At 37.7% G+C, this 109,847-nt stretch carries 134 protein-coding genes, 6 tRNA genes and 3 pseudogenes (1 of these 143 running past the window's edge); 87 read left to right on the top strand and 56 right to left on the bottom strand.

The genetic code is table 11. From position 1 onward, the window contains the following. The 3 genes from G6W45_RS04915 to G6W45_RS04905 form a co-directional block, all read left to right on the top strand. Window positions 1-121 carry the 3' portion of a DUF2798 domain-containing protein gene (locus tag G6W45_RS04915; protein WP_194167717.1) on the top strand. It extends 104 nt beyond the left edge of the window, so only the last 121 of its 225 coding nucleotides appear in the window; the start codon falls outside the window, past its left edge; it ends in the stop codon at window positions 119-121. A gap of 93 nt (window positions 122-214) precedes the next feature. Continuing rightward, entirely contained in the window at window positions 215-859 is a 645-nt protein-coding gene (locus tag G6W45_RS04910; RefSeq protein WP_021091887.1) for a ferritin family protein, read from the top strand. A 113-nt stretch (window positions 860-972) separates the two neighbouring features. Beyond that, entirely contained in the window at window positions 973-1,263 is a 291-nt protein-coding gene (locus tag G6W45_RS04905; protein WP_194167716.1) for a DUF5339 domain-containing protein, read from the top strand. A gap of 29 nt (window positions 1,264-1,292) precedes the next feature. Here the strand turns inward: G6W45_RS04905 and G6W45_RS04900 are convergent, their stop codons facing one another. Further along, window positions 1,293-2,861 carry a DNA recombination protein RmuC gene (locus tag G6W45_RS04900; RefSeq protein ID WP_194167715.1) on the bottom strand — a complete coding sequence of 523 codons (1,569 nt, stop codon included), beginning with the start codon at window positions 2,859-2,861 and terminating at the stop codon, window positions 1,293-1,295. Window positions 2,862-2,939: 78 nt separating this feature from the next. Further along, complete coding sequence (gene ilvD / locus G6W45_RS04895) at window positions 2,940-4,613, bottom strand: dihydroxy-acid dehydratase (protein ID WP_194167714.1); 1,674 nt, start codon at window positions 4,611-4,613, stop codon at window positions 2,940-2,942. 521 nt (window positions 4,614-5,134) lie between these two features. On the opposite strand from ilvD, the gene G6W45_RS04890 reads away from it, so the two are divergent. Further along, window positions 5,135-5,485 carry a hypothetical protein gene (locus G6W45_RS04890; RefSeq protein WP_103640679.1) on the top strand — a complete coding sequence of 117 codons (351 nt, stop codon included), beginning with the start codon at window positions 5,135-5,137 and terminating at the stop codon, window positions 5,483-5,485. A 35-nt stretch (window positions 5,486-5,520) separates the two neighbouring features. On the opposite strand, the gene G6W45_RS04885 is transcribed toward G6W45_RS04890, so the two are convergent. From G6W45_RS04885 to G6W45_RS04870, 4 genes are all read right to left on the bottom strand, one after another. Next, complete coding sequence (locus G6W45_RS04885) at window positions 5,521-7,290, bottom strand: aryl-sulfate sulfotransferase (RefSeq protein WP_194167713.1); 1,770 nt, start codon at window positions 7,288-7,290, stop codon at window positions 5,521-5,523. A gap of 265 nt (window positions 7,291-7,555) precedes the next feature. Next, complete coding sequence (locus G6W45_RS04880) at window positions 7,556-8,680, bottom strand: cytochrome d ubiquinol oxidase subunit II (RefSeq protein ID WP_149718026.1); 1,125 nt, start codon at window positions 8,678-8,680, stop codon at window positions 7,556-7,558. Then, complete coding sequence (locus tag G6W45_RS04875) at window positions 8,673-10,208, bottom strand: cytochrome ubiquinol oxidase subunit I (protein WP_194167712.1); 1,536 nt, start codon at window positions 10,206-10,208, stop codon at window positions 8,673-8,675. Before G6W45_RS04875 ends, G6W45_RS04880 begins: the two co-directional genes overlap by 8 nt. Before the next feature lies 1 nt (window position 10,209). Next, the gene (locus G6W45_RS04870; RefSeq protein ID WP_194167711.1) at window positions 10,210-10,425 is read right to left on the bottom strand and encodes a DUF4492 domain-containing protein; all 216 of its coding nucleotides are present in this window, start codon (window positions 10,423-10,425) and stop codon (window positions 10,210-10,212) included. A gap of 125 nt (window positions 10,426-10,550) precedes the next feature. On the opposite strand from G6W45_RS04870, the gene pyrG reads away from it, so the two are divergent. The 5 genes from pyrG to G6W45_RS04845 all read left to right on the top strand — a co-directional run bounded on the left by pyrG (window position 10,551) and on the right by G6W45_RS04845 (window position 17,799). Continuing rightward, complete coding sequence (gene pyrG, locus G6W45_RS04865; RefSeq protein WP_087578046.1) at window positions 10,551-12,185, top strand: CTP synthase; 1,635 nt, start codon at window positions 10,551-10,553, stop codon at window positions 12,183-12,185. Window positions 12,186-12,289: 104 nt separating this feature from the next. Then, on the top strand, window positions 12,290-12,841 hold the full coding sequence (locus G6W45_RS04860; protein WP_194167710.1) for an NAD(P)H-dependent oxidoreductase: 552 nt from the start codon (window positions 12,290-12,292) through the stop codon (window positions 12,839-12,841). 352 nt (window positions 12,842-13,193) lie between these two features. Next, window positions 13,194-14,768: a single-stranded-DNA-specific exonuclease RecJ gene (gene recJ / locus G6W45_RS04855; protein WP_194167798.1), complete on the top strand. Its 1,575-nt coding sequence runs from the start codon at window positions 13,194-13,196 to the stop codon at window positions 14,766-14,768. Between the two features lie 226 nt (window positions 14,769-14,994). Then, entirely contained in the window at window positions 14,995-16,992 is a 1,998-nt protein-coding gene (locus G6W45_RS04850) for a TonB-dependent receptor domain-containing protein (RefSeq protein ID WP_194167709.1), read from the top strand. A 222-nt stretch (window positions 16,993-17,214) separates the two neighbouring features. After that, on the top strand, window positions 17,215-17,799 hold the full coding sequence (locus tag G6W45_RS04845; RefSeq protein ID WP_194167708.1) for a hypothetical protein: 585 nt from the start codon (window positions 17,215-17,217) through the stop codon (window positions 17,797-17,799). A gap of 36 nt (window positions 17,800-17,835) precedes the next feature. Here the strand turns inward: G6W45_RS04845 and G6W45_RS04840 are convergent, their stop codons facing one another. The 13 genes from G6W45_RS04840 to G6W45_RS04780 all read right to left on the bottom strand — a co-directional run bounded on the left by G6W45_RS04840 (window position 17,836) and on the right by G6W45_RS04780 (window position 26,397). Next, a complete protein-coding gene (locus G6W45_RS04840; protein ID WP_194167707.1) occupies window positions 17,836-18,468 on the bottom strand; it encodes a protein-L-isoaspartate(D-aspartate) O-methyltransferase in 633 nt (210 codons plus the stop codon). A 60-nt stretch (window positions 18,469-18,528) separates the two neighbouring features. Further along, window positions 18,529-19,296 carry a carbon-nitrogen hydrolase family protein gene (locus G6W45_RS04835; RefSeq protein ID WP_194167706.1) on the bottom strand — a complete coding sequence of 256 codons (768 nt, stop codon included), beginning with the start codon at window positions 19,294-19,296 and terminating at the stop codon, window positions 18,529-18,531. After that, a complete protein-coding gene (locus tag G6W45_RS04830) occupies window positions 19,297-19,785 on the bottom strand; it encodes a hypothetical protein (RefSeq protein WP_194167705.1) in 489 nt (162 codons plus the stop codon). Then, window positions 19,775-20,797, bottom strand: a complete 1,023-nt coding sequence (locus tag G6W45_RS04825) for a ribonucleotide-diphosphate reductase subunit beta (RefSeq protein WP_009494790.1) — start codon at window positions 20,795-20,797, stop codon at window positions 19,775-19,777. Before G6W45_RS04825 ends, G6W45_RS04830 begins: the two co-directional genes overlap by 11 nt. Window positions 20,798-20,868: 71 nt before the next feature. After that, complete coding sequence (locus G6W45_RS04820; RefSeq protein WP_194167704.1) at window positions 20,869-21,993, bottom strand: PepSY-associated TM helix domain-containing protein; 1,125 nt, start codon at window positions 21,991-21,993, stop codon at window positions 20,869-20,871. A 547-nt stretch (window positions 21,994-22,540) separates the two neighbouring features. Continuing rightward, window positions 22,541-22,819 (bottom strand): type II toxin-antitoxin system RelE/ParE family toxin, encoded by a 279-nt coding sequence (locus tag G6W45_RS04815; RefSeq protein ID WP_103651578.1) that lies wholly within the window; start codon window positions 22,817-22,819, stop codon window positions 22,541-22,543. After that, a complete protein-coding gene (locus tag G6W45_RS04810; RefSeq protein WP_194167703.1) occupies window positions 22,800-23,033 on the bottom strand; it encodes a hypothetical protein in 234 nt (77 codons plus the stop codon). The genes G6W45_RS04815 and G6W45_RS04810 overlap by 20 nt, the downstream gene beginning before the upstream one ends. A gap of 44 nt (window positions 23,034-23,077) precedes the next feature. Then, complete coding sequence (gene terL / locus G6W45_RS04805; protein ID WP_194167702.1) at window positions 23,078-24,532, bottom strand: phage terminase large subunit; 1,455 nt, start codon at window positions 24,530-24,532, stop codon at window positions 23,078-23,080. Further along, window positions 24,486-24,992: a hypothetical protein gene (locus G6W45_RS04800; protein ID WP_194167701.1), complete on the bottom strand. Its 507-nt coding sequence runs from the start codon at window positions 24,990-24,992 to the stop codon at window positions 24,486-24,488. Before G6W45_RS04800 ends, terL begins: the two co-directional genes overlap by 47 nt. Then, window positions 24,992-25,363, bottom strand: coding sequence for a hypothetical protein (locus tag G6W45_RS09800; RefSeq protein WP_242039064.1), 372 nt, complete (start codon window positions 25,361-25,363; stop codon window positions 24,992-24,994). Before G6W45_RS09800 ends, G6W45_RS04800 begins: the two co-directional genes overlap by 1 nt. Before the next feature lie 101 nt (window positions 25,364-25,464). Further along, window positions 25,465-25,803, bottom strand: coding sequence for a hypothetical protein (locus tag G6W45_RS04790; protein ID WP_194167700.1), 339 nt, complete (start codon window positions 25,801-25,803; stop codon window positions 25,465-25,467). Continuing rightward, window positions 25,766-26,035: a hypothetical protein gene (locus G6W45_RS04785; RefSeq protein ID WP_194167699.1), complete on the bottom strand. Its 270-nt coding sequence runs from the start codon at window positions 26,033-26,035 to the stop codon at window positions 25,766-25,768. The genes G6W45_RS04790 and G6W45_RS04785 overlap by 38 nt, the downstream gene beginning before the upstream one ends. After that, window positions 26,032-26,397: a hypothetical protein gene (locus G6W45_RS04780; protein WP_194167698.1), complete on the bottom strand. Its 366-nt coding sequence runs from the start codon at window positions 26,395-26,397 to the stop codon at window positions 26,032-26,034. Before G6W45_RS04780 ends, G6W45_RS04785 begins: the two co-directional genes overlap by 4 nt. 141 nt (window positions 26,398-26,538) lie before the next feature. Between G6W45_RS04780 and G6W45_RS04775 the strand changes: the two genes are divergently transcribed. Together G6W45_RS04775 and G6W45_RS04770 are read left to right on the top strand one after the other, a co-directional pair. Then, window positions 26,539-26,757, top strand: coding sequence for a helix-turn-helix domain-containing protein (locus G6W45_RS04775; RefSeq protein ID WP_103559420.1), 219 nt, complete (start codon window positions 26,539-26,541; stop codon window positions 26,755-26,757). 280 nt (window positions 26,758-27,037) lie between these two features. Continuing rightward, window positions 27,038-27,178 (top strand): annotated as a pseudogene (locus tag G6W45_RS04770) (IS1595 family transposase); the annotation flags it as partial. Window positions 27,179-27,192: 14 nt separating this feature from the next. Here G6W45_RS04770 and G6W45_RS04765 read toward each other — a convergent pair. The 12 genes and pseudogenes from G6W45_RS04765 to G6W45_RS04720 form a co-directional block, all read right to left on the bottom strand. Continuing rightward, the gene (locus tag G6W45_RS04765; protein ID WP_194167697.1) at window positions 27,193-28,059 is read right to left on the bottom strand and encodes a TIGR01777 family oxidoreductase; all 867 of its coding nucleotides are present in this window, start codon (window positions 28,057-28,059) and stop codon (window positions 27,193-27,195) included. 100 nt (window positions 28,060-28,159) lie between these two features. Beyond that, window positions 28,160-28,288, bottom strand: a pseudogene (locus G6W45_RS04760) (hypothetical protein); the annotation flags it as partial. Between the two features lie 886 nt (window positions 28,289-29,174). Then, a complete protein-coding gene (locus G6W45_RS04755; RefSeq protein ID WP_196780143.1) occupies window positions 29,175-29,675 on the bottom strand; it encodes a hypothetical protein in 501 nt (166 codons plus the stop codon). Between the two features lie 128 nt (window positions 29,676-29,803). Beyond that, window positions 29,804-29,932 carry a hypothetical protein gene (locus G6W45_RS09925; RefSeq protein ID WP_275944601.1) on the bottom strand — a complete coding sequence of 43 codons (129 nt, stop codon included), beginning with the start codon at window positions 29,930-29,932 and terminating at the stop codon, window positions 29,804-29,806. 62 nt (window positions 29,933-29,994) lie between these two features. Further along, window positions 29,995-30,765, bottom strand: coding sequence for a phage antirepressor KilAC domain-containing protein (locus G6W45_RS04750; protein WP_194167696.1), 771 nt, complete (start codon window positions 30,763-30,765; stop codon window positions 29,995-29,997). Next, the gene (locus G6W45_RS04745) at window positions 30,743-30,979 is read right to left on the bottom strand and encodes a hypothetical protein (protein WP_194167695.1); all 237 of its coding nucleotides are present in this window, start codon (window positions 30,977-30,979) and stop codon (window positions 30,743-30,745) included. The genes G6W45_RS04750 and G6W45_RS04745 overlap by 23 nt, the downstream gene beginning before the upstream one ends. Window positions 30,980-30,983: 4 nt before the next feature. Continuing rightward, a complete protein-coding gene (locus G6W45_RS04740; protein ID WP_194167694.1) occupies window positions 30,984-31,253 on the bottom strand; it encodes a hypothetical protein in 270 nt (89 codons plus the stop codon). Continuing rightward, a complete protein-coding gene (locus G6W45_RS04735; RefSeq protein ID WP_149700176.1) occupies window positions 31,250-31,459 on the bottom strand; it encodes a helix-turn-helix transcriptional regulator in 210 nt (69 codons plus the stop codon). The genes G6W45_RS04740 and G6W45_RS04735 overlap by 4 nt, the downstream gene beginning before the upstream one ends. Window positions 31,460-31,605: 146 nt before the next feature. Then, window positions 31,606-32,343, bottom strand: coding sequence for a hypothetical protein (locus G6W45_RS04730; protein WP_194167693.1), 738 nt, complete (start codon window positions 32,341-32,343; stop codon window positions 31,606-31,608). Further along, entirely contained in the window at window positions 32,327-32,857 is a 531-nt protein-coding gene (locus tag G6W45_RS09795) for a tyrosine-type recombinase/integrase (RefSeq protein WP_242039063.1), read from the bottom strand. The genes G6W45_RS04730 and G6W45_RS09795 overlap by 17 nt, the downstream gene beginning before the upstream one ends. A gap of 176 nt (window positions 32,858-33,033) precedes the next feature. Further along, window positions 33,034-33,543, bottom strand: coding sequence for an integrase arm-type DNA-binding domain-containing protein (locus G6W45_RS09790; RefSeq protein WP_242039062.1), 510 nt, complete (start codon window positions 33,541-33,543; stop codon window positions 33,034-33,036). 191 nt (window positions 33,544-33,734) lie between these two features. After that, window positions 33,735-33,810, bottom strand: a tRNA-Ala gene (locus tag G6W45_RS04720). Window positions 33,811-33,915: 105 nt separating this feature from the next. Between G6W45_RS04720 and G6W45_RS04715 the strand changes: the two genes are divergently transcribed. The 5 genes from G6W45_RS04715 (at window position 33,916) to G6W45_RS04695 (ending at window position 34,501) form a co-directional block, all read left to right on the top strand. Next, window positions 33,916-33,990: transfer RNA gene (locus tag G6W45_RS04715), tRNA-Gly, on the top strand. A gap of 8 nt (window positions 33,991-33,998) precedes the next feature. Next, a tRNA-Leu gene (locus G6W45_RS04710) sits at window positions 33,999-34,085 on the top strand. A 6-nt stretch (window positions 34,086-34,091) separates the two neighbouring features. Then, window positions 34,092-34,165: transfer RNA gene (locus G6W45_RS04705), tRNA-Cys, on the top strand. Between the two features lie 32 nt (window positions 34,166-34,197). After that, window positions 34,198-34,353: a hypothetical protein gene (locus tag G6W45_RS04700; RefSeq protein ID WP_194167692.1), complete on the top strand. Its 156-nt coding sequence runs from the start codon at window positions 34,198-34,200 to the stop codon at window positions 34,351-34,353. Window positions 34,354-34,411: 58 nt separating this feature from the next. After that, a tRNA-Ser gene (locus tag G6W45_RS04695) sits at window positions 34,412-34,501 on the top strand. 412 nt (window positions 34,502-34,913) lie between these two features. On the opposite strand, the gene frr is transcribed toward G6W45_RS04695, so the two are convergent. The 5 genes from frr to G6W45_RS04670 form a co-directional block, all read right to left on the bottom strand. Beyond that, window positions 34,914-35,471: a ribosome recycling factor gene (gene frr / locus G6W45_RS04690; RefSeq protein WP_072595202.1), complete on the bottom strand. Its 558-nt coding sequence runs from the start codon at window positions 35,469-35,471 to the stop codon at window positions 34,914-34,916. Continuing rightward, window positions 35,461-36,420, bottom strand: a complete 960-nt coding sequence (locus tag G6W45_RS04685) for a polysaccharide deacetylase family protein (protein ID WP_194167691.1) — start codon at window positions 36,418-36,420, stop codon at window positions 35,461-35,463. The genes frr and G6W45_RS04685 overlap by 11 nt, the downstream gene beginning before the upstream one ends. Window positions 36,421-36,422: 2 nt before the next feature. Further along, complete coding sequence (secG, locus tag G6W45_RS04680) at window positions 36,423-36,752, bottom strand: preprotein translocase subunit SecG (protein WP_194167690.1); 330 nt, start codon at window positions 36,750-36,752, stop codon at window positions 36,423-36,425. Between the two features lie 66 nt (window positions 36,753-36,818). Next, on the bottom strand, window positions 36,819-37,202 hold the full coding sequence (locus G6W45_RS04675; protein ID WP_194167689.1) for a thiamine-phosphate pyrophosphorylase: 384 nt from the start codon (window positions 37,200-37,202) through the stop codon (window positions 36,819-36,821). Beyond that, on the bottom strand, window positions 37,195-37,893 hold the full coding sequence (locus tag G6W45_RS04670) for a Bax inhibitor-1/YccA family protein (protein WP_194167688.1): 699 nt from the start codon (window positions 37,891-37,893) through the stop codon (window positions 37,195-37,197). Before G6W45_RS04670 ends, G6W45_RS04675 begins: the two co-directional genes overlap by 8 nt. Before the next feature lie 170 nt (window positions 37,894-38,063). Here G6W45_RS04670 and G6W45_RS04665 point away from each other — a divergent pair, with 170 nt between their 5' ends. The 5 genes from G6W45_RS04665 to G6W45_RS04645 are packed head-to-tail and all read left to right on the top strand — an operon-like array spanning window position 38,064 to window position 42,885. Continuing rightward, window positions 38,064-38,708, top strand: coding sequence for a carbonic anhydrase (locus G6W45_RS04665; RefSeq protein ID WP_072595207.1), 645 nt, complete (start codon window positions 38,064-38,066; stop codon window positions 38,706-38,708). Then, window positions 38,701-40,545: a mechanosensitive ion channel domain-containing protein gene (locus G6W45_RS04660; RefSeq protein WP_194167687.1), complete on the top strand. Its 1,845-nt coding sequence runs from the start codon at window positions 38,701-38,703 to the stop codon at window positions 40,543-40,545. Before G6W45_RS04665 ends, G6W45_RS04660 begins: the two co-directional genes overlap by 8 nt. Window positions 40,546-40,555: 10 nt before the next feature. Continuing rightward, window positions 40,556-40,714, top strand: a complete 159-nt coding sequence (locus G6W45_RS04655) for a hypothetical protein (protein WP_021091126.1) — start codon at window positions 40,556-40,558, stop codon at window positions 40,712-40,714. Between the two features lie 46 nt (window positions 40,715-40,760). After that, a complete protein-coding gene (locus G6W45_RS04650) occupies window positions 40,761-41,840 on the top strand; it encodes a GGDEF domain-containing protein (protein ID WP_242039061.1) in 1,080 nt (359 codons plus the stop codon). After that, complete coding sequence (locus G6W45_RS04645; RefSeq protein ID WP_194167686.1) at window positions 41,833-42,885, top strand: GGDEF domain-containing protein; 1,053 nt, start codon at window positions 41,833-41,835, stop codon at window positions 42,883-42,885. Before G6W45_RS04650 ends, G6W45_RS04645 begins: the two co-directional genes overlap by 8 nt. A gap of 25 nt (window positions 42,886-42,910) precedes the next feature. Here G6W45_RS04645 and G6W45_RS04640 read toward each other — a convergent pair whose 3' ends face one another. The 3 genes from G6W45_RS04640 to G6W45_RS04630 are packed head-to-tail and all read right to left on the bottom strand — an operon-like array spanning window position 42,911 to window position 45,740. Next, window positions 42,911-44,194 carry a TRAP transporter large permease gene (locus G6W45_RS04640; protein ID WP_194167685.1) on the bottom strand — a complete coding sequence of 428 codons (1,284 nt, stop codon included), beginning with the start codon at window positions 44,192-44,194 and terminating at the stop codon, window positions 42,911-42,913. A gap of 11 nt (window positions 44,195-44,205) precedes the next feature. Next, window positions 44,206-44,748 (bottom strand): TRAP transporter small permease, encoded by a 543-nt coding sequence (locus tag G6W45_RS04635; RefSeq protein ID WP_103571352.1) that lies wholly within the window; start codon window positions 44,746-44,748, stop codon window positions 44,206-44,208. Next, window positions 44,748-45,740 (bottom strand): DctP family TRAP transporter solute-binding subunit, encoded by a 993-nt coding sequence (locus G6W45_RS04630; RefSeq protein ID WP_002941552.1) that lies wholly within the window; start codon window positions 45,738-45,740, stop codon window positions 44,748-44,750. The genes G6W45_RS04635 and G6W45_RS04630 overlap by 1 nt, the downstream gene beginning before the upstream one ends. 443 nt (window positions 45,741-46,183) lie before the next feature. Between G6W45_RS04630 and sodB the strand changes: the two genes are divergently transcribed. Next, window positions 46,184-46,801 (top strand): superoxide dismutase [Fe], encoded by a 618-nt coding sequence (sodB, locus tag G6W45_RS04625; protein WP_107710082.1) that lies wholly within the window; start codon window positions 46,184-46,186, stop codon window positions 46,799-46,801. Window positions 46,802-46,981: 180 nt separating this feature from the next. On the opposite strand, the gene G6W45_RS04620 is transcribed toward sodB, so the two are convergent. Both G6W45_RS04620 and G6W45_RS04615 read right to left on the bottom strand, forming a co-directional pair. Next, window positions 46,982-47,158 carry a hypothetical protein gene (locus G6W45_RS04620; protein ID WP_159071037.1) on the bottom strand — a complete coding sequence of 59 codons (177 nt, stop codon included), beginning with the start codon at window positions 47,156-47,158 and terminating at the stop codon, window positions 46,982-46,984. A gap of 148 nt (window positions 47,159-47,306) precedes the next feature. Then, on the bottom strand, window positions 47,307-48,473 hold the full coding sequence (locus tag G6W45_RS04615) for a MalY/PatB family protein (protein ID WP_194167684.1): 1,167 nt from the start codon (window positions 48,471-48,473) through the stop codon (window positions 47,307-47,309). A gap of 99 nt (window positions 48,474-48,572) precedes the next feature. On the opposite strand from G6W45_RS04615, the gene G6W45_RS04610 reads away from it, so the two are divergent. From G6W45_RS04610 to tpx, 3 genes are all read left to right on the top strand, one after another. Next, window positions 48,573-49,028, top strand: coding sequence for a DIP1984 family protein (locus G6W45_RS04610; protein ID WP_103648366.1), 456 nt, complete (start codon window positions 48,573-48,575; stop codon window positions 49,026-49,028). A gap of 217 nt (window positions 49,029-49,245) precedes the next feature. After that, window positions 49,246-50,388: a trans-sulfuration enzyme family protein gene (locus tag G6W45_RS04605; protein WP_194167683.1), complete on the top strand. Its 1,143-nt coding sequence runs from the start codon at window positions 49,246-49,248 to the stop codon at window positions 50,386-50,388. A gap of 9 nt (window positions 50,389-50,397) precedes the next feature. Further along, window positions 50,398-50,922, top strand: a complete 525-nt coding sequence (gene tpx / locus G6W45_RS04600; protein WP_194167682.1) for a thiol peroxidase — start codon at window positions 50,398-50,400, stop codon at window positions 50,920-50,922. 45 nt (window positions 50,923-50,967) lie between these two features. Here tpx and rnhB read toward each other — a convergent pair whose 3' ends face one another. The 4 genes from rnhB to G6W45_RS04580 form a co-directional block, all read right to left on the bottom strand. Then, the gene (gene rnhB / locus G6W45_RS04595; protein WP_194167681.1) at window positions 50,968-51,519 is read right to left on the bottom strand and encodes a ribonuclease HII; all 552 of its coding nucleotides are present in this window, start codon (window positions 51,517-51,519) and stop codon (window positions 50,968-50,970) included. Further along, window positions 51,519-52,373 (bottom strand): hypothetical protein, encoded by an 855-nt coding sequence (locus G6W45_RS04590; RefSeq protein ID WP_194167680.1) that lies wholly within the window; start codon window positions 52,371-52,373, stop codon window positions 51,519-51,521. Before G6W45_RS04590 ends, rnhB begins: the two co-directional genes overlap by 1 nt. 78 nt (window positions 52,374-52,451) lie before the next feature. Next, window positions 52,452-53,546: an ATP-binding protein gene (locus G6W45_RS04585; protein ID WP_194167679.1), complete on the bottom strand. Its 1,095-nt coding sequence runs from the start codon at window positions 53,544-53,546 to the stop codon at window positions 52,452-52,454. Beyond that, window positions 53,509-56,574, bottom strand: coding sequence for an Eco57I restriction-modification methylase domain-containing protein (locus G6W45_RS04580; protein WP_194167678.1), 3,066 nt, complete (start codon window positions 56,572-56,574; stop codon window positions 53,509-53,511). Before G6W45_RS04580 ends, G6W45_RS04585 begins: the two co-directional genes overlap by 38 nt. 256 nt (window positions 56,575-56,830) lie before the next feature. Here G6W45_RS04580 and rpsJ point away from each other — a divergent pair, with 256 nt between their 5' ends. From rpsJ to G6W45_RS04365, 43 genes are all read left to right on the top strand, one after another. Beyond that, window positions 56,831-57,139: a 30S ribosomal protein S10 gene (gene rpsJ, locus G6W45_RS04575; protein WP_009295257.1), complete on the top strand. Its 309-nt coding sequence runs from the start codon at window positions 56,831-56,833 to the stop codon at window positions 57,137-57,139. Between the two features lie 20 nt (window positions 57,140-57,159). Then, window positions 57,160-57,738: a 50S ribosomal protein L3 gene (rplC, locus tag G6W45_RS04570; RefSeq protein ID WP_002941563.1), complete on the top strand. Its 579-nt coding sequence runs from the start codon at window positions 57,160-57,162 to the stop codon at window positions 57,736-57,738. Next, entirely contained in the window at window positions 57,735-58,349 is a 615-nt protein-coding gene (gene rplD, locus G6W45_RS04565) for a 50S ribosomal protein L4 (RefSeq protein WP_021092445.1), read from the top strand. The genes rplC and rplD overlap by 4 nt, the downstream gene beginning before the upstream one ends. Window position 58,350: 1 nt before the next feature. Further along, a complete protein-coding gene (locus G6W45_RS04560; RefSeq protein ID WP_002941535.1) occupies window positions 58,351-58,632 on the top strand; it encodes a 50S ribosomal protein L23 in 282 nt (93 codons plus the stop codon). A gap of 1 nt (window position 58,633) precedes the next feature. Then, on the top strand, window positions 58,634-59,467 hold the full coding sequence (rplB, locus tag G6W45_RS04555; RefSeq protein WP_021091121.1) for a 50S ribosomal protein L2: 834 nt from the start codon (window positions 58,634-58,636) through the stop codon (window positions 59,465-59,467). Window positions 59,468-59,469: 2 nt separating this feature from the next. Next, entirely contained in the window at window positions 59,470-59,751 is a 282-nt protein-coding gene (gene rpsS, locus G6W45_RS04550; RefSeq protein WP_002941639.1) for a 30S ribosomal protein S19, read from the top strand. 11 nt (window positions 59,752-59,762) lie between these two features. Beyond that, entirely contained in the window at window positions 59,763-60,095 is a 333-nt protein-coding gene (gene rplV / locus G6W45_RS04545) for a 50S ribosomal protein L22 (RefSeq protein ID WP_009295259.1), read from the top strand. A 1-nt stretch (window position 60,096) separates the two neighbouring features. Next, complete coding sequence (rpsC, locus tag G6W45_RS04540) at window positions 60,097-60,795, top strand: 30S ribosomal protein S3 (protein ID WP_002941650.1); 699 nt, start codon at window positions 60,097-60,099, stop codon at window positions 60,793-60,795. A gap of 2 nt (window positions 60,796-60,797) precedes the next feature. Further along, window positions 60,798-61,223 carry a 50S ribosomal protein L16 gene (gene rplP, locus G6W45_RS04535; RefSeq protein ID WP_021091116.1) on the top strand — a complete coding sequence of 142 codons (426 nt, stop codon included), beginning with the start codon at window positions 60,798-60,800 and terminating at the stop codon, window positions 61,221-61,223. Continuing rightward, window positions 61,210-61,404, top strand: a complete 195-nt coding sequence (gene rpmC / locus G6W45_RS04530; RefSeq protein WP_002941625.1) for a 50S ribosomal protein L29 — start codon at window positions 61,210-61,212, stop codon at window positions 61,402-61,404. The genes rplP and rpmC overlap by 14 nt, the downstream gene beginning before the upstream one ends. A 1-nt stretch (window position 61,405) precedes the next feature. Beyond that, window positions 61,406-61,657, top strand: coding sequence for a 30S ribosomal protein S17 (gene rpsQ / locus G6W45_RS04525; protein WP_002941511.1), 252 nt, complete (start codon window positions 61,406-61,408; stop codon window positions 61,655-61,657). Further along, window positions 61,657-62,025 carry a 50S ribosomal protein L14 gene (gene rplN / locus G6W45_RS04520; RefSeq protein ID WP_002941516.1) on the top strand — a complete coding sequence of 123 codons (369 nt, stop codon included), beginning with the start codon at window positions 61,657-61,659 and terminating at the stop codon, window positions 62,023-62,025. Before rpsQ ends, rplN begins: the two co-directional genes overlap by 1 nt. After that, a complete protein-coding gene (gene rplX, locus G6W45_RS04515) occupies window positions 62,025-62,261 on the top strand; it encodes a 50S ribosomal protein L24 (protein WP_107788688.1) in 237 nt (78 codons plus the stop codon). Before rplN ends, rplX begins: the two co-directional genes overlap by 1 nt. Window positions 62,262-62,266: 5 nt before the next feature. Then, the gene (gene rplE, locus G6W45_RS04510) at window positions 62,267-62,812 is read left to right on the top strand and encodes a 50S ribosomal protein L5 (protein WP_002941643.1); all 546 of its coding nucleotides are present in this window, start codon (window positions 62,267-62,269) and stop codon (window positions 62,810-62,812) included. 1 nt (window position 62,813) lies between these two features. After that, window positions 62,814-62,999, top strand: a complete 186-nt coding sequence (locus G6W45_RS04505; RefSeq protein WP_002941532.1) for a type Z 30S ribosomal protein S14 — start codon at window positions 62,814-62,816, stop codon at window positions 62,997-62,999. Window positions 63,000-63,008: 9 nt separating this feature from the next. Continuing rightward, window positions 63,009-63,404, top strand: a complete 396-nt coding sequence (gene rpsH, locus G6W45_RS04500; RefSeq protein WP_021091129.1) for a 30S ribosomal protein S8 — start codon at window positions 63,009-63,011, stop codon at window positions 63,402-63,404. A 190-nt stretch (window positions 63,405-63,594) separates the two neighbouring features. Next, on the top strand, window positions 63,595-64,131 hold the full coding sequence (gene rplF / locus G6W45_RS04495) for a 50S ribosomal protein L6 (protein ID WP_021091127.1): 537 nt from the start codon (window positions 63,595-63,597) through the stop codon (window positions 64,129-64,131). 10 nt (window positions 64,132-64,141) lie between these two features. Continuing rightward, the gene (rplR, locus tag G6W45_RS04490; RefSeq protein ID WP_021091120.1) at window positions 64,142-64,498 is read left to right on the top strand and encodes a 50S ribosomal protein L18; all 357 of its coding nucleotides are present in this window, start codon (window positions 64,142-64,144) and stop codon (window positions 64,496-64,498) included. A gap of 15 nt (window positions 64,499-64,513) precedes the next feature. After that, window positions 64,514-64,957 (top strand): 30S ribosomal protein S5, encoded by a 444-nt coding sequence (rpsE, locus tag G6W45_RS04485; protein ID WP_002941646.1) that lies wholly within the window; start codon window positions 64,514-64,516, stop codon window positions 64,955-64,957. A 15-nt stretch (window positions 64,958-64,972) separates the two neighbouring features. Then, entirely contained in the window at window positions 64,973-65,374 is a 402-nt protein-coding gene (gene rplO, locus G6W45_RS04480; RefSeq protein ID WP_194167677.1) for a 50S ribosomal protein L15, read from the top strand. Then, window positions 65,374-66,636, top strand: coding sequence for a preprotein translocase subunit SecY (secY, locus tag G6W45_RS04475; RefSeq protein WP_103604570.1), 1,263 nt, complete (start codon window positions 65,374-65,376; stop codon window positions 66,634-66,636). The genes rplO and secY overlap by 1 nt, the downstream gene beginning before the upstream one ends. Before the next feature lies 1 nt (window position 66,637). After that, on the top strand, window positions 66,638-67,396 hold the full coding sequence (gene map, locus G6W45_RS04470; protein WP_194167676.1) for a type I methionyl aminopeptidase: 759 nt from the start codon (window positions 66,638-66,640) through the stop codon (window positions 67,394-67,396). A 34-nt stretch (window positions 67,397-67,430) separates the two neighbouring features. Further along, window positions 67,431-67,649: a translation initiation factor IF-1 gene (gene infA, locus G6W45_RS04465; RefSeq protein ID WP_002848031.1), complete on the top strand. Its 219-nt coding sequence runs from the start codon at window positions 67,431-67,433 to the stop codon at window positions 67,647-67,649. A 189-nt stretch (window positions 67,650-67,838) separates the two neighbouring features. Then, complete coding sequence (rpmJ, locus tag G6W45_RS04460) at window positions 67,839-67,952, top strand: 50S ribosomal protein L36 (RefSeq protein ID WP_002941545.1); 114 nt, start codon at window positions 67,839-67,841, stop codon at window positions 67,950-67,952. Between the two features lie 3 nt (window positions 67,953-67,955). Continuing rightward, entirely contained in the window at window positions 67,956-68,324 is a 369-nt protein-coding gene (gene rpsM / locus G6W45_RS04455) for a 30S ribosomal protein S13 (protein ID WP_002941610.1), read from the top strand. Window positions 68,325-68,346: 22 nt separating this feature from the next. Further along, window positions 68,347-68,739, top strand: coding sequence for a 30S ribosomal protein S11 (rpsK, locus tag G6W45_RS04450; protein WP_021091081.1), 393 nt, complete (start codon window positions 68,347-68,349; stop codon window positions 68,737-68,739). 25 nt (window positions 68,740-68,764) lie between these two features. Next, window positions 68,765-69,391, top strand: a complete 627-nt coding sequence (rpsD, locus tag G6W45_RS04445) for a 30S ribosomal protein S4 (protein ID WP_054197275.1) — start codon at window positions 68,765-68,767, stop codon at window positions 69,389-69,391. Window positions 69,392-69,405: 14 nt separating this feature from the next. Then, on the top strand, window positions 69,406-70,422 hold the full coding sequence (locus G6W45_RS04440; protein ID WP_194167675.1) for a DNA-directed RNA polymerase subunit alpha: 1,017 nt from the start codon (window positions 69,406-69,408) through the stop codon (window positions 70,420-70,422). Window positions 70,423-70,433: 11 nt separating this feature from the next. Further along, window positions 70,434-70,790, top strand: coding sequence for a 50S ribosomal protein L17 (rplQ, locus tag G6W45_RS04435; protein ID WP_002941584.1), 357 nt, complete (start codon window positions 70,434-70,436; stop codon window positions 70,788-70,790). A 274-nt stretch (window positions 70,791-71,064) separates the two neighbouring features. Beyond that, complete coding sequence (locus tag G6W45_RS04430) at window positions 71,065-72,066, top strand: Cj0814-related protein (protein ID WP_194167674.1); 1,002 nt, start codon at window positions 71,065-71,067, stop codon at window positions 72,064-72,066. 123 nt (window positions 72,067-72,189) lie between these two features. Beyond that, window positions 72,190-72,798 carry a hypothetical protein gene (locus G6W45_RS04425; RefSeq protein ID WP_194167673.1) on the top strand — a complete coding sequence of 203 codons (609 nt, stop codon included), beginning with the start codon at window positions 72,190-72,192 and terminating at the stop codon, window positions 72,796-72,798. Then, window positions 72,795-73,544, top strand: a complete 750-nt coding sequence (locus G6W45_RS04420) for an ABC transporter permease (protein WP_087578013.1) — start codon at window positions 72,795-72,797, stop codon at window positions 73,542-73,544. Before G6W45_RS04425 ends, G6W45_RS04420 begins: the two co-directional genes overlap by 4 nt. Then, on the top strand, window positions 73,541-74,233 hold the full coding sequence (locus G6W45_RS04415; RefSeq protein WP_194167672.1) for an ABC transporter ATP-binding protein: 693 nt from the start codon (window positions 73,541-73,543) through the stop codon (window positions 74,231-74,233). The genes G6W45_RS04420 and G6W45_RS04415 overlap by 4 nt, the downstream gene beginning before the upstream one ends. Window positions 74,234-74,310: 77 nt before the next feature. Beyond that, the gene (locus G6W45_RS04410; protein ID WP_148821544.1) at window positions 74,311-75,228 is read left to right on the top strand and encodes an NrtA/SsuA/CpmA family ABC transporter substrate-binding protein; all 918 of its coding nucleotides are present in this window, start codon (window positions 74,311-74,313) and stop codon (window positions 75,226-75,228) included. A gap of 207 nt (window positions 75,229-75,435) precedes the next feature. Then, window positions 75,436-75,711, top strand: coding sequence for a NifU family protein (locus G6W45_RS04405; protein WP_021091089.1), 276 nt, complete (start codon window positions 75,436-75,438; stop codon window positions 75,709-75,711). Continuing rightward, window positions 75,698-76,252 carry a histidine kinase gene (locus G6W45_RS04400; protein WP_194167671.1) on the top strand — a complete coding sequence of 185 codons (555 nt, stop codon included), beginning with the start codon at window positions 75,698-75,700 and terminating at the stop codon, window positions 76,250-76,252. Before G6W45_RS04405 ends, G6W45_RS04400 begins: the two co-directional genes overlap by 14 nt. Further along, on the top strand, window positions 76,230-77,513 hold the full coding sequence (locus G6W45_RS04395) for a UDP-N-acetylmuramoyl-L-alanyl-D-glutamate--2,6-diaminopimelate ligase (protein WP_194167670.1): 1,284 nt from the start codon (window positions 76,230-76,232) through the stop codon (window positions 77,511-77,513). The genes G6W45_RS04400 and G6W45_RS04395 overlap by 23 nt, the downstream gene beginning before the upstream one ends. Window positions 77,514-77,515: 2 nt before the next feature. Beyond that, window positions 77,516-77,863, top strand: coding sequence for an aspartate 1-decarboxylase (gene panD, locus G6W45_RS04390; RefSeq protein ID WP_002941539.1), 348 nt, complete (start codon window positions 77,516-77,518; stop codon window positions 77,861-77,863). Between the two features lie 3 nt (window positions 77,864-77,866). After that, window positions 77,867-78,181, top strand: coding sequence for a YbaB/EbfC family nucleoid-associated protein (locus G6W45_RS04385; RefSeq protein ID WP_194167669.1), 315 nt, complete (start codon window positions 77,867-77,869; stop codon window positions 78,179-78,181). Continuing rightward, the gene (locus G6W45_RS04380; RefSeq protein WP_194167668.1) at window positions 78,178-79,287 is read left to right on the top strand and encodes a DUF7488 domain-containing protein; all 1,110 of its coding nucleotides are present in this window, start codon (window positions 78,178-78,180) and stop codon (window positions 79,285-79,287) included. The genes G6W45_RS04385 and G6W45_RS04380 overlap by 4 nt, the downstream gene beginning before the upstream one ends. Continuing rightward, window positions 79,284-80,183, top strand: coding sequence for a polyprenyl synthetase family protein (locus G6W45_RS04375; RefSeq protein WP_194167667.1), 900 nt, complete (start codon window positions 79,284-79,286; stop codon window positions 80,181-80,183). Before G6W45_RS04380 ends, G6W45_RS04375 begins: the two co-directional genes overlap by 4 nt. A gap of 108 nt (window positions 80,184-80,291) precedes the next feature. Beyond that, a complete protein-coding gene (gene tkt / locus G6W45_RS04370; RefSeq protein ID WP_194167666.1) occupies window positions 80,292-82,202 on the top strand; it encodes a transketolase in 1,911 nt (636 codons plus the stop codon). Window positions 82,203-82,259: 57 nt separating this feature from the next. Next, the gene (locus G6W45_RS04365; RefSeq protein ID WP_087577491.1) at window positions 82,260-83,054 is read left to right on the top strand and encodes an undecaprenyl-diphosphate phosphatase; all 795 of its coding nucleotides are present in this window, start codon (window positions 82,260-82,262) and stop codon (window positions 83,052-83,054) included. A gap of 108 nt (window positions 83,055-83,162) precedes the next feature. Here G6W45_RS04365 and G6W45_RS04360 read toward each other — a convergent pair whose 3' ends face one another. From G6W45_RS04360 to moaC, 3 genes are read right to left on the bottom strand one after another with little or no spacing between them, the layout of a single operon-like run. After that, on the bottom strand, window positions 83,163-84,401 hold the full coding sequence (locus G6W45_RS04360) for a hypothetical protein (RefSeq protein WP_194167665.1): 1,239 nt from the start codon (window positions 84,399-84,401) through the stop codon (window positions 83,163-83,165). Between the two features lie 10 nt (window positions 84,402-84,411). Next, entirely contained in the window at window positions 84,412-84,678 is a 267-nt protein-coding gene (locus G6W45_RS04355; protein WP_021091143.1) for an HP0495 family protein, read from the bottom strand. Next, complete coding sequence (gene moaC, locus G6W45_RS04350) at window positions 84,653-85,129, bottom strand: cyclic pyranopterin monophosphate synthase MoaC (RefSeq protein ID WP_194167795.1); 477 nt, start codon at window positions 85,127-85,129, stop codon at window positions 84,653-84,655. The genes G6W45_RS04355 and moaC overlap by 26 nt, the downstream gene beginning before the upstream one ends. 415 nt (window positions 85,130-85,544) lie before the next feature. On the opposite strand from moaC, the gene G6W45_RS04345 reads away from it, so the two are divergent. The 14 genes from G6W45_RS04345 to G6W45_RS04280 all read left to right on the top strand — a co-directional run bounded on the left by G6W45_RS04345 (window position 85,545) and on the right by G6W45_RS04280 (window position 99,873). Beyond that, window positions 85,545-86,363 (top strand): hypothetical protein, encoded by an 819-nt coding sequence (locus G6W45_RS04345; RefSeq protein WP_194167664.1) that lies wholly within the window; start codon window positions 85,545-85,547, stop codon window positions 86,361-86,363. Between the two features lie 12 nt (window positions 86,364-86,375). Then, window positions 86,376-88,964: a Sec-dependent nitrous-oxide reductase gene (gene nosZ / locus G6W45_RS04340; protein ID WP_107785820.1), complete on the top strand. Its 2,589-nt coding sequence runs from the start codon at window positions 86,376-86,378 to the stop codon at window positions 88,962-88,964. Between the two features lie 83 nt (window positions 88,965-89,047). Then, on the top strand, window positions 89,048-89,803 hold the full coding sequence (locus G6W45_RS04335) for a cytochrome C (protein WP_072595072.1): 756 nt from the start codon (window positions 89,048-89,050) through the stop codon (window positions 89,801-89,803). Beyond that, a complete protein-coding gene (locus G6W45_RS04330) occupies window positions 89,796-91,052 on the top strand; it encodes a nitrous oxide reductase family maturation protein NosD (protein ID WP_194167663.1) in 1,257 nt (418 codons plus the stop codon). Before G6W45_RS04335 ends, G6W45_RS04330 begins: the two co-directional genes overlap by 8 nt. Continuing rightward, on the top strand, window positions 91,045-91,722 hold the full coding sequence (locus tag G6W45_RS09985) for a 4Fe-4S dicluster domain-containing protein (protein ID WP_194167662.1): 678 nt from the start codon (window positions 91,045-91,047) through the stop codon (window positions 91,720-91,722). Before G6W45_RS04330 ends, G6W45_RS09985 begins: the two co-directional genes overlap by 8 nt. Continuing rightward, a complete protein-coding gene (locus G6W45_RS04320) occupies window positions 91,719-92,267 on the top strand; it encodes a c-type cytochrome (protein ID WP_084109872.1) in 549 nt (182 codons plus the stop codon). Before G6W45_RS09985 ends, G6W45_RS04320 begins: the two co-directional genes overlap by 4 nt. Further along, window positions 92,267-92,728 carry a c-type cytochrome gene (locus tag G6W45_RS04315; protein ID WP_084109871.1) on the top strand — a complete coding sequence of 154 codons (462 nt, stop codon included), beginning with the start codon at window positions 92,267-92,269 and terminating at the stop codon, window positions 92,726-92,728. The genes G6W45_RS04320 and G6W45_RS04315 overlap by 1 nt, the downstream gene beginning before the upstream one ends. 2 nt (window positions 92,729-92,730) lie before the next feature. Further along, the gene (locus G6W45_RS04310; RefSeq protein ID WP_103624673.1) at window positions 92,731-93,630 is read left to right on the top strand and encodes a NapH/MauN family ferredoxin-type protein; all 900 of its coding nucleotides are present in this window, start codon (window positions 92,731-92,733) and stop codon (window positions 93,628-93,630) included. Window positions 93,631-93,639: 9 nt separating this feature from the next. Next, window positions 93,640-94,293 carry an ABC transporter ATP-binding protein gene (locus G6W45_RS04305; protein ID WP_054197251.1) on the top strand — a complete coding sequence of 218 codons (654 nt, stop codon included), beginning with the start codon at window positions 93,640-93,642 and terminating at the stop codon, window positions 94,291-94,293. Continuing rightward, on the top strand, window positions 94,286-95,113 hold the full coding sequence (locus tag G6W45_RS04300; protein WP_194167661.1) for an ABC transporter permease subunit: 828 nt from the start codon (window positions 94,286-94,288) through the stop codon (window positions 95,111-95,113). Before G6W45_RS04305 ends, G6W45_RS04300 begins: the two co-directional genes overlap by 8 nt. Window positions 95,114-95,248: 135 nt before the next feature. Next, complete coding sequence (locus tag G6W45_RS04295; RefSeq protein ID WP_194167660.1) at window positions 95,249-95,656, top strand: tetratricopeptide repeat protein; 408 nt, start codon at window positions 95,249-95,251, stop codon at window positions 95,654-95,656. A 399-nt stretch (window positions 95,657-96,055) separates the two neighbouring features. Beyond that, complete coding sequence (locus G6W45_RS04290; protein ID WP_194167659.1) at window positions 96,056-97,156, top strand: PepSY domain-containing protein; 1,101 nt, start codon at window positions 96,056-96,058, stop codon at window positions 97,154-97,156. After that, window positions 97,137-99,251, top strand: a complete 2,115-nt coding sequence (locus tag G6W45_RS04285) for a TonB-dependent siderophore receptor (protein WP_194167658.1) — start codon at window positions 97,137-97,139, stop codon at window positions 99,249-99,251. Before G6W45_RS04290 ends, G6W45_RS04285 begins: the two co-directional genes overlap by 20 nt. 88 nt (window positions 99,252-99,339) lie before the next feature. After that, complete coding sequence (locus tag G6W45_RS04280) at window positions 99,340-99,873, top strand: chemotaxis protein (protein ID WP_194167657.1); 534 nt, start codon at window positions 99,340-99,342, stop codon at window positions 99,871-99,873. Window positions 99,874-99,940: 67 nt separating this feature from the next. Here the strand turns inward: G6W45_RS04280 and G6W45_RS04275 are convergent, their stop codons facing one another. The 6 genes and pseudogenes from G6W45_RS04275 to G6W45_RS04250 form a co-directional block, all read right to left on the bottom strand. Further along, window positions 99,941-100,093 carry a molybdopterin biosynthesis protein MoeB gene (locus G6W45_RS04275; RefSeq protein WP_194167656.1) on the bottom strand — a complete coding sequence of 51 codons (153 nt, stop codon included), beginning with the start codon at window positions 100,091-100,093 and terminating at the stop codon, window positions 99,941-99,943. Next, complete coding sequence (locus G6W45_RS04270; protein ID WP_194167655.1) at window positions 100,093-100,563, bottom strand: hypothetical protein; 471 nt, start codon at window positions 100,561-100,563, stop codon at window positions 100,093-100,095. The genes G6W45_RS04275 and G6W45_RS04270 overlap by 1 nt, the downstream gene beginning before the upstream one ends. Window positions 100,564-100,714: 151 nt before the next feature. Next, window positions 100,715-100,802 (bottom strand) — tRNA-Ser (locus G6W45_RS04265). A 43-nt stretch (window positions 100,803-100,845) separates the two neighbouring features. Next, window positions 100,846-101,181, bottom strand: a pseudogene (locus G6W45_RS09780) (GNAT family N-acetyltransferase); the annotation flags it as partial. Between the two features lie 129 nt (window positions 101,182-101,310). Next, the gene (locus tag G6W45_RS04255) at window positions 101,311-102,114 is read right to left on the bottom strand and encodes a M48 family metallopeptidase (RefSeq protein WP_085658559.1); all 804 of its coding nucleotides are present in this window, start codon (window positions 102,112-102,114) and stop codon (window positions 101,311-101,313) included. A gap of 499 nt (window positions 102,115-102,613) precedes the next feature. Beyond that, on the bottom strand, window positions 102,614-103,582 hold the full coding sequence (locus G6W45_RS04250; protein ID WP_103582375.1) for a putative transporter: 969 nt from the start codon (window positions 103,580-103,582) through the stop codon (window positions 102,614-102,616). 108 nt (window positions 103,583-103,690) lie between these two features. Here G6W45_RS04250 and G6W45_RS04245 point away from each other — a divergent pair, with 108 nt between their 5' ends. Further along, window positions 103,691-104,137: a DUF411 domain-containing protein gene (locus G6W45_RS04245; protein ID WP_107691639.1), complete on the top strand. Its 447-nt coding sequence runs from the start codon at window positions 103,691-103,693 to the stop codon at window positions 104,135-104,137. Between the two features lie 43 nt (window positions 104,138-104,180). On the opposite strand, the gene G6W45_RS04240 is transcribed toward G6W45_RS04245, so the two are convergent. Next, window positions 104,181-105,494: a sodium-dependent transporter gene (locus G6W45_RS04240; RefSeq protein WP_107691640.1), complete on the bottom strand. Its 1,314-nt coding sequence runs from the start codon at window positions 105,492-105,494 to the stop codon at window positions 104,181-104,183. A gap of 201 nt (window positions 105,495-105,695) precedes the next feature. Here G6W45_RS04240 and G6W45_RS04235 point away from each other — a divergent pair, with 201 nt between their 5' ends. From G6W45_RS04235 to G6W45_RS04225, 3 genes are all read left to right on the top strand, one after another. Beyond that, window positions 105,696-107,006, top strand: coding sequence for a hemolysin family protein (locus G6W45_RS04235; RefSeq protein ID WP_223154647.1), 1,311 nt, complete (start codon window positions 105,696-105,698; stop codon window positions 107,004-107,006). Between the two features lie 243 nt (window positions 107,007-107,249). Then, window positions 107,250-108,095, top strand: coding sequence for a fumarate hydratase (locus G6W45_RS04230; protein ID WP_107691641.1), 846 nt, complete (start codon window positions 107,250-107,252; stop codon window positions 108,093-108,095). Window positions 108,096-108,104: 9 nt separating this feature from the next. Then, on the top strand, window positions 108,105-108,665 hold the full coding sequence (locus tag G6W45_RS04225) for a Fe-S-containing hydro-lyase (RefSeq protein ID WP_084109801.1): 561 nt from the start codon (window positions 108,105-108,107) through the stop codon (window positions 108,663-108,665). Window positions 108,666-108,697: 32 nt separating this feature from the next. Here the strand turns inward: G6W45_RS04225 and cheQ are convergent, their stop codons facing one another. After that, a complete protein-coding gene (gene cheQ, locus G6W45_RS04220) occupies window positions 108,698-109,171 on the bottom strand; it encodes a cheVAW transcriptional regulator CheQ (protein WP_430746634.1) in 474 nt (157 codons plus the stop codon). Between the two features lie 96 nt (window positions 109,172-109,267). Here cheQ and G6W45_RS04215 point away from each other — a divergent pair, with 96 nt between their 5' ends. Next, a complete protein-coding gene (locus tag G6W45_RS04215) occupies window positions 109,268-109,642 on the top strand; it encodes a RidA family protein (protein WP_194167653.1) in 375 nt (124 codons plus the stop codon). Window positions 109,643-109,847 lie beyond the last annotated feature (205 nt).

Raw genomic sequence — 109,847 nt, 5'->3', positions numbered from 1 at the left:
TGATGGCTTTATGAAAATTTGGCTAATTGCTTATGTAAAAGCCTTTGTAGTGGCGTATCCCGTGCTTTTGCTAGTTTCGCCATTTGTAACGAAACTCACACAAATTTTATGCAAAAAATAAAATAATAATATACGTTATCAATAAAAATTATTATTTACTTATTTTAATTATTTGGTTATAATCCAATTAAAATTTATCAAAATAGGAGTCAAAATGAGACAGTACGAAACATACAAATGCGAAAAATGCGGCAACGAGATTGAGGTGCAAAAGGTTGGTGGCGGTACACTAACCTGTTGCGGCGAAGAGATGAAGTGCGTCACTGAAAATTTAACAGCTGTAAATTTGATGAAGGCATTTGCTGGTGAGTCACAAGCTAGAAATAAGTATGAGCTTTACGGCGATTTAGCCAAAGAAGCAGGCTATCACGCGATAGCTAGACACTTTTACGAGGCAGCTGAAAATGAAAAATGGCACGCAAGAGCTGAGTTTAAAAAATATCACGAGCTAATGAACGATCCAATTGACAAGATGGATAAAAATTTACTTGATGCGGCAGCTGGTGAAAACTATGAGCATACGACAATGTATCCAGACTTTGCAAAGATCGCAAAAGAAGAAGAGCTAAGAGATGTTGAGAGGCTATTTAACGCGATCGGCAAGGTTGAGGTTGAGCATGAAAGAGAGTATTTGGAGCTTAAAAAGATGCTTGATGAAGAGGGCTTTTTTGAGAGCGACGAAGAGGATATCTGGGTTTGCGAGGTGTGCGGACACGTTCACAGAGGCAAAAAAGCTCCAGGTGCTTGCCCGCTTTGCAAAGCTCCAAAAGAGTATTTTAAACGCGAATTTCTAGGCTAAAAAGCCAAAATAGCCAAGGCGCCTAGCTTTGGCTATGAATTTTTTATTTCAAATTTATTCCCTTATAAGCAGAAAGTATTATAATTATTTTAAATTTTTATAAGGAGAAAGAGATGAAAAAATCACTTTTAGTTTTAGCTACTCTTGGCTTTGCACTAAGCCTAAACGCTGCAGATCTTACAGATACTTGCAAATCATACTTCTCAGACATCGACAAAATGGTTGAAGCTTACAAACAAGCTGGACAAGATCAACAAGTAAAAATGTATGAAGATCAAAAGAAACAATCAATGGACCAACTAGCTTCTTTACCAAAAGAGCAACAAGATGCTACTTGCAAACAAGCTAAAGAGATGTTTGCTCAAGTAATGGAACAAATGAAAAAACAAGGTCTTTTAAAATAAATTTTATGGCTAGTTTTTCTAGCCATATCCTAATCCTCTTTTTCTAATTCGTTATTTACGCCGATTTCTTTTACTTCTATATCTTTTTGCTCGTCTGGAGACAAGCGTTTAAAATTTTCAAGTCTACTAACAAGACCATCTCTACCACTAAAACTTGATGCAAGGGCGTTAAAATGTTTATTCGCAGTATTTAGTGTATTGCTAAGTCTATTCATATGCTCGGCCACATTGCGGACTTTATCATAAATTTTAATCGCACTCTTTACGATATTTTTGGCCTCTTCATTGCCACGCTCTATGCGCCATAAATTTGCCACTGTGCGAAGAATAGGCATAAGTGTAGTGTGAGATACTAGTATTACGCGCTTTTGAAATGCGTAGTCAAAAAGTGAACTATCAAATTTCATAGCCTCGATATATGCTGGCTCAATTGGTATAAACATCAATACAAAATCAGGACTATCAGGTACGATCTCGCCGTAATTTTTGCTATTTAAGCTATCTATGTGATTTTTCATAGAAGCAATATGCTCTTTTAATGCTAAATTTAGCTCCTCTTCGTTGCTGGCTGTGATAGCCTTTTCGTAAGCTATAAGTGAGACTTTAGAATCAACTATTAGATGCTTGCCATCTGGTATCTTTACTATAAAATCAGGAATAAGACGTTTGCCTTCTTCGTTCTTGAAATTTTGTTGTGTCAAGTAATGCTCATCTTTTACAAGTCCAGAAGCCTCAAATGTGCGTTCAAGCTGTATTTCGCCCCAGTTTCCAAGTGTTTTATTGCTACCTTTTAATGCAGTGGCTAGTGAGTTTGCCTCTTTTGACATTGAGATACCAATCTCACTTATGTGCTTAATCTGCGTTCCTAGCGCGCTCATGCCTTTAACTGACGCGTCATGGACTGCATTTACGCGCTCTTGAAAGGTTGAAATTTGCTCCTTTAGTGGCTTTAGTAAAAGATCTAAAGAATTTTGGCTATTTTGTGTGAAATTTGCACTTTTTTCTTCAAATATTTTATTTGCAAGATTAGAAAATTCCAAATTTAACTCATTTTTTACTTTTAATAAATTTGCCTCTTGCTCTTTTAGGCTATTTTCTTTTGCTTCTATTTCATTTCTAAGCACAGCCATATCACGTTTTAATCTATTTTCTCTCTCACTCGCTTCAGCTAAAGCATTTTTATTTTGATTTAGCTCAGCTAGTGTTGCAGTGAAATTTGCCTCGTTATTCTTGGCCTTTTCATTTGCTGTACCGATACTCTCTTTAAGCTCATTTATCACGCGCTCCATCGCATCTTCAGCTTCGTCTTTTTGGGCTATTTTGGTTTTTAGCGCATCGATCTCACTGATAAGCTCGTCTATTCGCTCGTGATTTGACATAAGTCTTGCTTTTTGCTCGCTGATAAGCTGTAAATTTTCACTATTTTGAGATGATAAATTTGCTAAATTTGATGAAATTTCAAAATTTTCTTGCTCTTTTTGCGCCAAATTTCTTTTTAGCTCGAGTTTGTCCCTATTAAATGAATAGATGACAAATATCGCAATCAAAAATAGTACTCCTAAAAATATGGCAGCATAAAAATAAAAATCTTGTTGCATTTAGTATCCTCAAAAAATAAAGAAATTTTTATATTTTTACAAAAGCAAAGAGACACTCCTTGCTTTTGTGATAAATTTTTATGCTTCTAGCACTGCTCCGTTGCTTGCGTTTGTGACTAGTTTGCGGTACTGTCTTAGCCAGCGAGATGTTAGCGGTTTATCAACTGGCTTAAATTCCGCTCTTCTCTTTGCGATCTCAGCTTCGCTTAGGCGAACGTTTATCTCGTATTTATCGACGTCTATATCGATGATGTCGCCATCTTTTAGCAAGCCTATCATGCCGCCTTCAGCTGCTTCTGGACTTACGTGACCGATGCTTAGACCTCTTGTCGCCCCGCTAAAGCGACCATCTGTGATGAGCGCCACGTCTGCGCCAAGGCCTCGTCCCATGATGAGTGAAGTAGGACTTAGCATCTCTTGCATGCCAGGGCCTCCGCGCGGACCTTCGTATCGGATGACGACGACATCGCCTTTATCTACTTTGCCACTTGAGATGCCAGCTATTGCTTCATCTTGTGAGTTAAAGCAGACAGCTTTGCCGCTAAATTTACGCTCGCCAACGATACCAGCTGTCTTGATGACACAGCCTTGCTCGGCTAAATTTCCAAATAAAATGGCAAGTCCGCCAACTTGTGAATAGGCGTTTTCTACTTTGTGAATGATGCTTTCATCTTTGATGTCACTTATCTTTACACGCTCTCCTAAAGTTTCTCCGCTAACTGTGAGATTGTCTAAATTTAGCATGCCGTTATCTCTACGTGAAATTTCTTTTATCACCGCATTCATACCACCAGCTCTGCCGATATCCTCCATGTGCACGTTTGGCAAGCTTGGACTGATCTTAGCGATGTGAGCGATATTTTGGCTGATTTTATTTAGCTCTTTGATATCTAAATTTACGCCAGCCTCTCTTGAGATAGCTAGCATGTGAAGAACGGTGTTGCTGCTACCACCCATCGCCATATCAACGACAAGTGCGTTGCGGATCGCTTTTTCATTTAGTATGTTTCTTATCTTAAATTTCTCATCAAGGGCGATCTGGCAAATTCTGCGAGCAGCCTGCCTGATGAGCTCCTCACGCTCCGGAGTTAGCGCTAGGATAGTGCCGTTGCCAGGGAGCGCTATGCCCATCGCCTCGCAAAGCGTGTTCATAGAATTTGCCGTAAACATACCGCTGCAACTACCACCACTTGGACATGCGTTGCACTCGATATCTCTTAGCTCGGCCTCGTCTATCTCTTTGGTCTCAAATTTACCAACCGCCTCAAACGCAGTCGCAAGGTCGATTGGCTTGCCATCTTTTGTGTAGCCCTTTTTCATTGGGCCACCGCTTACAAACACGGTTGGGACATTGACCCTTAAAGCACCCATAACCATGCCAGGGACTATCTTATCGCAGTTTGGCATACAAACGAGTGCGTCAAGTGCGTGAGCGTTCATCACGGTCTCTATCGAGTTTGCGATGATCTCACGGCTAGGCAAGCTATATAGCATGCCGCCATGCCCCATCGCTATGCCATCATCCACACCTATGCAGTTAAACTCAAATGGAATACAGCCATTTTTGCGAATTTCATCTTTTAAAATTTGTGCATATTTATTTAAGAAAAAGTGGCCAGGTATGATCTCTATAAAGCTGTTTGCAACGCCGATAAAGGGTTTAGCAAAGTCATCGTCTTTTAGTCCAGTCGCACGTAAAAGTGAGCGGTGTGGGGCTCTTGTGTAGCCTTTTTTGATTATATCGCTTCTCAAATTTGATCCTTTTTTAAAATTTGAGAGGATTTTATCACATATAAAGTATCAAAGATTTTAAAAAAATTTTGCAAATTTAAAAATTTTTTTATTACATAAATAACACATTAAATTTTTAAAATTTATCCAAAAAGGATGAGCTAAATAGCTACGAAATTTCGGTAATTTTAATCAAAGCAGTATGCAAAATAATAACGTAAAAATATTATCAATGTGTTATAAATATTGATTTATAGGGCTTTATTGTACCTTGGTACAATTTACAAGACCTATGAAAATTTATACAATGCGATAAAATTTTTTAACAAGGATGAGAAAATGATCGCAAAAATAGAGGGCATAAAATGATGCCAATGCAAACTAAAATTTTAAATTCTGGCGCAAACTTTTATGAAAATAACTTCACAAATACAACTTTAATTTTTCCTTTTTACGCGAAAAAGTAAAACAACTTCTAATCTCCAAAACAAGAGCGATTTAGCTTTTATTTTAAATTTAATTTATAGTTAAGAGAGTTTTATATGCAAAGTGAAAAAACAGAAATTTTACTTGATGAAGTGAATGAAACAATAGATTCGATATTTAGAACCTGTAATAAAAATGGTGGAACAAAGAAAGCTTTGGAAAATAGAAAGCTAAATAAAGAAATTTTAAAAGATAAATTTGCATCAATCTTTTTAAAATTTGACCAGATAGACGATGATAATTTTAAAAGCATAGTCCTTGCAAGTGATGAGACAAAAGAGCTAAGCGAGATGGTAAAAGCATTTGAAGCGGATAAAGATATAGACTTGCCAGAACTAGAGCGAGCGATAAATTTTAACCTTACTAGAATCAAAGAAGCAATCTATAAATTTCAAAACAACAACTAAAAGCTGGTGAGAGAAAAATCTCACACCAGATACTGCTAATAACTAAATACCTCCGGATCAATAACCATCGCCCTATAAGCAACATCATCTCTTGAAGCAGAGTCCACATCCATCTCAAATTTGATCTCATTTGTCTTTGGATCGATCTCAACTAAGACCATTTTGATAGTCTTGTCAGGGCGAAGTAAATTTACATTTGAGCTTGAGATGAAGTAGGTATTTTTATCTTTTTGCCACTCGACGTTGCTAGTAACTGCGCTATAAAAGTCAAATCCACGCTCTTTGCCAAACTGCCAAGTTTGTTCAACCGTGCCCTTTTTCTCATCTATCTTGTACTCAACTGCGCGGGAGTATTTATCCTCTTTAAAGGCTGGCTGCTCCATACCCCTTGCATCGCCATTGTCAAATACGCTTAGGTGTTTTATGCTGCCTTTGTTGTCGTATCTTGGTGTTAGCCATGCGGTGTGCTGAGTCCATGACCAGTCAAATTCGCCCTCGCATTTTGAGTTTTCGCATTTTATCTTATTACCTTTGCTATCGACTGGAGTTAGCACTTTGGCTTTAAATTCTTCACTCCAGCCCTCAGGCGAAGCTAATATCCATTTTACTTTTTTATCACGTCCTATCTTTACGATGCCTTGGTGGCGAAGTGAGAGGATGATGCTATCGTCGCTCTCATCGTATGAGATAGAATTTACGTGAGCCCAGTTTCTACCTGTGCCAGTAGAGGTGATGTCGCCAAATGGCTGATCGTCGCTTATCTTTATCTCTTTTGCGTCCATATCGATATTTAGGCAAACAGCTCTAGCATCAAGCGCTTTTATGAGGTTGCTGCGGTAGACATTGTTGCCAAAAATTTCATTTAGATCCCACTCTTCGACCACCTTACCGGTGTTATCGACCTCGATGATGTGATCTCTTATGGTGTGAGAAATTTTGCCATCTTTGTGATGGTAGTTGTATTTGCCAACTCTAAGAAGCGCGTGATCATCCTTTAATGGCATAACTTCATGGCTTAGATCGATGTAGCCTCTTGGAAGCGGGCGATTATAAATTTCTTTTCCCATAAGGTCATATCTTAGATATCTTTGAGCCATGCCAAAGCTGATATCGCCATTTTTTAGCTGATGAAAGCCCATCATCATGCCTCCATCCATCACTCTTCTCTCGCTGCGGTCGTAAAATTTCTGATAGTCAAGATACCATCTGACCTCGCCTTTGGTATCTATGATGTAGTTTTCGGTAAAGTCGTTCCAGCTAGCAGCTCCGCCATTTTTCCAATCAAGCGGTTTATAGACGCTTGTAATTGTATTATTTATGAGATAGAGCCTGTTTTTAAAGGCAGGATCGACCTTTTTGACGCGAGTCTTTTGCATGTGAGAAAATCTAAAATCACGGCTATATGTGACGATAGGCTGGGCGTAAATTTTATATGTTTCTACCTTTTTAGCTCCATTAAATGTGTAGCTAAGCACGACCTCGTTTAGATAGTCAGGATAAAGGCCCCAAATAGGCACACCATCATGCGTAAGCAAAGCATGCTCTGAGACGTTATAGTCGATGTCGATACCGCCATCTGGCTTACCTTTTACTTTGACATGGATATCTTTGATGTCTTTGCCGGCTCTATCGATGATAGCAGTTAGAGGCGATACGTCATAAGGATTTATAAAGACTGATCCAAGCTCGCCTTGAACCTTTACGTGATGAGCCAGGACTCCAGCCTCTAGTGGCGTGATGCCTATACTAAGACCACTAACCAAAACAGCCGCAAGGGCAACAGAACCTAAGAAATTCTTGCTCATTTTCGCTCCTTTAATAAAATTTAATGATATCTTACTACCCAAATTTCACACAGAACTAACGCTTATATGAAAAGTGGCTTAAGTAAATTTATAAAAGAGTCGTTTTAAAGGGTAAAAATAAAAAGAAGAATTTAGGAGCAAACGCCCCTAAATTTTAGTTATTTGCATCAAATTTCTTAAGAGAAAAAAGAACAAATTTATAGCTAGCAAATAGCGTCACTGGCCAAAGTATCAAAAAAATTCCTGCTTCTAACATCTTTTATCCTTAGTATGCGTGATGATCGTTTTTGATCTCGTCTTGCGTGATCTTCTTGCTATCTATCGCTCTCCAGACGACGATAATATAAGCAAGCACTACTGGCACTAGCAAGCTAACATAGGCCATAACGCCAAGCGTATAGTGGCTAGAGCTTGCATTTTTGATAGTTAGCGAGCTAGCAAGGTCGCTAAATGACGGATAAAATGCAGTGCCATTTAGGCCTGTTATCAAAAATAGCGCAGTTACAGCTAGCGTAACGCCAACGCCGTAAGCAAAAATTCCACGAATACTTTTTGTAAATGCCCCTTGGAAAATTCCAACAAGTACCAAAACAACGCCAACAAGAAGCAATATGCCAACGATAGGCATTTCGATCAAATTTATAGCGTATTTGTAAGGCATAAGGCTAACTACGCCGTTTGCGTCGTATGCAAAGCCATCTTTTGTAAGCACCCAAGCAAGAAATCCTAGGAAAAATGGCAAGAATAGCACGGTGTTAATAAGTAGCTGTTTTCTAGCGTTTTGTATAAATTCGCCATCAGCGATGTTGTTCATAAGATATAAGCAGCCACCTACGCGAGATAGGAAAAACATTGCTATGCCAAGCAAATACAAGTAAGGATTTGCCAATGCTTCAAGACCGCGAAATGGAGTCTTCCACTCGACAAAGTTGTGCTCATTTAGCACAAAGTCACTTCCGCTAAAAAATGTACTAACCGCCATGCCAATAAGGATAACGCCAAGTGAGCCATTTATGAAAAGGAAAATTTCATAAGTTCTAGCGCCTAAGAAGTTATCAGGCTTTTTGCGGTACTCGTAGCTTACAGCTTGGATGATAAAGCAAAATAAAATAGCCAACCAAACCCAGTAGGCACCACCAAAGCTAGTAGCGTAAAATAGTGGGAACGCCGCAAAGCACGCACCACCAAACATAACAAGCGTCGTGAATGTAAGTTCCCATTTTCTACCGATAGAATTTATGAGCATATCTTTTTTAAGCTCGTCCTTGCCAAGGCTAAAGATTAGCGACTGACCACCTTGAACGAACATCATAAAGACTAAAAGTCCGCCAAGAAGGCTAACTATAAACCACCAATAAATTTGTAAATTTTCTAAGCTTAAACTATGCATGGTCGTTAAATCCTATCTTTATTTGCTTAAGCATGATTTTGATCTCAGCAATTAACAAGACCGTAAATAAAACAGCAAATAATATAAATGAAATTTTGATATTTGAGTCAGATAAATTTGTAGCTCCGACGCCAACGGTCATGAGATCTTGTATCACCCAAGGCTGACGACCGACCTCTGCTACTATCCAGCCAGCTTCAGCTGCGATGTAGCCAAGCGGTATGGTAAAGAGACAGATCCATAAAAATGCTCTTATGTTTTCAAATTTATATTTTCTTGAGAGATTTAGATAAAGAGTGATAGCAAAAAGAGCTATGAAGTAAGTGCCAAGAGCGACCATGATGTGAAAGCTATAAAATGTAAGTGCAACTGGCGGTACAGCTTCTTTTGCGTCTTTAAGATAGCCATATCCTAAGAAATTTAGATTACTTTCTAAATTTGAAAGAGAAGTTTTCATTAGGCTCTCATCATTTGCTTTTTTGGCTTCTTTGTAGTTTTTAAGAGCCTCGATGGCTACTTTGCCCTTTGCCATCTTCTCTTCAATGCTTATTAGATTGTGCTCGCTATTGCCATAAAGTAGGTCATTTATACCTGGTGTAAATGAGTCAAGCTCTCTGTTTGCCATGATACCAAGTGCATAAGGCACCTTTATTTCAAGCAAAAATGGCTCGCTCTCGTCGCCAAGCTCTTTAGCTAGGTTTAAAATACCAGCTGCAACTAGGCCAGCGTTAGTCTCGCCCTTGTAAAGTCCCTCCATGGCTGCAAGCTTCATAGGCTGCTTTTGAGCTACAAAATATGCGCTCTCATCGCCACTAAGTAACAAAAATGCCGAAGTGATAAGGCCAAATGCGCTAGCGACCACGATACTTTTTTTAGCTAGCAAGATGTGGCGTTTTTTGATTAAAAACCAAGCAGAAATTCCTATCACAAAGATAGCTGAGATGGTGTAGCCGCTAGTTACTGTGTGTAAAAATTTGCTAATGCCAAGAGGATTTAGCGCAACTTCAAAGAAATTTTCCATCTCCATTCTGGCAGTATCTGGGTTAAATTTCATGCCGATAGGATATTGCATCCAGCCATTTGCGATCAAGATCCAAAGCGCACTTAAATTTGAACCGATCGCGACAAGCCAAGTTGAAAGTAGGTGAAATTTCTTACTAACCTTTTCCCAGCCAAAAAACATAATGGCAAAAAATGTACTCTCCATAAAAAATGCGAGCAAGCCTTCAATCGCAAGAGGAGCGCCAAATATATCGCCGACAAACCAGCTGTAATTCGCCCAGTTTGTACCAAACTCAAACTCCATGATGATGCCAGTAGCCACACCGATAGCGAAATTTATACCAAAGAGCTTTAGCCAAAATTTCGTTATCTCAAGCCAGACTTTATCGCCGGTTTTGACATATATCGTCTCCATAATGGCGATGATAAAACTTAGCCCCAAAGTAAGTGGGACAAACAAAAAGTGGTAAATGGCAGTCAGCGCAAACTGAGCCCTAGACCAATCAACAAAATCCATCTCAGACATTTTATTCCTTTATTAAATTACGAATTACAAATTCGCTTTTTTCTTCTTCGGTTTGAAATTTGGTATTAAGAGTCTCGTTAAAGATAAAGGCTTTTAAAATTCCAAACATGATGATAAGCTTTATTATTATGAGAAGCCATAATTTTTTGCCTATTTTCATGTTTTTAAAGCCGTCTATATATAAAGAGGCAATGATGTTTAGGTAGTTTTTTATCATAGTTTGTGAAGTCTATAACAAAAAGACTTAAAGAATAATTTTTAAAATTTATACGATTAATGCCTTACTAAATATTTAAGGGGTATAATCCGCAATTAAAAAATAAATAAATTTAAGGAAATTTAATGGCAAAAGAGACGAAGTACATTTTTATCACGGGTGGCGTTTTAAGCTCACTTGGAAAAGGCATCGCAGCTGCGTCTATCGCGACTCTTTTAAAAAATTCCGGCTTAAAGGTGAGCGTTTTAAAAGCTGACCCATATATCAACGTAGATCCTGGCACGATGAGCCCGCTAGAGCATGGCGAAGTTTTTGTTACAGATGATGGTGCAGAGACAGACTTGGATTTGGGACATTATGAGAGATTTTTAGATGAGAGCCTAAGTCAAGACAATAACTTCACAACGGGCAGAGTTTATAGCTCGGTCATCGAAAAAGAGCGAAGAGGCGATTACCTTGGAAAGACTATTCAAGTGATCCCTCACATCGTTGGCGAGATAGTTGATCGCATCAAAAAAGCAGGCGAGGGTAAAGATGTGCTAATCGTTGAGATCGGTGGAACTGTTGGTGACATCGAGGGCTTACCATTTTTAGAGGCGATAAGAGCGCTAAGGGTGGAAGTTGGCAAAAAAAGAGCGCTAAATATCCACCTAACGCTTGTGCCATTTATCAAAGTAGCTGGCGAGCTAAAGACAAAGCCAACTCAGCATAGCGTAGGCGAGCTAAGACGTATAGGCATAACACCAGACATCATCATCTGCAGATCTGAAATGCCACTAAACCGCGAGCTAAAAGATAAGATAGCAGCAAGCTGTGGTGTTGAGAAAAATTGTGTTATAGAGAGCTTAGACAGCGCAAGTATCTATCAAATTCCACTTTCATTTTTAAAGCAAGACATACTAACTCCAATCGCTGAAAATTTAGGCTTTAATGAGCTAAAACCAGACATGGCAAAGTGGGATAGCCTTGTAAAAAGAATAATCGCTCCAACAAATGAAACTACAATAGCATTTGTGGGTAAATATATCGATCTAAAAGAGAGCTACAAGAGCCTAACTGAGGGCATCATCCACGCTGGAGCAAATTTGGATGCTAGGGTAAATTTACGCTGGATAGATAGCGAAAAGATAGAAGAGAATAATGTAAATGAGCTTTTAAAAGACGTTGATGGCATCTTAGTGGCTGGCGGCTTTGGTGAAAGAGGCGTTTTAGGCAAAATGCAGGCTATAAAATTTGCTCGTGAAAATAAGATCCCTTATCTTGGAATTTGCCTTGGTATGCAGCTAGCACTCATTGAGTTTGCAAGGGATGTTTTGGGCTTAGAAGATGCAAATTCTATGGAATTTGACAAAGAGTGCAAAAATCCTATCATCTATCTAATAGATAGCTTTATCGACGCTCACGGCAAAAAACAGATAAGAACGCACACAAGCCCACTTGGCGGCACGATGAGGCTTGGAGCATATAACTGCGACATCAAACCAAAGACGCTTCTAGCTGAAATTTATGGCAATGCAAAGAGTGTAAAAGAGCGTCACCGCCACCGCTACGAGGCAAATCCAAAATATAAAGAAATTTTTGAAAAAAATGGTCTTTTGGTAAGCGGTGAGAGCGATGGACTGATAGAGGCTATCGAGCTAAAAGGCCATCCATGGTTTGTGGGCGTGCAGTGTCATCCTGAATTTACTAGCCGTCTAACTAAGCCAAATCCTGTGATATTAGGCTTTATAAAGGCAAGTTTAGAAAACGTCAAATCTTAAATTTAGAGCCATCTGGCTCTAAAAATTCTTTTAAATTTTTTGCTGTTTTTATTAAATTATTTATCAAATAAATCCCACTGCTTGCTAAATTTTTAAGGAGAAAAATGAAAACTCTAATCATCTTAGCCCATCCTGACATCCAAAACTCGGTCATAAACAAGCGCCTGCTGAAAGAAGCTCTCAAAGAGCCGCAGCGCTTTAGCGTTCATGATTTGACACAGGTTTACGCAGGCGGCAACATCGACGCCGCGCGCGAGCAAGAGCTCATCAGAGCCCACGACGCCCTCGTTTTGCAGTTTCCGCTTCACAATTTCTCCTGCCCTCCGATTTTAAAATCGTGGATCGACGCGGTGATGACGCACGGCTTTGCCTATGGGCGCGGTTCAAACGGCATAGCGGGGCGCAAGGTAGCGCTAGCCGTGACCGCAGGCATCAAAAAGAGCGACTACAGCCCGCAAGGACGCTATCATTTTAGCTTGCGCGAGGTTCTTACGCCGTTTGAGCTTGCGTTTAAATACTATTTTCACGCCGATTACCGCGACTTTTTCGCATTTTACGGCGCCGAGGAGACTCCGGGCGTGGACTACGTCTCAAGCGACAGCGAAATAGAACGCGGCGCTAGAGAATACGCGGAGTTTTTGAGAAATTTGGAATAAATTTTTATAAAAATTGTTTAAACTTTATGGCATAAAGCATTTAAAAATTTATAAATCTAATTGTATAAATTTTTGTTAATACTTGCCATTTTTGGTGTGCTAAATTTGTAAAGACTATCAATTTAACAAAGCTTTTAAGCTCACCATAAGCCCTAAAATCTTACTTTCATTTAAAATTATAAGAAATTAAATTTCAAAAAGATATAATCCAAGCATTCAAAATAAAGACGAAAGATTGCGATGAAAAAGAAGTATTTTTATAGCCAAATTTTTGGCAATATGGGTGTAAATTTAAGTGAACAAGTAGTATTAAATAAAGTTGGCAAGTTCTTCAAAAAATCTTGCCAAAACCATGCTAAATAAAGAGGATATAAGGAATTTACTAGCGCATAGATTTTGTAACGACATACATAAAAAAATTAGTGAAATTCCGACACCAAGTGCCTTAAAAGATATCTACAAAGGCGCTAATCGCATAAAAGAAGCGATCGAGAAAAACGAGCGTATAGCCATTGTGGGCGATTATGATGTTGATGGTGTGGTTTCAAGTGTGATTTTGGCCGAGTTTTTTGATGATCTTGGCGTGAAAGACTACCTAGTAAAAATTCCAAATAGATTTAAAGATGGATATGGGCTAAACCCTGAGATAATAGACGAACTCTCAGCCGATGTAAGCTTGATTATCACTGTTGATAACGGTATCTCTGCAAACGATGCGGCCATTATCTGTAAAGAAAAAGGCATCGATCTTATTATTACTGATCATCACATGCCTCCAGCTGTTCTCCCAGAAGCTTATGCGATCATCAATCCAAAGCAAGAAGACTGTAACTTCCCAAATATCGAAATTTGTGGCGCTGAGGTCGCTTGGTATTTGGTTGGAGCGTTAAAGGATGTTTTTGGGCTAAATTACGATATGAGCAAATTTCTAGAGCTTTTAGCTATCGCGATAATTGCTGATATGATGGAGCTAAGAGATATGAATAGAATGCTTGTTCGCCTTGGCATTTGTAAGCTAAATGCGTCTAAGCGTTCCGCATTTCATGCTATAAAAGAGTTTTATGGTAAGGAAAAATTTGAGTGCGATGATATTAGCTTTCTTATAGCTCCGCTTATAAATTCAGCCGGACGTATGGACGATGCGATGAATTCATTTAACTTTTTGCGTGCAAAGAGCATCGAAGAGGCTTACAACTACCTTGATACCATTATCGAATTTAACAACTCCAGAAAAGAGGAAGAGCGCCAACTCTTTGAATGCTCGCTAAAGGACGTAAAAGAAGACGATGAAGTCATCATCACTTGGGGCGAGCAGTGGCACGAGGGCGTGATAGGCATCGTAGCTAGCCGCCTTGCAAAGCACTTTGCAAAGCCAGCTATCGTCTTTAGTATCGATAAAGGTCGTGCAAAAGGTAGTGCTAGAAGCATTGGCAAGCTTGATATCTTATCTCTTATAGCAAGCCACGAAAATTTACTAACAAGCTACGGCGGTCACAAAGGAGCGGCTGGACTTACGCTTGCACCTGAAAATTTGGTGAAATTTAAAGAAGCGATAAATAAAAGCTGCTCATGCCTAAATATGCAAGAGTGCAAAAGCTCGGACGAGCTACTTGGCGACATAATACCAAGCGAGATAGACTTTGAACTGCTTGAAATTTTAGAATTTTATGAGCCATATGGGCAGAAAAACCCTCGCCCAGTCTTTAAGATAAAAAATGCTCTTGTTAAAAATGAAAGACTTATAGGCAGGGATCAAAATCACCTAAAGCTCATCTTGCAAAAGGATAATAAAACGCTTGAGGCTCTATTTTTTAACTTTACAAAACACGCTAGAGTTGGTGAGATGATAGATATTATCTTTTGTATATCAAAAAATTCATTCCGCGGACTTGTTACTCCACAACTACTCATAAAAGAGATTTTATAAATTTTATCTCGGTTTTATAATGCTAAAATTTTAATAAAACCGAGATTTCTTCGGTTTTAATTCACCAAAATCGTTTCTTTATATATTTAATGCAGTCTAACTAAAATAATACTATTTGAGTCAAATTTTTATATTGTAAAATTAATGTTATATAAATATTTATACTTTGTTTAAGTTTATTTTTGCTTTAATTTTAATTTTAAATATTAATTTCATAGGACTAAACATGAAAATTTCTTACGTTTTAGCATTTGCTTTAGTACCAAATTTAGTGCTTGGTGCTGAGGAAACGATAGACTTGGCTCCGGTTACCGTTTCTGCAAAGATACAAAAGTCCGTTCTTGACGAACCGACAAAGGCTCAAATAGTAGGCAAAGGCGCGATACTAGAAAACGGCGACATCGCTAAATCGTTTTTAAATTTGAGCGGCTTTACGATGGAGCGCAAGGGCGGAGGCGGCAGCGAGGTTTATTACCGCTCGCAGACGGCGGCTAGACTGCCGGTACTAATCGACGGTAGCACGCTAAACGGCGGTTGCGGTATGCGAATGGATACGCCCATCACTTACATCTCGGCACAAAATTATAGCTCGGTTCGCATCGTAAAAGGCCCGCAAGACGTCAGATACGGTGCGCTCATTAGCGGCGGTATATTTTTCGATAGAGAGATAGCAAGGCTGTCAAAACCGAGCTTCGGAGGAAACGTAAGCGTACTTGGTGGTAGTTTTAGAAGATTTGAAACTGCTGCAGACGTAGCGGCGGGTAACGAGCTTGGCAGCTTAGAAATTTCCGGCGGACACTACCAGAGCGGCGATTATAAAAGCGGCGACGGACAGAAAATGCATACGCACTATAAACGCAACAGCGTTTCGCTCGTGGGTACGCTAACGCCCACGGATACTACGGCCTTACAGTTAAGCGCGGATCTAGGCGATGGCGAAGCGGCGTATGCCGACAGGATGAGGGACGGCGTGCAGTTTGACCGTAAGTCTTTCGGACTCAAATTTGAACAAGATGTCGGTGAGCACAAGATCAGGCTAAGCTCGTATTATCACCAGATCGATCACATAATGGACAACTTTACCATGCGTCCAGTGGTGCCGGGTGCAGGAATTGGCAAGGGATACAGCATTAGTCACCCGATACGCGATATGTACGGCTTTAAGCTAGAAGGCGAGCTAAATTTCGATAATCTAACTAGCTTCATCGGCGCTGGATACTCTCAAGATACGTTTAAATGGCGAGGCGCCGGAAATGGAATGAAGGGTGTAACAAAAGCCCAAATGGACGTAGCCCTATCAAAGCCGCACGTAAAAGAGCGTAAGGTAACGTATAAAACTATATACACCCAAAACGAATACGTCCTTGAAAACGACTACGGACTTTTCGGCGGACTTAGGCTAGACGTCGGCGAGAGAAAGCAGCTACTAATGCATAAAAGTAGGAGCGAAAATTTATTCTCAGGCTTTTTTAGATACGAAAAATATCTGCAAAATTTAACGCTCTACGCAGGACTAGGCCACGCACAAAGGTTGCCAGATCACTGGGAAACGAGTAAAGACGACAATCTCAAGCTAAATAAAGAAAGAAACACTCAACTTGACTTTGGTACCGTACTAAAAGATAAAAACTACGAGCTAAACGCGAATTTTTTCGTCTCAAAGATGGATGATTACATAATGATAAAATATAGTCCTATGGGTATGTCTTCAAACGTATTTAATACCGATGCTTTACTATACGGCGGCGAGATCGAGGGCGATACGCTACTAGCCGATATGTTTAGGCTGGGGGCGGGCGTATCCTACGTCTACGGCAAAGTGACTAAAAATGCGGGCGGCCTAAAAGACGGCGACGCACTGCCTAAGGTTTCGCCTCTAACGTTTAAACTAAGCGCCGGCCTAGAAAAGCCAGACTGGTTCGTCAAAGCCGATTTCTACGCTAACGCATCGCAAAAACGCGCGCAAAAAGGCTACGGCGACGTGGGCGGTATGGATCTTGGCAAGAGCGATAGCTTCTGGACGCTAGGACTAAGCGCGGGCTATAAATATAAAAATTATCAATTTTTGCTAGCGGCCGAAAATTTAAACGACGCCAAATACGCCTATCATAACTCAAAAGGCGGCTACGGCGGCGGTATCGCAGGATATGAGACTATCCCGAACGGTACGAGGCTTTATGAGCCTGGCAGAAGCTTTTGGGCGAAATTTAAGGTGCATTTTTAGGGCGTAACTTAATAAATTTGGCATGGCTGTGGGCTTAAGATTGGCCCTAAAGCTGTGCTAAATTTAAGTATTTTTGCTCTTATCTTCTTAATAATACTCACACTTACTATATTTACTATTAGTAATAAATTGGCACTTGGTATAAAATTTCTTATTAAATTTAAATTTTATATAGATTAAAAGCTTAGATGTAAAATCTCAGAAATTTTTTAAAGGAGAGGTATGAAAAATTTACTTGTAAAATCAAGCTTGATTTTAGCTTTGGTAAGCTCAGTTGTACTAGCTCAAGGTGCATTTGTTGGTGGTGAGGGTGATTATTCGTTTAACTCAAAAATCAAAACAAAAAATATAGCAAGTAGTGAGAAAAATAACTTCAAAAAAGGTCACTATGGTCTTGGCTTTTATGGCGGTTATGATTTTGACAGCTATAGAGCTTATGGTGGTTATTATTATGACTTTAAAGCTAGGAAAAATGCTGGTGAATCAGATGCAAAATGGAGTAAGCATAAATTTTTAGGCGGTGTTGATTATACGCCAAATATCACTGAAAATTTTAAAGCCGTTCTTGGTGGATACACAGGTCTTGGCTACTTAAGCGTTAGAGAGAGATTTAATAACGAAACAAGTAAGAAAAATTTCAAAGGCTTACTAGTTGGCGCAAAAGCGGGCGGTATCTACTCATTTGATGAACATAACGCGATCGAGTTTGGCTTAAAAGCTGATAAGACTTTTTATAAGAAAAATAGCGGAGCTCAGCTAAGAGATACGACTATAGGAATTTATACAGGCTATACTTATAAATTCTAACATTTAGGCAAGGCTTAGGCTTTGCCTTATTTTGGGCTACTCTCTACCTTCAAGAAGTGGCACAAAAAGACACTCATCCAAGTACTCTTTTTCTAAATTTCCATCTTTATCTTTTTTAAATTTAGCGATAAATTGCTTGCCATCTTTTTTCATTGGAGCTACTAAAATTCCACCATTTTTAAGCTGCTTAAATAAATTTGGCGAGATCTCAACAGCAGCTGCCGAGAGCAGGATACGATCAAATGGTGCGTAGCTTCGCCAGCCATTGTTGCCATCATCATACCTTACATGCACGTTTTTTATTTTTAGTGCCTCGAAGCGTTTTTTCGCCTCCATGGCTAGCTTTTCTATGCGCTCGACGCTAAAAATTCTATGTGCGAGCTTGCTTAGTATCGCTGCTTGATAGCCGCTGCCACAGCCTATTTCTAGGATGTTATCCACATTTTCACACTCTAGCGCCATCGTCATCTTTGCCACGGTTAGCGGCGAGCTGATCCATTGATTACCCAGTATCGGTTGTGCGTCAAGTTTGTAAGCATGCGCAGGGATAGGCACGAAAATTTCGCGCTCGGTCGTTGATATCGCGTCAAACAAAAGCGGACTTAGCGTGATCTCATCGGCTATGTCGCTAGCTAAATTTTGGCATTTTATCGCTTCTAATTGGGTCAAAATTTCTATCCTAAACAAATTTTAAATCGTTATTATACGATTTAAAGCTTATCTTAAAATTTATAAAAGACCTAAATTTTTCTTTATCTGCGTGATCAAATTTGCGTCAAAAACCGCGCTTTGCTCTAGCGTGCCATCTGGCAAAAAGACCCCAGCGAGCTCAAGATCAAGCGAGCTTGATATCATGACGTAGCAGTTATTTGCGATCGCAAGCGCCTTGCAAAGGCTAAGGTAGGCCTCCTCTCTGGCCTTGCCCCACATGGCTGGCACCATGATGATATCGCATCCTCTTAGCTTTGCCCAAAGCCTGCTATCACGTAGCTCAAAGCATATCAGCACGCCAAGCTTTAGCCCTTTAAATGTAAATGCACTTATATCGCTCACCTCGCCAGCTGCAAAGATTTCATGCTCTAAATTTGGCCTAAAAAGCTCAGCCTTAAACTGCGAATGAAAGACGTTGTTTGAGTTAAGAAGTAAAAATTCGTTATAAATTTTTGGTTGGTGCGGATTTAGATTTGAAATTTGAGCGAGCCCTGCGCTTTTGTTTAGGCTGCTAAGGTGCGTAAAACCAAGAAATTTATCTGGGCTAAGCGCCTCTTGTAAGCGCTCAAGCAGCATTGCATCAAAGCTGCCTATCATGCCACCAAGCATCGCTTTATTCGCCCCTGCAAAAAAGCCGTCGAAATCATATCCACTTATGCAAAGCTCGCTTGCAAGAATGAGCGAATTTTCAGGCGCAGCCTCAACTAAATTTGCAAGCTCTTCTAGGCGATCTGTTGCATTTTTTGCCTTTAATGTTAGGCTTATTAGGTTTAATTTTTCGTCCATTTATTTTCCAAATACAAATGTCATAGGTTTTTCGTCGTGGCAGTCTTTTGGAATTTTGCAGTTTATATCTGTGCCACCGATGTTTGGTGTAGCTTTTAAAATAACGCTTATAGCTGTGATTTTATCATCGCACTGGGAGAGCGGATCATTAAAAACCCAGACCTCAAAGCCAAGACCCCTAGCCTCATCATGTGAAACTATTCTTACCTCTTTTAGATCTTTTGCTTCAAAGCCACACTGTTTGTTTATGCCAAACATCACGTCATTTCCTAGCACAGATCCTAGCGGTGCGAAACTTGGTGCAATTTCACCGTTTGGCATCTCTTGATAGACTTCCGCTTGGCTTGTCTCTTTTACCTTAACAAGCTTGTAGGCGTAGAAATTTTCGAGATTATTTTTATTTGCTTGATCAATTATTCTTTGATTGCTACTCGCACACCCCACAAAAAGCACGCAAGCAAGGGCTAAGATGCCATTTTTAAAAGTCATCAAAGCTGATACTTCCCTTGCTGTAGTTTGTCACCTTTGCTTCAAAGAAATTTGACTTTTGATCGTTAAACTTCGCAAAGTCATCGACCCATTTGATCGGATGAGCGACGTTGTATTTGCGTTTTAGACCGATCGCAACTAGGCGCTGGTCGATGAGATAGTGGATGTACTGCTCGATGATATCGTCTGTAAAGCCCATTATTTGGTTTTGGGTGATGTATTTGCCCCATTTGATCTCTAAATTTCCAGCTTTTTCAAACATATCATAAATTTTCGCCTCAGTCTCAGGTGTAAAAAGGTCAGGCCTTTCCTTGCGGACTGAGTTTATCATGTTTTGAAACAAAAGCAGGTGCGTGATCTCGTCACGTTGGATGAAGCGGATCATTTGAGCTGAGCCTAGCATCTTACCAGCGCGAGCTAGAGCGTAGATCGCTGTAAAGCCGCTGTAAAAATAAATGCCCTCTAAAATTTGGTTTGCCACCATCGCAAGAAGTAGCTTCTCATCAGTCACTTCGCCTGCAAGCTCCTCGTAGACACTTGAGATGTAGTCGTTTTTCTCGCGTAAGACGTCGTCGTGCTTCTCCATCTCGTAGATGAGGTCGGTGTTGTCGCAGATCGCCTCGACCATGACAGCGTAAGACTTGCTGTGGTTTGCCTCTTCATAGGCTTGGCGGCTTAGCACGGCGTTGATCTCTGGCGCGGTGATGTAAGGGTTAATGTTATCAGCTAGGTTATTTGTCTGAAAGCTATCCATCGAGATGAGCTGGCTCCAGACGAGGTCGTACATGCGTTTTTCAGCCTCTGTGAGGTTGTAGGCGTAGTCGCGCACGTCGTCTGTTGTATCGACCTCTTTTGGAAACCATGTGTTTGCCTCCATGAGGTCCCAAAGCTTTAACGCCCACTCGTATTTTGCTTTAGTGAAATTTAAAATGCCATGCGGGTTGCCGTTAAAGACTCTTCTGTCGGTCAAATTTTCATTTGAACTTGGGTTGTAGATGCGTTTTCTGTTCATAAATTTCTCTCTTGTTTGTGGTAAAAATTTCTTAAAATCTTACCCAAAGCAAGGTAAAAATTTACTTTTATTTAGAGCGCCTTAGTCCTTTTTATGGTCATCAAAAAGCCAGTTATGATTAGTAAAACCGCGATCACACATGATACGGCAAACACTACCTGACCAATTTCGCCAAACATCTCACCAGTGTGCAGGCTAAGTACTTTTCGCCCAGCCTTTTTTGCCTCTGGGATGCTTTCACTTTTACTAACTAGCTTATTCTCTTTGATCTTGCCAGCGCTCGCGTCAAGCTTTAGTTTACCCACTTGACTCTCGCTAGTTTCGTAGTTTATAGTGTAGGTAGTTTGGTTATTTTCAGGTACGTTTATCGTGAGCGATTTTAGCTCTAGTGTGACGTTATCTTTAAAAATTTGCTCCGCAGTCTCGATCTCTTTAAATTTCTCGTCGCTTATTGGGAGTAAATTTGATTGTGGTAGACTTTTTTTCATTGGAGCTGTTTTTAGATCAAAAAATATACTATTTACACCGCTTCTGACCCAGCCATAAGACCAGTAAAGGCCAGTTAGCGACATCACGACAAGTAGGATCGCCACGTAGGTGCCAAGGCTCGTGTGGAGGTTGTAAAAGCAGGCGTAGCCCTTTGCGTTTGTTTTGATCTTTAGCGAATTTAAGAAATTTCGCTTGATCGCTGGTGCGTAGAGGATGAGACCACTGATAGCAAGCAGAGCCATGATGATAGAGCTAATGGCAACTATTTGTTTGCCGATATTGGCTGAGATCTTGCTATCAAGTAAAGCAAGGCCTAAATTTCTATGAAGGCTTAAGATAATGATACGAAATTTCTCACCCCAATCCTCACTGATCACCTCGCCACTTCTTGGATCTATAAAGAAATTTAATTGCTTTTTATCTTTTGTAATGCTTATACGATAAGCTTCATTTGCTCCACCTATTTGTAAGCTTTCAAGCGTATCAAATTGAATCTCACTTTTTGCTTTAGCTAGGAGTTCATTTAAACTTAAATTTTCTTTTTCGCTAGGAGCTAAGTTTATAAAATTTTTATTTATCGCACTTTTGATCTCTTCTCTATAAGACGCAAATGGTGCTGAAAGAGTCATGAATATTAGCGGAATAGCCGCAATTAGTCCAATTATTAGGTGGATGTTGAAAATGATTTTTCCTCGTTTTAAAAACATTTTTTTCCTTTAAATTTTAATAGCGAATATTATTTTATTTTTTGTTAAAGCAAGATAAAAATTTATAAAATTATTTTTTAGTTATTAACTTTTACTAATGTTGATAAGGGTCTTAATATCAATTATTTATTAAATTTTTACATATTGGTATCTTATTTTTTGGTAAAAAGTTATTTTTGCAGTAAGGTATAAATAATGATAGATGTATTTAGATTTATGGTGGAGTTAAGCAGAAAATGTTTTTAGCTTTAAAGCCCGTTTTTATCGAGTTTTAACAAAATTAAAATTAATAATTTTTACACTCATTTATACACTCTAACTTTTTAAGCTTCAAATGTTTGATTTGTTGGTTATGAAAAGTTTAGTTTTCAATACAAAACTATCATAAGTGCTTAAAATAGGGGGTTTCAAAGTTGTAAAGTTAAATGATTTAAGTTTCGGACGCTTAAAGTGGTCGTTTTGGCTTAAGAAAAATTAGTTTTCATCTCTTTTTTGCTCGAAAACTTAATTAAGGTTATTTTGTGAAACATTACTACCTTATTACGTTTCACGCTTCCCACTCGTTAGCCTTGTAAATGCCTAGTATGTAAATAACCTCATCATCTATCAAGTAAGGTATCACATAGCCTTTAAATATCAAATCTCTAGCATTATTCTTTTTTACTTTTTGGCTAAGTCTATGAGCTGTGGGTGTATCTTTTAAATCTAAGCACTTATTAAAAACATCATCGACAAAACTGTTGGCTCTATTTACGCTATCCTTTGCGATAAACTCTTTTATTGTGTTAAGCTCGTCAAAAAAGCGATTATGAAATTTTACGTGCATATTCGCCATCTTTTATCTGCTCTATCATCTTGCGTGCTTGAGCTTCGTCTATTAGCCCTTTGCCTTGTTTGGCTTCATCGGCTCGTGCGTTTAGCTCGTCTGCGTAACCATCATCGATAATTAGCTTTTGATTAGTCGTATTAGCTAGAGCCTTGCTTATTGCTACTATTTGGCTTATTAGTGCTTCGTCTGCTTGTATGGTTAATGTCTGCATTTGTAACCCTTTCTTTTGATTATTTTAGCTTGTATTGTTAAAATTTAGTCTGAAATATGCCCCCAAATCCCACTAGGCTTATTTTTAAACTCACTAATTGCCATTGTGAGCGTATCGACTTGGTCGTCGTGTAAGTGGCTGTTATCGGCGGTAAATTTCTCGCACTCATCCACAAAATCACTAACCCACGCTCCGTTAGTAGGCAAATTTACATATCCGCTCTCAATGTAGCCTACAACGTCTAAAACTCTAGTGTATTTATCCTTTTGTGGTATTACGGCTCTTACTGGGATATTATTTTCACGTTTTATTTTTTGGATTAGCCCCGTTCCGCTTGATTTGTCCTCTATGTAAAACATTAGTCCGCTGTATGTAGTCTTATGCTTGGCAAAAAAATCTTTAGTGGCATTTTCAAGCTCTACTGCGTCCCATTTGCCACGCTTTAGGTCTAGTAAATAAATGGCGTTGTCATATCCTAAGCCAGCTAATAATAAAACGCTGTAATCGTTTTGCTCGCCAGTCTTTTGAGCCGTATCCATAAAAACACCTACACGCTTAATTCTTGGTGCTACATCATAACGACCAAACCACGCCCCTTGTATAATATCTCCGCCCTTAGTGCTTGGGTGCTGTTGATAAAGAGCATTCCACGCATAAGAGCCTAACGCACTTTTTATTTTTAATAGTCTGTTTAAATCGTATCTTTCTGGGTGTAATGCTTCGCCCTCTTTTCTGTGCTCCTCGTCGTGTTCGGCTATTGCTGGAAAGGATAATATCTCCCACTTGTCGCCGTCTTTTTGAGCTTCTTGGATTAATCGCCCTGCTAAATCGTCCTCATGCCACCTTGTCATGCCTAATAATATGCCACTCTTAGGGCTTAGTCTTGTGTAAAGGGTTGTAACATACCAGTCCCACACTCTATCCCTAAAAGTTGCACTATTTGCTTCTGCTGCGTCCTTGATAGGGTCATCAATAATTGAAATATCCGCTCCCATACCCGTAATACCTCCGCCTACGCCCGCGCTCCTATACGCGCCCGTGTGTCCTACAATCTCAAATATTTCACTATTTCTAAGGGCGTTTTGGGTTGCGGTTACGACACGTTTGGAGTTTAGCTTTGTTTCGGGGAAAATTTCAGCGTAAGGCTCGCTCATTATTATACGCTGGACGTCCCTATTCATTCTTGTGCTTAAATCGCTTGAATATGAGCTGGCTATTATTTGCAAATTTGGATTTTTGCCAAAAGCCCACGCTGGAAAAGCCCTGCTAAATAACTCACTTTTACCGCTTCTAGGCGGTGCAAATATCATTAAGCGTGGCTGCTTACCATCCATTACGTTAAGATAAAATCGCTCCAGCTTATCTGCTATTTCTTTGTTAAACCAGCCGACCTGATAGCTTGGGTTGATTTCGGTTACAAAGCGAATTAGGCTACGTCTTGCCAGCTCGTCTTTAATTTGCTTTTGAGAGTATTGCGTCAAGTGTTTCGAGTTCATCATTACTTAACCCTGATAAATCTAGCTCTGGCTTTTGGTTTTGCTGCGTATTGTTATTGTTTATGATCGTTTGTGGCTCTTTGCCTAGTATGGTCTCTTTATTTCTAGCGGTTATTCTGCTGTGAGCCTCAATATCGCCTATTGTTTTGGCATTTTTTAGCATTTCATTAGCTCTTTTTTGATTTGTTAATGCTGCATTTTGAAAAAAGATGAGGTGTTTTGTAGCCTCACTTATTACCTCATTTACGCTGTTAATTTGTTGTAAATTTTCATCTGCTAACTCCGTTTTAAAGGCTACTTCTGCGTTAATTTTTTCTTTAAATTTTGGTGTTAATCCTTTGACTATCTTATGGACTGCTACGTGACTAACTCCTGCTCTTTCTGCTATTTGCCTAATCGAAAAAAATCCCGTATGAAAATCGGCTAATATTTTTTCTCTGATCTTGTCTGTTATTTTTGCCATTATTTGCTCCTTTGTATATCGTTTTTTTGCATTTGCGAAAGCTTTTCGTTGTTTCTTTGTATCACGTTTTTTACATATCGTTTTACGCTCGCCTTTGCTCTGTCTGGCTTCATTCTATTTGCCATAATCCACGAGTAAGCCTCTAGTGGCAAAGCGTAAATTTTGGCTAGCTCTTTATCGTATTTACTCACTTTCATAACTCTCAAATTGTTAATAATGGTTTCGTCCGTGTAAGGGCTGTTAAATACTTTTAGGATTAAAAAGGCTATTTCGGTTAAATAATAATCATCTGCTCGCTTCTCCCAGTCTGGATAAAACTTGTCGAGGATTTTAAAAAAGGTTTCAAGTGTGTTAAGCTCTTTTGGTAGCATTGATTTAGCCTTTTGATTTTTTCAGTATTTTATGAAAAAGGCTGTTTACACTCTCGTGGAGTGATGAGGTTAGGGGCTAGCCTCGCCCCTTTAGATTATGATTAGCTTGCTTGCATATCGTTTTGCAAGCTCGCACCTTTTAAGGGCTTATGCCATTTAAAAATCCCTTTGGCTTCTAAGGGATTATTTTTGTTAAAGTCCTCTTTACTTTTATCTCCAGGGCTTAGGCGGCCAAGCTGTCTTTTCAAGTGCTTTACTTGTGCTTCTGCGTGCCTTAGCTCGTTAATGTAATAATCTACGAATAGCCACGCTTTAGCACCTGCTTGATAAATGGCTTCATCTTTGCTAACTTCCTGGCTTTGCTCTAGTGTGCTTATTAGCTCATCAAAGCTTCGAGCCTTTTCAAGCTCGTATAGTCTTACGTATCTCTTGGCTGTCATTTCCTTGCTCCTTAGTCGCTTTTGTGTCTTTTAGTGCATAATCATCAAGCGTTGAGGCAATATCGAGCAAAATGCCACTTAGTAGATAAGTAGCGTTTAGCCTCTCATTGTCGTCTATGCTCTCGTGTTTATTTGCTATTGCTAGCATTAGCGTTGATACTTGGTTTAATACGCAAGTTATTTCAACGCCTAACTCAAAATTCTCACTGATTTCGTTAAAAACTAACTTCATTTTTGCTCCTTTAGTGATAATTTACTTTTTAACCCTGCATTTTCTTTTTGTAGCTCGTCTATCTCATCGCACAAGGCTACGTAATTACTAGCCAGCTTCTCAAATTTTCGGTTTCTTTGCTCTATCTCGGCTTTTAATTGCTCGTTTTGCTCCTCTAGCTCGACATTTTGTGCGTGAAATTTGCCATTATGCATTAAAACCCTAGCATTTTCGCTTCTTAGCGCATGGCTCTCATAAAAAAGCGAATATGCCACATCGTAAAGCGTTTGTTCGCCTACCTCTGTGTTGCCATTATTTTGCTCGATAACAAACTCATGAAACCTTTTAAACATTGGTCTGTCTGAATTGGTTGGGATTAACATTTTTACTCCTTCAAAAGTATGTAAATAAGTATTTTTTTAGTTAATTATATACTTAATTAAATATCTTGTCAAGCTCTAATATACTTTTTTAATGATATTTTGCTATTATTAGCTAATTAAATAATTATGTAAAGGGCAAAAATGGATAAAAAAGAGTTTAACGATTTATTGAAACGTGCAAATTTATCAAAAAAGGGCTTTGCTGATTTGCTTGGAGTTTTGCCCTCGTCTGTAAATAATTGGGGTAGCTCTCAAAATATCCCTTATTGGGTAGAGCCTTTTTTGGCTAGCCATATTAAAGCTAAAAAATACGATGATATAAAAGCGATATTTGATGAGGTAGAAAACAAAGAGGATTAATATCATCTTGTAACGAGTTCGTCCGTTACTTGTAACGTATGTAACGTTACAAGTGTTACACAAGCGTTACCGATAGAGTGACATATACGCACCCTAGGGTGTCAGCTGTGATGACATCCTTTAAAAGCTACCTAAACCTAACTTACCCAGCTCAACTTTGATCTTGGCTCTAACTACGTAAAATACGATATTCTTTAACATTTAGGGGCGTTTTTGATCTAACTAGATACGCCCTTTTAAAAAAGCTGTATGAATTTAATTCACCCAGCTCAAAATTACGCTATTTAAAGGGATAAGGAAAGAGAATTTCTTATTACATTTAAAGGAATGTGAATTTAAATATGATACTAAAACTACACAGGAAAACTTATATCAGAAACTACTAAAATTGATAAGAGAAAATCTGCTTAAGTTTTGTTGAGCCTTTAAAAAATCTCAGCTTAAAATTTCACTCAAAGCAGCGTTTAAATCACCAAATTTAAACTCAAAGCCCTGTTTTAGTAAATTTACAGGTCGCACATCTGCACCTTTAAGCAATATCGCCGAGCCTTCGCCAAATTTTAGCTGCAAAACAAAGCTTGGGACATTAAAAATGGCTGGGCGTTTAAGTGTGTTTGCAAGGGCCTTTGTGAAGCTTTCATTGGTAGCAAATTCTGGCGAAACAAGGTTAAAAATGCCTGAAATTTCACGATTTAGCACAAGCTCATAAGCTTTTAGCAAATCGTCCAGATGCACCCACGAAAAGCTCTGCTTTCCGCCTGCCAAAACGCCGCCAAGACCTAGCTTAAAAATCGGCAACATCTTGGCCAAAGCACCGCCCGTTTTGCCATCAACCCCTCTGCCAAGCACTACGCCAAGCCTAAAAATCGCCGTTTTCACGCCAAGCTTACTGGCCTTTAACGCTTCATTTTCCCAAGCCACCGCCAATTTTCCCAAAAATCCTTTATTAAAATTCTGCGAACTTTCATCGTGTATTAAACCGCTCTCATAAATGCCAACCGCCGAAGTTGAGATGAAAATTTTGGGCTTTTTTGAAGTCTTTGAAAGTGCCAAAACAAGGTTTTTCGTACTTGCAATTCGGCTATTAAAAAGCTCATTTTTATAGCTTTGACTCCATCTTTGCGAGATGTTTGCACCAGCTAAATTTATTAGAGCATCATACTCTTGCAAAATCTCAGTCAAAGCTGAAATATCCGCATAAATCTCACGCTTTATTTTTAAAATTTCATGCCCTTTTGAAGCTAAAAACTCACACAAATTTGAGCCAACAAAACCACTCGTGCCATTTATCGCTATTTTCAAGTTTGTCCTTATCAAATTTTCTTAATTGCAATTTTCACTTTGCTTCAAAGCGTGTATTTTAAGAAGTTCATCCTTTTTTGGTTTTTTAGATTATACCAAGCATGATTTTAAATCTCTCTGACAAGCAATACTTTAAAAGTGAAGTGTCTTTGTAGTCTATAAAATCAATCTTTGCTTCTGTAAATTTGCAATTAACCCATCTCACTTTTTTTGTAAAAAAATTTCTCATTTTTAACCTTAATGTAAATATTTTTAGCCCCCTTGATAATTAATTTTTTCACTTAAGGATAAAGGGAGATTTTTTGTAACAAAAAGGTCATTGTAGGGTAGTTTTACAGGGGCACACTATACGTTCGTTTTCTTAAATTGCGATTTTCGCTCGTGCGTGGCTTGCTTGCTAAGCTCTAGCCCCTCGGTGTTGGCTTTGATTTTGACTTATACAAAAAGGGTAAAAATGGCCAAAAAAATAGTAGAGAGTGAAACGCTTTGCAATACCCTTTTTTATGAAACCTTAAGCAAGCTAAAAAATGGCTGTTTTGGCTTAAGGATAAAAGCCGTTTTCATTTTTTTTGTGAAATCCATTTTTATTGCTAGGGTTTTCACCAAAAAAAGTGATAACCTGCTCCCTTTTTTATGGAGGCGGATATAATCCACCCCTTTGGCTGTTATCTTTTGCGTTCCTTTTTTTGTGGAGCGATGAGGTAGATTAAATCTAGGTCATCTTTTAAAGCTGGCTATGTTTAACGTAGGTAGCTTTTACGTTTCACTTGCAAGGCTCAAGCTTTGATAATAGGGTTGTTTGGGTTTCATTGTTAGGGCTAGTTGGGCGGATAGCCTATTTTATGGGTCGGCTCGCGTCCTTAATTTTAAGGGGACGGACAAAGCTCATATTTAAGAGCTTCACTGCTCACCCTAAAATTTGGGGCAGTGATTTTATCTTGCGTTGAGGTAACGAGCCAAAATCTCGGTTGGTTATCATAATAGATTTTGCTTGATTTGTTTAAAAATGGCTTGTATAATTACGGCGAAATTCGAGGGCGCACTTATTGCGCCTACTTCACTTACACAAAGAAATTCACCGAGGGTGCTTTAAAGCCCTCCTTGCAAATATCCGCTTATGCTCTTAGCTCTCTTTTGTTCTCTTTTGACTTGTAGGGCTTGATCGTGCCTTGCTCTTTAGTGGTCTTGTCTAGTATGGATTTAAACTCATCTAGGACGTATGGGAGTTGCAAATTTAGCCTTTGCTTGAGAGGCAAGGGGTTATCTTTGCTTTTAGGGTTTATGCTTACTACGGCTTCGGCTCGGTAGATAGGCAAGTTTAGATTATTTTTCTTTGCCTTGTCATAAAAATACACTCTACTTAATACATCGTTATTTTTTAGATACTTGGTATTTTCAAAGCTAATAACCTCATCACAAAAAGGGTCAAGGTTAAAGGGGCTATCCTTATCAAAACAAAGGTCAAGTGATGAAACGTTATTTATCACGCCTAGAAGCTCCGCTATTAGCTCTCGCGGTGGTGGTGTCTTGTTATATTGCCTAAGTCCATAAACTTCAAATAAAGCCTTTTGTGGCTCATTGCCTGCGCTTTTTAGAGTGGCGTAGAAAATAGGCAAGTCACTAAGAGCATAAATATTTACTATCTCATAACCTTTAAACTCGTGCCTGCGTTCGATTTTTACCGCTTTGGCTGTCTGCTTATGCAGCTTTTGCCATTTTTTGCCATAAGCCTTTGCTATGCTTTTTAAAAGATCAATTTTTTATGGGTCTTTTGCGTAATAGCCTTTTTATAAAAAGTCGCCCTTATGGTGTCTATGTAAATTTTGCTCTCGGCTGTGTTGATAATATTCTCAACTTCTGCTAAAATATCCACGTTCGTAACCTTGTTAAGGGCGGCTAAACTTGCTCGGCTTGACCGCCCCTAAAATTCTTTAATTAGCTCTTTATTCGAGGCGTATTTTTAGCTTTTATAGCCTCGATTAGCTTTTTAGCTAATTTTACTTGACCCCTTGGCGTTATTAGAGTGATAAGGTCTAAGCATTGCTCGCCGTTTGGCTTTGTAAATGGTCGCGGTTTGCGTCTAAAATAGCCCATATTTAGATACTTTTGCAAAGGTTCATTATTAAACATCAAAATCCCTAGTTCGTGCATTAGAGCGAATAACTGGTTTTGTCCTATAATTACGCCTTCATTCTTATCACAAAGGATTTTCGCATATTCGCCTATTTTAATATCGCCTTTGCTAACCTCGACGGCGCGCGCGAAATCTACATAAGGCGCGTCAGCTTCGATCTTATGCTCTAGCTGTTTGTTTTTGTCTTGTTCGTCTGCGTATCTTAATGCCAGCTGTGCGAATACGCGCGGGTCTGCTAAGACGTTTTGAATATCCAAAGGGCGGTTACTGCTGTTTAGGATAAAATCGCTCGCCCAGTCCCTGAATAAAATCGTCTGTGGAGTTTCACGCAATTTAAAGCCCAAAGTAATAACGCCCTTTTTCGTCCAGAATGTCTTATCCGCGCCACCGTTACAATTTGTCACGGTGTAAAAATGCACGCTCTCTTTAAACTCGTTTCTAGCCTTTTGCTGCCTGATAGCTTCCTCACTTACGCCAAATCCATCTGCGACTTGCTTATTAGATAAGCTCCACGTGTCTTGATACTCCGAAATCTCTAAATTTAGATCATTAAATGCTACTATTGCTTTCATCGTTGTATCCTTGCTCCGTTAGTTCTCTTACTTGCTTTCTTAGGTTTTTGTTGATGTAAAATAGATCGTAAGCCATATTTATTAACCCTTGTGGTGCTTCTTTCACACTAGAAACGCCGTAAGCTCTTAAATGGCTAGTAAATTCTTTTATCTTTTGAGGCTCGATAGCGATAATCGCTCCGCCTTTGCCTGCTGTTGTTATTTCTAACCTCATCTTATTATCCTTTCTTGCGTTGAGGTGCATTACTCGACGGCTTAGATTTTAGCCGTCTGATTTCGTCCTCTAGTTCGTTGATCTCTCTTGCTAGTTGTAGCGATGTATCATAAAAGCTAAGGGCTATGTCTAGAGCGTCATCGGTCTGCTTGCTAGTTTCGCCCTCTTTTATGGCTTTTAATAGGCTAGGGTTACGCTTTTTTACTATTAGCATAAAGCCTAAGTAAAAATCCTCCTCGCTTAGCTTGTCGTATCTTGGCTTTAGGGGCTTCATCTTTCGCCCCCTTGCTCTGGTGTCGCTCCGCCTTGCTTTTTATACATGAAAGCTTCAAGGTCATCACGTTTAAAGCGTATGGTTTGATTTGTGTAGATGATAGGTTTTGGGAAGTCGCTTGATTTCTTGTATCTGTAAAGCGTCGATACTCCTATGCCTAAAAACTCCGCTGTTTCTCTTGAATTTAGTAGGGCTTTGTTTTGCATTTTTAATCCTTTTATATGTAATTTTTCTCAAATGGTTAAGCCTGAATGCTTGCAAGCTTGATATGCTTAAGTTGATTTGATATGGGAGAATTATTACGGAATAAAAAAGGCGTGCTTGTTTTTAAAAAATGCTTAAAATAGACTTTTTAAAAATGTTTTTCACTAAGTAGGATTTTTACAATGTTGTTTTTTGCTTCAACTAGTGCGTTAATCATATTTTTTAAATATGTATCTAGCTTTAAATTATGAGTTTTATTTATATCTTGTAGAATTTTTTTAATATCGCTAACGCTGGCTTCTTGTTTAAAATATGCTGTTTCTTTTAAAAAAATATTTTTGCACCTATTGCTACTTTTTGTTTTTGCTAACTCATCTAATAGGTCATAAATAACGTCCAGGGCTATATTTAAACTTTTGTTGGCTTTTGCCGTAATAATGTTGGTATTAATGTTGGTCTTTGTTTCAAGGAAACAAGCTGTTTTTAAAATTAGGCTAATATCTTGATTTAGGGCTTTTGTCGGCTTTCTTTTTGCTTTTGTAACTTTTTGCTTTACCTCATCGCAAATATATTGATAAAAAGCTTCTGATAATAATATTATTTTTTCTTGGTTAATTTGGTCTATTGTTATTTTTTTATTGATAAAAGTAAAATGGTCCTCTAATTCTTTTAAAAAGGGTGTGATACTAATAAATTTTTCGTATGTTATGAAAACTTTGTCTTTATTTCTCTCGGCTAGGTCATAAGAAAATAAAAAAACTACTTGAGTAACAAAGGTTATAAATATTTCATTGTCTTTGCTTGGTTTTACCTCTATTATTTTCAAAATATCTGTGTTAATAGGATCAAAGCCACCACTAAATTTTTTATTAAGACCACAACTCATCTAAATAATCACTCCACCACTGCATTAACTCCGCCCTCTCGTCCAGCCTTTGGCTTCTGTCATAAATAGCTTTTACACTGCTTCGCTCTTTGTGGTCTAGGCAAAGCTCTATCACGTCACTACTAAAGCCGTGATTTTTGATGTTTTCATTTAGTAGCGTGCTTGCTGTCGTGCGTAAGCCGTGAAAAACCATTTCATCGCCAAAGCCTAACCGCTTAATCGCTTGGTTGAGGGTGCTATCGCTTAGCGGTCTTGTAGCACTTATGCCACTAGGAAAGACAAAATCGCCCCTTTTATGCTCTAGCATTGTTTTTAAAAGCTTCTTTACTTGCTTACTAATAGGCATATAAAAAATTTCTCTTAGCTTCATTGCTTCGGCTGGAAATGTAATTAAATCATTCTCAAAATCCACGTATTGCCATTTTAGTTCTCTCACGTTTGCACTGCGTAAAAAGGTATGCACGCCAAATATTAACGCTTGCTGCGTGCAAAACGAGCCTTGATAGTCCTGCATTGCTCTTAATAGCTCTTTAGCTTGCTTGGCTCGGTTATTGCCTTGTAGTGGTTATTTGATGAGGTCTTGAAAGTATCATTAAAAATAATATCTCGTGTTGGATTGTGTTCGATGTAGCCCTTATTTACTGCCAAATCTAAGATTTTGCGAAGTAACCTAAATGTTCGCTCTGATGTTTAGTGTGTTATGCCCTTTTTGATTTCTTGTGCTTGTATCTGCTCGATTACTTGCATATAATCTCTACGCTTTAGAGCGGTTATCTCTTTGCTACCTAAATAAAAGATGAGATGATTTTTTACACGCCCTATTTGCTTCTTAGTCGATACGAGGCTTTTGCTCTGCTCTTTTTCTATCCACTCATCGGCTACATCTTTAAACGTGATAGCTTTTTGCTTGGCTGTGGCTGTCTGCAAGTCTTCGCCCCTATCTCTTAACCTCTCTAGCTCTAAGGCTTTCGCCCTTGCTTCTGCTAGCGTAATGCTTGGATATTTGCCTAGCCTAATTTGTTTTGTTGTTCGCTTCTCGTCGCTCTCTTGATACTTGAAATAAAATGTTTTGGTGGTTTCTTTTTGGGTCTTGTAAGCAAGCACATATAAAAATTTTACTCCGTCATCTTTTACCCACTCACGATTTTTATTTTTGAGTGTAAATTTTTTTAGTGCCAAATCGTTTGTAAAGCTTGCCATTTCGTAACCCTTGTTTTTGAGTGTAAAAAGTTACTAAAAATATTTTTTTACACTCAGATACACACTCAAAAGAGTGATATTAGATGAAATGCAATGATAAGAGATGAGAGCTTAAAAAGTGGTAAAAGCCCTAAATTTAGGCTTTGAAAAGCTTTTTTTGACAAGGTTTGAAAACCCCTGAAAACGTCTGTTGGTGGAGTTAAGCGGGATCGAACCGCCGACCTCTTGAATGCCATTCAAGCGCTCTCCCAGCTGAGCTATAACCCCAAATAGATTTTGGCATTTTATCTTTTTATGGCTTACAATATTTTGAAATTTGTTTTAGTAAAATAAAATTTTAAGCAATTTTTGGATAATATTGCAAACTTTAACGCGGGAATAGCTCAGGGGTAGAGCACAACCTTGCCAAGGTTGGGGTCGCGAGTTCGAATCTCGTTTCCCGCTCCATTAACTTAGCCCGAGTGGCGGAATGGTAGACGCAAGGGACTTAAAATCCCTCGGTAGTTTTTACCGTACCGGTTCAAGTCCGGTCTCGGGCACCACGATATGGCGACATGGCCAAGTGGTAAGGCATGAGCCTGCAAAGCTTTGATCCCCGGTTCGAATCCGGGTGTCGCCTCCAAACTTCAAAAATAACTACTCGAAGGAATAATAGTGAGAAATTTATTTTTAGCAGCTTGTATATCATTTTTTGTAGCTGGTTGTTCAAATACTTGGCATGGCGTAAAAGAAGATACTCATAATGCCAAAGAATGGACCAAAGAAAAGATAAATGATGGAGCTACATATATTAAAGAAAAAACAGAGTAAATTTTAAAGATTATAGTAAATTTTAAGCAAAGTTGGTTATAATCACAAATCTTTAATTCGGGAGATGGCTGAGCGGTCGAAAGCGGCGGTCTTGAAAACCGTTGAGGTGTGAAAGCCTCCTGGGGTTCGAATCCCTATCTCCCGGCCATACATCTAATTTATTATTCATAATGCCTATAAGAAAATTTTTATAAAAATTCAGTCCAAAATTTACTAGAACTAAAAATATCAGTAAATTTCTTATTTAAAGTAAGACATTGTAAGATAAGGAAAAGTTTAAGAGTTTTTATATTTTATTTTTAGCTGCCTTAAATTATTAAAACAATATTTGTAATACACATCCAAAATAAAAATTTAAATTAAAGCAATCCATGAAAATAGTTTAAAGACAAAGTAGTGGCTATGTTTTATGTAGTCTAGGTTCTATTTATATTTAATAGATAAAAGTGCAACAGACAAAAAATTAAACTACTTGCTAATAAATATTTTTTTGAAATATTATTTTGAGAGAATATCTAGCTACATAAAAGTAGCTAGATAAGGAAAAATTTCTAAAAATTTTAGATTTTTAAAAGCTCGGCTTCTTTTTCTTTTACAAGAGTATCGATTTTTGCAGTGTAGGTGTCAGTTATCTTTTGAACCTCATCCTGCCCCTTTTTACTCTCATCCTCAGTTATAGCTTTGTCTTTTTCAAGTTTTTTTACTTCATCATTTGCATCTTTTCTTACGTTTCTTATACTAACTTTGGCTTTTTCTCCCATTGATTTTGCATGTTTTGCATTTTCTTGGCGTTGCTCGACGGTCATAGGTGGAAAAAATAGCTTGACACTCTCACCATCACTATTTGGATTGACGCCGATATTTGCTGCTTGGATAGCTGAAGAGATCGCTTTTATCATGCTCTTTTCCCAAGGTGTAATAGCAATAGTTGAAGCATCGCTTGTAAGCACAGTGGCCACTTGGTTGAGCGGAGTTGGCGAACCATAATAATCAACCATTACATGATCTACAATATTAATGTTTACCTTACCCGTTCTAAGCGTTGTAAAGTCACGTTTTAATGAAGCTATTGCTTTTTCGCAGCCTTCTTTTTGTGTTTCGTAAATTTTATTTAGCATTGATGTCCTTTATTAGAAGTTTTGTACTTCGTTGATGATCTACTTTTAGTGATATTAAAACTTTGCGTTTATCGAGAGGGGGGTTAAATTTACATTCAAAAACACCATTTGTCATAGGTACTTTTTTAAAGCCATTAAAGCCAGTCATAAAAAAACTACCTTCACTAGCATTTGTATCGGTTTTGATGATTAGCTTGTCGATCGCATTATTTTGCGGATAGCCCTCTGGAAATATCCACTGGGCATTTAGAAATTTACTATTAAATGTTAGTGCTATTTTGGTACCGTTCATTACTGGTGTTCTATAGAGATCGTAAACATCACTCTTGTCTGAAACCGCACCTGAGTTTTGATTTAAAAGGGCTAAAAAGCCAAATTCTTTTGCCAAAGAGACAACTCTGTTATCGATCTCGCCGTATGGTACCGCGAAATATTTTGGCTTATAACCCATGTGCTTTTCAAAGGTCTCTACGCCTTTTTGAAAATCCTCCCTTAATGCCTCATCGCTAAGCTTTGTCATTCTTGGATGAGCGTACGAGTGGTACCCAATCTCGCCATAAGCCTCAAGTTCTTTAATCTGATCAAAATCTAAATAATCGCCATATTTATTTGCACTGGCTTCCACATAAAGCATTAGTGCAAATGGATAGTTATACTCTTTAAATACACTAAGGGCCTTGTCATAGAAACTTTTATAACCATCATCTACAGTGATGACGATCCAGTTATCAGGTATTTTTTCGCCAGCATTTACAGCATCGACTAGCTTTGAGAGTTTAACGACTTCATAGCCATTATTTTTGAAATATTCAAACTGCTCTCTTAAATTTTTAATAGAAATATCAGTGCTTGTATGTCTTGGATCATCAAAGCGATGATAGACTAAAATATGAGCGTCTGCTAAAGCAAATGTTAGCGTCAAAAATGACGCTAAAAGTGTTTTTATCATTGTTATTTTGCTGGAGTTTGTGGTGCACTAGGAGCTGATGGTACGTCGTTTGACTTTGGTATGACTAGAGATTTACTATCGAAGCTATCAACGATAGAGCGTTTTAGATCTTTATTGTAGAAGTATCCAAGTGCAAGTGTATTTAAGATAAATAAAATACCTACGATAAAAGTAAATTTAGCTAAAAATCCAGCTGGTCCTTTTGCTCCAAAAAGACTCTCGTTACTTCCGCTATATGCCCCAAGTCCGATAGATGAGCTTTTTTGAAGTAAAACAGCGATAGTTATGATGACAGCTAGAGCAAACTGTAAGATCAAAAATATTAAACTCACGAAATTTCCTTTAAATTTTTAAAAATAATTGGTTGCGATTATACAAGAAAAGATTTAAATTTTTAGTTAAAGTTCTTTTTCAAGCTCATAAAGCTCGTATCTTATGCTTTTAAAAAGCTCGGCTTGTTCTAAATTTATGAGCTTAAAGCACTCTTCAAGCACGCGAGCACTCTCCTGGGCGCGCTTGAAATTTGCAGTGATTATCTCGTCTAAATTTTCTCTAGCTTGTTCGCTTTTCGTGCTAGTTTTTAAGACATCATTTTGAGAATTTCTAAATTTTAAAAATTCTTTTTGTGGGATCTTTGCTTTGTGGCGGAGGGATTTTATTTTGTAGGCGAGCTTAGCGTCATCAAAGACATATCTTTTTATATCTTCAACGACACGAAGCCCTTCTTTTAGCCTATTTAGATTCGCATCTATTACTCGGTAGATGCGCTCATCTTTAGTCATTTCTATTAAAAATTCCTAAAATTTGTAGTAATGATGTAAATAGATTTACAAAATCAAGATACAAAGCAACTGCGCCTTCAACTGGAGTTTCGTAGTTTCCACGGATAATATTTTGCGTATCAAAAAGTATATATGCGCTAAATAAGATCGATGAAATACTTGCGATTACAAGTTGAAACATTGTGCTTTTAACAAAGATATTAATAATAGCTGCTGCAACGATAACAATTAAGGTTATGAACAACATTTTACCCATTGTTGTAAAGTTACGTTTTGTATTCATTGCAAAGACACTTAACGCACCAAAAGCAACTGTTGTTAGTCCAAATGCTTGAGCTACAATACCAGCTCCACTTGGCATAGCCAAGATCGCTGAAAGTAGCGGAGTTAGCGTAAGGCCACTTATGAAAGTAAACGCAAATAGAAGTATTAAATTTAATCCCTCTTTGCGTTTAGCTGCCATTAAGCCAAAAAGTAGTGCAAACTCGACTATTACAAGTCCCCAGAACAAAAATCTATTTGCCGCAAAAACGCCAGCTATGCTAATACCTACATAAGCGCCAGCTGTTGCTGAAAGTAGTGATGCTGCAAAAAGTTGATAAGTTTGTTTTATAAAAGTGCTTAGTGAGCTTTGAGAGTACGCAAGTTCTTCTTGATTTTGTTTTGCGTAGTTCCTATCATACAGACTCATTTTATCTCCTTATGAATTTTTGAATGAGTTTAGCCTAAAATAATTAAACAATGAATAAAAAGAATTTTAACAAATTATATTAGTTAAAAATTTATATGTTAAAGTATTTTTTAGATTAAATAAAAGTTGCTATAATCGCGTAAAAATATAAAAAATGGAGATAAATTTCTATGGATGACTCGCTACTTGAAGGTGCGGTAAAATTTATGGAAGATGGCTTTTTAGAGCATGAAGAGCTCTTTAAAAGTCTACAAAATAGACAAGACCCGCATACCCTTTTTATATCCTGTGTTGATTCAAGAGTAGTACCGAATTTGATAACAAACTGCCTTCCAGGCGAGCTTTTTATGGTGCGAAATATTGCAAACATCGTGCCACCTTATAGAGTGAGCGAGGAATTTTTGGCAACGACTTCGGCTATCGAATATGCATTAGAGCTTTTAAATATCAAAAATATCATTATTTGCGGGCACTCTGACTGCGGCGGATGTGCAGCGCTTTATATGGATGAAAAAAAGCTCAAGACCACGCCAAATGTTAGAAATTGGATAAAGCTAATAGAGCCGATCAAGCGAGAAGTGCTTAAATTTACAAGCGACGATCCAGCAAAAATGGCGTGGCTAACTGAGAGATTAAATGTGATAAATTCGATCGAAAATATAATGACTTATCCAAATGTAAAAGAGGAGTATGAAAGAGGAAACCTTCAAATTTATGGCTGGCACTACATTATAGAAACCGGTGAAATTTTTAGCTACGATTTAAAAGAGGGCACATTCAAACTTTTAGCAGATAAAAGGGGTGAAAATGCGTAAAATTTTAACAATCGTCTTGCTCTCATTTATAATGCTTTTTGGTGCTGAAAATAATAAAACTCAAGAAGAAAATATACTAAGCCTAACAAATCAAATTTTAACTTTAAATAATCAAATCCAAATCATAAAAGCACAGCAAAAAGATACAAACTCAACAAAAGCTGATAATTCAAATTTAGCTGGACTTCAAAAGAAAAAAAATGACCTTTTGGAAAAAATTCCACTATATGTTATGCAGATTGAAGTAACTCAAAACGATATTGATAAATTTATTTTGCAAAAAAATAATTTAGAAAAAAAAGTAGCTAAATTAGAGAAGCAATTAAACAAAGATGCTTACGTTCAAAGTGCTATTGAGCTTGAGAAAATGAAGATAGATTATGCATATTTCTCAGCTTTAATTAATCTTGAAGAAATATTTAAAAAAGGCGCTAAAGCAAACTCTATAAAAGAGGTGATAGATAACGGACTTTTAAATTTACAAACAAATTCTTACGTCAGTATAAAAGAGCTAAAAGATTCTCTAAATGAGACTTCAAGCTCTTACGATAACGCATTTGCCGAGCTTGATTTAAAAAAAGAGACTGATGAGGAAATTTTAATCTATCTTAAAAACAATGCCGATCTTCTAAGCTCAAGCATGATCTTATCAGAGCTAAATTTAGTCGATACGGTCGAATATATAAATAAGCTAACTTCTATAAATTCGACAAAATTTAACGTTGGTAAGATCGTAGTTATAATCGTAGTATTTTTATTTTTTGTCTCACTTACAAGAATTCTTGCCAAACTCACATACTGGCTTATGTCACTCATTGCATCAGGCGAAGGCGTAAAGGAGGCAAAGGATCAGATAGTAGATATCGTTAAAAAGCCTATCTCTGCACTTCTTATCATTTATGCGCTAAATATTTGTATCGGTGTTGGCTTTTATCCAGTGCCAGTGCCACTAACTCTAGCAAATATATTCTCGATCGTCTATATAGTCGCATTTTCATGGCTTGTTTTAACTATCCTAAATGGTTATGGCATAGTAATAATCGATAAAATCGCACAAAAGAGTAGACGAAAAGAGGTCGTAAATTTAGTTTTAAAAGTAGTCTATGTAATTGTATTAATAATCGCACTTTTACTAATTCTTCAAAAGCTTGGCTTTGATATATCAGCGCTCATAGCTTCACTTGGTATCGGTGGTCTTGCTGTTGCTTTTGCGGCAAAAGATATCATCGCAAACTTCTTTGCTTCTGTTATGATGCTTTTTGATAATTCATTTTCGCAAGGTGATTGGATAGTTTGTGGTGATATAGAAGGTACTGTCGTTGAGGTTGGCTTTAGAAAGACGACTATCAGAAGTTTTGATAATGCTTTAATCTTTGTGCCAAACTCAAAACTAGCAAGTGATCCTGTTAGAAACTGGAGTAGAAGAAAAGTTGGTAGACGTATTAGAATGCTAATTGGCATTGAGTATGGAGCGACAACTGATGAGATTAAAAAATGTGTAGATGACATAAAAACTATGTTGATAAATCATCCAGATATTGCCAAAAGTGAGGATATAACAGCAAAGAAAAAAGGGCTAAAATATAGACAAAGTATAGTTTCGGTTGATGATTATGCTGGATATAAATCAAATTTATTTGTCGTGGTTGATGATTTTGCAGATAGCTCGATAAATATCTTAGTTTATTGTTTTGCAAAGACTATCGTTTGGGGAGAATTTCTAGATGTCAAACAAGATGTAATGCTAAAGATTATGGATATTTTAAAGCAAAATGGTCTAAATTTCGCATTCCCAAGCCAAAGCTTGTATATTGAAAGTATCAAAGATAAAATTTAAGGAGAAAACAATGAGTGATGATTTTGACTATGAAGAAGTAGAAGAAGACTACTCTGAATTTAATGACGATGAGGACGATAGTAGCGATAGTTATGACTATAATTACGATGAAAATGACTACAACTACGAAGATAGTGACGAGGATGAGGATAGTTACGACTCTTATTAAAAATACTTAATGAAATTTAATGGAATAAATTTACAGGGAGTTTTGTTTGACACACGATTTTGTAGATCAAAGTAGTTATAAAGCGATCGATGATATCTATAAAACGATATTAGACGTTATGATAGCTGCAAATGCACTATCTTTGTTGCTTTTTATGATCATAGCTACACCACTACTTTTTATGTGCTTATTATTTATAGCAGCTGGTATATTGCTTAGAATAAAATTTGACATAAAATATAGAGTATTAATATCTCTTGCATTTCACCTAAATATCATATTACTTGTTACTATTATTGTTACTACTATGGGTTGGAATACTGGAATTTGGATAATACTCGTTGGTGTAATTTTTATAAACTACTTCCTAGCGTTTGATTCAAAGAGTCTTACTTATATAATGGCATTTTTAGAATTAATCTTGCTTATACTTCTTTATTTTATTCACAAAGATGAGGCACCGCTGATCCCATCGGCTATACGAGGGGCGATAGTTATATGCAGTATTGTTTTTGCTTTTTTTATTGTTTTAAGACTTTCAATGTTTGCAGATATCATCACTTCTAGTGGATATCAGCAAATAAGAAAAGAGACGGAAGAGCTTGAAAAGGACTCAAAGCATGATTTTTTAACGGGGCTTTTAAATAGAAGAATAATAGAAAAAACTTTAAGATTTGAACTAGTTGCTAATAAGGAAAGAAGTGGTAATACAAATTTAGTCATAATGCTAGGTGATATTGATAATTTTAAAAAAATAAACGATACATATGGGCATGACTGTGGCGATGAGGTCTTAAAAGATGTAGCCAGTGCTTTGAAGAAATCATTTAGAGGTAAAGACTATGTTTGCCGCTGGGGCGGAGAAGAATTTTTGATAATCTTGCCCGATACAAAGATAGAATTTATCCACGAAGTGAGCAAAAGACTTAAAAAACAGATAAACAACGCAAAACTTCCAGATAAAACTCCAGTTACTATGACCTTTGGCATGCTAATATGTGCAAATGGTATTGAGGTGGATTTTGAGCAAGCCATAACTTTAGTAGATAAGCTGCTTTACGAAGGCAAGCAAAATGGCAAAGACCGCATCGAATTAGAAATTTTAAAAAAGGGCTCGGATGCGTAGAATTTCACTCTATACGGCTCAAAAAATTATCATATTTTCAATATTATTAACTCATGTCTGTTATTTTTTTATCTTTTTATTTATGAAAGAAGAAATTCTAGCAGTTACGAATGTATTTTCAGTAGCAACCTATCTTTTTCTTTTAAGGCTTATTTATGATAGCCCTGAAAATAACAAGATAACAATGGTAATAGTCCAGCTTGAAATTTTATTTCATGCATTAGTTTGTATGCTGACACTTGGATGGGGATACGGATTTGGGTTATTGTTTTTAGCATCGTCGCTAATACTATTTTTTACGTCATTTACCTATAAATTTTTTAACTACATAATAGTTGCAACGCAAATAATTTTATCCATAGTCTGCTATATATATTTAGATGGCCAGCCTGTAAAAGATTTTGACGGCTTTAAAGATCTACTTTTTGTTTTTAACTTAAGTATGGTTTGCGTATTTTCGGTTATCGTTTCGTACCTTTTGGAAAGCTCAAATTTATTTATATTTTTAAGCATCTTAGAGGAAAAAGAGATGGCTGAAAATATCTTAAATCACGATCCATTAACAGGACTTTTAAATCGTACTTCGATGCAGAAAATTTTAAGTCAAAACGATCTTTATAAAAATAGGGACTTTGCTATCGTTATGTGCGATATTGATAACTTTAAAAAGATAAATGATACCTATGGACACGGCGCAGGAGATGCTGTTTTAAAAAGCTTATCAGGCATATTTAAAAATACATTTAGAGATAAAGATAGAGTAGCTAGATTTGGCGGAGAAGAATTTTTAGCAGTCGTCTTGGGTGTAAAAAAAGATGTAGCTGTAAGTATCGTAGAGCGCGTAAGAGAGACTCTTAATAAAAACATAGTTGAGTTTGAAAATATAAAAATAAATGCAACTATGACATTTGGAGTTGTTGCACATGATGGCGCAGGTGAGTTTAGTATAGAAAAAATGATCAAGCAAGCTGACGAGTTACTTTATGTCGGTAAGAGAAATGGTAAAAATATCGTTATGAGTGCGGATTACGATCCAAAAGGATAAATTTAGAGGCCTAAGCCTCTAAATTTTAATGTCCATACATTATGTTTGGTAGCCAAAGTGAAATTTGCGGTATATAAGTAACCAAGATAAGGCCAAAGAACAAGGTTAGCGTCCATGGCAAGCACGCCACAATGACCTCTTTTAAGTTCATATTTGTAAGACCGCTTGCGACAAATAAATTTAGTCCAACAGGCGGAGTGACCATACCTATCTCCATATTTACAACCAAGATGATACCAAAGTGAATAGGATCAACGCCTAGTTGCGTAGCTATCGGAAGCAAGAGCGGCACCATGATCATGATAACGCTTGAAGGCTCCATAAACTGACCCATGATAAAGAGCAAGATATTTACAAATATCAAGAACCCTATCATGCCGATATTTGCATCAAGTATCATAGAAGCGATCGCTTGAGGGATCTGCTCGCTAGTTAGCAAATATGCAAAAACAACGGCGTTTGCGATGATGAAAAATATCATAGCTGTTGTAAGGGCTGAGTCTAGGCAGATATCCCAAAGATCTTTTATCTTTATATCTCTATAGATAAAAAGCGAGATAAATAGCGCATAGACCGCACTTGCCGCAGCAGCTTCAGTCGGAGTGAATATGCCTCCATAAATTCCGCCAATAACCACAACGACGATTAGTAAAGCCCAAAATGCTTTTGCAAATTTCTGCACTCTTGCTTTAAGTGGCTCAGCCTTAGTCGCTTTAAATCCAAGCTTTTTTGCTCCGACATAAGTTTGAACTAACATAAAAGCACCAAGCATAAGACCTGGCACGACGCCCGCCATAAAGAGCTTACCGATACTAACCTCAGCAGTTACGCCATAAACTATCATAACAACCGAAGGTGGGATCAAAATTCCAAGCGAGCCAGCCGTAGTTATGCCGCCCACTGCGTACTCTTTTGGATAGCCAGCCTCTTTTATCGCTGCAAACATAATTGAACCAATAGCCACAACCGTTGCAGGTGAGCTTCCAGAGACCGCTGCAAAGATTATGCAGGCAAATATCGCACTCATAGGCAAGCCGCCTGGCAAGTGCCCAACCATAGACTTTGCAAAGTCGATGATACGCCTTGCTGAGCCGCCTTTGCTTAGTAAATTTCCAGCCAAGATAAACATCGGGATCGCCATTAGCGAAAATTTATTGATACCATCAAATATGAGCTGCGGGATCGTAGCGATGTCGATATCTGTAAAAAATATCATCGTTAAAACGGTGCTTGTGCCTAGCGAAACCGCGACTGGCACGCCTATTAGCATAAGTGCAAAAAGCAGGATAAATAAAAATGCTATTGTCATCTTTTTTCTCCTTAGTCTTTGACTACGCTACCATGAGCTAGCTCGTGCGCTTCGTTGCTTACGACCTTTGCTGCAGGAGTTAGAGCTACTTTGATAGCCTTTTCAGCCGAGCGGTAGCTAGCTGTGACAAAGGCTATTGGAAGCACTAGCATAGGGACCCATTGAGGTATGCCAAGGTCTATTATCATCTGCTCGATCTCGTGCAAAATTTTAAGATAATCCACCGAATAAACCGCGATAAATATCAAAAAGACAGTCGTTAAGATGTGCGAAAAGAGCAGGCATGCCTTCGCGAGCGCTGGTGGAAATTTCTCCACCAAGATAGTTACGCTCACGTGGATGCCCTTGTTAAAGCCATACGCTGCGGCAAAAAACGCCGACCATATAAATAAGTAGTTTGATAGCTCGCTCGCCCATGACCAGCTTTTGTCAAAAAAATATCTAGCCATGACGTTAGCAAAGGCTAGTAGCGTTCCACTAGCTAGCCCTAAAACGGCGATAGTCTTATTGAGCGAGACTATCAATATATCAAGAGCGTTAATGAAATTTTTCATTATTTTGTCTCGATTGTTTTTTCTATAAGCTCTTTGCCGATGACATCGTAAAATTTAGGATAGATAGCCTGCATAGTCTTCTCCCACTCAGCTTTTTGTGCGTCGTCTATCTTGAAAATTTCTAGCTTTTTAGTCTCTGCTATATATTTTTCAAGCTCGGCTATGACATGAGCGTCCTCTTTAGCTGTCTCTTCTCTCTCGTAAGCTGTAGCCTCGCTTAGAGCTTGTTTTACATTTGCTTTTAGATCATCTGGTAGTTTGTTCCAAAATTTATCACTCATAACGACTAGATAGCCTAGATATCCGTGGTGTGAAAGCGTAAGCGAGCTTTGAACCTCGTGAAATTTAGAGTTATAGAAATTTGATAGTGGGTTTTCGGTCGCATCAACTACGCCTTGTTGAAGCGCAGAATAAACCTCTGAAAATGGCAGAACTTGTGGGTTGCCACCGATCGCTTTGATCTGCTCTTCAAGCACTTTTGAGCTTTGAATTCTAAATTTTTGTCCTTTTGCATCTTCTGGCACAAGGATCGGTTTTTTGCTCGAGCTAAAGTGCTTAAATCCCGCATCCCAGTAATCAAGCGCTACAAAGCCTTTTTTAGTCACAAGGCCTTTTAGCTCCTCGCCAACTGCGCCATCTTGAACCTTGTGAAGGTGGTCTGCATCTTTAAAGATGAAAGGCAGGTCAAATAGCTGAAACTGCGGCACGATAGGTGTAAATTTAGAAAAACTTGGAGCTGCCATTTGAACGTTGCCAAGTTTTAGCGCACCAAAAACTCTATCGTCATCAAGTAGCTGCGCTGATGGGAAGACTTGAACTTTTATCTTGCCGCCACTTAGCTCTTCAGCACGCTTTGCAAAAAAGTCAGCTGCCTTGCCCTTTGGCGTAGAAGCTGCGACAACGTGAGCAAATTTGATCGTATAGACCTTATCAGCACCAAATGCTAAGCCACTGATGGCACAAGTGAAAAGTAAAGCTTGTAAGAATTTCATCTTTTATCCTTTGTAATGGTTTTGTTAAACGCATTATAAATTTCAAAAATAAAAATTTAGAAATTTTGTTTCGTAAATTCACAGTTGTTTATTTTTATATGTGTATTTTAGTAACAAATATGCTTTTAAAAGCTAATTTATATTTTCAAAAAATTTTTATAATTTTTCTATAACTAAACTTTTAAAGTATATTTGTTACTTTTTTACACATAAAATTTATTTTATTTTTACTTTTAATAAATTTTTTGAATCTATTTAACCAAATGCACGGGATATTTTGCTCTAAGTTTGCTTTTTCATAAGCTTAAAAGCCAGCCAAAAAATGTAAGTTTAGGTTTGCTTAAATTTAGCCTATATTTTGCGGCTAAATTTAAAAGATTTTTATTTATTAATTTTTTATGGCTATAATACGAAACAACAAATTTTATTATTAAGGAATTATTATGTTTGAACTTAGAAAACTTCCATTTGATGCAAATAGCAATGCAGTAGTTAGCGCAAAAACCTGTGAATACCACTATGGCAAGCATCATGCAACTTACGTAGCAAATTTAAACAATCTTATAAAAGATACAAAATTTGCTAACGCATCTTTTTATGAAATTCTAACAAATAGCGAAGGTGGGCTTTATAACAACGTTGCTCAAGTTTACAACCACGACTTTTACTGGGACTGCATCGCTAAAAAAAGCAAGATGTCAAGCGAGCTAAAAGCTGCGATCGAAGCAAATTTTGCAAATTTCAAAGAGGAATTTTTAAAAGCAGCTACAACGCTTTTTGGCTCAGGCTGGGCGTGGCTTGTATTTGATCCAAGCAGTAAAAAGCTAGAGATCATACAAACTAGCAACGCAAAAACTCCAGTGAGCGACGGCAAAGTACCACTTCTAGTCGTTGATGTTTGGGAGCATGCTTACTACATCGACAACTTCAACGCTCGCCCAAAATACCTAGAGACTTTTTATGAGAACATAAACTGGGAATTTATAAGCAAAGCTTACGAGTGGGCACTAAAAGAGGGTCTTGGCTCAGTTGAGTTTTACACAAAAGAGCTTCATAAATAATATCTGGCGGGGCTTTCCCGCCTTTAAATTTCTACTTTTATCTAAATTTTTAAAGTCATCAAATTTATCAGCAAGAACTACCTTGTTTTAAAAGAAAGTGTAACTTCAAAAATGGCTCAAGATTTTGTTTTAGCAAACAAATTTCTCTTAAATTTAAAGCCAGTGTGAGTTATCTCAACTTCAAATTTCTACTTTGTTGAAAATTTTAAAGCCACTGCTAAATTTACAAGCTATGGGCATAGAATTTACCACTTCAAAAAGGCATAAAACGCTCGCTTTTATCGGTCTGCTACATTGTGGTTGGGCGGTTTTTGTACTTAAATTTAAAGCAACCAAATAAAAACTAGTGTAGGTCATCTTGCCTTTAAATTTATCAGCAAAACTTGATTTGATGTTAAAAAATGGTGGTGGGGGGCAATGTTCACTGTTTCAAAAATGCCCCGAGCTGTATTAATTAGGCAAGGGTAGCTTAAATTTCAAAGCCACCCAGCCAAATTTACTCAATTTATCTTTTTGAAGTGTATAAATTTATGCCATTTTGTAAGCGTTTTAGCCCTTCAAGCACTCTGACTCTTTGGGTTGCGATATTCATACGGAGGAAAAATCTATCTCCTCTGTAAGCATTGCCATCATTTAGCCAAAGTCCAGCTTTATCACGCAAGAAATTCATAAAGTCACTCGAATCCTCGCAAAACGCGCTGCAATCAAGCCACAAAAGATAAGTCGCATTTGAAGGTAGAAGCTTTACTGGTAAATTTTGCTCTTTTATAAAATTTATAACGATTTTTTTGTTTTCAAAGAGATACTCCCTAAGCTCATCAAGCCATGTTTGACTATCGTTAAATGCCGCTATTGTCGCAGTTATTGCAAATGCGTTTGCCTCACCTATCTCATCATAATTTACAGCCGCATTTATTCTGGCACGTATCTGTTTATTTGGTGTGACGATGGCTGAGCTTTGAAGTCCTGCGATATTAAAGGCCTTTGTAGGCGAGATGCACGTGATTGAGTTATTTTTGCACTCCTCGCTAACGCTGATAAATGGCACGTAGCTTAGACCAGGATCAGTTATATCGCAGTGAATTTCATCGCTGATAACCAAAACATCATGTTTGTAGCAAAGCTCGCCTATTTTTTTAAGCGTCTCTTTGTCCCAAATTTTTCCTATTGGATTGTGAGGATTGCAAAGAAGCATCATAGTTGTTAGCGGCTGCGCTAGCTTTGCTTCAAGGTCTTCAAAATCAATCTCATAAGAGCCATCTTTATAGACAAGGTCATTTGATAAAATTTCACGACCATTATTTTTAATGCAGTTAAAAAATACGTGATATACGGGAGCTTGAACTAAAATTTGATCTCCTGGATTACTAAATCTTCTAATCGCAGTAGAAATCGCTGGTATAACACCAGTGCAAAAGCACATCCAATCGTTTTCAAAGCTAACATCATGACGCCTTTTCCACCAGCCTTTAATCGCTTCGTTCCACTCTTTTGGGATAAATGAGTAGCCAAAGACGCCATTATCAAGACGCTTTTGTAGGGCATTTAAAATTTCAGGTGCAGCCTTAAAATCCATATCAGCAACCCACATTGGCAAAACATCGTTTTTCATTCGCCACTTCGATGAGTTGGTGCCATCTCTGCTAATAAGCGTATCAAAATCGTACTTCATAGCTTTTCCTTAAAATAAAATTTTAAATCAATTATAACCCAAAAGATACTAATATAATTTGAAATTTTCTCTCAATTTAATATTTCAAAAGGAAAAATAATGAAATTAGCTCAGGCTCTCATTTTAAGAGCTGATACACAAAAACGTTTAGAGCAGCTAAAAGGTAGGTTACTCGATAATGCAAAAATGCAAGAAAATGAAAGACCTAGCGAAGATCCAAAGCTTCTTTTAAAAGAACTTGATAGACTAAGCGATGAGCTGTTTAGACTGATCTTAGCTATAAATTTAACAAACTCAAGTGCAAAATTTGAAGGCGTGAGTCTAACTGAAATGATCGCTAAAAAAGATACGCTAAGCCAAAAAGCAAGCGTGCTTAGGGAATTTGCCAAAAGTGCAAGCCAAAAGGTCGATCTTTACTCAAATAGTGAGATAAAAATTTTAAGTAGTGTTGATGTGGCCACGCTCCAAAAGCAAATAGACGAGCTTTCTAAAGAGATCAGAGAGCTAGATATGAAGCTACAAGAGGCAAACTGGCAAGTTGATCTTGTAGAGTAAAATTTATGGTGGAAATGTAGCTAAAGGCGAGTAAAAAGAAAAATTTATTAGGCTTGCGGGGAGAGAGCAAAAGCTTAAATTTATCCCAGCAATTTAAAAAATGTATTCTTAAAAATAAATGTTACTACCACTTACTGATTTAGCTACGTTTTGGGTGGGTTTGGGGAAGATTAATCTTTATCATGTAAAATTTCGTAAATTTTTAAAAAGGAAATTTATGAAACTAGACACTCTAATCGTAAAAGGCATCGAAGCTAAAAACAACCCAAACAAAGCGGTCGTTCCGCCAGTATTTTTAGCTAGCACCTTCGTGCAAGATGACCTTGAAAATTTTCAAGAATTTGCCTACTCACGTGGCAACAACCCTACGAAAAAGGTATTTGATGATATCTTTGCTAAAGTTGAAGGTAGCAAATACGCATTTAGTTTTGGCTCAGGCATGGCAGCAACAGCAGCTGCACTTAGCCTTATCAAAACAGGGCAAAAAGTCCTGCTAAATAGCAACGTCTATGGCGGCACATATAGATATGTCACGACTGTTTTTGAAAGCCACGGCATAAAGAGCGAATTTATAGATGATCTAAATTTTTTAAGCGAAGATGATATAAGTGAGGATGTGGCAGCCATCTTCATCGAAACTCCCTCAAATCCTCTCCTAAGAGTGACTGATATCGCTAGAATTTCAAAGATCGCTCACAAAAAGGGCGCTCTAGTCATCGTGGATAACACATTTTTGACGCCTTACTATCAAAAAGTGCTTGAGCACGGAGCTGACATCGTGGTTTATAGCGCTACAAAGTATATCGGCGGACACGCTGACGTGATCGCTGGTATCGTAACGCTAAACGACGATGCTTTAGCTGAAAAGATAAAATTTGCCAAAAACACACTTGGTGGCATCATCAGCCCGATGGATGCATACTACCTAATACGTGGGCTTAAAACGCTTAGCATTAGGTTTGACAGACAAACGCAAAATACCCATAAAATCATCAAATTTTTAGAGAATAATGACGCCGTTAGCGTGGTGCATTTCCCTGGCTCATATAGCGAGCAAGAGGCCAAGATGCAAGCGGCTCAAGCAAGCGATATCGGCGCTCTTATCTCATTTGAGCTTGATGAAAAATATGATGTAAATAAATTTGTAAAAGCGCTAGAAATTTTTGATCTAGCAGTGAGCCTTGGTGGCGTAGAGAGCCTTATCTGCAGGCCTGCTACGATGACGCACGAGGCATATCCAAAAGAGTTGCTAGACAAGATCGGCATAAAGCAAAATTTGCTTCGCCTAGCCATAGGCATCGAAAACGTCGATGATCTAATAGCCGACCTTGATCAAGCGTTTAAAAAAGCTAAAAAATAAGGAGAAATCATGACAACTACAAAATTTAAAGGTAGTGAGGTAAATTTAAGCGGAAATGAGCTATTTGTCGGCTCTTATGCACCTGAAGCCAGAGTAGTAGCGCAAGATCTTAGCGAATTTAGCGTGGGCGGAAATAACGGCATAGAGGTGCTTGTCTGCTTGCCTTCACTAGATACTGGCGTTTGCGCAGCAGAAGCACGTAAATTTAATGAAAAAGTCGCTGGCAAACACGGCGTAAAACTTAGCATCATCTCAAACGACCTGCCATTTGCGATGGGGAGATTTTGCACGACTGAGGGCATAACAAACCTGCGTGTTGGTAGCGACTTTAGATACGGAGAATTTGCCCAAAACTACGGCATGCTGATGAGTGATGGGGCGCTAAAAGGCTTGCTTGCAAGAGCGGTCTTTGTCATCAAAGATGGTGTAATCATTCACAAACAAATCGTTCCTGAAGTGACAGAAGAGCCAAACTACGATGCAGTATTTGATGCTATTAAAAGTAGCGGTAGTTGCGGTTGTGGCTGCCATTAAAAAAGGCGTTATCTAAGCATCTATTTGATGCTTAGATAATTAATCTTAGTCAAATAGAGATTTTTCAAAAGATTTTACTACAAAGCTTTTTCTATGAAGGCTTGAATAGCCAAACTTAGCAATGGCTTCTAGATGCGCCTTTGTGCCGTATCCTTTGTGCCCAGCAAAGCCGTACTTTGAGTAAATTTTATCCCAGCCTTTCATCAAACTATCACGGCTAACTTTTGCTAATATGCTAGCAGCGCTTACCCCAGCGACTTTGCTGTCAGCTTTTATCATCGTTGTGATACCAACGCCATAGTCTAAATTACCATCATAAATGATCTCAAAACCCTCAAAGTGCGCCTTAAAAATTTTGAGTGCTCGTCTTAAACACTCACTTAGTCCAAGTTCATCTATTTGGACGTTTGAGAAGTATATGATGAGAAAATTTGAGCTTTTTATAATCTCTTTAAAAAGATCCTCACGCTTTTTTGCGGTTAGTTTTTTGGAGTCGTTTAGGCCTGAAATTTCTTTATTTAGCACGCAGGCCGCTACGCTTAAAGGCCCAGCTAAAGCCCCACGTCCAGCCTCATCTATGCCACAAATTTTTGCCATTAAAGTCCGATTTCATCGCTAAAGTAAGGTTTTAGCTCATCAAGTGGCACGCTAATTTGCTCCTCGTTTAAAAAGGTAAGCCCAAGTGGCGAAAGTACAAAATTTTCGCTAACGCCTGCTGTTGCGAGGATTGCTTTTAGATGAGGGTCGTTCATATCTTTAAAAATCTGCTTTAACTTTAGCTTTTTGTTGGTTTTAAGTAAGACGACATCGCAACTAGTTTTGTTATTTTTATAGGTGCAGATGCTTTTTATTTTGTCATTTATATAGTAGATGTTATCTAGGCTTTCAAATTGGTTATTTGGCCATTTTTTACGCTCACTTTTTAGGTCATAAAGTGTCGAGAGTAATTTATTTTTATTTTTTTTAGCCGATTCTTTGGCAAATATATCGTTAATTATAGCTTCGTATCTTGTGCCATTTGCTTCGGTCATTTGGATGCCAATATTTAGCATTTCATACTCTTTTTCTTTTTTGATAGTCGCATTATAGGCTTTGTTTTTAACGATTATTTTGCCCTTTAACTCGCCATTTTCATTTTTAACGTCTAAATTTATCTTATCAGATACAGCATTTAGCGATGAAATTTCACTGCTATTTTGCTCAAGATTACCTTTTTCGTAGTCATATTTTGTACCATCAAAAAATATATGCCCGCTTATCTTGGCCGGCACTTTAAAGCTCTTACTTTGCTTAAAATTTTCAAATTCATCTTTAAAATAGTTCATATACACTTCAAATTTTATGCCATTCGCCTCACCAATAAATTTATAAAATTTTGCCCAGTTTTCGTGATTTATCTCATAGCCAAATAGGCCTACTATAAGTATAAAAATCCCAATAAATGCTCTCATGTCCGTCCTTCATAGTTTTTTTGATTATAACTTTTTTACTTTAAGCTTTTAAAACAATAATCAAATAAAGGTTTAAATTTATAAACCTAGACTCCACCTAGAAAAGGGCAAAATTTCGCATTTTATGCCCTCAAAGCTAAGCTCGGCTTGGTTTGCGACGCTGATTATCTGAAGCTTACTTATACCCAGCTCTTTTAAGCTTGCGTGGAGTTTTTTAAATTTTAAAAAGATGATCTCTGGTGCAGAAAACGGCACACAGATGATCGCGATCTTCCTTTTGTTAAGGAAGAAATCAATCTCTTTTGTGTAGTAAATTTCATCTTTAAATTTAAGCAATTCGCAAAAAACTACATTTGCAAAGACGGCCAAAAAGTCCTTTTTTAGGTATAAAGCGTTACGAAGTGCAAAATTTGTAAAGTAGAGTTTTTTACTCATGCTGTTCTCATCTAAATTTGGTACTAATTCTATAAAGCCATTTTCATTAAGGCTGGCTACTGTGTTATAGACACTATCTTTTGAAATTTTCATCTGCTCTTTTAGGTTTTTGTAGATACCAAAAGTGCTAAGCACATCGTGACATTTTGGAGCACATTCTTTTAAAATCGCAATGCTTTGCTCGCTTAAATTTGCTCTTAAAAGCTGTTGTAAGTGAGCTGTGACCTCGCTGGAGTCTAAAAAGGCACTTGCTATCTCGTTGCCGTGAGCCAAGAAGTAGCTAAAAAGCAGGTCTTGGTCCAAATTTTTCTTAAAAAATAGTATAAATTCCTCGTAGTCGAGATAGTTTAAATTTATGCGAGCAAAGCCTTCAAGTGAGAGTAAAAATTCCTTGCTTGTAAGGATGATATTTTCAAGTGTTGTACCATTTAAAAAGCTTAAATTTGCAAGGTCAGTAGCTTGTAAATTTTCAACTGCGAGCACCTTTATCTGGGTATTTTTTTCTAAAAATTCTTTTAAATTTGCTAAAAGTAAGGTTCTGTCTATCCTTAGATCGTCTAAATTTACATAAAGTCTCTCTTCGCTTTTATAATGGCTCAAGAACTCATAAACAAGGGCTGTTTTGCCACTTGAAATGGCGCCAACGATAAGCGCTTTTGGCGAGATGATTTCGTATTTCCTGGGGATAAATTTACTTGATTTAAGCGGCTGATTGTAATAAAGCTCTAATTGGTTCATTTTCTCCCCTTTGTAAGATGTATATGTAAATTTTTGTTATGCCGTCAATTCCCCCCCCCTTTTTTTTTGCTATAAGCGCGATCTCATCGCTTGTTAGTTCATAAAGCTCAAAAACAAGTTTGTCTATTTTTTCGTCACTTGCCTTGATTTTGTCGTTTAGCGCGTCGATATTTTCTTTGGCTTCTAGCTTTTCATCAAGAGTTAAAGTAGGCATGTGCTTCTCGTAAAGCTTGATCTTTTCATTGGCCTTTAAAATTTCATCGACCAAATTTATTATCTCGTTTGATAAATTTTCATTTTGTGGCGTGATTTGGGGAATAGGTAAAATCTCTAAGCGATTTATTTTTATTTCGCCTTCAAGTCCGCCTCCAGCATAGAAAAAGTTGAAAATTTTATAAACAGCTGTTGAATTTAAAAAAGCTAATAAAAATTTTAAATTTTCGCCAGTTATGCAATATGCAGTATTGTCTGGAATATTATTATTTGTATCGTAAGCAAATTTTGGGCTTTGCACCATTCTGGCACATAAAATTTTCTCTTTTTCGAATTCCTCATAATAAGCGATGTTATCTTGCGTCTCAAACCATTTATTTGATGTTTTTTTGCGGCATTTTTTACCATTTATGGTTTCGCCACTTTGTGCTATATAAGGCAAGAAATTTTGTAAATATCCCTTAAGACTTGGAAAATTTTCAATATCTATCTTTAACGCTGGAAATGTGCAAATGAGCCATAGCCCAGCCCACTCATAGTCATAACGCTTTATATCTCGACCCCTTAAGATCGGTCTAATGAGCTTTTGTGTCCGTTCTCTTTCTTCTCCGACGCAGTTATTTAAAATTTTATCACGGGTGTCGCTATCAATAATGAAAGCATCGTTTAGCCCAGTTAAAATTCCACGATAAATATTTACACCCCAATCTTTTAATGGCTTTGCAACTTTTTCGATCTTGCTTTTTAGCTCAAATTTGCTCTTATCAAGGAAAGTGAAATTTGTTTCGTTTAGTGTGGATTGTGGTATTTTGATAAATTTTTGCGTTTTTAAATTTATGGTGCTTGAAGCCAGGAAATTAAATTTTGAATTTTCACCAGCTCTTATTTTTCTAAAAATAGTAACCGCACTATCTACGCTCGCATCTTCAAAAACTTTAACCCCAGCAAAATCAATAATGTGTGTTATTTGCGTATTTTCTAATATAAATTTACGTAAATTTTCACCATAGCTGGCACGGAAAAATTTATTTGAACATATAAAACCTAAAAGCCCACTTTCTTTTAGATGCGTAATGCCAAGCTCATAAAAATAGACAAACAAATCAGCCGTGCCACTATAAACTTTATATTTTTGTAGGGCTGGCTTTTGCTCTTTTATCGCCTCTTGTCTGACATAGGGAGGATTGCCGATCACGACATCAAATTTAAAGTCAAAAGGAAATTCTAAAAGCGAGTTTGCAGCTACTAAATTTTTACTAAGATCTGTTAAAACTCGTCCTTTTGCAGCTGTGCGGAGCCAAAGAGATAGTCTGGCGATCTCGACTGCATCGGCATTCATATCTACGCCGTAAAGGTTATTTTCTAAAATGGTGCTTTCTATATCGTAAAGTCCCAAGCTCTCGCCCTCATATACTTTGCGGTAAGTGTCTAATGTGCCATGTTCGCTAATGAGAAATTCTAAAGCTTGGTTTAAAAACGCACCAGAGCCACAAGCTGGATCAAGTATCTTAAGAGATAAGAGCCACTCGCGGTAAGCGTAAATTTTGTCCTTGATCTCACTTTCTGCTTTGGTTAATTTTTTTGGGTTTTTTGGTGCTAATAGCTCATTTAGATCAAGCCCTAGCTCATCTTTTTTAGCTTTACAAAGCATGCCAAGTGAATTTTCGATTATAAATTCTGTTATAAACTCTGGTGTATAAAATATGCCATCTTTTTTACGTTTGCTCTGTTTGGCATCAAATTCATTTCCATTTATTTGCGCATTTAGCTCTTCAAGGTCGTTTAGTGAGCTTTCAAAGATATGTCCTAGGATATTTACACCGATGTCGCTTAAAAAGTCATAGTCGCTTAAAAACTGCGCTTCAAGCACACTATCGTCTATCTTTAGCGCATCAAGCTCAGTATCTGTGGCAAAAAGTCCGCCATTGTAGCGTTTGATATCAAGACGTTCACTACCTTCATCAATGGCTTTAAAGTAAATTTTGTAAAAGTCATAAAAACTAAGCTCAGTAACTTGGTTTTGAAATTTATCTTTTATCTCGGCTATCGTGCGAAGTCTTAGTAGTCCGCGGTCTTCGGCAAATAGTATAAAGACAAACCTATCACATAGTTTTTGAGTTAGGCTTAAAAGCCTATTTTTATCAATGCTAGTATTGTTTTTGCAAATATTTTTAAAAAGAGTGAGTCTAAATGCGCTAAAGTCTTTATAAAATTTATTTGAAATTTCGCGCTCGTGAGTGGCAAATTTCTCTTTTAGCTTTAGTGGCAGATCTGTGCTAATGCTCTCAAAGCTAAGCAGTAAATGAAGTTTCTTAAACTCCTCAAAGCTTGCTGTAAAAAGGTCAAATTTTTCAAATGTTGTTTTATTGCCGATGTAAAAGCGCAATTCATTAAAATTTGAAACAACGACATATTTGGCATTTTCATGCGAGATAAAATAGCGAAAGGCTTGATCTACTGGGCTAAGCTCGCGGTTGGATGGAGTTTTATCAAGATGCTGTGTAGTCTGATCTTTTAGCTCGATCACGCATCTAACTTCGCTATTTATTAGTATCGCTCCATCTGCTTTTTTGCCGTCAGTTTCGTTCTTTTTCTCACGCTCAAGATTGAAATTTGTAGGATCGGTAGTATCTAAAGTGTAGCCAAGGCAGTTTTCAAAGATATCTTTTAGAAACTGTGTCTGAAATTTTTCTTCTTTGAAATTCTTAATGTCGCTAGCTTTTGCCTGATACATTTGCAAATTTGCATAACGCTTTTTAAGCTTTTCTTCGTCTTGATCTTGGGTTAGTAAGAATTTTGGATTAAAGATCGGCATCTTTTCTCTTTAAAATTTTATTTTCTTTGAATTTTATCTTTTTAAATTTTATATCTTCCTTATTAAAAGGAAATAATTAATCAAAATTCATCAAAAAATAACGTTTTTCTTGACAACTATAATAGCTTTTTTGTAAAATCGCAGTCTCTTTACGAAAGACCTTATGTCTTGCTCGTACGATCGCTTGATCCTATGCGGGTTATTTTGATGTAAAGAGGTCGCGAGTTTGCGACAAGTTCTTTTTAAAGGAAAACACATGGAAAGAATCAGGTTAAAGCTAAAAGCTTACGACCATAGAGTTCTAGACCGCACTGTTGCAGCAATCGTAGAAGCTGTCAAACGAACAGGTGCCGACGTTCGTGGCCCGGTACCAATGCCTACAAAGATCAAACGCTATACAGTCTTAAAATCTCCACACATCAACAAAGACTCACGTGAGCAGTTTGAGATGAGAATACACGCTCGTATGCTTGACATCGTAGCTGCTACTCCAGAAACTGTAGATAGCCTAACAAAACTCGACCTAGCTCCAGAAGTTAATGTCGAAGTTCGTGCGATGAAATAAGCGGACAAAAGGATAAGAGTATGGAATATATTGTAGAAAAAATAGGCATGAGTAGAACGATTGCCACGAAGAGTACGCCAGTTACACTACTTAAGCTAGTTGAGGCTAAAGTATGTGAGATCGACGAAAACAAACGTGCTATCGTAGCGTATGCCCACACTAAAGCAAACAACAAAGCTATCGCTGGTCAGCAAAAAAAATACAATCTGACTGCAGAATTTAACAAATTTGCTACGCTTGAAGTAGCTAATAGCGAAGTTGGAAACCTAGACTTTACACCATTAAATGAGGCTAAAATTTTAAAAGTTAGCTTTAACTCAAAAGGTAGAGGCTACCAAGGTGTGGTAAAAAGACATGGTTTTGGTGGTGGTCCAAAAAGCCACGGCTCACGTTTCCACAGACGCCACGGTTCAATCGGTAACTGCGAATGGCCAGGTCGTGTTCAACCAGGTATGAAAATGGCAGGACACATGGGCAATGAGAAAGTTACTGTTAAAAACGAGCTAATAAGCTTTGACGCTCAAAATGGCATCGTAGTTGTAAAAGGTTGCGTTCCTGGTCACAATGGTGCAATGGGTAAAATAAGGATTGTAAAATGAGTAAAATTCACGTATTAAACGATAAATTTGAAAATTCAGGCGAGTTAGAGCTTCCTGCAAGCTACGCTGAAGTAAATCCGCACAACCTATATCTTTATGTAAAATCTTACCTTGCTGGTATAAGAGCAAATACGGCTCATACTAAAAGCCGTGCTTTTGTAAGCGGTGGTGGTAAAAAACCATGGAGACAAAAAGGACGTGGTGGTGCAAGAGCGGGTTCAACTAGAACTAACGTTTGGGTAGGCGGTGCAGTTGCATTTGGTCCAACAAACGAGAAAAACTATTTTCAAAAAGTCAATAAAAAACAAAAAAGACTAGCTCTTGAGTACGCTTTGGCAGTAAAAGCACAAGATGGTAAAATTTTCGCAGTAGATAGCATCTCAATCGAGTCTGGAAAGACAAAAGATGCAGCTAATATCATCAAAAATTTAAAAGTAAAAGACGCGCTTATCGTTAAAGATTTACTAGACGATAAAACACTACTTGCTTTTAGAAATTTAGCAAACTGCTATGTAGTAGATGCAAATGAGGTAAATGCTTATCTTGTCTCTACATTTAGTTCGGTTATCATTGAAAAAGCTGCACTAAAAACTATAACAAAAGAGGGCTAAAATGGCGGATATAACTGATATCAAAACAATTATTTATACAGAAAAAACTCTAGGCCTTCAAGAACAAGGCGTTGTTGTTATCCAAACTTCACCAAGAGTTACAAAAAACAGCTTAAAAGCGGTTTTACAAGAGTATTTTGGAGTAACGCCTGTTCGCGTAAATTCACTTAGAATTAGCGGCAAGGTTAAGCGTTTTAGAGGAAGAGCAGGCCAACGTGACGAGATAAAGAAATTCTACGTTAAGTTACCTGAAGGCGTAAGCCTAGAAAATACGGAGGCGTAAGATGGCTATAAAATCATATAAACCATATACACCTAGTCGTAGATATATGACTGGACTAAGCTCTGAAGATATAACAGCTAAACCAAGCGTTAGAAGCTTGCTTGTTAAAATACCTGCATCTGGCGGTAGAAATAACAATGGTCGTATAACTTCAAGACATAAAGAGGCAGGTGCAAAAAAACTTTATCGTATTATCGACTTTAAACGTCGCAAATTTGGTATAGAAGGTAAAGTTGAAGCGATCGAATACGATCCAAACAGAAACTGCCGTATCGCTCTTATAGCTTATAAAGATGGCGAAAAGCGCTATATCATTAGACCAAATGGCCTAAATGTTGGCGACGTTATCGCATCTATCGATGAGGGCTCACTAGATATTAAACCAGGCAACGCTATGAAACTAAGATTTATCCCAGTTGGTACTATCGTTCATAACGTAGAGCTAAAACCTGGCAAAGGCGCTCAGATAGCTCGTTCAGCTGGCGGTTATGCTCAGCTAATGGGTAAAGAAGAGAAGTACGTTATCTTAAGAATGCCAAGTGGCGAGATGAGACAAGTACTAGCTGAGTGTATGGCAAGTATCGGTGTAGTTGGCAACGAAGACTGGGCTAACATCACTATCGGTAAAGCTGGACGTAATCGCCACCGCGGTATCCGCCCACAAACACGTGGTTCTGCTATGAACCCAGTTGATCACCCACACGGTGGTGGTGAAGGTAAGAAAAATTCAGGCCGTCACCCAGTTACTCCATGGGGTAAACCAACTAAAGGTGCTAAGACTCGCCGTAAAAAAGCTAGCGATAAGCTTATAATTTCAAGAAGGAAAGGAAAATAGAGATGGCAAGATCACTCAAAAAAGGTCCTTTCGTAGATGATCATGTAATGAAAAAAGTTATTGCCGCAAAAAATGCAAACGATAACAAACCAATCAAAACTTGGTCAAGACGTAGCACGATTGTACCTGAAATGATTGGACTAACATTTAACGTTCATAATGGCAAGAGCTTTATTCCTGTATATGTTACAGAAAATCATATAGGCTATAAACTTGGCGAATTTGCTCCAACACGCACATTTAAGGGTCACAAAGGCTCAGTGCAAAAGAAAATCGGCAAGTAAGGGGAGATAATATGAGTAAAGCAATTATAAAATTCGTAAGACTTTCTCCTACAAAAGCAAGACTTATAGCAAGAGAAGTTCAAGGTATGAATGCTGAGCTAGCGCTTGCAAGCTTGCAATTTATGCCAAATCGTGGTGCTAAATTTATAGCAAACGCTATTAGCTCAGCAGTAGCAAATGGCGGATTTGAGCCAGAAGAAGTTGTAGTAACTAGTTGCCGCGTTGACGCTGGTCCTGTATTAAAGAGATTTAGACCAAGAGCAAGAGGAACAGCGAGCAAAATTCGCAAACCTACTTCTCATGTAATGGTAGAAGTATCTAAACCTGAAAAGAAGGAAGCATAATATGGGACAAAAAGTAAATCCAATAGGTCTTAGACTAGGAATTAACCGCAACTGGGAATCTAGATGGTTTCCAACCAAACAAAGTCTTCCTGAAAATATCGGTGAAGATTATAAAATTCGTGCATTTTTAAAGAAAAAACTTTACTATGCAGGAATTAGCCAAATTCTAATCGAAAGAACGGCTAAAAAACTTCGTGTAACCGTAGTTGCAGCTCGTCCTGGTATCATCATCGGCAAAAAAGGTCAAGATGTTGAAAACCTAAAGAATGAAGTTAGCAAACTTATTGGCAAAGAAGTAAATGTAAATATTAAAGAAGAAAGAAAAGCTCAAGCTTCAGCTCAACTTGCTGCTGAAAATGTAGCTATGCAACTTGAAAAGCGTGTCGCATTTAGGCGTGCTATGAAAAAAGTTATCCAAGGTGCTCAAAAATCAGGTGCTAAAGGTATCAAAATTTCAGTTGCTGGTCGTTTAGGTGGCGCTGAGATGGCAAGAACCGAGTGGTATCTAGAAGGTCGCGTTCCGCTTCATACTCTTAGAGCAAAGATCGATTACGGTGTAGCTGAGGCTCATACGACTTATGGAAACATAGGTATTAAAGTATGGATTTTTAAAGGTGAGGTTCTTCAAAAAGGTGTTCAACCTGAGAAAACTGAAGAAGAAGCACCTAAGAAAACACGTAGAGCAAGAAGAGGTAAATAATTATGTTGATGCCTAAAAGAACGAAATTTCGTAAGCAAATGAAAGGTCGCAACCGTGGTTATGCGACTCGTGGAGCATCTTTAGCAACTGGCGAATTTGCACTTAAGGCTGTTGAAGCTGGTAGAATAAATTCTCGCCAAATAGAAGCTGCTCGTCAAGCTCTAACTCGTCACGTAAAAAGACAGGCTAAAATTTGGATTAGGGTTTTCCCTGATAAGCCACTTACTAAAAAACCTCTACAAACTCGTATGGGTAAAGGTAAGGCTGGAGTTGAAGAGTGGGTTATGAATATCAAACCTGGTCGTATAATATTTGAGATGGCTGGTGTTAGCGAAGAGTTAGCTCGTGAAGCTCTAACTTTGGCTTTACACAAACTTCCTTTCAAATCAAAATTTGTAACGCGAGAGAGTGAAAATGAAATATACTGAGTTAAAAGATAAGAGCGTTGCAGAATTAAACGCGTTGCTAAAAGAGAAAAAGGTGCTTTTGTTTACTTTAAGACAAAAGCTAAAAACTATGCAGTTAAGCAACCCTAATGAGATTAGTGCTGTTCGTAAAGAGATAGCTCAGATCAACACTGCAATTAGTGCAACAAGACAAGGGGCGTAAAATGGCATTAAAAAGAGAAATTCAAGGTGTTGTTTTACAAAAAGCTGGAGATAAAACAGCTACTATTTTGGTAGAAAGACGCGTTATGCACCCAAGATACCATAAATTTGTAAAACGCTTTAAAAAATATTTAGTTCATGATGAGAAAAATGAGACAAGAGCAGGCGATACAGTTGTTGCAGTTGAGTGCAGACCACTTTCAGCTCGCAAGAATTTTCGCTTAAAAGCTGTATTGGCAAAGGGAGTTGAGTAATGATTCAAAGTTTTACAAGACTTGCAGTTGCTGATAACAGCGGTGCAAAAGAATTAATGTGTATAAAAGTTCTTGGCGGCAGCAAAAGAAGATACGCTACACTTGGTGATATCATAGTTTGCTCTGTTAAAAAAGCTCTTCCAAATGGTAAGATCAAAAAAGGACAGGTTGTAAAAGCTGTTGTTGTAAGAACTAAAAGAGAGGTTCAAAGAGATAATGGTTCGCTAATCCGCTTTGACGAGAACGCAGCTGTTATACTTGATAGCAAAAAAGAGCCAGTCGGCACTCGTATTTTTGGACCAGTTGGACGTGAAGTTAGATATGCTAACTTTATGAAGATTGTTTCGCTAGCTCCGGAGGTTTTATAATGGCTAATGTAAAATTTAAAGTCAAAAAAGGCGATACCGTTAAGATCATCGCTGGTGACGATAAAGGCAAAACTGGTAAAATTTTAACAGTTCTTGCAAAAAAAGGTCAGGTTATAGTTGAGGGATGCAAAATAGCTAAAAAAGCTATCAAACCAAGCGAAAAAACTCCAAATGGTGGTCACGTAAATAAAGAGATGCCAATTGACATATCAAACGTCGCGAAAGTTGAAGGATAAGAGATATGAGTAGATTAAAAGATAAATTTAACGAAACTATCAAGCCAGCTCTCGTAAAAGAATTTGACATCAAAAATCCAATGCTTATCCCTGCACTCGAGAAAATTGTGATCAGTGTAGGCGCTGGAGACTCTGCTAAAGATCAGAAAGTGCTTCAAAATATGGCTGATACCATTTCACTTATCGCTGGACAAAAAGCAGTTATCACTGATGCTAAAAAATCAGTTGCTGGCTTTAAAGTTCGCGAAGGTTTCCCTGTTGGTATCAAAGTAACTTTGAGAAAAGAGCAAATGTATGCTTTCTTAGATAAGCTAATCAGCGTTGCTCTCCCAAGAGTTAAAGACTTCCGTGGTCTTCCAAAAAATGGCTTTGATGGACGTGGAAACTATAACTTCGGTCTTAGTGAGCAGCTAATGTTTCCAGAGGTTGAGTATGATAAAATTTTACGAACTCATGGTATGAATATTACGATTGCTACTACGGCTAAAAATGATAAAGAGGCATTCAAATTGCTAGAGCTATTTGGTGTGCCGTTTGCAAAAGGAAAGTAAAATGGCAAAGAAATCAATGATAGCAAAAGCTGCGCGCAAGCCAAAATTTGCGGTTCGCGGCTATACTAGATGCCAAATTTGCGGTCGTCCGCACTCTGTTTATAAAGATTTTGGAATTTGCCGTGTTTGCCTAAGAAAAATGGCTAACGAAGGCCTGATACCTGGTCTTAAAAAAGCAAGTTGGTAAGGAAGAGAAATGTTAAACGATTTAATATCAGATGGATTAACACGCATTAGAAATGCAAGTATGAGAAAGCTTGAAACTGCGAAATTGCTTCATTCTAAGGTTGTTGAGGCTACTCTTTCTATCCTTGCAGCAAAAGGCTATGTAGAGAGCTACAACGTTATTGAAGAAGGTAACAAGAAATTTATAAACGTAGTTTTAAAGTATGATGAGTACGGCAGAAGCGTTATAAATGAGCTTAAAAGGGTTTCAAAACCTGGTCGCCGTGTTTATCAAGGCAAAGACGACATTAAGCGTTTTAAAAATGGTTACGGAACAGTTATCGTTAGCACAAGTAAAGGCGTTATGAGCGGTATTGAAGCAAGTAAAGCTGGCGTTGGCGGCGAAGTTCTTTGTACAGTTTGGTAATAAACTGTATTAAACGCTATTTAACCTTATGAAGGTAAGGTTAAATTTTTAGCTTGGTAAAATTTTAGATTTTGCCAAAGCTAAATTTAGAAATTCAAATGAAGGTTTCGTCAAATTTGACGATAAAATTTACGGCATTGTGGTGTTTATTCGTAAATGTAGGAACACCCTAGACAAGTAAAGGAAAAAAATGTCACGTATTGGAAAACAGCCTATCGCTATCCCAAGTGGTGTAGACGTTAGCGTTGAAAATAATGTCCTAAAATTTAAAAAGGGCAATCATATAAAAGAGCTTGACACAAAAGGTCACGTTGATGTCAAGATAGAAAATGGTCATATAGTTTTTGCTCCAAAAGGCGAAGATCGCCAAAGCAGAGCTTACTGGGGAACATATAGAGCACTTGCTAATAATATCGTAACTGGTATCACTGCGGGATTCACTCGCCAGCTTGAGATCAACGGCGTTGGTTACAAAGCAGCTGCAAAAGGTAAAATTTTAGAGCTTTCTCTTGGTTTTTCACACCTTATCAACTATGAGCTACCAGCAGGCGTTGAAGCTAGTGTTGAGAAAAACGTTATTACTATCAAAGGCGATGACAAACAAGTAGTAGGCCAAGTGGCTGCTCAAGTTAGAGGATTTAGACCACCTGAGCCATATAAAGGTAAGGGCGTTAAATATCTAGAAGAACGTATTATCCGCAAAGCGGGCAAGACATCCAAGAAGTAAGGGGCGGTAAATGACAGCAAAAGTACTAAAAAGAAAAATCGCTCTTAGAATTAAGAGAAAAAGAAGAATCAGAGGTAAAATTTCTGGTGTTGCAACTTGCCCAAGAGTTTCTATTTTCAAATCAAACAGAACTCTTTATGTTCAAGCGATTGACGACGTTACAGCTACTACACTAGCTGCAGTAGATGGTAGAAAGATAGGCATAAAAGCAAATAAAGAAGGTGCGGTCACTTTAGCTAAAGAATTTGCTAAGGCTTTAAAAGCTAAGAAGATAGATGTTGCAGTTTTTGATAGAAATGGTTATTTGTATCATGGCGTTATCGCAGCATTTGCTGAAGCTTTAAGAGAAAATGGCATCAAGCTATAACCCAAAGGAAAATCGATGGAAAAATATAATAGAGAAGAATTTGAAGAAGTAATCGTCGATATCGGTCGGGTTACAAAGGTTGTTAAAGGTGGTCGTAGATTTAGATTTACAGCTTTAGTTGTTGTTGGTAATAGAAATGGTCTAGTTGGCTTTGGATATGGCAAAGCTAAAGAGGTGCCAGATGCGATGAGAAAAGCAATTGACGACGCATTTAAAAATATTATCCACGTTAAGATCAAAGGCACAACTATCCCTCATGATGTAGAGGTAAAATACAACGCAAGTAGAATGCTACTTCGTCCAGCTAGCGAAGGTACTGGTGTTATCGCTGGTGGTAGTGCACGTCCTATTATCGAGCTTGCAGGTATTAAGGATATCCTTACTAAATCACTTGGCTCAAACAACTCAGCAAACGTCGTTCGTGCTACTATAAAAGCACTTAGTTTGCTAAAAAGCTAAGAGAAAGGAGTTAAGATGGCATTAGAAAAATTAACACCTGCTGCAGGTTCAACTCATGCAACCAAAAGATTAGGTCGTGGTCAAGGTAGCGGCAATGGCAAAACTGCTGGCAAAGGTAACAAAGGCCAAAGAGCAAGAAAAGGCTACAATGAGAAAAGAGGTTTTGAGGGCGGACAGCAACCACTTCAAAGGCGTCTTCCAAAAGTAGGTTTTACTTCTAAATTTGAAAAACCTTATGTTATTAATGTCGAGAAAATTGCAGCTATAAAAGAGCTTGCTGAAATTTCAATAGCAACAATAGCTAGCGTTCATAAAATTTCAAAGAGCGTTACTAAGATAAAACTAATCGGTGCAAGCGCAAAAGCTCTTGCTTCAAAGATAAAAGACGAGAACGTTATCGTTAGCGGAACAAAATAATGGATAAAACACTGACCAACAAGATTTTAATCACGTTGGCATTTTTGTTCGCATACAGGATACTGGCTTATGTGCCAGTTCCTGGTGTTAATGTCGACGTAATTAAAGAATTTTTTAATTCAAACAATAGCAATGCCTTGGGTCTGTTTAATATGTTTAGTGGTAAGGCTGCTGAGCGTTTAAGTATTATCTCTTTAGGTATCATGCCTTACATTACAGCTTCGATCATTATGGAGCTTTTAGCAGCAACATTTCCAAAATTAGGTCAGATGAAAAAAGAGCGTGACGGTATGCAAAAATATATGCAAATCATACGTTATGCAACCATCGTTATCACTCTTGTACAATCAATCGGTGTTTCTATCGGACTTCAAAGCTTAAGCGGACGCGGTGGCGAACAAGCTATCATGATAGATATAAATTTATTTATCGCGATCTCTGCTGTATCTATGCTAACTGGAACTATGCTGCTTATGTGGATAGGTGAGCAAATAACGCAACGTGGTATAGGCAACGGCATAAGTCTTATCATCTTTGCCGGTATCGTCTCTGGCATACCTAGTGCGATCGGTGGAACTGTAAATTTAGTAAACACCTCTGAGATGAATTTCCTAACAGTCATCGCTATTTTAGCGATCATCTTAGCCACCATCGGTGCTATTATATTTGTTGAGATGGGTGAAAGGCGTATCCCTATTTCTTACTCAAGAAAAGTGATAATGGAAAATCAAAACAAACGTATAATGAACTATATACCGATCAAAGTAAATTTAAGCGGTGTTATTCCACCGATATTTGCTAGTGCGATTTTGATGTTTCCAAGTACGATTTTACAAGCTAGTACAAATCCAATCATCCAAGCTATCAACGACTTTTTAAGTCCAAATGGCTATATGTTTAACTTTTTAACATTTTTATTTATCATCTTCTTTGCGTTTTTCTACGCATCAATCGTGTTTAACACAAAAGATATAAGTGAAAATTTAAAGAAACAAGGCGGATTTATCCCAGGCGTTAGACCAGGCGAGAGTACAGCTAGCTATCTAAATGAAGTAGCTGGCAGGCTAACTTTGGGCGGTGCTTTATACTTGGGTATCATTTCAACACTACCTTGGGTACTTGTAAAGACTATGGGTGTTCCATTTTATTTTGGTGGCACATCAGTACTTATCGTGGTTTCAGTAGCGCTTGATACGATGAGGCGTATAGAAGCCCAGTCTTATACAAACAAATACCAAACTCTAAGCGCAGTAGGTCTATAAAATGGCTATCACGCTTAAAAGACCAGCTGAGATAGAGAAAATGAGAGCGGCGAACAAGATCGTCGCTCGAACTCTTGATCACATTTCTATGATTATAAAGCCTGGAATTTCCCTTCTTGAGATAGATAAAATTTGTGAAGATATGATAAGGGCTGCTGGGGCAAAACCTGCTTTTAAAGGTCTTTATGGCTTTCCAAATGCAGCTTGCATAAGCGTCAATGAAGTGGTGATCCACGGAATCCCAAATGAATACAAACTAAAAGAGGGTGATATCGTTAGCGTTGATATCGGCTCAAATTTAGATGGTTATTTTGGTGATTCGGCTAGGACATTTGGAGTTGGTAAAATTTCAAAAGAAGACGAGGCTTTGATTGCTTGCTCAAAAGATGCACTATATTTTGCTATTGATTTCATAAGAGCTGGTATGCATTTTAAAGAAATTTGCTACGAGCTTGAGAAATTTATACTAGGCAGAGGCTATGTACCTTTACGTGGATATTGTGGTCACGGTATAGGAAAAAGGCCACACGAAGAGCCAGAAATTCCAAACTACCTTGATGGAAACAACCCAAAAGCTGGACCAAAGATAAAAGAGGGAATGGTATTTTGTATAGAGCCGATGATCTGCCAAAAAGACGGCACACCAGTTTTAGGAAGTGATAACTGGAAAGTAACCTCAAAAGATGGTTTGAGAACTAGCCACTATGAGCATTGTATGGCGATAGTTAATGGCAAAGCTGAAATTTTAAGCCAAGTATAAAATTTATAGCAAAAATTTAAAGAAAGGAGAGTTTGTGGCAAAAGACGATGTCATTGAGATTGATGGAAATGTTGTTGAAGCACTACCAAATGCAACTTTTAAAGTTGAGCTTGACAACAAACATATAATTTTATGTCATATCGCCGGAAAAATGAGAATGCATTATATAAAGATAATGCCTGGCGACCGGGTAAAAGTAGAACTTACGCCATATAGCCTAGATAAGGGCAGGATCACTTATAGATATAAGTAAATTTAGCCTTTTGGCAAATATGCTAAGTAAATTTAAAGCTGGTTTTGGATAAAATCCAAGCTTTGCGAAAAGCTGTATGAAGAATTATTTTCAAAATTCCCCACTTATTTTGAAAATAGTTGGTCTAAATTCTTTCTTTAGACCTGATGCAGCCCCTAAAAAAGTGGAATAAATTTTTAGGAGACTAAAATGAAAGTTCGTCCTTCTGTAAAGAAGATGTGTGACAAATGTAAAATTGTCAAACGTAGTGGCATAATTCGTGTTATCTGCGAAAATCCAAAACATAAACAAAGACAAGGATAAGGCATGGCACGTATTGCAGGTGTAGATTTACCAAACAAAAAGAGAATAGAGTATGGTTTGACTTATATCTATGGTATAGGTCTTTATAAATCTCGTCAAATTCTTGACGCAGCTGGAATTTCTTACGACAAGAGAGTTTATGAGCTTAGTGAAGACGAAGCGGCAGCCATCCGTAAAGAAATTCAAGAGCATCATATCGTTGAGGGTGATTTGAGAAAACAAGTTGCTATGGATATCAAAGCTCTTATGGATCTTGGAAGTTATAGAGGTCTTCGCCACAGAAAAGGTCTTCCTGTTCGTGGTCAAAAGACTAAAACTAATGCTAGAACCAGAAAAGGCAGACGTAAAACTGTCGGTGCAGCTACTAAGTAAGGCAAGGGTTAAAGGATAATAAATGGCGAAAAGAAAAATTGTTAAGAAAAAAGTAGTTAGAAAAAGCATAGCCAAAGGTATCGTTTATATCAGTGCAACATTTAACAACACTATGGTAACTGTAACTGATGAAATGGGAAATGCTATTGCATGGAGTAGTGCAGGCGGCTTAGGCTTTAAAGGTAGTAAAAAATCAACTCCTTATGCAGCTCAGCAGGCAGTTGAAGATGCTCTAAATAAAGCAAAAGAGCATGGTATAAAAGAAGTTGGTATTAAGGTTCAAGGTCCAGGTAGCGGACGTGAAACAGCTGTTAAAAGTGTAGGAACTGTTGAAGGAATTAAGGTATCTTTCTTTAAAGACATTACACCTTTACCACACAATGGTTGTAGACCGCCAAAACGCCGCCGCGTATAATTAGAGAAAAATAGGAGAAATTATTATGGCTAGATATACAGGACCTGTTGAAAAATTAGAAAGACGTCTTGGTGTGTCTCTTGCGTTAAAAGGCGAAAGAAGACTTGCTGGTAAAAGTGCTTTTGAAAAAAGACCTTATGCGCCAGGACAACATGGACAAAGAAGAGCAAAAATAAGCGAATATGGCTTACAACTTCGCGAGAAGCAAAAAGCTAAATTTATGTATGGTGTTTCTGAGAAACAATTTAGAAGATTATTTCAAGAAGCAGCACGCCGCGAAGGTAATACCGGTGCTCTTTTGGTTCAACTATTAGAGCAAAGATTAGATAATGTTGTTTATAGAATGGGCTTTGCAACAACTCGTCGTTTTGCTCGTCAGCTAGTAACTCATGGACATATTTTAGTAAATGGTAAAAGAGTAGATATACCATCTTACAGAGTTGAACCTGGTGCAAAAGTAGAGATTGTTGAAAAATCTAAGAACAATCCACAAATTGTTCGTGCAATAGATCTTACAGCGCAAACTGGTATTGTTGCTTGGGTAGATGTTGAAAAAGAGAAAAAATTTGGAATTTTCACTAGAAATCCAGAAAGAGAAGAGGTTATCATTCCTGTTGAGGAAAGATTTATAGTAGAGCTTTATTCAAAATAATAGAGGGTATAAAGATGAGAAAGATTACTACATCAGCTTATATGCCAACTGAAATTGAAGTTAAAAGTATTAGCGAAAATGTTGCTAACATTACAGCGTACCCTTTTGAAGCAGGTTATGCTGTTACTTTGGCTCACCCATTGCGTCGTCTTCTTTACACAAGTACGGTAGGTTTTGCTCCTATTGGTGTAAAGATAAAAGGCGTTAGCCACGAATTTGACAGTATGCGTGGTATGCTAGAAGACGTAGCTTTTTTTATTATAAATTTGAAAAAGATCAGATTTAAATTAAAAAGCACCAGTGAGCGCGAAGTTATAGAGTATAGCTTTAAAGGACCAAAAGAGATAACTGGGGCTGATCTAAATAATGATCTAGTTGAGATCGTTAACCCAGACGCATACCTTGCTACAATAAATGAAGATGCTGAGTTAAATTTTTCAGTTATCATTCAAAAAGGTATCGGATATGTGCCTAGTGAAGAGATCAGAGAAGAGACCGAAGATGACTATATCGCACTTGATGCTTTTTTTACACCTGTTAAAAAAGCAGTTTACGATATACAAAATGTCTTGGTTGAGGATGATCCAGACTATGAAAAGATCATATTTACTATAACAACTGATGGTCAAGTTAGCCCAATAGAGGCTTTTAAAAATTGTTTAGAAGCTATGTATCAACAAATGTCAGTATTTAAAGGAATTTTGGATATTGATGTTAGTACTCCAGTTGCTAGTTCAAGTGCAGGCGGCGAGTTTTCAAAGTTGCTTTCTAGCGTGGAAGATCTAAATTTAAGTGCTAGAAGCTTCAACTGCCTTGATAAAGCTGATATTAGATTTATCGGCGAGCTTGCATTAATGGACGAAAACGAGCTTAAAGAGCTTAAAAATTTAGGTAAAAAATCTCTTGAAGAGATTAAAGCGGTTATGGAAGAGATAGGCTATCCAGTTGGTGCCGATGTGTTAAAAGATGGCAAAGAGCAACTAAGAAAGAAAATAACCGAGCTCAAAGCACAAATTAGTGTAAAAGAATAAAAGGACAATAGATGAGACATAAACACGGATATCGCAAACTTGGTAGAACGTCATCTCATAGATCTGCATTGCTTAAAAATTTGGCGATAGCTATCATCAAAAGCGAAAAGATAGAGACGACTTTACCAAAAGCAAAAGAGCTTAGAAGCTATGTTGAAAAGCTAATCACAAGAGCTAGAAAAGGTGATTCTAATGCTCACAGAGCAGTATTTGCTTCTTTACAAGATAAAGAAACAACAAATAAATTAGTTACTGAAGTAGCTCCAAAATTTAAAGAGCGCAATGGCGGCTATACAAGAATTATCAAGACTCGTGTTCGCAGAGGCGACGCGGCAGAGATGGCTTATATAGAGCTAGTAGCTGAATAATTATTTAGAGAGCTTCGGCTCTCTTTTTTATTTTTTATATAAAACCCCCACTTTTAAAATAAAATCTTTCTTTCAAAAGCTTTCTCAAGCTATAAAATTCTTTAATTGTCTATCAAATTTATTAACCAAAAAACATAAAATTTCATAGTTAAAAGTTGTAAATCTTTTAACATAAAATCATATTTAAATTTTTACCTTTGAACTCTATGCTAAAATTTTATTTTATAAAGACGATATTTGTTTCAAATATCTTATAAATTTCAAAGGATTTGAGATGATAGGTAGTGTAAATGGAGTTGGCACAAATTTTTATGTTAGCTCGCAAAGTAGTAGAGCGCAAGAGCTTGATACTAAAAATACTAAATCCAATATAGACAAAAATTCTTTAAATGATTTATCTAGCAGTTTGGTTGATGAGCAAAAAAGTCATACCGATACTAGAGGTAAGGCAATAAACTTAAATGAAACAAATACGACAAAATTTCAAAAAAATAGCGAGAATCTAACATTTGCTAGCAATTTCTCGCTCTCGGGCATAGCTGCTAATGGCAAGATAAGCATCTGGGGCAAGCTCATGGGATATGACAAACAAGTCAGCCAAGATGAGATAAATGATCTCAAAAATTTTATCAACCAGACCAAAGCACTTGGCTTTGGCAGAGCTCACGAAGAGATCATAGGATATTATCCAACAGATGTCGATCTCTTTGCAAAAGAGTATACATCAAAACTTAATAACACACTTCTTGGGCTTGGTCACAAGAGCCACGTGGAAGGGTTTGAGATACTCGATAAGGATCTAAGCATAGATGAGTTTAAAGATAAGTGGATTGATTATGCGCTTAGGCAGTATCTTGGCGAAAGAGTCGGCGTGGAGAGTATTACGATAGGCAAAAAGGCTATCTCTATGCTAACAAGCACTAATAAGCCACCAATCGAGTACCAGACGCTACAAAATATAAATTTCACTGACGAAGAGAGTAGACAGAGATTTCTTACGCTTATGAAAGCTGGCATGAAGAGTGGGGCGGATTTTAAAGAGGTGGTAGAGGGCGTGCTCTCGCTTTATAATGTGCAAAATACGGACAAACTTGATGGCAACAAAGTCTATGCTTCAGTGATCGGACGAAGCGAGAAACTAGCCACTTACGACATCAATAAAGATGAGAAATTTGCCTATCTTAAGGAGCTAATACAGCTTGAGAAAAACGGAGTTGATATACTAAAACTAATGGAAAAAGTGGAGCAAAAACAGAAATTAGATATAAAAGTGTAGGCTAAGTTTAGCTTTTTGTACCGCCTATCTCTTATGATTTTAGTCATAAGAGGCTCTTTTTACTTGGTTTAAATTTTTAAATGATAGAATCTTGATTTCTATTATTAAAATTACGGAGAACTCTTGAGAAAGCTACTTTGGCTAAATCCGGTTGTAAAAAATATGTATGACTTCTCTGCGTTAAAAGAGCTCTTGCAAAATAAGGGCTTTAACATAGTAGAATGCGAAAAAGATCATGTTCGTGATGTCAAAAATTCATATAAAAATTTATGCTCTAAAGGCATAGTTTTAGATAGTCGCTGTCCAAGAGCTGTAAATTTTGTAAGATCAAATTTCAAAGAATTTTCAAATAATATTTCAAACTTAAATCCCATTTTAATAGAAAGCGCCATCGAGCTTAGCTCGAAGCTAAAAGAAGATGAGTGGCTTTATATAACAACGCCTTGTGAGGACTTGGCTGAGCTTGGAAATTCTTTAAAATTAGAGCGAACTACATTTTTAACATGGAAAAATTTTAAAGAGCTAAACGATATAAATTTACAAATAAACAAAATAGAATCAAGTCCGATCCCGCCTGGATTTTTTGAAAATTTAGGCATAAAAACACTAAGCTTATGCAGTAAAGAAAAGATACAAAACGCATTTTCATATAAATTTAGCGAGCTTAAAAACTATCAGATCATCGAGCTTTTATACTGTGAAAATGGCTGTCACAATGGAGATGGGCTGTGATAGAAATTTTTAAAAAGAGCATTTTGATCCTAGTGATCTTTGCTCTCTGGCAGGTCGTTTGCGAGCTAGAAATTTTCACGCCCTATATCTTGCCAAGTCCTATTACGACACTTAAAACGATGTTTGACATGAGCTTAAGCGGCGAGCTAATAACGCATGTGATGATTAGCTTTAAGCGTATATTTGTTGGTTATATTTTGGCTTTTGTTTTGGCATTTATTTTTGGCGGAGTTGCGGCGCTATTTCCAAAAGCTAGTATTTATTACGAGTGGATACTAGAGTTTTTTAGAAATGTTCCGCCACTTAGCCTTATTGCTATTTTGGTACTTTGGTTTGGTATAAACGAAACTCCAAAAATTATTATTATCATCTTAGCATCGTTTTTTCCAATGTTTTTAAGCATTTCAAAAGGGCTAACTAGCTGCGATGTGAAGCTTATTGAAGTTGGTAAAATTTTTTGTTTTAGTAAATTTGAAATTTTTTACAAAATCATCCTAAAAAATGCCATAAAAGATATTTTTGTAGGTATGCGCATAGGTTTTGGCTACGCTATGCGAGCGATTGTGGGGGCGGAGATGATCGCAGCTTCTAGCGGGCTAGGCTATCTCATACTTGACGCTGAGGAGCTTTCACGTGCAGATAGGATATTTGTTGGCATATTTACGATCGGCATTTGCGGCGTACTCATAGATAGGATATTTTTATTTTTGATATCTAAATTTAGCCTTTTGCGAAGTGAAAAATGATAGAAATTTTAAATTTATCAAAGTATTTTTTTATCCATGACAAGCGTATCGACGTTTTAAAAGAGCTAAATTTAAGCATAAAAAAAGATAAGATCACCGTTATACTTGGCAGAAGTGGTTGCGGTAAAACGACTCTTTTAAGGCTTATTGCTGGACTTGAGGGCGTAAGTCTAGGTGAGATAAATTTTAAAGAGCAAGCAAGGATCGGCTTTGTCTTTCAAGAGCCTAGACTAATGCCTTTTTTAAATGTCTATGAAAATATCGTATTTGCGCTTAAAAAGCATGAGATAGACGAGGTAAAGATAGATAGACTCATATCAATGATAGGGCTTAGTGAGTTTAAATTCGCCGCTGTTTCGCAGCTATCTGGCGGTATGAGCTCGCGCGTTTCTCTTGCAAGAGTACTTGCATACGAAGCAAATTTGATCCTTATGGATGAGCCATTTGCGGCACTTGATGCTTTTACGAGAGCCAGCATGCAGGCTGAAATTTTAAAGCTTCAAGCTGGTAAAACCATCATTTTTGTCACTCATAATGTCGATGAAGCCCTATATTTAGCAGATAAGATAATTTTGCTTGAAAAAGGTGGGATGAAATCAAACTATGACCTGTCAAATATAGCTAAGCCAAGAGATTTGCTTTGCAATGAATTAATAAATTTAAAGCGTAAAATTTTAAGTGAAATTTAGCGTTTTATAAAATGATAATTAAAACCAAAACGAGGCAAAAAGTTATATAATTTGGAAAAATTTTTAAAGGAGCAAATATGAGAAAGTTTTTTAAGATTTTGTGTGCAGCCTCTTTGCTTTGTCTAGTCGCAAACGCAAGTGAGCTAGATAAGATCGGTATGACCTATGTCAAATCGCCGCTAAACGTCCCCTCAATCGTCGATAAATTTAAAGGCTTTTATGCTAAATCTTTTGGCATGCCAGTCGAGTACTCCGAGATCACCTCAGGTGCGAAACAAACGCAAGCACTCGCTTCAAATTCGCTCCAGTTTTTAAATTGTGTTGGCGGAACTTCAGTCATACTTGCCGCAGCAAATAAAGCTGACATAAAGATCATAAGTGCCTATTCAAGAGCACCTGAAGCTTTTGCGATATTTGCTAAAGATAAAGGCATAAAAACCGCTAAAGACTTAAAAGGTAAAAAAATAGCAGGCCCAAAAGGCACGATATTAAATGAGCTTTTGGTTAGGTATCTTGCTCTTGGCGGTCTAAGCATAAATGACGTAGAGTTCGTTTCTATGGGCATCCCAGCTGCACAAGCTGCACTTGAAAATGGTAGCGTTGATGCAGCACTTCTTGCTGGACCAGCTGCTTATAATGCTAAAAAATCAGGACTTAGTGTCGTAACAACAGGCAAGGGCGTCATCACTCCAGTCATCGTTACTGCCACAAGCGGAGAATTTTACAAAAAGCATAAAGATCTAGTTGAAAAATTTAAAAAGGCTCAAGATGAAATTTTGGCTTTTATGAAAGCAAATGAGGAAGAGGCATTAAAATTTACAGCTGAAGAGACCGGGCTTAGCATAGAGGCGGTAAAGAGTATGTATCCGCAGTATGACTTTAGTCCAAAGATCACACCTGAAGATATAAAAGCACTTGAAGCTACGCAAGAATTTATGCTTGAGAGCAAGATGATCGAGCAAAAAGTAGATATAAAATCGCTTCTAATAGATTAAACAAAAGGGCAAAATTTGCCCTTTTGCCCTAAAACTAATAATCAAAAATTTACTAAATTTTAGCTCAAATATTTAATAATCAAAACTGACTAGGTGTGTCAAAAAGGTTTAAATTACAAAGCAAAATTAGCACTAAGCAAAAATATAGCCATTATTTTTTGCATTTTTATTTTGCTATAATAGCCCAAAAATTTAATAGGAAAAGATATGATCCCATTTAGCGATGAAGAACTTTTAAAACCAGTCAGTGCGAGTTTGCAAAAGGTATTACCGATGCTTGAAAATGATGGCGGTGGCATGGAACTACTTGGCATAAAAAATGGCAAAATTTATGTAAGACTTACAGGGCATTGTCATGGATGTGCAGCTAGCACAACTACACTAAAATATGGACTCGAAAGACAACTTCGTATGGATATTCACCCAGAGCTTGAGGTCGTAAATATCCCGATTGGCGAGGAATTTGACATTGATAGATTATAAAAAAATAGGCATTAAACACTTTAAACGCTCAAAATTTAAAGAAGCGATCTTTTACTTCTCTCTAGCTTACGAAAAGACACAGGATAAAAATTTACTATTTTTGATACAAATTTGCTCCCTTGGCGAGAAAAATGTAGAGGAAGCAAAACTTTTATTTGACTATTTTATGGATAAACTAAGAGCTGGCGAAGATGATGAAGGAATGGATGAAATTTTAAAAATTTTAGAATCAAGATTGGCTAGCGATGAGTATTTTGAAGAGCAAGACGCGATCAGCTACGAGGACTTTAAAAAGGCTGTTTATAAGGACGGAAGCTTCAAAAAGGTCTTTGAAAATATCATGTTCTCAACCAAGGTCATGATCTCAAACAAAGATGATTTTTTAGAATTTTTGGGAAATTTGATAAAAAATGACTTCATAGAAATGAGTATAAACTATCTTGAGAGTGCGGCGGTGATGTTTGGCGGTGATGAGCGCATAGATCAGCTTTTTAAAGAGATACAAAAAAGACAAAACGATGAAAATATCAGTAGAAAATAGCTTCATAACAGATGACTCAAACGAGTGCGAAAATGGCTCATTTTTCGTGCAAACTACCGCAAACGCAAAATTTGCAGAGGCAGCGGTAAAAAATGGTGCAAAGATAATTAGCCTTGAAGAGTGCAAGAAACTTTTAAAAATCGATGAAAACTTAAAGATAGTTGGCATCACAGGCACAAATGGCAAGACTACAACGGCTGCGGCTATCTATGAAATTTTACGAAATTTAGGCAAAAAATGCGGACTAAGTGGCACGAGAGGAGCATTTATAGAGGGTGAGCAGATAGATGATAAGGCACTTACGACAAGTGCCATTTTAAAGACGCTCTCATACCTCAAAGTAGCCAGCGAGCAGGGCTGTGAGTACTTCGTGATGGAGGTTAGCTCGCACGCGATCGCTCAAAAACGCATAGAGAGCTTAAAATTTGCTCTAAAAATTTTTACAAATTTAACGCAAGATCATCTCGACTACCACAAGAGCATGGAGGAGTACGCTAGGGTAAAGTCGAGCTTTTTTGACGATGATTGCATGAAGCTTATAAATGCTGATGATAATGGCATTAAATTTAATCCAAAAAACGCTTATACGTATTCGCTCAAAAAGCCAGCCAGCTTTGCACCAGTGGTTTATGGGTTAAAGGGCGGCATAGACGCGGTTATCAAGACGCCAAATGGCGATGTGGAGATAGACTCAAGCCTTCAAGGTGAGTTTAATCTTTATAACCTAATCGCCGCTCTTGGCGCTGTTTGCTTGCTAGAGCGTCCAGACGCGACCGCGCTTTCAAAGGCGATAAGCAAATTTAAAGGGGTTAGTGGCAGAATGGAAGTGGTTAGCACCGATCCGCTAGTCATCGTGGATTTTGCTCATACGCCAGATGGTATCGAAAAGGTGCTAAACTCGCTTAGACATCTAAATTTGATCGCAGTCTTTGGTGCAGGCGGCGATAGAGATAGGACAAAGCGCCCAAAAATGGGAGCGATTGCCCAAAAATACGCAAGAATTTGTATCGTCACAAGCGACAATCCAAGAAGCGAAGAGCCAGAGAGCATAATTGATGAAATTTGCGCTGGTATGAGTCAAAATGAAAATTTGATACGAAACGCCAACCGCAAAGAGGCGATCGCACTGGCTATCAGCAAGCTTGAGCCTGGCTGGGCGCTTGTCATACTTGGCAAAGGCGACGAGCCATATCAAGAGATAAAGGGCGTCAAGCACCCATTTAGCGATAAAGAAGTAGTAAAAGAGCTTTTAAAGAGGTAAAAATGAATATAGAAATTTTAGCTAGTAAGATCCACAGAGCCGTCGTAACAGACGCAAATTTAAACTATGTTGGCTCAATAAGCATAGGCGAGGAGCTTATAAAAGCTGCAAATTTGATAGAAAATCAAAAGGTTGAAATTTTAGACGTTAATAATGGCGAGAGATTCGCTACCTACGTGATAAAGGGCAAAAAAGGCGAAATTTGCCTAAACGGCGCGGCTGCTAGAAAAGTCTGCGTAGGAGACGTGGTCATCATCGTGGCGTATGCTAGCATGAAATTTAAAAAGGCTAAGAAATTTAAGCCAACCATCGTACATGTAAATAACAAAAACGAGATCATAAAGGAGTAGGCGATGTTTGAGGGATTTGACTTTTCAAAGATGGGGCAGATGCTCGAGGACGTGCAAAAGCAAGCCAAGCAGATAGAAGAAGAGAGTAAAAATAAAGAATTTGGCGCAAAAAGCGGCGGCGGACTAGTTAGCGTAAGGGCAAACGGTAGCGGCGAGATACTTGATATCAGCATAGATGATAGCTTGCTTGAAGATAAAGAGAGTATGCAAATTTTGCTAATAAGCACCGTAAATGACGTGCTAAAATCAGTTGAGGCCGATAAGAAAAACACCGCTTCAAGGATGCTTGGCGGCCTTGCTTCGATGGGGATAAAATGAGACTAAAATATAAATTTGCCCTTGCATTTTTGCTATCAGCGCTTTGCCTAAACGCCGATCCTAGGCCTACGCAAGAGGACTTTAACGCCTGCTTTGAAAAGAACAAAAACTCAATCGTCTCGGTAAATAAACACTTTGGCGTGGCTATCACTAAAAATTTGATCGCAGTGCCAAAAAGTGACGGAGCCCCGCTTGGCGAATATGTCAAATTTGACCCATATTTGCAGCTTTTCTTAGTCCGCTCTAGCAAGGAGCTAAGCCCTGTCGTGATGGCTGATGAGACCAACGAGGAGCGCATCAAAAAGAGCACTTGGGTTGGCATCTTAAATGATGCAAACAACACCGTCATGGGTCACATCAAGTCTTTGGGGCAAAATTTAGGCGACTTTGATACGCTAAGCTTCGAGTATAACGCGACTGGCGAGATAAACACACCTTGTTGCAAAATGATAGGCATAGCTGTTGGAGCTGATAAATTTATACCAAATCGCTATCTAAAGCACTTTGTATCTTATGATGACGTCTATTACGGTGATATCGGCGTGAAATTTTTACAAAAAGAGGATAAATTTTTTGTGGGTCTTGTTGACCCTTTGGGCCGTGGCAAGATGATGATGGTTGATGACGAGCTAGTGAGTGTAAATGGTATCAAGCCAAAGAGCCTAAGAGAGCTAAATGAGATGGTGCTTTTTGCTCCAAAGGGCGCAAAGCTTGACATCATCGTGAAGCGCGATAAGCAAGAAATGCTCTTTCAGGTGCCAGTAAGTGGGGATGTGAAATTTAGCCAAAGCCTTGATGTAGACGCCCCTTCAAGCCTTGACATACCAAATTTCAACATCATGCCAAAAGAGCCACAAACAATGCTTGATGATAAGATTTTGGTGGATTATGGTATCACGGTGGATAAAAATTTAGTCGTTACCAAGGTCGAGCCAAAGTCGAATGCAGAAATTTTTGGCATCAAGATCGGTGATAAAATTTTGGGTTTTGATAAACAGAGCGTGAGTAGTCGTGAAGAGCTTTTAGAGAAGCTTGGCGAATTAAAAAATTTTACGCTTCTATTTACCAGAAATGACTTTCAGTTTTTTGCAAGAGTACCAAAATGAGCCTACTTGAGGACTTTGTAAAATTTCTAAACGCAAATTTGCCAAAGGCGCCTAGCTTTCATCCTTACTACGAGGAGGCGCTTGGCGTTATGCTAAAGGCTGGAGGCAAGCACTTTAGGGCGCTTTTGCTTCTTGGTGTGGTGGAAAACGTAGATAAAAGCCTCACGCAAAAGGCCATGAGAGTGGCTTTGGGGCTTGAGATGATGCACACTTATTCGCTCATTCATGATGACTTGCCATCAATGGACGATGCAAGCCTAAGACGTGGCACACCAACGCTTCACGTAACCTACGACGAGACAACTGCTATACTTGCAGGAGATGCGCTAAATACGCATGCTTTTTATGAAATTTCACGTGCCAATTTGCCAGCTGAAACACGTATAAAATGCGTAGAAATTTTAAGCGAAAATGCTGGCGTTAGCGGTATGGTGCTAGGTCAGGCACTGGATTGTTTTTTTGAAAATACAAACAAAGAGGACATCAAAAGAGCAAAGGCTAAATTTGGACTCTCTAGCAAGATGCTAAGCCTTGATGAGTTAGTCTTTTTACATATCCACAAAACCGCAAAGCTCATCGCCGCTAGCCTAAAAATGGGCGCTGTGATAGTAAATTTAAGCGAAACAGAGTGCGAGAAAATTTATGATATCGGCCTAAAACTTGGTCTTGCTTTTCAGATACAAGACGACATCATCGATCTTACAAGCGACGAAGCGGCCGCTGGAAAGCCCGTGCATAACGACCTAGCTAAAAACTCATTTACAAATTTACTTGGTCTATCTGGTGCAAAAAAGAAAAAAGATGAGCTTATTTGCGAGATAGAAGAGGCACTAAAACAGATAGATGCAAACATCGCAAAAATGATCTTAGAGCTTACAGACAAGCATTTAAGATAAGTGCGTAAATTTCGTAAATTTATATCACTTTTTAGACATTTTGGGCAAAAACGCAAGGCAAGTTTTAATCACTTTTTTGTATAATCTAGCGCAATAAAAGGAGATCATATGCTAAAAAAACAAGCCGATACTATAAGATTTTTGTGCGCTGACATGGTGCAAAACGCTAACAGCGGACACCCAGGTGCACCTATGGGTTTAGCTGATATTATGGTGGTTTTAAGCAACTTTTTAAAACACAATCCAAAAAATCCAAAATGGCTAAACAGAGATAGGCTAGTTTTTAGCGGTGGTCACGCATCAAGTCTGGTTTATAGCTTTTTGCACCTAAGTGGCTACGATCTAAGCCTAGATGATCTTAAAAATTTTCGCCAACTTGGCTCAAATACTCCAGGACACCCAGAAATTCACACTCCAGGCGTTGAGGTTGCTACTGGCCCGCTTGGTCAAGGCGTAGCAAACGCAGTTGGTCTAGCCATGGCAGAAAAATACGCTGCAAACGTGTTAAACGAGCCAGATAATAAAATAATCGATCATAAAATTTACTGTCTTTGTGGCGATGGCGATCTAGAAGAGGGCATAAGCTACGAGGTATGTTCGGTAGCCGGAAATTTAAGACTAGATAACCTTGTGCTCATTTACGACTCAAATAACATCACGATCGAGGGCGACACAGCAATTGCATTTAGCGAGGATGTCAAAGCGAGGTTTGAGGCGCAGGGCTGGGAAGTCGCGCGTATCGATGGACACGACTACGATCAGATCGAATTTGCACTAGAGCAGGCAAACGAGAAAGAGTCACCATATCTCATCATCGCAAACACACGTATAGCACGTGGTGCAATGGAGCTTGAAGGAAGTCACCACAGCCACGGCGCACCACTTGGCGAAGAGATCATCAAAAAGGCAAAGGCCGCAGCTGGTTTTGATCCTGAGAAGAAATTTGCCATTGACGAGGACGTGCTTTTAAGGTTTAGAGGCGTAGTTGAAAGGGGCGATCTTGAAGAAGCGATGTGGAACAAAAAGGTTGAGGCACTAAGCATTGAAGGTAAAAATTTACTAAACTCACTTCTTAATCCAGACTTTAGTAAGATCGAATTTCCAGACTTTAGCGACAAAAAGCTAGCCACAAGGGATACAAACCACGTCATTTTAAATGAGATAGCTAAAAAACTCCCTGGCTTTATCGGCGGTAGTGCAGATCTTGCTCCGTCAAATAAGACCGAGCTAAAGGGCATGGGCGACTTTCCAAACGGTAAAAATATCCACTACGGCATCAGAGAGCACGCTATGGCGGCTATTAACAACGGCATCGCTAGATACGGCCTTTTCTTGCCTTTTTCAGCGACATTTTTCATCTTTAGCGACTATCTAAAGCCAAGTGCAAGGATAGCAGCGCTAATGGGAATCAAACACTTTTTTGTCTTCACGCATGATAGCATCGGCGTTGGCGAAGATGGTCCGACACATCAGCCTATCGAACAGCTTAGCACATTTAGAGCGATGCCAAATTTCTACACTTTCCGTCCAGCTGACGGTAACGAAAACGCAGCTAGCTGGCAAGCGGCTCTAAATTTAAACGCTCCAAGCGCCTTTGTGCTTAGCCGTCAAGGGCTTGATCCACTTGCAAAAGGCGAATTTGGCGAGGTTAGCAACGGCGCATATCTTTTAAGCTCGTCAAAAGATGCGAAGATAACATTTATAGCAAGCGGTAGCGAGGTCTCACTCTGTGTAAAAGCAGTTGAAATTCTTAGTCAACAAGGTATTGGCGCAAACATCGTGTCAGCTCCTTGTTTTGACCTACTTTGCGAGCAGCCAGATGAATACGTGGCTAAAATTTTAGACAAAAACACGACGATCATCGCAGTTGAAGCTGCAACTGGCTTTGAGTGGTATAAATTTGCCGATGCAGTTTATGGCATGAATAGCTTTGGCGCTAGCGGAAAGGCTAACGAGCTATTTGATCACTTTGGATTTACTCCGCAAAAACTTGCAAATTTTGCTAGCGAACTTATATAAATTTAATCTTGGGGAGTAAAATCCCCAACTGCAATATAAAATCAAAAAAGGCATTTTATGGAAATTTCTCACGTTATCGTTTTGGCCTTGGTGCAAGGTATAAGCGAATTTTTGCCGATATCTAGCTCGGCTCATCTTATCTTGGTGCCAAAGCTACTTGGCTGGCCAGATCAAGGGCTTGCCTTTGACGTGGCAGTGCACGTTGGTACGCTAAGTGCGATACTTTTTTATTTTAAAGATACGATTTTTAAGCTACTTCGCGACTTTTTTGCCTCGATCGCACAACGAAAGATGGTAGGCGATAGCTTGCTTGTCTGGTGCGTGGGATTTGCTACCATTCCAGTTGGGATCTTTGGACTTTTATTTAACAACATTATCGAAGAATACGCAAGAAGTGGCGTTGTGATCGCTATTACTACGATCGTCTTTGGCATAGCGCTTTACTTTGCAGATCTTCGCTCGACAAATAAAAGCGAATATGAAATGACCATAAAATTTGCACTTATTATCGGCCTTGCTCAAGCTGTGGCGCTCATCCCTGGCGTCTCAAGATCAGGCATAACGATGACAGCAGCACTTTTTTTAGGATTTAGCCACAAGGGTAGTGCAAATTTCTCATTTTTGATGTCGATCCCAGTCATCATCCTAGCCGGTGGACTTGAGAGCATCAAGCTCATAAAAGACCCAAATGCGCTTCCTTGGAGCGATATCGCCCTTGGAGTCATCATAAGTGCAGTTAGTGCTTATCTCTGCGTTAAGCTATTTATGGGGATTATCTCAAGGATTAGGATGCTTCCTTTTGTCATCTACCGCTTGATTTTGGGAGCATTTTTGCTTTATCTATTTTTATGATTTTAAAGCTTTAAAAAGCAAAAGCCAAGTGTGAAAAAATTTTCACACTTGGCAAGAATATGTAGTGCGAGTATCTTTCAGGAAAAATTTCAAGATAGGCTTGGTAATTTAATCCTCTTTTTTATCTTTTTTAATAACATTTAACAGATCTTTTGCAGCTTGGTAAGCCCTATCTCCAAATTTCTTAGCTTCTGATTTGATGTCAATTTGTTTGATGTCTTCAAATTTTTCATTGGCTTTTTTCTCAAGATTAGCGATCTCTTGTTTGATCTCTTCAATTTTATCGTTTGTATCAAAATTTAGCTTTAGCTTTTTACTCTTGTCATTTAGCTCTTGTTTTAGGGCTTCAAATTTATTATTTGCCTCACTCATAAGCTTTGCCATGCCGTTTGACTTTAACTCTTCTATCCTTGAAATGATCTGCTCTCTTGCTTGATCGCTAATGCGTTTAAATTTTGCTAGATTTGTATCTAGCTCGCTATTTATCACATTTTCGATTTCATTTCTTGCTACACCTTCAAATTCCTTTTCAAGTTCCCTAAGCAAGGCTATAAATTCTTCATCAATATTTTTTAAGTTTAGTAGTTGCGAGTTTAGCCTGAGCTCATCTGGAGCAAATTTCGCCTCATCTTTGAGCTTTTCTATGGCTCTTAAAATGCCATCTCTTGTGCCACTTATCGCTCCACTTATCAACTCTTTTGCAAAGATATGACCCTCATCTGCTAAATTTGCCGCTGCTATGATGATGTTTTTTGAAATTTCAAGTATCCGCTCTTTGCTAAACTCTCCTCCAATTATCGCAACATAGGTCATATTTTTAGCTATCGCACCAGCTGTTTCCTCGACATCTTTTGCGCCTTCAAGAGTTGTCAAAAATGCGATTTGAGCGCTCTCTTTTAAGATACCAAGAAGCCTTGTTTCTCTAATGATCGCATTATTTAAAAGCTCTAAAATTTCCTCTTTTTCACTAAAATTTCTATCTTTTACGACTTCTTCAGCTGCTTCAAATGAAATTTTGAGCCTATTTTTTATCTCTTCACGTTTTGCTTCTATTGCACGGTTTAGCTCATCTTTTTTATCAAGTAGCTCGTAAAGTGCCTTTTCTTCAGTGCCGACAATGGCCTGATTTATTCCCTCCATGGCACTTTTTAGATTTTTTGCGTTTATGAGATCTTCTTTGTTCATTTTGTCATAAAGCTCATTCATTTTAGCCTTTAAAATTTCTGGCAAAGCATTTATATCTTTGTTTGCAGCATCTTGAAAAAAGTTATTGCAAAGAGCTTTTATGCTTATTAATAAGCCATCGCTGTTTTTATAATCATGTAAATTTTGTTCTAAATTGTTCATGTCTTTTACCTTATAAAACGTATTTTGCTTCGTGTTTTAGTGCTGAAAATATCTCTAGCCTCTCTTCTTCGCTCAAAACTAGCACAGCTAAGTCATAGCTTGCGTACTTTTTATCTTTGCTAAATTTTGAAAAGACTAGTTTAAATTCTCTATCTTTTACTATCTCTTTTACCTTTTCTTCTACATTGACATCTGCATCAAATATTATTTTGTATTCCCAATGCGTTGGGTAATCAATTTTTGCTTTTTTGTTATTTAGGTCGCATATACTCGCCACTTTTTCCTCCTGTTTTACTCTCTAACACGATATTACTTATTTCCATGCTTTTATCTATAGCTTTTACCATATCATAAATGGTTAAAAGCCCCACGCTAACGCCAGTTAATGCTTCCATCTCAACGCCTGTTTTACCCTCTATTTTTACGCTAACATAAAGCTTAAAAGCACAAATTTCAGGTAGCTCCTCAATATCACAATCCACACCTAAAATAGCTAGTGGATGGCACATCGGGATTAGTTCGCTTGTCTTTTTTGCTCCCATTATCGCAGCAACGACAGCCGTTTGGATGACCGGGCCTTTTTTGCCGGTATTTTCTTTTATCGCTCTAAAGGCCTCTTTGCTCATCTTGATGATCCCGCTAGCAGTTGCTACTCTTTTTGTTGGATCTTTTGGGCTCACATCGACCATTTTTGGACGATCTTTCTCATCTAAATGCGTTAGCATTATCTCTCCTTTTTGGCGGATTATAGCCTATTTAAACAAATTTAAATTACCAATGTCTTTAAGCTAAAAATATATCAAACACATAAAATTTAGCTTTTTACTTAAATACTAAAGATTTCTCATTACTTAATATAATTATCTAATTTAAATAATTTTCTTAAGAAATAATTCAAATTTAAATTTTTGTGCAAATTAGTACTAAAAATAAGCGATTCAATAAATAATAAATTTTATTAAAACTATATTAGTATTGATTAAATCATAATGTCTATATAATGTAAATAATAAAATTTAAAAAAATTTACTGATATTTTTCTTTAAAAGCTTAAAAAAATAAATTAATCGCTAATTTGCTTTTAAGAGTTAAGTATGTATAGTTTTTTTACTTATTAAATTTATGATGAAAGTGCTTTGGGTTATGAGAATTCTGCTTTGTATAAGTTTGTTTTTGATAACAGCTTTTGCCCAGCAATTAGGCTGCTTTATTAATGAAAGCAACCAAAGCATCGTCTTTATAAAAGATGGGCAGATTAAAAATTTGGATCTAAAAGAGACGATTTATAAAAATCAAGAGTGCGGAAATGATGGAGAATCCTTTTATATCGCAAATTTAAATAATGAGATTATTGAGGTAACAAATGAGAAAAATTTCTTATTTGCTATGCCAAATGTTGGCTGTAAAATCTCACAAATTGTGGCAATTAAAAATAAAATTTACGTAGCTTGCGATATGGCAAATGAAGTCAGCATAGGCGTTTTTGATAAAAAACTAAATAAACTTTTAACTAAAAATTATAAAGATGTTTATAAAATTTCAAGCCTTTTGCCAATTGATGATGAACTATTTTTTACGAGCTTTAATGGCAAAGCATTTTTGCTTGATAAAGAGCTTAATTTAAAAGAGAAAAAGCGTGTCGGTTTTGCTCCGCTTAGCGCCTGTAAATTTAAAGGGAATGATATTTTGCTTGGCTTTAGAGATGGAGAAATTTTAGATTTTAAAAGTGGAATCAAAAAGCAAGTTTTGAAATCTAAAATTTCAGCTCTTGCGTGTATGGAGGATGAAATTTTTATAGGTGATGGGGATGGAGTAGTCTATAAATTTGACAAAGATCTTAAGCTAAAAGGGCAAAAGGCTCTTTTTAGCAATGAGATAAAAAGAATTTTTATAGATAAAGGCGTCTTAAATGGCGTAAATTTAGACAATGAGATAAAGAGTTTAGAGATAAATTCATTTTAAAAAGGAGAGTAAATGCAAAAGTTATTTTGTGTCGCAAGTGCTGCGTTGCTTGGGCTATCTTTAACGACTGCTTGTGCTGCTAGTAGTGACCTTGAAAAAGTCATGAAAGAGCGCGGGCTAAGCGAAAAAGATGTCCTTGCAGCTGCTAAAACTTATCAGCCTAGCGGTAAAAAAGATGATTTCATCGTCTTTTCATCTGGCGGGCAAAGCGGTCAAGTGCTAGTTTATGGCGTTCCGTCGATGAGAATTTATAAATACATCGGCGTTTTCACGCCAGAGCCTTGGCAAGGATATGGCTATGACAATGAGTCAAAAGCTGTTTTGAAACAAGGCAACATCAGGGGCAAAGAGATAACATGGGGCGATACACACCACCCAAATTTCAGTGAGAAAAATGGTGAGTATGTTGGTGATTATCTATTTATCAACGATAAAGCTAACCCAAGAATCGCAGTTATAAATTTGCATGACTTTGAGACAACTCAAATCGTTGTAAACCCTATTATGAAGAGTGAGCACGGCGGTAGCTTCATCACTCCAAATAGCGAGTATGTTATCGAAGCTAGCCAATATGCAGCTCCGCTTGATAACAACTACCACTCAATAGACGACTATGAAGCAGTTTATAGAGGTGCTGTAACATTTTGGAAATTTGACTATCCAAAAGGCAAGATCGATGAGAAAGAGTCATTCTCTCTTGAGCTTCCACCATACTGGCAAGATCTAAGTGATGCTGGTAAAGGCGAGAGCTACGGCTGGGGCTTTACAAACTCAATAAATACTGAGATGTATACTGGCGGTATCGAAAAAGGTCTTCCTCCATTTGAAGCAGGTGCAAGTAGAAATGACACTGACTTCTTGCATGTTTATAACTGGAAAATTTTAGAAAAACTTGTTCAAGACAAGAAAAACTACAAAGTTATAAATGGACACAAGGTAGTTACAATAGACGCTGCTGTAAAAGCTGGTGCACTATTTTTGATCCCAGAATCAAAGAGCCCACATGGTTGTGACGTAAGCCCAGATGGTAGATATATCATTATTGGCGGCAAGCTTGATACTCACGCATCAGTTTATGACTTTAGAAAGATCAAAGAGCTAATCGATAAAAAAGAGTATGCTGGCACTGACCCATACGGAATTCCTATCTTAGATAGAGAAAAGTCAATGCACGGACAAGTCGAACTTGGCCTTGGACCACTGCACACATCATTTGACTCACAAGATGGCGTACTTTATACTTCACTTTACGTTGATAGTCAAATCGTAAAATGGGACTATAAAAATTTAAAAGTGCTTGATAAGATAAATGTTCACTACAATATCGGACACCTTGATACAATGGAAGGCAAATCAGCAAAACCAGTTGGCAAATATGCAATCGCTCTTGATAAACTTTCAATCGATCGCTTTAGCCCAGTTGGCCCACTTCATCCACAAAATCACCAGCTAATAGACATCACTGGTGCAAAAATGGATCTAATCTATGATATGCCAATACCACTTGGTGAGCCACACGATGTTGTGTCAATAGCTGCTAGCAAACTATCTCCAGCACTTACCTACAACATGGGTACAAACTCAAGAACAGGCGAGGCTAGCCCATACGCAACTCTAGCTGGTCAAGAAAGAGTTGAAAGAAATGGTAAAAATGTAACCGTCTATGCGACAATGATCAGAAGCCACATCAACCCAGAGCACATCGAGGTAAATAAAGGCGATAACGTAACAATTCACCTAACAAACCTAGAGCGCGCTCAAGATGAGACTCACGGCTTTGGCATCGACCTTTATAACATTCACGCGTCACTAGAGCCTGGCAAAACCGCTTCAGTAAATTTTGTAGCTGATATGGAAGGTGTCTTCCCATACTACTGCACCGAGTTTTGCTCAGCACTTCACCTAGAGATGATGGGTTATTTGCTTGTTAAAGATCCAAGTAAAAAATATGAATCTGCAAAAAATAACAAGCTAAAAACTCTAAGCCCAGAGGCTTTAAAAGCCGAATACGATAAAGTAATCGCAACTAATAAGGCAACTGACGATGTTATCCAAGAGGTTGTTAAGTACCTAAAAGAGAAACATTATGAGAAATATCCAAAAGTAAAAGCTTTAGTTGATGACGCACTTGATCAATACGGTCACATCAAAGAGGTAAAAGCTAAAGCTGACGAAGCTTACAAAAAAGGAGACGTAAACGGCGCTATCCTTTGGGAGTACCAAGTATGGCAATACATGGTAAAAACTGCTGACGTTGGCTTAAGAGCTAAAAATAACCTAGCTAAAGAGATCGCAACTCCGATGAGCCCAGCTGCTGCAAAAGGTGAAGAGGCTTATCTAAAAGGCGGATGTAATGGTTGCCACGTTATCGGTCAAGTAAGCTCAGGTCCAGACCTAACAGGCGTTTTACTAAGACATGAAAATGGCGAAAAATGGGTAGCAGAATTTATCAAAGATCCTGCTAAGTTCTATAATGACGACTACATTAAATCAATGATTGATTACTTTAACCTTAGAATGCCAAATCAGCATATGAGTGATGAAGAGATCAAAAATATCATCGAATACCTAAAATGGGTAGATGAAAACGCTGGTATGTAGTTTTTAAAGGGGCATTTCGCCCCTTTTTAAATTTTAAAATTTTATTTTTAGCAAGTGAAATTTTAAAATTTAAAGGAGAGATCATGAGTAAATATAAAATTTATACCATTGTTGCACTTGTCTTAATGACTGTTTGTTTTACTTTGCCTGTTCTTGGTTGGCACGGAGCAAAAGAGCGTATAGCTGATGGTGATGAACTACCATCTTATACTTACGGTATCTATAATCTTTATAGCTCATTTCAGTATAAAAATCACCTTTTATCAAAAGATGTAGCAAGCGATCTTCATAAGATGATCGAACAAAAAGCAGAGATAGGTACGCCATCTTTTCCTATCTGGTACGTCTCTCTTGAAGCTCCAAATTATCCAAAGTCAGCCTTTCCTGATGGAATTCCTGTATATTTTCATGTAGATGGATATAGTGGTGACGTGCATGAGATGAATACGATAAATCACTACATCGGTATGTATCCTATGGAGCATGGTGGAAATTTAGAGCGAGCGATAGCACCTTATTATTTGCTTATTTCAACGCTTTGTATGCTTGCATTTTTGTATTACAATGGCAAATTTAACTCACTTCTTATGGTTCCAACGATTATCGCGCCTGTGCTATTTATGAGCGCATTTGCAGGATGGCTTTACTGGTATGGACACAATATGCAAGAGTGGGGTGCATTTAAGATTAAACCATTTATGCCAACAGTTTTAGGCGATGGTAGCGTCGCGCAATTTACAACGCACTCTTATCCAAGTATCGGATTTTGGGTTATGATTGCTATGAGTGTATTTTGCATACTTGCAGTATTTTCAAAGAAAAAAGAGCTAAATGCGTAAAATTTTTAATTTTGCCCTTGCTTTCTTGCCTATTTTTAGCTCTGCAAATGTCCTTCAAGATGCAATAAATAATGCTAGCCCTGGCGATGTTATAAAGCTAGGGGACGGCATCTATGAAGGAAGCATAACTATAAATAAGCCGCTTAGTATCGTTGGTGAGGGCAAAAATGCTCACATAAAAGGAAATGGTAAAGGCACAGTTGTAAAGATTATTGCCTCAAATGTTACGCTTAGAAATTTAAAGATAAGCGGTAGCGGAAATGACCTTGGTGAGCTAGATGCTGGCATTGGCTGTGATAAAGCAAATAATGTCTTGATTACGCAAAATGACTTGAGTGATGTGCTTTTTGGGATTGATTTTAAAGAGTGCAGCAGCTCAAAGATCACTGAAAATAACATCACTTCTAAAAAGGGGGCCAGTCTTGGCTTTAGAGGTGATGCCGTTAGACTCTGGTATAGCCATGAAAATTTAATCGAGGGTAATTATATTTATGATAGCCGCGATATGGTTGCATGGTATGCAAGTCACAATAAATTTTTAAAAAATAAAGCGATCCGGGGTAGATACTCGCTTCACTTTATGTATGCAAATCAAAATTTAGTCGAAAACAATGATTTTATCGGCAATGCAGTCGGAATGTTTTTTATGTATTCAGCTGGCTCAAATATAAAAAATAATCTTGTTATGGATAGTGACGGCGCTTTTGGTATCGGTATTGGTCTAAAAGATGTTTCAAATTTTACTATCGAAAATAATACACTTATCTATAATGCGAGAGGAATTTTGCTTGATAACTCGCCGTTTCAGCCAGGCTCAACGATAAATTTCTTAGGCAATAAAATTTTACACAACGTAGTTGGCGTATATTTTCACGCTACTCAGGGGACAAGCATATTTGAAAATAATGATTTTATAGGCAATATGGATATCGTTGCGAACGACACTCCAGGCGATAAAATGGCATTAAATCAGTGGAGTAAAAATTATTATGATGAGTATGAGAGCTTTGATAGAGATAAAGATGGCTATGGCGATACGCCATTTATGCACCTATCGTATGCCGATCAGCTTTGGCAGTATTATCCGAATTTGCAGTTTTTCTATGGTTCAAGCGTCTTTAGTATCTTAAATTTTTTAGCCAAACTTGCGCCATTTTCTGAGCCAGTAAAGCTACTTGAAGATAGCACGCCAAGGATAAAACCACTTGATGCTTCAAATTTTAACGCGTTAAAGGCAAAGCGTGGATAGAAGAAAATTTATAATCTTAGGCTCAGTCGCAGCTGCCGCAGGATATGGCATAGGTAAAATTTTACCAAAAAGTAGTGGCGATAAACTCTATCTTAGACCACCAGGTGCGGTTGATGACTTTGATGATCTTTGTGTTAAATGCGGTCAGTGTGTGCAGGTATGCCCTTATCACAGTATAAGTTTGCTTGATATAAAAGATGGATATTCAAATGGTACAGCATACATCGATCCTAAAAAGAGAGGTTGCTATTTATGTGATCTTTTCCCATGTGTGCTCGCCTGTCCAAGTGGTGCGTTAGATCATGCTACAAAAGTTGTTGATGATGTGAAAATGGGCGTTGCTGTCTTGAGTAATGTAAATGCCTGTATGTGCCTAAAAAGAGAAAAACTAAGCGAAGATAGCGTTGAAGATTTGCTTGTCCGCAAAGTTTATAACGATAGAGAAGAGGCAGAAAAAGATAAGATAAAAGGCAAAATCGGTCAAATTTGTGACCTTTGCGTCAGTATTTGCCCAGTTGGCGATAGTGCAATAGTAATGAGCGAAGCAAATTTGCCACTCATAAAAAATGGCTGCGTGGGTTGTGGGGTGTGTGCTGAGGTTTGTCCTGTAAAAATTATAAATATTGCCCCAAAAATGAGTTATGATGAAATTTATAAGGAGAAAGAATGAGATTAATAATGTCCTTAGTGGCTGCTGCTTTGCTATTTGTCGGCTGTGAAAAGAGCGATGACAAAGCGCAAAAAGCAGCTAGCGAGCAACCAATAAATGTAGCCACGAGTGCTAGCATAAAGGTTGAAAAAAAAGAAAATAACCAAAGCACAAATAAACAAAATGACTTCATAAAATACGATATGCACGGCGAAAAGAGCGTAAAATTTGGACTTGAAGATAATAACGTAAGCCGTCAAATCGGTGCTTTAGCGATGGTAAGAACCCCTCTTCAAACTATAAATTTAAGACTTATAAAGGGCAGACTTAGCAAAAATTTCATTACAAAATGCTCAGCTTGTCACGATGATTATGCAAATGGCATCATCGGGCCATCACTTTTAACAAAAAGTGAAAATGAAATTTATACAATGATAAATGCTTATAAAAATAAAGAAAAAGTCAATGTCTTGATGCGAGATCTTGTTAAAAAAATGGATGATAGTGAAATCAGAAATTTAGCTAAAGAAATCAGTGATTTTAATACACAATTTAGGAGCAAATAATGAAAGTAGGAAAGATTATAACCATTATTTTAGCAGTAGCGATTTGCGGTATCATGGTTTTTATGTTAAGCCAGACTCCGCCTAAAAAAGAAAAAGTAGCAACTAATGCTCAGCCAAAAGTAGAGCAAAATTTTACAAAAGAGCAGCCAAAGTCTAGTGAAGAATTTGCCAGCGAAGATGAGCTAAAAAAGGTAAAAGAGCTAAGTCTAAGCGTGGCTAAAGTGCACAATGAAGGCGTTAGCAAGCAGTATCTGACAACTTGTGCTCCGTGTCATGGCGCAAATGCAAAAGGTGTCGTAGCTCCTGATATAACACACCTAAGTAAGGATGAATTACTTAAAAAGCTAGCTGATTATAAAGCTGGTAAGGTACAAAACTCACTTATGAAGGGGCTACTTACAAATGTTAGTGATAGCGAGCTTGAAAGCCTTGCAGATGAAATTTCTAAATTTAAAAAGTAAAAATGGACAAATATAACACTCGTGCGACGATTAGAAATGTAAGCTTTCTAAGCACGTTAATCACAACTACAAAAGATGGCAAGAAGCGTCCTAGTATACGTTTTTGGCGCATTTTTACCATTATTTTAGTCCATCTTTTATTTGTGCTTTCATATAGAGTTGATATACAAATTTTAGAAGGTGACATCAGTGCCTCAAGGATATTTGGTTTTCACTTGGCAGATGCTTTTATGAGCCTGCAAGTTTTCCTGGCGACACATGAAATCCACGTAAATTTAATAATTGGTTCACTTAGTATCTTGGCGTTTTATATCATTTTTGGTGGTAGAGGCTTTTGTTCTTGGATCTGTCCATATTCATTAATAAGTGAAATAGCTGAGAAGATCCATGAAAATTTACGCGCCAAAAAGATAGTGAAACCACGAGTTTTTGACACAAAGTGGCGATATGTTTTTACCATTTTATTTTTAACCCTTAGCTTTGCTAGTGCAAGCCTTACATTTGAAATTTTTAATGTTGTTGGGATTTTTTCAAGATTTATTATCTATGGCTATTTTCATGCTATTTGGTTCGTTGTAGCCATGCTTATGGTTGAAATTTTCTTCTCACGTAGAGCTTGGTGCAGGTATGTCTGTCCTATTGGAGCTACTTACTCAGTGCTAGCTAAACCAAATGCCATAAAAGTTAGCTGGGATAAAGAAAAATGCGATCACTGCTTAGTTTGCACTGATGTTTGTCTAGTGCCTCACGTACTTTTTATGACAAAAAAAGGAGCAAAGCTTGACGAGAGCAAAAATATCTTTAGGATAGCTGGCGCTGATTGTACGCTTTGTGGTAGGTGTATTGATGTGTGTCATCAAGATGCACTGAAATTTGACAACGGCTTTAAAAAACTCATATAAGGAAAATTTTTGATAGATATAAAAGAAGTAACTAAAATTTTTGGCTCGCAAAGGATACTTGACAATGTTAGCCTAAACGTAAAATCTGGTGAAAAAATAGCAATACTTGGACAAAATGGAGCTGGCAAAAGCTCGCTCATGCGTATCATTTTAGGCGAGTTTATCCCAAATAGCGGAAGCATCGCGATAAATGGCGTAAATACCCTAAAAGATAGAAAAGGGGCTTTGAAATTTATCTCATTTGTGCCACAAACCCCACCACCGCTTAAATTTAATCTACGTGAGCTTTGTGAGTTTGTTTGCAAAAGCTCAAATGTAAAATTTGAAGAGATTGAGAAATTTAGCAAGCTTTTAGAGCTTGATCTGCATGCAAATTTAAATAAACCATTTTATAAGCTCTCTGGCGGCATGAAACAAAAGATGCTAATAGCCATCGCATTTGCTAAGGATAGTGAAATTTTGATGTTTGATGAGCCAACGGCAAATCTTGACGTAAAAGCAAGGCTTTCTTTTAAAAATTTACTTGATAATTTTACACAAAACAAAACACTTGTTTTTATTTCACACCGTATCGATGAGATAGCAAATTTATTAGATAGATGCGTCTATATGGACCTTGGCAAGATCATCAAAGAAGAAAATTTAAGGAGCAAGAGTGAATAATCTTTTTTTAATAGCAAAGCTTGATGTAAAAGAGTCTTTTCGCTCAAGATGGTTTGTGATATATGCTGTGCTTTTTTCTGCTTTGATGATAGGATTTTTATTTAGCGGCGTGACCGACTCACGTGTACTCGGCTTTTCTGGGCTTACTAGAGCACTGCTTTTATTTATTCAAATTTGCGTCATCATTGTGCCTATTTTTATTCTCATCTCAACCGTAAGAAGCATAAATCAAGATAGAGATACAAATTTGCTTGAATATATCCTTAGCTTCCCACTAAGCCTTAGAGAGTATTACTTTGGCAAGGCACTGGGCCGTACATTTGTTGTTTTTGTACCACTTTTGTTTGCTCTTTTGCTTTGCGTAGTGGTTGGCTTTATCAAGGGCGTGTCGATACCTTGGGGCGTGCTGGTGCTTTACTTTGGACTACTTTTTAGCTTAAGTATCATTTTTTTATCGCTTGGATTTTTTATCTCAAGCGTGATTAAAAATCAAGAGACAGGCCAAGGCGTAGCGTTTTTACTTTGGCTTATAATGCTTGCATTTATTGACCTAGCATTAATTGGACTTCTTATGCGAAGCTCGGTTGATGAGTACGTCATTTACGCTATTGCTATACTAAATCCGATAGAGCTTTTCAGGATAGCAGCGCTTAGCCTTTTTGATCCGAATTTAGCGGTTATCGGTACTGCATCTTATTTTATTTTAAGCACCTTTCCAAAGGCGACATTTGTAGCTTATGCGATTATTTATCCGCTCGCACTAGGCATTATTTTACTAGTTTGTGGCTATTTTGCCTTTAGCAAAAAAGATTTGGTTTGAGATTGTTTTTTGTTAAAGAAAAGTTGGTTTTAAATTTAGACGAAACTTGTATTATTCCACTTGTCCAACAAGAAACCTCCTTTTTGTAATAGCTCCCTTTCCCCCAAAGGGAGCTAACTTCTTCCAAGGAAATTTATGAAAAAATCCATTTTATTTTTAGCATTTACACTTCTATCTTTGAATGCAAACTGGGATATAAATGTACAAGAGTGTATTAATAAAAGTAACGCTAAAGCTTGCGAGAATTTTACAAAAAAGCTTTCAAGTGAGTGTGAGAATAAAGATAAAATTTCTTGCTTTATCTATGCAGATATGCTAGGACGCGGCCTTGGTGCAGAAAAAGATACGCAAAAATCTTTTGAGATATTTAAATCGCTTTGTGATGACGGTAGTAGCGAGGCTTGCTATGAGCTAGCGACAAAGTATCTTCAAGGAAATGGTACTGAGCAAAGCTTTGATCTTTCTGCAAACGCTCTTGATAAAGCTTGCAAGATGGGTAGCAAGCGAGCTTGCAATGTATTAGATCTTGTGCCTAAAAATTAGCTATTTTAATTTTGTACTTGCACTAATTAAAAGAAATTTATTAAATGTAGCTTCTTTAAGGTTAAATTTACTTTAGTATTACTTGGAATTTCTTTTTTATTAACTAAAAATTTTATTAAAATTTATGCTTAAATAATACTATTTCATCGTCCTAAATGGACCCTCCTTTTTGTAACTGATAAGTCTTTGCTTCCCCCTTTTCTGGCTTTTCGTATACACAAAGAGGAGTTGCTTATTCTTTTAAAAATCAAATCTATTTATTTTTTTCAATTTACATTCTATAAAAATTTTTCTTTTCTGGAATCATAATTGATAATAGTTTTAAATATTATCAAAGTAAATTTTGTGTAAGATTGCGAGCCATTATCAAAACCTACCATCAAAAGGCTTTAAAACAAAGTGAAATTTCTAAATCAAAAATTTTTTTATAAAGTACACACTTGTTTATCTCTTTTATTTTTCATTCCACTTGCAGTAGTTTGTTTTAGCGGTGCGATCCTTGTTTATAAAGATGAGCTAAACAGCCTTCTTGCCCCAAATGTCGTAAATGTAAATTTAAACAAAGAAAATTTAAGCAAAAGGATCAGCTTTGATGAGCAAAGAGAGATCATCGCAAGCGAGCTTGACGGCTACGAGATGGTCGGCATAAATATCGATGCAAATCCTAAAAAACGTGACAAAATTTGGTTAATTGAGCACAATGACAGCCAAAAAGAGTGGAAATTTATCTATTTTGACGCTTTTAGCGGTAAGATAAAGAGCGAGCCACTTGCACATGATGAGGGATTTTTTGGAGTTTTAACCGAGCTTCATGAGTCGCTATTTCTTGGGAAAATTGGTCACGTTATCCTTACTTTAACCGCTATTTTCACGTTTTTTATCTGCATAAGTGGTTTTGTGATTTATAGAAAATTTTGGTTGACACTACTTAGGCTTCGTGTAAATAGGCTAAATGTTTTTATGAGTGACATTCATAAAATGATAGGAATTTTTTCTACGCCTATTTTACTGCTCATTTGCATAAGTGGTTTTTGGTGGGAATTTCAAATGGCACGCATGCCAGAGTTTAAAAATGACTTTGTGATAGATGCAAAAATTTATAACAAAAGCCTATCTCTTGACGAGCTGGTAGCCCGCTCAAAGAGTGATCTTGCTGGCTTTGAGCCACACTTCATCTCACTGCCTTTTATGCAAGGAGCAAATATACGCCTTTTTGGCTATGTAAAAGATCAAAATTTCTTGCATAACGAATATTCAAGCATATTAACTTACGATAAAGATAACGGCGAATTAGTAAGTATTTTGGACATAAAAAATGCAAATCTAAGCGAAGAAATTCTCTCGGCATTTAGAAAATCGCACTTTGGTAACTACAACCAAATCACAAAATTTATCTGGTTTTTGGTTGGCATTTCACCGCTTATTTTAAGTATCTCAGGACTTTATTTGTGGATAAAAAGAAATTTTAAAAGGAGAAAAAATGAAAAAAATTTTAATTAGTTTGGTTGCATTAAATTTGATGCAACCTCAAATTTTTGCTAGCCAAAGCGATAAAATTTTAGAGGCAATCGATGTCGTGGAGAGCGAGCGAAGAGACGATGCAAACTACTTTGCAAAAGAGCTTGTAAAGAGTACAACAAGGCTAAATTTAACCTCTCGTCAAACGCCACAATCACTAACTGTGCTAACAGAAGCAAGACTAAAAGATCAAGGCATCAAGGACTATCAGGTGCTTCTTAGAAATGTCCCTGGCGTTACGCTAAACAAATGGGATGAGCGCGTATATCCGACGGCTCGTGGCTTTGCGATAGATTATTACTTGCTTGATTCGATGCCTAGCTTTGGTGGTTTTAGCCTTGGCGCAAACGATATGAGCTTGCTGCCTTATGAAAGAGTTGAAGTGGTAAAAGGAGCAAATGGCCTACTTGCAGGTGCTGGCAACCCAGCTGCAAGTTTAAATTTCATAAGAAAAAGAGCAGATGCAAAGGAACTTAAAGGAAATTTTGGTGTAAGTGCTGGCTCATACGATAGATACGGCGTAAATGGTGATGTGCAAACGCCTGTAAATGAGAGCGGGAGCGTTAGAGCAAGGCTATCTTTTATGCATGAGAAGTCGCACTCTTATATGGATTATTATAACCGCAAAAATAGCGCGATTTACGGCGTAGTCGATAGCGACATAGGTGACAATTCATGGCTTAGTCTTGGTGCATTTTATCAAGAGCTAAGACGCCACGGGGTTAGATGGGGTGGCATGCCAGCATTTTACTCAGATGGTTCTAGGACAAATTTTAGTAAAAATGAAATTTTCTCTCAGCCTTGGACTAGGTGGGATATAAAAACGCTTGATTTTTACGCTGATTTTAAGCACTACTTTGAAAATGAAGCGAGCTTAAATTTAAGCTACTCATTTAGGCGGGCGAACACCGACTCAAATCTACTCTACTACGGCGGAGCGGTAAATTTAGACGGCACTGGCAATATGAGCGATCTTAGCGTTTATGCAAACAAAAGAGAGGAGAACATCCACAACGTCGATGCATACGCAAATATCCCTTACGAGGTAGCAAATTTATCCCATGAGTTTGTCTTTGGCGCGATGTATAACAACTATAAAAAAAGTAGCGATAAGGTAAGTAGCTACTGGTTGCAAAAGACCACGCCAGCTGGGCTTGCTTATACAGCTAGAAGCAGGATTGATTTTAAAAACCTGCACCTTGATGATCCAAAGCTACCTTACGAAGATCAAAATAACAAAGACAAAACGATACAAAAGGCATTTTATGCGGCAAATAAACTATCAATCACCGATGAGCTTAAATTTTTGCTAGGTGCTAGGGTGAGCTACTACAAATACGAGATCGAAGGCGGCAAAGATAATAGAAATTTCACAAATGAGATCACGCCATATCTTGGCATCACTTATGACATCGGAGCAAACCACACTCTATACGCCAGCTATACGAGTATATTTAAGCCACAAAACGCAAAGGACGCAAATGATAAATATCTTGATCCGATCCAAGGCAAGGACTATGAAGTGGGTATCAAAGGCGAGTATTTTGACGGGGCGCTTCAAGCAAGCCTTGGCGTCTTTAAGATCGTGCAAGACAAGCTTGGCATAGATACTGGCAAGAAAAATCCAGCGACAAATGCCAAAATATATGAATCTGGCAAGGGTGTGACAAGCAAGGGTGTCGAGCTAGATCTAAACGGCGAGATCACTAAAAACTTAAGCCTAAGCTTTGGTGCAACGAACTTTAACGCAAAAGATGCTAATGGCGAGAAATACGCCACCAACTCATCAAGAAGTACGGCAAATTTATTTGCAAAGTATGAATTTAGGGACTTTAGAGTAGGGGCTGGAGCTATGTATAAGAGCAAAATTTACACTGACAAAGGCGCAAATGAAATCACACAAAAGGGCTACACTTTGGCAAATTTGATGTTTGGTTATAAATTTGCTAAAAACTTTGACGTGCAGCTAAATATCGACAATCTCTTTAATAAAAAGTACTACGAGGGCATCGGCAAAAACATGATGGTTTATGGCGATCCACGCACATTTAATCTAAGCTTTAACTACAATTTTTAATCCAATTAAATCACCAGCTAAATAAGCTGGTGATAAATTTCAACTCCTAAAGTGTATAATTAGAAAAATATATTTTAGGATGAGTATCATGTTTAAAGTAGAGGTTATTTATAAATTCTGTCTTGTTTTAGTTCTTATTTTAGGGCTTTGTATGCTCGCATTCTCTGGTGTAAATTTTGCATTTGGCGAATATAACGAGTATCTATTAAATGCCCATAAAATCGCAGGTTTCTTAATATTGCTTGCTGCACTACTTCACGTTATAAATCGTAGAAAAAAGCTAGTAAAACTAATAAATGAAACGACGGATGTGCTAACACGCAGTAAAAATCCAAGCATTTGCAACATGGACCGCATCATCGCCTCGCTCGAGCCATACAGCATAACTGAAATTTCGCAAATGTTGGGCTTTGACGAGGCTGTTTTTTGCGAAACTTTATGTAAAAATGGAGTTAAATTTAATGACGCTAGCCAAACTCTACGCCAGATAGCACGAATGAATGATGAAAAGATATTTTTCGTGCTAGTTCTTATCATTGAGGCGAAATTTGGCAAGAGATTTTGTGGCGAACTAAAGTATAAACGTGGTGGAAAACTTAAAGATAAAAAAATGGTTGCGTAGGGCTAGCTCAGTCTTTGCTAGCTTGTGCCATGCAGATGAAGCCATCTTTACTCCAACGCCTAAATGCTCAGTCATAGCAGCTCCGCTCACCTCCACAAGCCATCTCTTCTTCGTTATTATCTAGCTTAAATTTAGCGCAGTTCTGGGCTATTTGATGAGCTTTTTCGTAGTTAAATTTGCCGTATTTAAACTCATTTTTCTCATTGAAATTTTGCATCATCAAAATTCCCGAAGCTCTTTTATATTTAAATTTCTAAACTCACCATTTTTGTCTTTTTGCACGAGTAAAGTTGCCTTGTGATGCCAAAATATAGGCTTTAAAGCGCCATCTAAATTTATCATCTCATCTTTTGCGAGCTCTTTAAAATTCTCATCCAAAACCGCCTCGATAAATGGAAGCTCTGTAAGCTTAGTAACGTTTAGCTTTGGCTCATTTAGATTAAATTTGCCCCTTATCTTGCCATTATCGCCGCTAAGTCTAAGCCCTATACCCGCGAGCGCGCAGGAGCTCATACAAAAGACGCGCTGGGGGCTTGGCGGCGAGCTAAGCGAAACGGAGGAGGCGCGGCTAGCGGAGTATTTTAACAGCGGCAAATACAAACCAAAGCAAGAATTTATGCACTGGGCGTTCGTAGCTGTCGATAAGGCAAATAGAATTTTATAGTTAAAATTTCTTCTAGAATGGAGCAAATTTGATGCTAGTTATATGCCTAACTATGACAAAAGTAAAAGATAATTGGCAAGATTTTAGTAAGTTTTAAAAAAGTAGTCTTTTGCTTAGTGCCAATGTTTTAAGCAATAAAAATAAAGGTCAGTAGACTTTAAGTTATAGATAGTTTTATGGCGGGTAGAGAGAGATTCGAACTCTCGGTGAGTTGCCCCACACACGCGTTCCAGGCGTGCTCCTTAAACCGCTCGGACATCTACCCAAGATGAAGGTGATTATATCTTTATTTGCTTAATGCTTGGCTTTTAGAGCTTTAGCCCCAAGATAACGACATCTTTATACTCGCCGTCCATCAGGCAAACGCCAGGCAGTTCGCCCCATTTTTCAAAGCCAAATTTTAAAAATATCCTAGGACTTGCTTTATTCTCAATAAATATTAAAGTGATGATATTCTTTAAATTTAGCTCTCTAGCTTCATTTAGGCTGTGGGCTAAAAGCTGTTTGCCGATACCCCATTTAAGAGCCTTTTTAGCGACATAGATGCTTATCTCTACGCTTATATCGTAAGCGACTTTTGGATTAAAGTCACTCAGTGAGCAGTAGCCTAAAATTTTATCATTTTCTTTATAGAGAAAGATTTGGCGAGAGTTATTATTGGCTTTAAACCAAGACCCTTGCTAACTAGTCGAATATCAGCAGTCGTAGTTTTTTAAAATGTACTAGTTATAAATTTTGAGCAACTATCAAGATCGCTCAAATTTTTTTGAAGCCTAGCCTTTTTTGGCAGCTTGATAGACTGGCTCAAGCTTTACTGCGATCTCTTTTAGATCTTTTATCCTACTCTCGTTTGATGGGTGAGTGCTTAAAATTTCAGGCACCTTTCCGCCACTCATCTTGCTCATTTTTACCCAGACTTCGACTGCTTCTTTTGGATCGTATCCGGCTCTTGCCATTAGCTCGGTACCGATGTGATCAGCCTCGGTCTCATGCGAGCGAGAAAACGGCAGAGATATGGTGTATTCGCTAGCTAAATTTAGAGCATTAGCTCCAAGATCGCCAAGGCCAGTAGCTGTGGCTATTGCAAAGATACCTATGCTTTTCATCTGATCAGCACTTGCTTGCTCTCTGCTGTGCTCCCTAAGCGCGTGGGCAATCTCGTGTCCCATGACCGCAGCTAGCTGTGCATCTGTTAAATTTAGCCTTTTTATGATGCCACTATAAACGACTATCCTGCCCCCTGGCATACACCAAGCATTTAGCGTATCTTCATTAATGACATTTACTTGCCACTTCCATTTTAGAGCGTCATCCCTAAAAACACCAGTTTGAGCGATGAGCCTTTTAGCGATATCTTGAACTCTTTTTGTAAGGATCGGATCAACATTTAGCTCGCCTTTACTTCTAGCAGCTGTTAGCGTCTTGACGTAGGCTTGAGCCGAGCTTTGCTCCATAGCTTCTGATGAGACTAACATAAATTGCTTACGATCAGCACCAACAACGCCTGCTTTTGTAACGCTTGAGCAGCCAGTAAAGAGCAAACTAGTCGCTAACAATGTAAGTAGAAATTTTTTCATTTTTATCCTTTTTGGACTAAAATTTTGCGTATTATAGCCTGAGTTGGATATGCATTGTTAAACGAGGGGGAAATTTAATTTTTGGAGCTGAAACGGCTTACAAATTTTAAAATTTGCTTGAAATTTATCTGAGTATGAACTGCATGCGGCGAGAAGAACTATCTCATACTTTTTGAACATGCGAGGAGTTAGGGGGGGATTTAAAAAAGGGCAAGGGGATGGTCTCGTAACTCGAGTCTACTTGCCTCCCTTTTTTTAGATAAAAGTATCACAAAAGAAATTTTAAATTTTTGCAAATTTTAAAATCTTATTCACTCGCCTTAACAGACTGCTAAATTTAGGTCTCGTAGCTACTCGCCACTAAATTTAGAGCCGTGATATGCCAGCTCTAATTTTAAAATTTGCCTGACACTTGCCTGATGATAAAGTGTATTCAGTGTGCTGCTTGGTTTATGACCGCATAAATCAAAATTTAGATGCTATATCTTAAATTTAACCCTTACGCCTTATAGTTTATATTTCTCTCAAATTCTCTCAAACGTTTATTTACGGATCTTAACTCTGTTATCGTCGTCCAGTTGTCGATAAAGACGCTAAAACTCTCTCTAACTTGAGAAAAAGCGTTGCTAGCTTGTATAAGCACACCAAGCGTTATAACGCCGCTAAATAGACCATTTCCCATGATGACATAAGGTACGATGACAAGAATTTGTGAAAAAGAGATGAGCCAAAGGTTAAAGTAGCCGTAGTGCAAAAATAGTTTGTAATAATTTAACTTTACGCCTGTAAAAAGCTCTAGCATGACATTTGGCTGGCAAAATTTAGACTTATCATCTTCGCCGTAAACTAGCTCTTTTCTAAACGCCGCTTCTGCTTTTTGGTTGTTATACTCGATATGCGGGAGTTTAATGCCCACAAACCACGAAATAATTAAGCCACCGATGCTAATTATTAAAGCGATATAAACAAGCGAGCCTTCGATATCTTTGATATAAGGCAAACTCACGCTCTTACTTAGCTCCCAAAGTACTGGTATAAAGGCAATTAGCGTCATGATCGCCCTTAAAACCTGCACACCAAGGCTTTCCATTATTTTGGCAAAGCGGTAGACGTCTTCTTGGATACGCTGCGAACTGCCTTCGATGTCACTTTTGCAGTTTTGCCAAAATTTTAGATATCTAAACGTCATCGCCTCTCTCCAGCGAAAGACCCAGTGGCTAGCAAAAAACGAGATCACAGTGTAAGTCACGACGTAAGGCATAGCGATTTTTATAAAGTTAAAAATTTCTCGCCAAAACTCACTTACATCATGATCTTTTGAGTTTTGCACGATGTCGTAGAAATTTTTATACCACTCGTTTATACGGACATTTAGGTGCGTTTGATAGACAAGAAGCAAGATGATAAATATCGCTCCGCCATAAGCCCAGAGTGCCCATTTTTTATCTTTAAAAAATGATGAAAACATAAAGTGCCTTTTATAAATTTTGGCGAATTATAGCAAGCAATATTAAGCATTTATATAAAATTTAAATGTGAGCTATATCATTTTTCAAATTTTACGTAAAGGAAAATGATGAAAAAATTAGCATTTTTGGCTCTTGGCTTTTTTGCAACATTTGTATTTGCGGCTGATATGAAGGTCTATAAAAGCCCAACTTGTGGATGTTGTACTAGCTGGGGTGAGGCGATGCAGAAGGCTGGATTTAGCGAAGAGGTCATAAAAGTAGATGATATAGCAAAAGTTAAGAAAGAATTTAACGTGCCGCTAGAGCTTTCAAGCTGCCATACAGCAATCATCGATGGATATATCATAGAAGGTCATGTCCCAGCCGATGAGGTAAAGCGCCTACTAGAGCTTAAGCCAAAAGATGTAGTTGGTATCGCAGTACCTGGCATGCCGATGGAGAGCCAAGGTATGGAGCAAGGCAGTAAAGCTGAGCAATACGATGTTATTTTATTTAAAAAAGATGGCTCACAAGAAATTTTTGCCACTTACATCGGCACAAAAAAACTAAGATAACTTCAAAAATTTTTAAATTTAGCTCATTTTTGGCGAGCTAAATTTAAAAAGAAATTCCCTTACTTACGGCTATGATACAAAGTAAAAATGTTAGCGGAACGTAGATAAATTTGCCTACAAAATACCAGAAATTACCATAAGATTTATTTGCTCCAGAATTTATCTCGTCTAAAATTTCATCTTTTTTAATAATCCAGAACCAAGAAATAGCTCCGATTACCGCGCCGATTGGAATAATATAGATCGACACAAAGTCCATCCAAGGCCCCCAACTGCTAATAGGCTCCATAAATGCTCCTATGCCAAAGCAAACTGCACAAAGTAGCGTGAGTGTCCAAAATCTACTAAGGAGCGGAAATTTATGCATTAGTGACTCGGCGACTACTTCAAACATATTTTGAAGCGAGGTGATGCCACCAAAGATAACAGCTGTAAATAAAATAATGGCAAAAATTTGTCCGCCGATCATATTTTGTAAAATTTTAGGAAGCGTTACAAAAAGTAGTTTTGGACCTTCGGCTGGATCCATAGCATAGGCAAAGACTGCTGGGATCATAACAAGAGCGGCCACAAGAGCTGCGATAGTATCAAAAAAAGCCGTAGTTTTAGCACTTTCAACGATATCTTCATCTTTTGAAAGGTAAGCTCCATAAACTATCATGCCAGATCCTGTGATGGAGAGCGAGAAAAAGGCTTGACCCATCGCAGAAACCCATACCATCGGGTCCGCAAGCTTACTAAAGTCAGGGATAAAAAGGAATTTATACCCATCAAACGCATTTGGTAGCATTGCGACATTTATAGCCAGAATGCTAAACAATACGAAAAATAGTGGCATCATTATTTGATTTGTTTTTTCGATACTTTTTGCCCCAAAAAATAGTGTAAGAAGCGTGCCAACAACGATAATAAAATGATAAGGCAAGACTGAGTAATCTTGAAGTGCAAATGAGTTAAACCAAACGTTCGTATCAACGCTCATAAATGAGCCAGTAAGTGCCTGAGTAAGGGCTTTTAGCACGTAGGCGATGATGACTGCGTAGCCGATGGCTATACAAAGTGAACCAGCAAGTGGAAGCCAACCAATAATACTACCAAATACGCCTAATTTTCTACTTTGCCAAGCATATTTATATGATCCAAGCGTACCAGTTTTTGCACGTCTGCCAATCGCATACTCCGCACTTAGACCAACGTATGAAAAAAGAGCTATGAAAAAAACATAGATGAGTAAAAACGCTGCACCGCCATTTGTGCCAAGTTTATAAGGAAAGCCCCAGACATTTGCCATGCCAACTGCTGATCCAACACAGGCCAATATAAATGCCCAGCGCGATGAAAAATTCTTTTTGCTCATTGTAAAATCCATAAATTTAGTGATGAAAATAATGTTATCAAAATATGATTTAAGAACTTTTTATAAATCTTAAATTTAAGAAATGTTGTTACTTTTGGGCGTGGATAATTTGACCGCTAAATATAAATTCGCTATAATCAGGCAAAAATTTTTAACTCTTAAGGATCATAATTGAACCCCAGTAGCGATAATTCGCTTTTAATGGTAATACTTGCCATTGTATTCATTTTACTAAATGCCTTTTTTGTTTTATCAGAATTTTCTCTTGTTAAAGTTCGTAAGTCTAGACTTGAAGAACTTATCAAAGAAAAAAAACCAAACGCTCAGCTTGCCTTTGAGATGTCAAACAAGCTTGATACTTATCTTAGTGCTACTCAGCTTGGTATCACACTAAGCTCACTTGCTCTTGGTTGGATCGGTGAGCCAGCAGTTGCAAGACTTATAGAAGCACCGCTTAAAAATTTCTTCAACTTTAGTGATATCTTAGTTCATACGGTTGGTTTTGCGATCGCATTTACGCTTATTACGTTACTTCACGTTGTAATGGGTGAGCTTGTGCCAAAGTCAGTTGCTATCGCAAAGGCCGAGACTTCAGTGTTAAAAATCGCTCGTCCACTTCACTTTTTCTGGGTGCTATTTTCGCCTGTAATTAAGCTTTTTGATATTTTAGCGACCATTGGACTTAAAATTTTAGGCATCCAGCCAGCTAAAGAAAATGAGCTAGCCCACTCTGAAGAAGAGATAAAAATCATCGTTGGTGAGAGCTTAAAGGGCGGTGTGCTTGATAGTTTTGAGACTGAGATCATTAAAAATGCAGTTGATTTTAGCGACACAGTCGCAAAAGAGATCATGACGCCAAGGCGTGATATGATCTGTATAAATAAACAAAAGAGTTTTGAAGAGAATTTGCAAGTCGTATTTGAGTCAAAATACACTCGCTTTCCTTATATAGACGGCTCAAAAGATATTATTTTGGGCATGATACACATTAGAGATATTTTGCAGCTTCACTTTAGCAAAGATAAAGAGAAGAGTTTTGACTCAATTGTTCGTAAATTTGTCATAGTGCCTGAGAGCCTTTCTATTTCAAAAGTGCTTGTAATGATGAATAAAGAGCAAATTTCAGCTGCACTTGTAGTCGATGAGTATGGCGGTACAGCCGGACTTCTTACGATGGAAGATATCATGGAAGAGGTGCTTGGTGATTTTAATGACGAGCACGATGAAGTTGATCAGCACTATAAAAAGATAAATGACAATATTTACGAATTTCAAGGCAGATATGATCTAGAGAGCGTAGAAGAGGTTCTTGGTATAAGCTTTGATGAAGAGACAGATCAAGTAACGATCGGTGGATATGTCTTCAACTTAATCGGTCGTTTGCCAGTAGTTGGGGACAAGATCGAGGATGAAAACTGCTACTACGAAGTAAGAAAGATGGATGGAGCCAGTATCTCACGTGTAAAAGTTAGAAAAAAGATAAAAAATGAAGAGGAGAGCATTCAGTCTTAAATTTATATATTTATGGCTTAAATAAGCCATGTTATGTAAATTTCTATCAATATTGTGATGCTATAGACTCAATTTTACCATTGCTTATCTCATTAAATTTTTGTTTCAGACAAGTATTCTAGTTGTAGTCAAACAAAATAAACTCATATAAATTTTTTCGAGTAGATATACAGCAGTAAAATTTAATCTTAAATTTTAAATATAGTTAATATAATTAAAAATTGTTTTTTACGAGGAGTAAAGATGAGAATAATAAATGTAAAAGATATAAGAGAAGTCGTTGCCAAGCTTTGCAAACAGGCCTGTTATGTTGTGACGCCAGATTTAAAGGCTGCTTTTACAAAGGCTCAAAGTAATGAAAGCTCGTCACTAGGCAAAGACATTTTGGGCAAAATTTTACAAAATGCTAAGCTTGCGGAAGAGGGCGTTGCGCCTATCTGCCAAGACACCGGTATGACGGTTGTTTTCGTGCAGATCGGCCAAGATGTGCATATTGAGGGTGGATATATTGAAGATGCGATAAATGAGGGCATTGCGGAAGGCTACATTGAGGGCTACCTAAGAAAGTCAGTTGTTGCTGAGCCACTTTTTGAGAGAAAAAATACCACAAATAACACTCCAGCTGTCATCCACACTAGAATCGTGCCAGGAGATAAGCTAAAGATAAAAGTAGCTCCAAAAGGTTTTGGTAGTGAGAATAAATCAGTTTTAAAAATGCTTGTACCAGCTGATGGCATAGAAGGTGTAAAAAAAGTCTTTTTAGAGGCCGTAAAATACGCTGGACCAAATGCCTGTCCTCCATTAACAATAGGTGTTGGCATAGGCGGTACGATGGATAAGGCAGCACTTTTGGCAAAAGAAGCGGCGGTTCGTTCGGTCGATAGTAAAAATTCTGATCCAAGATATGCCAAATTAGAAGATGAGCTACTAGAGCTTGCTTGCAAAACTGGTGTTGGTCCTCAAGGACTTGGTGGTGACACCACTGCTGTTAAAGTAAATGTCGAGTGGTATCCAACCCACATAGCAGGTCTTCCTGTTGCTATAAACATCAACTGCCACGCTGCACGCCACGCAGATGCCGAGCTTTAAGGAGAAAAAATGTCAGAAGTAAAAAGAATAACAGCACCATTTGATAAAGAGGTGGTAAAAAGTCTAAAAGCGGGAGATAATGTCCTAATATCAGGCACTATCATAGCAGCTCGTGACGCTGCACATAAGGCACTTACTGAAACATTGGCACGTGGTGAAAAGCTGCCAGTTGAGCTAAAGGGTGAGACTATCTACTATGTCGGACCAACTCCAGCCAAGCCAAATCAAGCTATCGGTGCAGCAGGTCCAACAACAAGCGGTAGAATGGATAAATACACCCCAACTATGATAAATGAAGTTGGTATAAATGGTATGATCGGTAAAGGCTACAGGAGTGACGCAGTAGTCGAGGCTATGAAAAAATCATGCTGTGTTTATATGGTTGCTATCGGTGGCATCGGAGCACTCATTAGCCAAAGTATCAAAAAATATGAAGTGCTGGCTTATCCAGAACTAGGACCAGAGGCAGTTGCTAGGCTTACAGTTGAGGACTTTCCAGCGATAGTTGCCATTGACTGCGAAGGTAATAACTTCTATGAAGTTGGCCAAGCACCTTACAAAAAGATCTAAATTTATCCCGCTAGCAAGCTAGCTAGCGGACTTTAGTAATATCCAAGACACATCGTTTCAGTTAATTTTATGCGTTTTTCAAATGGAGCAGGTGAGAAAAATTTGCACTTTTCAATGTAAATTCTATAAGAATAGCTAAGATTAAAATCATCATAAAATTTCTTCAAGTCTATAAATTTGATGCCGCAAATCTCATGAAATTTAAAGAGCTCGTAGATCTTAGAGCCATTTTTTGCTACAAGATGAGAAGGAGCAAGCGAGGTAAAAGAGCAAAATACGCCTGTTGGAATAAGGCCATTTAAAGGCGTACAGGTTTTTATAGTGTTTTGAAATTTGATTGGAATGCTATTTTTTCTAAGAAAAACTATTCTTGAGTTTTCAAATTTAGCACTTATGACGTTTTTCCAAAAAAGATAAGCATTTGATGAGATGCCGGCATTTTTAGCTAACTCAGCACCGAGTACATAATCATCTAAAAACTCATTTGGTGCGAGTATATTTTGCATCTTCATCCTTTTGAAATTTTGCCCATTATAGCTTTTGGAGACTAAAAATTTAGAAAATTTATAGTAGGATTTTAAAAAATTTCAAAAGGAGAAAATATGAAAAAACAAATCTTAACAAAAAATGCTCCACAAGCGATTGGACCATATTCTCAAGCTATTAGCTCAAATGGATTTTTATTTATCTCAGGTCAGCTTGGTGTCACACCAGCGGGTGAGTTTGCAGGTAGTAGCGTAGAAGCTCAAGCTGATCAATCGCTTGAAAATTTAAAAAATATCTTGGCTGAAGCAGGACTTAATTTTGATAATGTCGTAAAGACCACAATATTTCTAGCAGATATGGCAGATTTTGTTAAAGTAAATACTGTGTATGCTAAATTTTTTAAAGAGCCTTATCCTGCTAGAAGTACAGTAGCTGTTAAGACCTTGCCAAAAGACGCACTTGTGGAAATAGAGCTTATCGCGGCTTATTAATAGATATTGTGTAAAAGTTCACATAATTTAATGCTTAATTATAATGGAGAGCAAAAACTCTCCAAATTTATACTTCAAAAACTAAACCCTATAAACCTATAATAAAAATACATAACTTAAAATTTTTAATCGCCAACAATTTTTTCTCAAATTCCCTAATTATTTCAACTATCTTTAAGTATTGCTCATATATAATTCCAGCTCA

The sequence above is a fragment of the Campylobacter concisus genome, from assembly GCF_015229955.1.
Classification (GTDB): Bacteria; Campylobacterota; Campylobacteria; order Campylobacterales; family Campylobacteraceae; genus Campylobacter_A; species Campylobacter_A concisus_AT.
The sequence above is the reverse complement of the archived record's forward strand: the minus strand, read 5'-3'. Positions and strand labels throughout refer to the sequence as shown.

Excerpts from the sequence above, each read along its gene's own strand:
- G6W45_RS04875 (WP_194167712.1), bottom strand. The coding sequence starts at position 10,208 with ATGTCTGAGATGGATTTTGTTGATTGGTCTAGGGCTCAGTTTGCGCTG.
- G6W45_RS04405 (WP_021091089.1), top strand. The coding sequence starts at position 75,436 with ATGATCCCATTTAGCGATGAAGAACTTTTAAAACCAGTCAGTGCGAGT.
- G6W45_RS04280 (WP_194167657.1), top strand. The coding sequence starts at position 99,340 with ATGTTTAAAGTAGAGGTTATTTATAAATTCTGTCTTGTTTTAGTTCTT.
- G6W45_RS04740 (WP_194167694.1), bottom strand. The coding sequence starts at position 31,253 with ATGAAGCCCCTAAAGCCAAGATACGACAAGCTAAGCGAGGAGGATTTT.
- G6W45_RS04580 (WP_194167678.1), bottom strand. The coding sequence starts at position 56,574 with ATGCCGATCTTTAATCCAAAATTCTTACTAACCCAAGATCAAGACGAA.
- rplQ (WP_002941584.1), top strand. The coding sequence starts at position 70,434 with ATGAGACATAAACACGGATATCGCAAACTTGGTAGAACGTCATCTCAT.
- rpmC (WP_002941625.1), top strand. The coding sequence starts at position 61,210 with ATGAAATATACTGAGTTAAAAGATAAGAGCGTTGCAGAATTAAACGCG.
- rplO (WP_194167677.1), top strand. The coding sequence starts at position 64,973 with ATGGCATTAGAAAAATTAACACCTGCTGCAGGTTCAACTCATGCAACC.
- G6W45_RS04880 (WP_149718026.1), bottom strand. The coding sequence starts at position 8,680 with ATGCATAGTTTAAGCTTAGAAAATTTACAAATTTATTGGTGGTTTATA.
- G6W45_RS04615 (WP_194167684.1), bottom strand. The coding sequence starts at position 48,473 with ATGAAGTACGATTTTGATACGCTTATTAGCAGAGATGGCACCAACTCA.
- rplN (WP_002941516.1), top strand. The coding sequence starts at position 61,657 with ATGATTCAAAGTTTTACAAGACTTGCAGTTGCTGATAACAGCGGTGCA.
- rplP (WP_021091116.1), top strand. The coding sequence starts at position 60,798 with ATGTTGATGCCTAAAAGAACGAAATTTCGTAAGCAAATGAAAGGTCGC.
- tkt (WP_194167666.1), top strand. The coding sequence starts at position 80,292 with ATGCTAAAAAAACAAGCCGATACTATAAGATTTTTGTGCGCTGACATG.
- G6W45_RS04330 (WP_194167663.1), top strand. The coding sequence starts at position 89,796 with ATGCGTAAAATTTTTAATTTTGCCCTTGCTTTCTTGCCTATTTTTAGC.
- G6W45_RS04630 (WP_002941552.1), bottom strand. The coding sequence starts at position 45,740 with ATGAAATTCTTACAAGCTTTACTTTTCACTTGTGCCATCAGTGGCTTA.
- G6W45_RS09800 (WP_242039064.1), bottom strand. The coding sequence starts at position 25,363 with ATGCTACCAAAAGAGCTTAACACACTTGAAACCTTTTTTAAAATCCTC.
- G6W45_RS04635 (WP_103571352.1), bottom strand. The coding sequence starts at position 44,748 with ATGAAAAATTTCATTAACGCTCTTGATATATTGATAGTCTCGCTCAAT.
- G6W45_RS04230 (WP_107691641.1), top strand. The coding sequence starts at position 107,250 with ATGAGAATAATAAATGTAAAAGATATAAGAGAAGTCGTTGCCAAGCTT.
- G6W45_RS04240 (WP_107691640.1), bottom strand. The coding sequence starts at position 105,494 with ATGAGCAAAAAGAATTTTTCATCGCGCTGGGCATTTATATTGGCCTGT.
- G6W45_RS04830 (WP_194167705.1), bottom strand. The coding sequence starts at position 19,785 with ATGACTTTTAAAAATGGCATCTTAGCCCTTGCTTGCGTGCTTTTTGTG.
- map (WP_194167676.1), top strand. The coding sequence starts at position 66,638 with ATGGCTATCACGCTTAAAAGACCAGCTGAGATAGAGAAAATGAGAGCG.
- terL (WP_194167702.1), bottom strand. The coding sequence starts at position 24,532 with ATGATGAACTCGAAACACTTGACGCAATACTCTCAAAAGCAAATTAAA.
- G6W45_RS04675 (WP_194167689.1), bottom strand. The coding sequence starts at position 37,202 with ATGACTAAAGATGAGCGCATCTACCGAGTAATAGATGCGAATCTAAAT.
- G6W45_RS04900 (WP_194167715.1), bottom strand. The coding sequence starts at position 2,861 with ATGCAACAAGATTTTTATTTTTATGCTGCCATATTTTTAGGAGTACTA.
- rpsD (WP_054197275.1), top strand. The coding sequence starts at position 68,765 with ATGGCTAGATATACAGGACCTGTTGAAAAATTAGAAAGACGTCTTGGT.
- G6W45_RS04860 (WP_194167710.1), top strand. The coding sequence starts at position 12,290 with ATGAAAACTCTAATCATCTTAGCCCATCCTGACATCCAAAACTCGGTC.
- rpsK (WP_021091081.1), top strand. The coding sequence starts at position 68,347 with ATGGCGAAAAGAAAAATTGTTAAGAAAAAAGTAGTTAGAAAAAGCATA.
- G6W45_RS04750 (WP_194167696.1), bottom strand. The coding sequence starts at position 30,765 with ATGAAAGCAATAGTAGCATTTAATGATCTAAATTTAGAGATTTCGGAG.
- G6W45_RS04605 (WP_194167683.1), top strand. The coding sequence starts at position 49,246 with ATGAAACTAGACACTCTAATCGTAAAAGGCATCGAAGCTAAAAACAAC.
- rplR (WP_021091120.1), top strand. The coding sequence starts at position 64,142 with ATGACAGCAAAAGTACTAAAAAGAAAAATCGCTCTTAGAATTAAGAGA.
- G6W45_RS04590 (WP_194167680.1), bottom strand. The coding sequence starts at position 52,373 with ATGAGAGCATTTATTGGGATTTTTATACTTATAGTAGGCCTATTTGGC.
- G6W45_RS04225 (WP_084109801.1), top strand. The coding sequence starts at position 108,105 with ATGTCAGAAGTAAAAAGAATAACAGCACCATTTGATAAAGAGGTGGTA.
- G6W45_RS04285 (WP_194167658.1), top strand. The coding sequence starts at position 97,137 with ATGAAAAAAATTTTAATTAGTTTGGTTGCATTAAATTTGATGCAACCT.
- rplF (WP_021091127.1), top strand. The coding sequence starts at position 63,595 with ATGTCACGTATTGGAAAACAGCCTATCGCTATCCCAAGTGGTGTAGAC.
- panD (WP_002941539.1), top strand. The coding sequence starts at position 77,516 with ATGAATATAGAAATTTTAGCTAGTAAGATCCACAGAGCCGTCGTAACA.
- G6W45_RS04250 (WP_103582375.1), bottom strand. The coding sequence starts at position 103,582 with ATGTTTTCATCATTTTTTAAAGATAAAAAATGGGCACTCTGGGCTTAT.
- G6W45_RS04745 (WP_194167695.1), bottom strand. The coding sequence starts at position 30,979 with ATGAGGTTAGAAATAACAACAGCAGGCAAAGGCGGAGCGATTATCGCT.
- G6W45_RS04360 (WP_194167665.1), bottom strand. The coding sequence starts at position 84,401 with ATGAACAATTTAGAACAAAATTTACATGATTATAAAAACAGCGATGGC.
- G6W45_RS04395 (WP_194167670.1), top strand. The coding sequence starts at position 76,230 with ATGAAAATATCAGTAGAAAATAGCTTCATAACAGATGACTCAAACGAG.
- G6W45_RS04385 (WP_194167669.1), top strand. The coding sequence starts at position 77,867 with ATGTTTGAGGGATTTGACTTTTCAAAGATGGGGCAGATGCTCGAGGAC.
- cheQ (WP_430746634.1), bottom strand. The coding sequence starts at position 109,171 with ATGCAAAATATACTCGCACCAAATGAGTTTTTAGATGATTATGTACTC.
- rpsS (WP_002941639.1), top strand. The coding sequence starts at position 59,470 with ATGGCAAGATCACTCAAAAAAGGTCCTTTCGTAGATGATCATGTAATG.
- G6W45_RS04815 (WP_103651578.1), bottom strand. The coding sequence starts at position 22,819 with ATGCACGTAAAATTTCATAATCGCTTTTTTGACGAGCTTAACACAATA.
- rpsE (WP_002941646.1), top strand. The coding sequence starts at position 64,514 with ATGGAAAAATATAATAGAGAAGAATTTGAAGAAGTAATCGTCGATATC.
- G6W45_RS04320 (WP_084109872.1), top strand. The coding sequence starts at position 91,719 with ATGAGATTAATAATGTCCTTAGTGGCTGCTGCTTTGCTATTTGTCGGC.
- G6W45_RS09795 (WP_242039063.1), bottom strand. The coding sequence starts at position 32,857 with ATGCAGGACTATCAAGGCTCGTTTTGCACGCAGCAAGCGTTAATATTT.
- G6W45_RS04375 (WP_194167667.1), top strand. The coding sequence starts at position 79,284 with ATGAGCCTACTTGAGGACTTTGTAAAATTTCTAAACGCAAATTTGCCA.
- G6W45_RS04785 (WP_194167699.1), bottom strand. The coding sequence starts at position 26,035 with ATGAAGTTAGTTTTTAACGAAATCAGTGAGAATTTTGAGTTAGGCGTT.
- G6W45_RS04380 (WP_194167668.1), top strand. The coding sequence starts at position 78,178 with ATGAGACTAAAATATAAATTTGCCCTTGCATTTTTGCTATCAGCGCTT.
- G6W45_RS04295 (WP_194167660.1), top strand. The coding sequence starts at position 95,249 with ATGAAAAAATCCATTTTATTTTTAGCATTTACACTTCTATCTTTGAAT.
- G6W45_RS04235 (WP_223154647.1), top strand. The coding sequence starts at position 105,696 with ATGGTAATACTTGCCATTGTATTCATTTTACTAAATGCCTTTTTTGTT.
- sodB (WP_107710082.1), top strand. The coding sequence starts at position 46,184 with ATGTTTGAACTTAGAAAACTTCCATTTGATGCAAATAGCAATGCAGTA.
- rpsC (WP_002941650.1), top strand. The coding sequence starts at position 60,097 with ATGGGACAAAAAGTAAATCCAATAGGTCTTAGACTAGGAATTAACCGC.
- G6W45_RS04560 (WP_002941535.1), top strand. The coding sequence starts at position 58,351 with ATGGCGGATATAACTGATATCAAAACAATTATTTATACAGAAAAAACT.
- G6W45_RS04735 (WP_149700176.1), bottom strand. The coding sequence starts at position 31,459 with ATGCAAAACAAAGCCCTACTAAATTCAAGAGAAACAGCGGAGTTTTTA.
- G6W45_RS04585 (WP_194167679.1), bottom strand. The coding sequence starts at position 53,546 with ATGAACCAATTAGAGCTTTATTACAATCAGCCGCTTAAATCAAGTAAA.
- G6W45_RS04640 (WP_194167685.1), bottom strand. The coding sequence starts at position 44,194 with ATGACAATAGCATTTTTATTTATCCTGCTTTTTGCACTTATGCTAATA.
- rplC (WP_002941563.1), top strand. The coding sequence starts at position 57,160 with ATGGAATATATTGTAGAAAAAATAGGCATGAGTAGAACGATTGCCACG.
- G6W45_RS04310 (WP_103624673.1), top strand. The coding sequence starts at position 92,731 with ATGGACAAATATAACACTCGTGCGACGATTAGAAATGTAAGCTTTCTA.
- recJ (WP_194167798.1), top strand. The coding sequence starts at position 13,194 with ATGCTAAATAAAGAGGATATAAGGAATTTACTAGCGCATAGATTTTGT.
- G6W45_RS04870 (WP_194167711.1), bottom strand. The coding sequence starts at position 10,425 with ATGATAAAAAACTACCTAAACATCATTGCCTCTTTATATATAGACGGC.
- G6W45_RS04660 (WP_194167687.1), top strand. The coding sequence starts at position 38,701 with ATGCGTAAAATTTTAACAATCGTCTTGCTCTCATTTATAATGCTTTTT.
- G6W45_RS04820 (WP_194167704.1), bottom strand. The coding sequence starts at position 21,993 with ATGTTTTTAAAACGAGGAAAAATCATTTTCAACATCCACCTAATAATT.
- rplX (WP_107788688.1), top strand. The coding sequence starts at position 62,025 with ATGGCTAATGTAAAATTTAAAGTCAAAAAAGGCGATACCGTTAAGATC.
- tpx (WP_194167682.1), top strand. The coding sequence starts at position 50,398 with ATGACAACTACAAAATTTAAAGGTAGTGAGGTAAATTTAAGCGGAAAT.
- frr (WP_072595202.1), bottom strand. The coding sequence starts at position 35,471 with ATGCTAAATAAAATTTACGAAACACAAAAAGAAGGCTGCGAAAAAGCA.
- G6W45_RS04885 (WP_194167713.1), bottom strand. The coding sequence starts at position 7,290 with ATGAGCAAGAATTTCTTAGGTTCTGTTGCCCTTGCGGCTGTTTTGGTT.
- G6W45_RS04620 (WP_159071037.1), bottom strand. The coding sequence starts at position 47,158 with ATGACCTACACTAGTTTTTATTTGGTTGCTTTAAATTTAAGTACAAAA.
- rplB (WP_021091121.1), top strand. The coding sequence starts at position 58,634 with ATGGCTATAAAATCATATAAACCATATACACCTAGTCGTAGATATATG.
- nosZ (WP_107785820.1), top strand. The coding sequence starts at position 86,376 with ATGCAAAAGTTATTTTGTGTCGCAAGTGCTGCGTTGCTTGGGCTATCT.
- rpsQ (WP_002941511.1), top strand. The coding sequence starts at position 61,406 with ATGGCATTAAAAAGAGAAATTCAAGGTGTTGTTTTACAAAAAGCTGGA.
- G6W45_RS04910 (WP_021091887.1), top strand. The coding sequence starts at position 215 with ATGAGACAGTACGAAACATACAAATGCGAAAAATGCGGCAACGAGATT.
- G6W45_RS04275 (WP_194167656.1), bottom strand. The coding sequence starts at position 100,093 with ATGATGCAAAATTTCAATGAGAAAAATGAGTTTAAATACGGCAAATTT.
- G6W45_RS04780 (WP_194167698.1), bottom strand. The coding sequence starts at position 26,397 with ATGTTAATCCCAACCAATTCAGACAGACCAATGTTTAAAAGGTTTCAT.
- G6W45_RS04835 (WP_194167706.1), bottom strand. The coding sequence starts at position 19,296 with ATGGACGAAAAATTAAACCTAATAAGCCTAACATTAAAGGCAAAAAAT.
- rplV (WP_009295259.1), top strand. The coding sequence starts at position 59,763 with ATGAGTAAAGCAATTATAAAATTCGTAAGACTTTCTCCTACAAAAGCA.
- G6W45_RS04255 (WP_085658559.1), bottom strand. The coding sequence starts at position 102,114 with ATGAAAAAATTTCTACTTACATTGTTAGCGACTAGTTTGCTCTTTACT.
- G6W45_RS04825 (WP_009494790.1), bottom strand. The coding sequence starts at position 20,797 with ATGAACAGAAAACGCATCTACAACCCAAGTTCAAATGAAAATTTGACC.
- G6W45_RS04845 (WP_194167708.1), top strand. The coding sequence starts at position 17,215 with ATGAAAAATTTACTTGTAAAATCAAGCTTGATTTTAGCTTTGGTAAGC.
- G6W45_RS04905 (WP_194167716.1), top strand. The coding sequence starts at position 973 with ATGAAAAAATCACTTTTAGTTTTAGCTACTCTTGGCTTTGCACTAAGC.
- G6W45_RS04810 (WP_194167703.1), bottom strand. The coding sequence starts at position 23,033 with ATGCAGACATTAACCATACAAGCAGACGAAGCACTAATAAGCCAAATA.
- G6W45_RS04505 (WP_002941532.1), top strand. The coding sequence starts at position 62,814 with ATGGCAAAGAAATCAATGATAGCAAAAGCTGCGCGCAAGCCAAAATTT.
- rpsH (WP_021091129.1), top strand. The coding sequence starts at position 63,009 with ATGTTAAACGATTTAATATCAGATGGATTAACACGCATTAGAAATGCA.
- G6W45_RS04415 (WP_194167672.1), top strand. The coding sequence starts at position 73,541 with ATGATAGAAATTTTAAATTTATCAAAGTATTTTTTTATCCATGACAAG.
- G6W45_RS04645 (WP_194167686.1), top strand. The coding sequence starts at position 41,833 with ATGCGTAGAATTTCACTCTATACGGCTCAAAAAATTATCATATTTTCA.
- G6W45_RS04215 (WP_194167653.1), top strand. The coding sequence starts at position 109,268 with ATGAAAAAACAAATCTTAACAAAAAATGCTCCACAAGCGATTGGACCA.
- G6W45_RS04730 (WP_194167693.1), bottom strand. The coding sequence starts at position 32,343 with ATGAGTTGTGGTCTTAATAAAAAATTTAGTGGTGGCTTTGATCCTATT.
- rpsJ (WP_009295257.1), top strand. The coding sequence starts at position 56,831 with ATGGAAAGAATCAGGTTAAAGCTAAAAGCTTACGACCATAGAGTTCTA.
- G6W45_RS04440 (WP_194167675.1), top strand. The coding sequence starts at position 69,406 with ATGAGAAAGATTACTACATCAGCTTATATGCCAACTGAAATTGAAGTT.
- rnhB (WP_194167681.1), bottom strand. The coding sequence starts at position 51,519 with ATGGCAAAAATTTGTGGCATAGATGAGGCTGGACGTGGGGCTTTAGCT.
- G6W45_RS04665 (WP_072595207.1), top strand. The coding sequence starts at position 38,064 with ATGGATGACTCGCTACTTGAAGGTGCGGTAAAATTTATGGAAGATGGC.
- secY (WP_103604570.1), top strand. The coding sequence starts at position 65,374 with ATGGATAAAACACTGACCAACAAGATTTTAATCACGTTGGCATTTTTG.
- G6W45_RS09790 (WP_242039062.1), bottom strand. The coding sequence starts at position 33,543 with ATGGCAAGCTTTACAAACGATTTGGCACTAAAAAAATTTACACTCAAA.
- G6W45_RS04410 (WP_148821544.1), top strand. The coding sequence starts at position 74,311 with ATGAGAAAGTTTTTTAAGATTTTGTGTGCAGCCTCTTTGCTTTGTCTA.
- G6W45_RS04365 (WP_087577491.1), top strand. The coding sequence starts at position 82,260 with ATGGAAATTTCTCACGTTATCGTTTTGGCCTTGGTGCAAGGTATAAGC.
- G6W45_RS04790 (WP_194167700.1), bottom strand. The coding sequence starts at position 25,803 with ATGACAGCCAAGAGATACGTAAGACTATACGAGCTTGAAAAGGCTCGA.
- G6W45_RS04430 (WP_194167674.1), top strand. The coding sequence starts at position 71,065 with ATGATAGGTAGTGTAAATGGAGTTGGCACAAATTTTTATGTTAGCTCG.
- G6W45_RS04800 (WP_194167701.1), bottom strand. The coding sequence starts at position 24,992 with ATGGCAAAAATAACAGACAAGATCAGAGAAAAAATATTAGCCGATTTT.
- G6W45_RS04670 (WP_194167688.1), bottom strand. The coding sequence starts at position 37,893 with ATGAGTCTGTATGATAGGAACTACGCAAAACAAAATCAAGAAGAACTT.
- G6W45_RS04345 (WP_194167664.1), top strand. The coding sequence starts at position 85,545 with ATGAGAATTCTGCTTTGTATAAGTTTGTTTTTGATAACAGCTTTTGCC.
- G6W45_RS04850 (WP_194167709.1), top strand. The coding sequence starts at position 14,995 with ATGAAAATTTCTTACGTTTTAGCATTTGCTTTAGTACCAAATTTAGTG.
- G6W45_RS04775 (WP_103559420.1), top strand. The coding sequence starts at position 26,539 with ATGGATAAAAAAGAGTTTAACGATTTATTGAAACGTGCAAATTTATCA.
- rpsM (WP_002941610.1), top strand. The coding sequence starts at position 67,956 with ATGGCACGTATTGCAGGTGTAGATTTACCAAACAAAAAGAGAATAGAG.
- rplD (WP_021092445.1), top strand. The coding sequence starts at position 57,735 with ATGAGTAAAATTCACGTATTAAACGATAAATTTGAAAATTCAGGCGAG.
- G6W45_RS04685 (WP_194167691.1), bottom strand. The coding sequence starts at position 36,420 with ATGATAAAAACACTTTTAGCGTCATTTTTGACGCTAACATTTGCTTTA.
- G6W45_RS04335 (WP_072595072.1), top strand. The coding sequence starts at position 89,048 with ATGAGTAAATATAAAATTTATACCATTGTTGCACTTGTCTTAATGACT.
- G6W45_RS04315 (WP_084109871.1), top strand. The coding sequence starts at position 92,267 with ATGAAAGTAGGAAAGATTATAACCATTATTTTAGCAGTAGCGATTTGC.
- rpmJ (WP_002941545.1), top strand. The coding sequence starts at position 67,839 with ATGAAAGTTCGTCCTTCTGTAAAGAAGATGTGTGACAAATGTAAAATT.
- G6W45_RS04245 (WP_107691639.1), top strand. The coding sequence starts at position 103,691 with ATGAAAAAATTAGCATTTTTGGCTCTTGGCTTTTTTGCAACATTTGTA.
- pyrG (WP_087578046.1), top strand. The coding sequence starts at position 10,551 with ATGGCAAAAGAGACGAAGTACATTTTTATCACGGGTGGCGTTTTAAGC.
- G6W45_RS04610 (WP_103648366.1), top strand. The coding sequence starts at position 48,573 with ATGAAATTAGCTCAGGCTCTCATTTTAAGAGCTGATACACAAAAACGT.
- G6W45_RS04655 (WP_021091126.1), top strand. The coding sequence starts at position 40,556 with ATGAGTGATGATTTTGACTATGAAGAAGTAGAAGAAGACTACTCTGAA.
- G6W45_RS04890 (WP_103640679.1), top strand. The coding sequence starts at position 5,135 with ATGCAAAGTGAAAAAACAGAAATTTTACTTGATGAAGTGAATGAAACA.
- rplE (WP_002941643.1), top strand. The coding sequence starts at position 62,267 with ATGAGTAGATTAAAAGATAAATTTAACGAAACTATCAAGCCAGCTCTC.